The 114,685-nt window shown below is 60.9% G+C and carries 101 protein-coding genes and 1 pseudogene (1 of these 102 cut by a window edge); 54 read left to right on the top strand and 48 right to left on the bottom strand.

The window, feature by feature from the left end; all coding sequences use genetic code 11:
* The 3 genes in view from ACFR9U_RS15560 to ACFR9U_RS15550 are tightly spaced (at most 60 nt apart) and all read left to right on the top strand, a layout consistent with a single transcriptional unit that may run on beyond the window.
* On the top strand, positions 1-496 hold the end of the coding sequence (locus ACFR9U_RS15560; protein ID WP_247381388.1) for a hypothetical protein. It extends 1,316 nt beyond the left edge of the window; 496 of the gene's 1,812 nt are visible here — the last part of the coding sequence; its start codon lies off the left edge, out of view; its stop codon occupies positions 494-496.
* Positions 493-1,962 carry a flippase gene (locus ACFR9U_RS15555; RefSeq protein WP_247381390.1) on the top strand — a complete coding sequence of 490 codons (1,470 nt, stop codon included), beginning with the start codon at positions 493-495 and terminating at the stop codon, positions 1,960-1,962. The genes ACFR9U_RS15560 and ACFR9U_RS15555 overlap by 4 nt, the downstream gene beginning before the upstream one ends.
* Positions 1,963-2,022: 60 nt before the next feature.
* Entirely contained in the window at positions 2,023-2,808 is a 786-nt protein-coding gene (locus ACFR9U_RS15550) for a methionyl-tRNA formyltransferase (RefSeq protein ID WP_247381392.1), read from the top strand.
* A 96-nt stretch (positions 2,809-2,904) separates the two neighbouring features.
* Here ACFR9U_RS15550 and ACFR9U_RS15545 read toward each other — a convergent pair whose 3' ends face one another.
* The gene (locus ACFR9U_RS15545; protein ID WP_247381395.1) at positions 2,905-3,915 is read right to left on the bottom strand and encodes a Gfo/Idh/MocA family protein; all 1,011 of its coding nucleotides are present in this window, start codon (positions 3,913-3,915) and stop codon (positions 2,905-2,907) included.
* Positions 3,912-5,015: a DegT/DnrJ/EryC1/StrS family aminotransferase gene (locus ACFR9U_RS15540; RefSeq protein WP_247381396.1), complete on the bottom strand. Its 1,104-nt coding sequence runs from the start codon at positions 5,013-5,015 to the stop codon at positions 3,912-3,914. Before ACFR9U_RS15540 ends, ACFR9U_RS15545 begins: the two co-directional genes overlap by 4 nt.
* 258 nt (positions 5,016-5,273) lie before the next feature.
* On the opposite strand from ACFR9U_RS15540, the gene ACFR9U_RS15535 reads away from it, so the two are divergent.
* Positions 5,274-6,203 carry an NAD-dependent epimerase/dehydratase family protein gene (locus ACFR9U_RS15535; protein ID WP_247381398.1) on the top strand — a complete coding sequence of 310 codons (930 nt, stop codon included), beginning with the start codon at positions 5,274-5,276 and terminating at the stop codon, positions 6,201-6,203.
* Positions 6,204-6,212: 9 nt separating this feature from the next.
* Here the strand turns inward: ACFR9U_RS15535 and ACFR9U_RS15530 are convergent, their stop codons facing one another.
* The 3 genes from ACFR9U_RS15530 to ACFR9U_RS15520 form a co-directional block, all read right to left on the bottom strand.
* Positions 6,213-8,159: an archaea-specific SMC-related protein gene (locus tag ACFR9U_RS15530; RefSeq protein ID WP_247381400.1), complete on the bottom strand. Its 1,947-nt coding sequence runs from the start codon at positions 8,157-8,159 to the stop codon at positions 6,213-6,215.
* A gap of 168 nt (positions 8,160-8,327) precedes the next feature.
* Complete coding sequence (gene rdfA / locus ACFR9U_RS15525) at positions 8,328-8,981, bottom strand: rod-determining factor RdfA (RefSeq protein ID WP_247381402.1); 654 nt, start codon at positions 8,979-8,981, stop codon at positions 8,328-8,330.
* A 602-nt stretch (positions 8,982-9,583) separates the two neighbouring features.
* Positions 9,584-9,859: a winged helix-turn-helix domain-containing protein gene (locus tag ACFR9U_RS15520; RefSeq protein WP_247381543.1), complete on the bottom strand. Its 276-nt coding sequence runs from the start codon at positions 9,857-9,859 to the stop codon at positions 9,584-9,586.
* Positions 9,860-10,317: 458 nt separating this feature from the next.
* Between ACFR9U_RS15520 and ACFR9U_RS21400 the strand changes: the two genes are divergently transcribed.
* The gene (locus tag ACFR9U_RS21400; protein ID WP_428222021.1) at positions 10,318-10,509 is read left to right on the top strand and encodes a DUF7563 family protein; all 192 of its coding nucleotides are present in this window, start codon (positions 10,318-10,320) and stop codon (positions 10,507-10,509) included.
* 131 nt (positions 10,510-10,640) lie between these two features.
* On the opposite strand, the gene ACFR9U_RS15515 is transcribed toward ACFR9U_RS21400, so the two are convergent.
* Entirely contained in the window at positions 10,641-11,189 is a 549-nt protein-coding gene (locus ACFR9U_RS15515; protein WP_247381404.1) for a DUF7344 domain-containing protein, read from the bottom strand.
* A gap of 539 nt (positions 11,190-11,728) precedes the next feature.
* Between ACFR9U_RS15515 and ACFR9U_RS15510 the strand changes: the two genes are divergently transcribed.
* From ACFR9U_RS15510 to ACFR9U_RS15490, 5 genes are all read left to right on the top strand, one after another.
* A complete protein-coding gene (locus ACFR9U_RS15510) occupies positions 11,729-12,841 on the top strand; it encodes a DegT/DnrJ/EryC1/StrS family aminotransferase (protein ID WP_247381406.1) in 1,113 nt (370 codons plus the stop codon).
* Positions 12,834-13,805: a Gfo/Idh/MocA family protein gene (locus ACFR9U_RS15505; RefSeq protein WP_247381407.1), complete on the top strand. Its 972-nt coding sequence runs from the start codon at positions 12,834-12,836 to the stop codon at positions 13,803-13,805. Before ACFR9U_RS15510 ends, ACFR9U_RS15505 begins: the two co-directional genes overlap by 8 nt.
* A gap of 3 nt (positions 13,806-13,808) precedes the next feature.
* Positions 13,809-15,197: a nucleotide sugar dehydrogenase gene (locus tag ACFR9U_RS15500; protein ID WP_247381409.1), complete on the top strand. Its 1,389-nt coding sequence runs from the start codon at positions 13,809-13,811 to the stop codon at positions 15,195-15,197.
* A 436-nt stretch (positions 15,198-15,633) separates the two neighbouring features.
* The gene (locus ACFR9U_RS15495) at positions 15,634-16,242 is read left to right on the top strand and encodes a DUF7344 domain-containing protein (protein WP_247381411.1); all 609 of its coding nucleotides are present in this window, start codon (positions 15,634-15,636) and stop codon (positions 16,240-16,242) included.
* Positions 16,243-16,559: 317 nt separating this feature from the next.
* Positions 16,560-17,816: an RNA-guided endonuclease InsQ/TnpB family protein gene (locus ACFR9U_RS15490; RefSeq protein WP_247381413.1), complete on the top strand. Its 1,257-nt coding sequence runs from the start codon at positions 16,560-16,562 to the stop codon at positions 17,814-17,816.
* A 67-nt stretch (positions 17,817-17,883) separates the two neighbouring features.
* On the opposite strand, the gene ACFR9U_RS15485 is transcribed toward ACFR9U_RS15490, so the two are convergent.
* From ACFR9U_RS15485 to ACFR9U_RS15475, 3 genes are all read right to left on the bottom strand, one after another.
* Complete coding sequence (locus ACFR9U_RS15485) at positions 17,884-18,081, bottom strand: DUF7511 domain-containing protein (RefSeq protein WP_247381415.1); 198 nt, start codon at positions 18,079-18,081, stop codon at positions 17,884-17,886.
* Positions 18,082-18,255: 174 nt separating this feature from the next.
* Positions 18,256-18,645, bottom strand: coding sequence for a DUF5658 family protein (locus ACFR9U_RS15480; protein WP_247381417.1), 390 nt, complete (start codon positions 18,643-18,645; stop codon positions 18,256-18,258).
* Between the two features lie 254 nt (positions 18,646-18,899).
* A complete protein-coding gene (locus tag ACFR9U_RS15475) occupies positions 18,900-19,193 on the bottom strand; it encodes a PadR family transcriptional regulator (RefSeq protein WP_247381419.1) in 294 nt (97 codons plus the stop codon).
* A 1,426-nt stretch (positions 19,194-20,619) separates the two neighbouring features.
* Between ACFR9U_RS15475 and ACFR9U_RS15470 the strand changes: the two genes are divergently transcribed.
* From ACFR9U_RS15470 to otsB, 3 genes are all read left to right on the top strand, one after another.
* A complete protein-coding gene (locus tag ACFR9U_RS15470) occupies positions 20,620-20,838 on the top strand; it encodes a DUF6684 family protein (protein ID WP_247381421.1) in 219 nt (72 codons plus the stop codon).
* A gap of 315 nt (positions 20,839-21,153) precedes the next feature.
* Positions 21,154-22,662: an alpha,alpha-trehalose-phosphate synthase (UDP-forming) gene (locus tag ACFR9U_RS15465; RefSeq protein ID WP_247381423.1), complete on the top strand. Its 1,509-nt coding sequence runs from the start codon at positions 21,154-21,156 to the stop codon at positions 22,660-22,662.
* On the top strand, positions 22,662-23,519 hold the full coding sequence (gene otsB / locus ACFR9U_RS15460) for a trehalose-phosphatase (protein ID WP_247381425.1): 858 nt from the start codon (positions 22,662-22,664) through the stop codon (positions 23,517-23,519). The genes ACFR9U_RS15465 and otsB overlap by 1 nt, the downstream gene beginning before the upstream one ends.
* Here otsB and ACFR9U_RS15455 read toward each other — a convergent pair.
* The gene (locus ACFR9U_RS15455) at positions 23,479-24,522 is read right to left on the bottom strand and encodes a Gfo/Idh/MocA family protein (RefSeq protein WP_247381427.1); all 1,044 of its coding nucleotides are present in this window, start codon (positions 24,520-24,522) and stop codon (positions 23,479-23,481) included. The two genes, otsB and ACFR9U_RS15455, sit on opposite strands and share 41 nt — an antisense overlap.
* A 107-nt stretch (positions 24,523-24,629) precedes the next feature.
* Here ACFR9U_RS15455 and ACFR9U_RS15450 point away from each other — a divergent pair, with 107 nt between their 5' ends.
* The 3 genes from ACFR9U_RS15450 to ACFR9U_RS15440 are packed head-to-tail and all read left to right on the top strand — an operon-like array spanning position 24,630 to position 26,992.
* Complete coding sequence (locus tag ACFR9U_RS15450; protein ID WP_247381428.1) at positions 24,630-24,881, top strand: hypothetical protein; 252 nt, start codon at positions 24,630-24,632, stop codon at positions 24,879-24,881.
* A gap of 45 nt (positions 24,882-24,926) precedes the next feature.
* Complete coding sequence (locus tag ACFR9U_RS15445) at positions 24,927-25,898, top strand: sugar phosphate isomerase/epimerase family protein (protein WP_247381430.1); 972 nt, start codon at positions 24,927-24,929, stop codon at positions 25,896-25,898.
* Positions 25,895-26,992, top strand: coding sequence for a Gfo/Idh/MocA family protein (locus ACFR9U_RS15440; protein ID WP_247381432.1), 1,098 nt, complete (start codon positions 25,895-25,897; stop codon positions 26,990-26,992). Before ACFR9U_RS15445 ends, ACFR9U_RS15440 begins: the two co-directional genes overlap by 4 nt.
* Positions 26,993-27,071: 79 nt before the next feature.
* Here ACFR9U_RS15440 and ACFR9U_RS15435 read toward each other — a convergent pair whose 3' ends face one another.
* A complete protein-coding gene (locus ACFR9U_RS15435) occupies positions 27,072-27,407 on the bottom strand; it encodes a hypothetical protein (RefSeq protein WP_247381435.1) in 336 nt (111 codons plus the stop codon).
* A gap of 313 nt (positions 27,408-27,720) precedes the next feature.
* Between ACFR9U_RS15435 and ACFR9U_RS15430 the strand changes: the two genes are divergently transcribed.
* The 3 genes from ACFR9U_RS15430 (at position 27,721) to ACFR9U_RS15420 (ending at position 30,077) form a co-directional block, all read left to right on the top strand.
* The gene (locus ACFR9U_RS15430; RefSeq protein WP_247381544.1) at positions 27,721-28,080 is read left to right on the top strand and encodes a hypothetical protein; all 360 of its coding nucleotides are present in this window, start codon (positions 27,721-27,723) and stop codon (positions 28,078-28,080) included.
* A gap of 97 nt (positions 28,081-28,177) precedes the next feature.
* Positions 28,178-28,693 (top strand): four-helix bundle copper-binding protein, encoded by a 516-nt coding sequence (locus ACFR9U_RS15425; RefSeq protein WP_247381437.1) that lies wholly within the window; start codon positions 28,178-28,180, stop codon positions 28,691-28,693.
* A gap of 547 nt (positions 28,694-29,240) precedes the next feature.
* On the top strand, positions 29,241-30,077 hold the full coding sequence (locus tag ACFR9U_RS15420; protein WP_379814697.1) for a hypothetical protein: 837 nt from the start codon (positions 29,241-29,243) through the stop codon (positions 30,075-30,077).
* Between the two features lie 137 nt (positions 30,078-30,214).
* On the opposite strand, the gene ACFR9U_RS15415 is transcribed toward ACFR9U_RS15420, so the two are convergent.
* The gene (locus ACFR9U_RS15415; RefSeq protein ID WP_247381441.1) at positions 30,215-31,801 is read right to left on the bottom strand and encodes an FAD-dependent oxidoreductase; all 1,587 of its coding nucleotides are present in this window, start codon (positions 31,799-31,801) and stop codon (positions 30,215-30,217) included.
* A gap of 196 nt (positions 31,802-31,997) precedes the next feature.
* Here ACFR9U_RS15415 and ACFR9U_RS15410 point away from each other — a divergent pair, with 196 nt between their 5' ends.
* From ACFR9U_RS15410 to ACFR9U_RS15395, 4 genes are read left to right on the top strand one after another with little or no spacing between them, the layout of a single operon-like run.
* On the top strand, positions 31,998-32,849 hold the full coding sequence (locus ACFR9U_RS15410; RefSeq protein WP_247381443.1) for a YihY/virulence factor BrkB family protein: 852 nt from the start codon (positions 31,998-32,000) through the stop codon (positions 32,847-32,849).
* 45 nt (positions 32,850-32,894) lie between these two features.
* Positions 32,895-33,089 carry a hypothetical protein gene (locus ACFR9U_RS15405; RefSeq protein ID WP_247381444.1) on the top strand — a complete coding sequence of 65 codons (195 nt, stop codon included), beginning with the start codon at positions 32,895-32,897 and terminating at the stop codon, positions 33,087-33,089.
* A 12-nt stretch (positions 33,090-33,101) separates the two neighbouring features.
* The gene (locus tag ACFR9U_RS15400) at positions 33,102-33,254 is read left to right on the top strand and encodes a hypothetical protein (RefSeq protein WP_247381445.1); all 153 of its coding nucleotides are present in this window, start codon (positions 33,102-33,104) and stop codon (positions 33,252-33,254) included.
* Between the two features lie 9 nt (positions 33,255-33,263).
* Complete coding sequence (locus ACFR9U_RS15395; RefSeq protein ID WP_247381446.1) at positions 33,264-33,614, top strand: hypothetical protein; 351 nt, start codon at positions 33,264-33,266, stop codon at positions 33,612-33,614.
* 206 nt (positions 33,615-33,820) lie between these two features.
* Here the strand turns inward: ACFR9U_RS15395 and ACFR9U_RS15390 are convergent, their stop codons facing one another.
* Positions 33,821-34,492, bottom strand: a complete 672-nt coding sequence (locus ACFR9U_RS15390; protein ID WP_247381447.1) for a helix-turn-helix domain-containing protein — start codon at positions 34,490-34,492, stop codon at positions 33,821-33,823.
* Between the two features lie 333 nt (positions 34,493-34,825).
* Positions 34,826-35,605, bottom strand: a complete 780-nt coding sequence (locus ACFR9U_RS15385) for a mechanosensitive ion channel family protein (protein WP_247381448.1) — start codon at positions 35,603-35,605, stop codon at positions 34,826-34,828.
* 234 nt (positions 35,606-35,839) lie between these two features.
* Between ACFR9U_RS15385 and ACFR9U_RS15380 the strand changes: the two genes are divergently transcribed.
* Positions 35,840-37,138 carry a hypothetical protein gene (locus tag ACFR9U_RS15380; protein WP_247381449.1) on the top strand — a complete coding sequence of 433 codons (1,299 nt, stop codon included), beginning with the start codon at positions 35,840-35,842 and terminating at the stop codon, positions 37,136-37,138.
* Between the two features lie 120 nt (positions 37,139-37,258).
* Entirely contained in the window at positions 37,259-37,900 is a 642-nt protein-coding gene (gene dps, locus ACFR9U_RS15375; RefSeq protein ID WP_379814693.1) for a DNA starvation/stationary phase protection protein Dps, read from the top strand.
* 83 nt (positions 37,901-37,983) lie between these two features.
* On the opposite strand, the gene ACFR9U_RS15370 is transcribed toward dps, so the two are convergent.
* From ACFR9U_RS15370 to ACFR9U_RS15360, 3 genes are all read right to left on the bottom strand, one after another.
* Positions 37,984-38,763, bottom strand: coding sequence for a hypothetical protein (locus ACFR9U_RS15370; RefSeq protein ID WP_247381450.1), 780 nt, complete (start codon positions 38,761-38,763; stop codon positions 37,984-37,986).
* A 364-nt stretch (positions 38,764-39,127) separates the two neighbouring features.
* Positions 39,128-39,448, bottom strand: a complete 321-nt coding sequence (locus ACFR9U_RS15365; RefSeq protein ID WP_247381451.1) for a HalOD1 output domain-containing protein — start codon at positions 39,446-39,448, stop codon at positions 39,128-39,130.
* A gap of 223 nt (positions 39,449-39,671) precedes the next feature.
* Positions 39,672-40,427: a GNAT family N-acetyltransferase gene (locus tag ACFR9U_RS15360; RefSeq protein WP_247381453.1), complete on the bottom strand. Its 756-nt coding sequence runs from the start codon at positions 40,425-40,427 to the stop codon at positions 39,672-39,674.
* 87 nt (positions 40,428-40,514) lie between these two features.
* On the opposite strand from ACFR9U_RS15360, the gene ACFR9U_RS15355 reads away from it, so the two are divergent.
* Positions 40,515-40,778: a hypothetical protein gene (locus ACFR9U_RS15355; protein ID WP_247381455.1), complete on the top strand. Its 264-nt coding sequence runs from the start codon at positions 40,515-40,517 to the stop codon at positions 40,776-40,778.
* 49 nt (positions 40,779-40,827) lie between these two features.
* Here the strand turns inward: ACFR9U_RS15355 and ACFR9U_RS15350 are convergent, their stop codons facing one another.
* The 3 genes from ACFR9U_RS15350 to ACFR9U_RS15340 form a co-directional block, all read right to left on the bottom strand.
* Positions 40,828-41,073, bottom strand: a complete 246-nt coding sequence (locus ACFR9U_RS15350) for a PRC-barrel domain containing protein (RefSeq protein WP_247381457.1) — start codon at positions 41,071-41,073, stop codon at positions 40,828-40,830.
* A 174-nt stretch (positions 41,074-41,247) separates the two neighbouring features.
* Positions 41,248-41,763 carry a CBS domain-containing protein gene (locus ACFR9U_RS15345; RefSeq protein ID WP_247381459.1) on the bottom strand — a complete coding sequence of 172 codons (516 nt, stop codon included), beginning with the start codon at positions 41,761-41,763 and terminating at the stop codon, positions 41,248-41,250.
* Positions 41,764-42,965: 1,202 nt separating this feature from the next.
* Positions 42,966-43,094: a hypothetical protein gene (locus tag ACFR9U_RS15340; protein WP_282594409.1), complete on the bottom strand. Its 129-nt coding sequence runs from the start codon at positions 43,092-43,094 to the stop codon at positions 42,966-42,968.
* A gap of 529 nt (positions 43,095-43,623) precedes the next feature.
* Between ACFR9U_RS15340 and ACFR9U_RS15335 the strand changes: the two genes are divergently transcribed.
* The 11 genes from ACFR9U_RS15335 to ACFR9U_RS15285 all read left to right on the top strand — a co-directional run bounded on the left by ACFR9U_RS15335 (position 43,624) and on the right by ACFR9U_RS15285 (position 54,963).
* On the top strand, positions 43,624-44,505 hold the full coding sequence (locus ACFR9U_RS15335; RefSeq protein ID WP_247381461.1) for a ParA family protein: 882 nt from the start codon (positions 43,624-43,626) through the stop codon (positions 44,503-44,505).
* On the top strand, positions 44,502-44,936 hold the full coding sequence (locus tag ACFR9U_RS15330; protein ID WP_247381463.1) for a DUF7970 domain-containing protein: 435 nt from the start codon (positions 44,502-44,504) through the stop codon (positions 44,934-44,936). The genes ACFR9U_RS15335 and ACFR9U_RS15330 overlap by 4 nt, the downstream gene beginning before the upstream one ends.
* Before the next feature lie 98 nt (positions 44,937-45,034).
* On the top strand, positions 45,035-47,257 hold the full coding sequence (locus ACFR9U_RS15325) for a GGDEF and EAL domain-containing protein (RefSeq protein WP_247381465.1): 2,223 nt from the start codon (positions 45,035-45,037) through the stop codon (positions 47,255-47,257).
* A gap of 116 nt (positions 47,258-47,373) precedes the next feature.
* Entirely contained in the window at positions 47,374-48,462 is a 1,089-nt protein-coding gene (locus ACFR9U_RS15320) for a thiamine ABC transporter substrate-binding protein (protein ID WP_247381467.1), read from the top strand.
* A complete protein-coding gene (locus tag ACFR9U_RS15315; RefSeq protein ID WP_247381468.1) occupies positions 48,462-50,165 on the top strand; it encodes an ABC transporter permease in 1,704 nt (567 codons plus the stop codon). The genes ACFR9U_RS15320 and ACFR9U_RS15315 overlap by 1 nt, the downstream gene beginning before the upstream one ends.
* Positions 50,153-51,232, top strand: coding sequence for an ABC transporter ATP-binding protein (locus ACFR9U_RS15310; protein WP_379814687.1), 1,080 nt, complete (start codon positions 50,153-50,155; stop codon positions 51,230-51,232). Before ACFR9U_RS15315 ends, ACFR9U_RS15310 begins: the two co-directional genes overlap by 13 nt.
* Before the next feature lie 46 nt (positions 51,233-51,278).
* Positions 51,279-52,286 (top strand): AIR synthase family protein, encoded by a 1,008-nt coding sequence (locus ACFR9U_RS15305; RefSeq protein WP_247381470.1) that lies wholly within the window; start codon positions 51,279-51,281, stop codon positions 52,284-52,286.
* A 96-nt stretch (positions 52,287-52,382) separates the two neighbouring features.
* Positions 52,383-53,210: a DUF6920 family protein gene (locus ACFR9U_RS15300; protein ID WP_247381471.1), complete on the top strand. Its 828-nt coding sequence runs from the start codon at positions 52,383-52,385 to the stop codon at positions 53,208-53,210.
* 86 nt (positions 53,211-53,296) lie between these two features.
* The gene (locus ACFR9U_RS15295) at positions 53,297-53,557 is read left to right on the top strand and encodes an AbrB/MazE/SpoVT family DNA-binding domain-containing protein (RefSeq protein WP_247381472.1); all 261 of its coding nucleotides are present in this window, start codon (positions 53,297-53,299) and stop codon (positions 53,555-53,557) included.
* 1 nt (position 53,558) lies between these two features.
* Entirely contained in the window at positions 53,559-53,966 is a 408-nt protein-coding gene (locus ACFR9U_RS15290; RefSeq protein ID WP_247381473.1) for a PIN domain-containing protein, read from the top strand.
* 277 nt (positions 53,967-54,243) lie between these two features.
* Entirely contained in the window at positions 54,244-54,963 is a 720-nt protein-coding gene (locus ACFR9U_RS15285) for a class I SAM-dependent methyltransferase (protein WP_247381474.1), read from the top strand.
* Positions 54,964-55,004: 41 nt separating this feature from the next.
* Here ACFR9U_RS15285 and ACFR9U_RS15280 read toward each other — a convergent pair whose 3' ends face one another.
* From ACFR9U_RS15280 to ACFR9U_RS15245, 8 genes are all read right to left on the bottom strand, one after another.
* The gene (locus ACFR9U_RS15280; RefSeq protein ID WP_345893428.1) at positions 55,005-55,487 is read right to left on the bottom strand and encodes a MaoC family dehydratase; all 483 of its coding nucleotides are present in this window, start codon (positions 55,485-55,487) and stop codon (positions 55,005-55,007) included.
* A complete protein-coding gene (locus ACFR9U_RS15275) occupies positions 55,487-57,256 on the bottom strand; it encodes an acyl-CoA carboxylase subunit beta (protein WP_247381476.1) in 1,770 nt (589 codons plus the stop codon). Before ACFR9U_RS15275 ends, ACFR9U_RS15280 begins: the two co-directional genes overlap by 1 nt.
* 6 nt (positions 57,257-57,262) lie before the next feature.
* Positions 57,263-59,029 carry an acetyl-CoA carboxylase biotin carboxylase subunit gene (locus ACFR9U_RS15270; RefSeq protein WP_247381478.1) on the bottom strand — a complete coding sequence of 589 codons (1,767 nt, stop codon included), beginning with the start codon at positions 59,027-59,029 and terminating at the stop codon, positions 57,263-57,265.
* Positions 59,029-60,195: an acyl-CoA dehydrogenase family protein gene (locus tag ACFR9U_RS15265; protein WP_282594410.1), complete on the bottom strand. Its 1,167-nt coding sequence runs from the start codon at positions 60,193-60,195 to the stop codon at positions 59,029-59,031. The genes ACFR9U_RS15270 and ACFR9U_RS15265 overlap by 1 nt, the downstream gene beginning before the upstream one ends.
* 53 nt (positions 60,196-60,248) lie before the next feature.
* A complete protein-coding gene (locus ACFR9U_RS15260) occupies positions 60,249-61,931 on the bottom strand; it encodes an acyl-CoA synthetase (protein WP_247381481.1) in 1,683 nt (560 codons plus the stop codon).
* A gap of 201 nt (positions 61,932-62,132) precedes the next feature.
* On the bottom strand, positions 62,133-63,521 hold the full coding sequence (locus tag ACFR9U_RS15255; RefSeq protein ID WP_247381482.1) for a UbiD family decarboxylase: 1,389 nt from the start codon (positions 63,519-63,521) through the stop codon (positions 62,133-62,135).
* Positions 63,518-65,020 (bottom strand): UbiD family decarboxylase, encoded by a 1,503-nt coding sequence (locus ACFR9U_RS15250; RefSeq protein ID WP_247381483.1) that lies wholly within the window; start codon positions 65,018-65,020, stop codon positions 63,518-63,520. The genes ACFR9U_RS15255 and ACFR9U_RS15250 overlap by 4 nt, the downstream gene beginning before the upstream one ends.
* 2 nt (positions 65,021-65,022) lie before the next feature.
* Positions 65,023-65,517, bottom strand: a complete 495-nt coding sequence (locus tag ACFR9U_RS15245; RefSeq protein ID WP_247381484.1) for a ubiD operon protein — start codon at positions 65,515-65,517, stop codon at positions 65,023-65,025.
* A gap of 504 nt (positions 65,518-66,021) precedes the next feature.
* Here ACFR9U_RS15245 and ACFR9U_RS15240 point away from each other — a divergent pair.
* Positions 66,022-67,011 carry a glycosyltransferase family 2 protein gene (locus ACFR9U_RS15240; protein WP_247381485.1) on the top strand — a complete coding sequence of 330 codons (990 nt, stop codon included), beginning with the start codon at positions 66,022-66,024 and terminating at the stop codon, positions 67,009-67,011.
* Positions 67,012-67,040: 29 nt separating this feature from the next.
* Here ACFR9U_RS15240 and wecB (ACFR9U_RS15235) read toward each other — a convergent pair whose 3' ends face one another.
* The 6 genes from wecB (ACFR9U_RS15235) to ACFR9U_RS15210 all read right to left on the bottom strand — a co-directional run bounded on the left by wecB (ACFR9U_RS15235) (position 67,041) and on the right by ACFR9U_RS15210 (position 78,122).
* Complete coding sequence (wecB, locus tag ACFR9U_RS15235; protein ID WP_247381486.1) at positions 67,041-68,147, bottom strand: non-hydrolyzing UDP-N-acetylglucosamine 2-epimerase; 1,107 nt, start codon at positions 68,145-68,147, stop codon at positions 67,041-67,043.
* Positions 68,148-68,561: 414 nt separating this feature from the next.
* Positions 68,562-70,682, bottom strand: coding sequence for a hypothetical protein (locus ACFR9U_RS15230; protein ID WP_247381487.1), 2,121 nt, complete (start codon positions 70,680-70,682; stop codon positions 68,562-68,564).
* Between the two features lie 368 nt (positions 70,683-71,050).
* Positions 71,051-73,093, bottom strand: coding sequence for a hypothetical protein (locus tag ACFR9U_RS15225; protein WP_247381488.1), 2,043 nt, complete (start codon positions 73,091-73,093; stop codon positions 71,051-71,053).
* Between the two features lie 227 nt (positions 73,094-73,320).
* Positions 73,321-74,844 (bottom strand): flippase, encoded by a 1,524-nt coding sequence (locus ACFR9U_RS15220; protein ID WP_247381490.1) that lies wholly within the window; start codon positions 74,842-74,844, stop codon positions 73,321-73,323.
* Positions 74,844-76,475, bottom strand: coding sequence for an alkaline phosphatase family protein (locus tag ACFR9U_RS15215; protein WP_247381491.1), 1,632 nt, complete (start codon positions 76,473-76,475; stop codon positions 74,844-74,846). Before ACFR9U_RS15215 ends, ACFR9U_RS15220 begins: the two co-directional genes overlap by 1 nt.
* 255 nt (positions 76,476-76,730) lie before the next feature.
* Positions 76,731-78,122, bottom strand: a complete 1,392-nt coding sequence (locus ACFR9U_RS15210; RefSeq protein ID WP_247381493.1) for a hypothetical protein — start codon at positions 78,120-78,122, stop codon at positions 76,731-76,733.
* Positions 78,123-78,441: 319 nt separating this feature from the next.
* On the opposite strand from ACFR9U_RS15210, the gene ACFR9U_RS15205 reads away from it, so the two are divergent.
* The gene (locus tag ACFR9U_RS15205) at positions 78,442-80,208 is read left to right on the top strand and encodes a hypothetical protein (protein ID WP_247381495.1); all 1,767 of its coding nucleotides are present in this window, start codon (positions 78,442-78,444) and stop codon (positions 80,206-80,208) included.
* Positions 80,205-81,344 (top strand): WD40/YVTN/BNR-like repeat-containing protein, encoded by a 1,140-nt coding sequence (locus ACFR9U_RS15200; protein ID WP_379814679.1) that lies wholly within the window; start codon positions 80,205-80,207, stop codon positions 81,342-81,344. The genes ACFR9U_RS15205 and ACFR9U_RS15200 overlap by 4 nt, the downstream gene beginning before the upstream one ends.
* On the opposite strand, the gene ACFR9U_RS15195 is transcribed toward ACFR9U_RS15200, so the two are convergent.
* The 3 genes from ACFR9U_RS15195 to ACFR9U_RS15185 form a co-directional block, all read right to left on the bottom strand.
* Positions 81,320-82,675 (bottom strand): sulfatase, encoded by a 1,356-nt coding sequence (locus ACFR9U_RS15195; protein WP_247381499.1) that lies wholly within the window; start codon positions 82,673-82,675, stop codon positions 81,320-81,322. The genes ACFR9U_RS15200 and ACFR9U_RS15195 overlap by 25 nt on opposite strands.
* Before the next feature lie 84 nt (positions 82,676-82,759).
* Positions 82,760-83,920 carry a glycosyltransferase family 4 protein gene (locus tag ACFR9U_RS15190; protein ID WP_247381501.1) on the bottom strand — a complete coding sequence of 387 codons (1,161 nt, stop codon included), beginning with the start codon at positions 83,918-83,920 and terminating at the stop codon, positions 82,760-82,762.
* A gap of 154 nt (positions 83,921-84,074) precedes the next feature.
* Positions 84,075-85,061 (bottom strand): DUF1616 domain-containing protein, encoded by a 987-nt coding sequence (locus ACFR9U_RS15185; RefSeq protein WP_247381502.1) that lies wholly within the window; start codon positions 85,059-85,061, stop codon positions 84,075-84,077.
* 346 nt (positions 85,062-85,407) lie between these two features.
* On the opposite strand from ACFR9U_RS15185, the gene ACFR9U_RS15180 reads away from it, so the two are divergent.
* Complete coding sequence (locus tag ACFR9U_RS15180; RefSeq protein ID WP_247381504.1) at positions 85,408-86,535, top strand: DUF354 domain-containing protein; 1,128 nt, start codon at positions 85,408-85,410, stop codon at positions 86,533-86,535.
* A gap of 5 nt (positions 86,536-86,540) precedes the next feature.
* Here the strand turns inward: ACFR9U_RS15180 and ACFR9U_RS15175 are convergent, their stop codons facing one another.
* A complete protein-coding gene (locus ACFR9U_RS15175) occupies positions 86,541-87,464 on the bottom strand; it encodes a polysaccharide deacetylase family protein (protein WP_247381506.1) in 924 nt (307 codons plus the stop codon).
* Complete coding sequence (wecB, locus tag ACFR9U_RS15170; protein ID WP_247381508.1) at positions 87,461-88,564, bottom strand: non-hydrolyzing UDP-N-acetylglucosamine 2-epimerase; 1,104 nt, start codon at positions 88,562-88,564, stop codon at positions 87,461-87,463. The genes ACFR9U_RS15175 and wecB (ACFR9U_RS15170) overlap by 4 nt, the downstream gene beginning before the upstream one ends.
* A gap of 787 nt (positions 88,565-89,351) precedes the next feature.
* On the opposite strand from wecB (ACFR9U_RS15170), the gene ACFR9U_RS15165 reads away from it, so the two are divergent.
* The gene (locus ACFR9U_RS15165) at positions 89,352-90,599 is read left to right on the top strand and encodes a YyaL domain-containing protein (RefSeq protein ID WP_247381509.1); all 1,248 of its coding nucleotides are present in this window, start codon (positions 89,352-89,354) and stop codon (positions 90,597-90,599) included.
* 76 nt (positions 90,600-90,675) lie between these two features.
* Positions 90,676-91,713: a GNAT family N-acetyltransferase gene (locus ACFR9U_RS15160; protein ID WP_247381511.1), complete on the top strand. Its 1,038-nt coding sequence runs from the start codon at positions 90,676-90,678 to the stop codon at positions 91,711-91,713.
* Positions 91,714-91,719: 6 nt separating this feature from the next.
* Here the strand turns inward: ACFR9U_RS15160 and ACFR9U_RS15155 are convergent, their stop codons facing one another.
* Complete coding sequence (locus tag ACFR9U_RS15155) at positions 91,720-92,742, bottom strand: GNAT family N-acetyltransferase (RefSeq protein WP_247381513.1); 1,023 nt, start codon at positions 92,740-92,742, stop codon at positions 91,720-91,722.
* 394 nt (positions 92,743-93,136) lie between these two features.
* Between ACFR9U_RS15155 and ACFR9U_RS15150 the strand changes: the two genes are divergently transcribed.
* Positions 93,137-93,403 (top strand): hypothetical protein, encoded by a 267-nt coding sequence (locus ACFR9U_RS15150; RefSeq protein WP_247381515.1) that lies wholly within the window; start codon positions 93,137-93,139, stop codon positions 93,401-93,403.
* 122 nt (positions 93,404-93,525) lie between these two features.
* On the opposite strand, the pseudogene ACFR9U_RS15145 reads toward ACFR9U_RS15150, so the two are convergent.
* Positions 93,526-94,094: pseudogene (locus ACFR9U_RS15145) on the bottom strand (hypothetical protein); the annotation flags it as partial.
* A 92-nt stretch (positions 94,095-94,186) separates the two neighbouring features.
* Here ACFR9U_RS15145 and ACFR9U_RS15140 point away from each other — a divergent pair.
* Entirely contained in the window at positions 94,187-94,882 is a 696-nt protein-coding gene (locus ACFR9U_RS15140; RefSeq protein WP_282594412.1) for a metal-dependent transcriptional regulator, read from the top strand.
* The gene (locus ACFR9U_RS15135; RefSeq protein WP_247381518.1) at positions 94,879-95,574 is read left to right on the top strand and encodes a TMEM165/GDT1 family protein; all 696 of its coding nucleotides are present in this window, start codon (positions 94,879-94,881) and stop codon (positions 95,572-95,574) included. Before ACFR9U_RS15140 ends, ACFR9U_RS15135 begins: the two co-directional genes overlap by 4 nt.
* Before the next feature lie 57 nt (positions 95,575-95,631).
* Here the strand turns inward: ACFR9U_RS15135 and ACFR9U_RS15130 are convergent, their stop codons facing one another.
* Positions 95,632-95,877 carry a hypothetical protein gene (locus ACFR9U_RS15130; RefSeq protein ID WP_247381519.1) on the bottom strand — a complete coding sequence of 82 codons (246 nt, stop codon included), beginning with the start codon at positions 95,875-95,877 and terminating at the stop codon, positions 95,632-95,634.
* 107 nt (positions 95,878-95,984) lie between these two features.
* Positions 95,985-97,184 carry an orc1/cdc6 family replication initiation protein gene (locus ACFR9U_RS15125; RefSeq protein ID WP_247381520.1) on the bottom strand — a complete coding sequence of 400 codons (1,200 nt, stop codon included), beginning with the start codon at positions 97,182-97,184 and terminating at the stop codon, positions 95,985-95,987.
* Positions 97,185-97,875: 691 nt separating this feature from the next.
* Between ACFR9U_RS15125 and ACFR9U_RS15120 the strand changes: the two genes are divergently transcribed.
* From ACFR9U_RS15120 to ACFR9U_RS15105, 4 genes are all read left to right on the top strand, one after another.
* On the top strand, positions 97,876-97,998 hold the full coding sequence (locus tag ACFR9U_RS15120; protein WP_282594413.1) for a hypothetical protein: 123 nt from the start codon (positions 97,876-97,878) through the stop codon (positions 97,996-97,998).
* On the top strand, positions 97,999-99,234 hold the full coding sequence (locus tag ACFR9U_RS15115; RefSeq protein ID WP_247381521.1) for an RNA-guided endonuclease InsQ/TnpB family protein: 1,236 nt from the start codon (positions 97,999-98,001) through the stop codon (positions 99,232-99,234). It abuts the gene before it with no gap.
* A gap of 1,206 nt (positions 99,235-100,440) precedes the next feature.
* Complete coding sequence (locus tag ACFR9U_RS15110) at positions 100,441-100,974, top strand: HTH domain-containing protein (protein ID WP_247381522.1); 534 nt, start codon at positions 100,441-100,443, stop codon at positions 100,972-100,974.
* A gap of 246 nt (positions 100,975-101,220) precedes the next feature.
* Complete coding sequence (locus tag ACFR9U_RS15105; RefSeq protein WP_247381523.1) at positions 101,221-102,336, top strand: DUF1616 domain-containing protein; 1,116 nt, start codon at positions 101,221-101,223, stop codon at positions 102,334-102,336.
* Positions 102,337-102,355: 19 nt separating this feature from the next.
* Here ACFR9U_RS15105 and ACFR9U_RS15100 read toward each other — a convergent pair whose 3' ends face one another.
* The 3 genes from ACFR9U_RS15100 to ACFR9U_RS15090 form a co-directional block, all read right to left on the bottom strand.
* On the bottom strand, positions 102,356-103,804 hold the full coding sequence (locus ACFR9U_RS15100; protein WP_247381524.1) for a CARDB domain-containing protein: 1,449 nt from the start codon (positions 103,802-103,804) through the stop codon (positions 102,356-102,358).
* A gap of 124 nt (positions 103,805-103,928) precedes the next feature.
* Positions 103,929-104,573 carry a metal-dependent hydrolase gene (locus ACFR9U_RS15095; protein WP_247381525.1) on the bottom strand — a complete coding sequence of 215 codons (645 nt, stop codon included), beginning with the start codon at positions 104,571-104,573 and terminating at the stop codon, positions 103,929-103,931.
* A 41-nt stretch (positions 104,574-104,614) separates the two neighbouring features.
* Complete coding sequence (locus ACFR9U_RS15090; RefSeq protein ID WP_282594414.1) at positions 104,615-105,982, bottom strand: MBL fold metallo-hydrolase; 1,368 nt, start codon at positions 105,980-105,982, stop codon at positions 104,615-104,617.
* A gap of 290 nt (positions 105,983-106,272) precedes the next feature.
* Here ACFR9U_RS15090 and ACFR9U_RS15085 point away from each other — a divergent pair, with 290 nt between their 5' ends.
* Together ACFR9U_RS15085 and ACFR9U_RS15080 are read left to right on the top strand one after the other, a co-directional pair.
* Positions 106,273-107,400, top strand: coding sequence for a glycosyltransferase family 2 protein (locus ACFR9U_RS15085; RefSeq protein ID WP_247381528.1), 1,128 nt, complete (start codon positions 106,273-106,275; stop codon positions 107,398-107,400).
* Positions 107,401-107,503: 103 nt separating this feature from the next.
* The gene (locus ACFR9U_RS15080; protein ID WP_247381530.1) at positions 107,504-108,916 is read left to right on the top strand and encodes a right-handed parallel beta-helix repeat-containing protein; all 1,413 of its coding nucleotides are present in this window, start codon (positions 107,504-107,506) and stop codon (positions 108,914-108,916) included.
* Between the two features lie 104 nt (positions 108,917-109,020).
* Here the strand turns inward: ACFR9U_RS15080 and ACFR9U_RS15075 are convergent, their stop codons facing one another.
* Together ACFR9U_RS15075 and ACFR9U_RS15070 are read right to left on the bottom strand one after the other, a co-directional pair.
* Positions 109,021-109,989 (bottom strand): lipid II:glycine glycyltransferase FemX, encoded by a 969-nt coding sequence (locus ACFR9U_RS15075; protein WP_379814669.1) that lies wholly within the window; start codon positions 109,987-109,989, stop codon positions 109,021-109,023.
* Positions 109,990-110,020: 31 nt separating this feature from the next.
* The gene (locus ACFR9U_RS15070) at positions 110,021-111,652 is read right to left on the bottom strand and encodes an alkaline phosphatase family protein (RefSeq protein ID WP_247381535.1); all 1,632 of its coding nucleotides are present in this window, start codon (positions 111,650-111,652) and stop codon (positions 110,021-110,023) included.
* A gap of 297 nt (positions 111,653-111,949) precedes the next feature.
* On the opposite strand from ACFR9U_RS15070, the gene ACFR9U_RS15065 reads away from it, so the two are divergent.
* Positions 111,950-113,101, top strand: a complete 1,152-nt coding sequence (locus ACFR9U_RS15065; protein WP_247381539.1) for a hypothetical protein — start codon at positions 111,950-111,952, stop codon at positions 113,099-113,101.
* A 355-nt stretch (positions 113,102-113,456) separates the two neighbouring features.
* On the top strand, positions 113,457-114,685 hold a 1,229-nt coding region (locus tag ACFR9U_RS15060), incomplete at its 3' end, for a hypothetical protein (protein WP_379814666.1).

The raw sequence follows: 114,685 nt of genomic DNA, 5'->3' as shown, positions 1-114,685 counted from the left end.
GTGGCGGGCGGTGCAGACAGTCGCAGTCGTCGTGTTCGGTATTTTCCTGGCGATGCAGGCCGCGCACGTCCACGAATCGCCCTACATCTACCGGAGTTCCGACCAGGTCACCAAGATGACCATGACCGGGTACGCCAACACCTTCGATTCCCGCGATTCCGAGGTCTGGTTCACGGGTATCGACGGCGGCCCCAAACGGTACATCGACGCGATCTACGGCACGTCGAGAGAGGACAAACGGACCCCGAGCGGTGCGGTCTTCGAAGGGTACGAGGAATCCATCCCGCCATCGGTGTGGGGGAACAACATGACCCAACACTACGATCGGGACAGGTACGTCCCGGTGACGGCCCAGGATCGACAAACCCAGGTCGCCCTGTACGACGGGTTCGAGTACTCCACGAAGGGGTTCCGGGGGCTCAGAACCACCCCGGGCATCCACCGCGTCCGGTCGAACGGTGACTTCAGGTTGTACTACATCGACGAACAAGAATGAGCCTCAGTGAGCGCATCTCACGAGGCGTCAAAGCGTTCCTCGGGGCGCGCCTCATCTACGTCGCGTCTAACGCGGTGCTGTTGTTCCTGTTGACCCGGTACCTCCTGGATCCCGGCGATTACGGACTGTTGTACTTCGCCATCTCGGTCCTCAGTATCGGCTCCATGTTCGGGACGCTCGGCCTCCCGAAAGCGACGGGGCGATACATCGCCGAGTACTCGGCCAGCGACGAGATGCAGATTCCCCACATCATCCGCATCTCGCTCGCCATCCTGGTGGCGCTGACTATCGTCGTCGGCGTCGTGATCGTCCTGATCCACACCCAACTCGCCGATCTACTCGGGAACCCGGCCGTCGCCCCGCTGCTCCTCATCGGGGGCGGCTACGTGGCCGCCCGAGCGCTGTTCACGTATCTCACGAACGTGTTCCAGGGGTTCAACCGCGTCGAGTACAGCGCAGTCATCAGCGCAGTCAACGGCGGGGGTCGCGTGCTGTTCGCGGTGCTGTTCGTCGTCCTCGGGTTCGGTGCTGCCGGTGCGCTCGCGGGCTATCTCACGGGGTATCTCGTCGCCGCAGCCGTCGGGTTCTACGTCCTCAAGAACAACGTCCTGATCGGATACGATCGCGCGACCGAGCGCGCTGCGGGACTCAAGCGACGGATTCTCGAATACAGCATTCCGACCGCTGCGACGCGCGTCAGCGTCATCCTCGACAGTCGCGTGGACAAGGTCATCATCGGCGCGCTCATCGGCCCGGTGGCCGTGGGCTACTACACGTTGGCGGCCCAGATCGCGGACTTCTGTATCGCGCCGGCGACCTCGCTGGGGTTTACTATCTCGCCGGCCATCGGCGAACAGAGCGCCGGCGACGACGCCGACCGCGCAGCCACCCTCTACGAGCGGTCGATGGAGAACATCCTGTTGCTCTACCTGCCGGCCGCCGTCGGCCTGCTCCTCGTGGCTGAACCCGCAGTACGCATCATCTTCGGCACCGACTATCTCGGTGCCGTCCCGGTGTTGCAACTGTTCAGCGTCTTCATCATCGTCCGGGCGATCCACAAGATCACCGGCAACGGGTTGGACTACCTCGGTCTCGCCAGGATTCGGGCAATCGCGCGGGGGACGACCGCCATCGGGAACGTCGTGTTGAACTTCGCGCTCATCCCCCCGTTCGGCGTCGTCGGCGCTGCCATCGCGACGCTCGTGACCTACTCGACGTACACCGCCGTGAACGTCTACTACATCCACCGCGAACTGGACCTCCGAGTCGACTACCTGCTCAGACAATGTGGCCGCATCAGCGTCATTGCCCTCGTGATGGGCGGAACTGTGAGCCTCGTCATCCCTCACGTTAGCGGCTTCCTGAGCCTCTTCGGGGCAGTCCTGACGGGGATCGTCGTCTGGGGAATCCTCTCGATCGCGAGCGGACTCCTCGACCTGGCAGAGGTCCGGAGCTTCCTCGCCTAGAAGTATCACAAAAGCGGTCCATAACAAAACCCGCGGGGATTTCTTGCGGTGACAGACAGCATGACATCGATAGCGTTCTTCGGGAGTCATCCGCTCGGGCTGGCCTGTCTCGAACGCCTCGCCGACGCCGACGAGATCGAGACCGAACTCGTCGTCACCTATCCACGGGATCACGACGCCTGGTGGGAAGGGTCCGTCCACGATCGTGCGCTGGAACTCGGCTATCCCATCGCAACGCTCGACGAGGAAGAGCGCGTCCTCGACCTGGACCTCGACTACATCCTCAGCGTCTACTACCCGAACATCCTCGGGCCGGATCTGCTCGACCACCCGGAGGACGGCGCTCTCAACCTCCACCAGGCGGAACTGCCGCGCTACCGGGGCAGCAACGTCTTCAGCCACTCCATCATGAACGCCAGAGACGACGAACACTGGCGACACGGCACGACCCTTCACTTCATGGAACCGAAGGTCGACGCCGGCGACATCGTCGACCGCAAGTTCGTCCCCATCACCGAATCCGACACCGCCCGGTCGCTGTACGAGCGAACCAGAGCCGCCTCGATACAGCTCTTCGAAGAGATGCTCCCCGCCATCGCGACTGGACACGTCACCGACATGGCGACGCCCCAGGAGGAGTACGACGGAAAGCGATACTTCTACACCAAGGAGAGTCTGGACGGTGAGAAAGAGATTCCCATCGACGAGTTCCGCGGCGCGGACACGGAGACGGAACTGGCCATCTACGACAAGATCCGCGCGCTCGATTTCCCACCGCACGAACCAGCCTGGACCTATCTCGACGGGCGCAAAGTGTACCTCACGGCCTCCGACTACGACGGCTGACGCGAGAGTTGCATATTTCTGACTGTATACAGAGCATTATTTTGTATACACACAAGAAAAGCGCCCGATCAGCCTTACAACACAGAACGGTACTGACTACGACGTTCTCGTCGTCAGGGAGTTCGTCGGTGAAAGCGAGAGTACTTCGTCGCTCTCGTCCGAGTGCTTGGCTCGTTCGAGGATTTCGACTGTCTGGGCACCGATAGTGCCGCTCGCCAGCGGGTCCCGGTTCGCGGCAGTGGCGTCGATGAACGACTGGATTTCGGCCTTGAGCGGTTCCCGTTCGGGCATCTCGTGGACAGTGGGCCCGTCGTTACGGAGTTCGAGTTGCCCGTCGCCGAGATCCGCGACGCTCGTCTCGTACAGTTCGATCTCCGTGTCGCTCGGGTAGTCCACGTACGCGGCCGCGTCCGTGCCGATGACCGCGAGGTCGCGCCGTTTGCCGAAGACGGGGATCTGCCACGACGAGTGGATGACGCCTCTGGTATCACCGTATTCGAGTTCCACGGTCGCCGTCTCGTCGATGCCGTCGCGCAGGTGCGAATCCCGATTACAGTAGACTCGCGTCGGCTGCCGGTCCAGGAGGTAGTTGTAGATGTCCACGTCGTGGACGGCGAGCGAGTAGAGGACGCCGGTCGTCTCACGCGGAACTTCGAACGCGAACCGCGCGGTGTGCAGGTACTTGATCTCGCCGAGTTTGCCGTCGTCGATCCACTGCTTCAGTTCCGTGAGCGCTGGATGGTACCGGAAGATGTGGCCCACGCCGAGCGTCCGGTCGTACTCCTCGGCAGTCTCGACGATGTTCCACGCCGCGTCTGCGTCCAGCGCGAGCGGTTTCTCGACGAGTAGGTCCGTCCCCGACGCGAGGAGGTCGGTCGCAATCTGCTCGTGGGTCGTCGACGGCGTCGCGAGCGACGCGGCGTCGACGTCCACGTCCCGGTAGTCCGTGCAGTAGTCGAGGTCGAACCGCTCGGCGAGTTCGACCGCCCGTTCCCGATCGACGTCACAGACGACGACGTCGTCGAGAACGCCGTCCGCTGCGAGTTCGGACGCGACGCGAACGTGGTTTTTGCCCCAGTAGCCCGTCCCGACGATACCGTAGTTCATTCTTCGTAGTGCCGTTCGATCGCGGCGCAGACCCTGTCGATCTCCTCATCGGTGATCCGCGGATGCATCGGGAGCGAGAGGATGCGGTCGGTCAACGTCTCGGTGCGAGTCAAACTTGGAATCGTGTCGAGGTGGCGCCGAATCGCCGGGTGCTGGTGGACCGGAGTCTCGTAGTGGATGCCCGTTTCGATGCCGTCCGCTTCGAGCGTTTCCTGCAGGTCGTCGCGGTCGGCCACGTGGACGACGTACAGGTGATAGACGTGTTCCACGTCTGAGCGCTCGTTGGGGGCTTTGACGCTACTCACGTCCGAGAGGCGGTCGTTGTATCGCCTGGCCGCGTCTCGGCGCTGTTGGTTCCAGTCGTCGATGTGCTCCAGTTGCTCGAACCCGACGGCTGCGTGGAGTTCGCTGAGCCGGTGGTTCAGCCCGAGTCGGACGTGTTCACCGGTGTCGTCGCGTCCGTGGTTGCGCATCGCGCGGGCCTCCGCTGCGAGGTCGTCGTCGTCGGTGACCAGCATCCCGCCGTCGCCGGCGACGGTCATGTTCTTCGAGGGGTAGAAGCTGAAACACCCGGCGTCGCCGAAACTCCCCACGGGATCGCCTCGATACGTCGCCCCGTGGGCCTGGCAGCAGTCCTCGACCAGCGTGAGACCGTGCTTCCGGGCCACGTTCGCGATCGAGTGCATCTCGGCCGGGTGACCGTAGATGTGAACCGGAACGACGGCCTGGGGATTGTCGGCGTCGGCGACTTTCTCCTCCAGGTCCAGCGCGCCCATCGTGTACGTGACCGGGTCGATGTCGACGAACACGGGGTTCGCCCCGAGTTCGACCACGGGGCTGACCGACGCGAAGAACGTGTGCGCCGGGACCAGGACGTCGTCCCCGGGTCCGATTCCCGCGGCTTTGAGCGCGAGGTAGATGGCGTCGGTTCCGCTCGCCACGCCGACGGCGTGGTCAGTCTCACAGAAGTCGGCGAAGGCCGACTCGAACTGTTCGACCATCGGGCCCTTGACGTACCGTTCGCTCCGGAGTACGTCGGTTACCCGATCAACGATAGATTCGTCGACGTAAATATCGGTGAAAGCGACGGGTTCGCTCATACAACCTCGGTTCGAGCAATCACAGTTTGTTATGCCTAGAATACGTGCGCTACGGCGAGAGAAGGGAGAATCTAGCTCCCGCAGAAACGAATGATACTGGGACCGAGACACGATTGAGTATTCGGGGATTACTACATTCAGACCCTCTCCCGCCGGTTCTACCGTACGGATAACTTTACTTGCCGTTCTGGAACAGCCACTCGCGCCCCGGAGCGCCGGTCCGCCCCCAATTCGGCAACCGGGGTGCCTGCCTCTACTATGCAATCGACCCTCACGGACCGGACCGTCCTCGTCACTGGCGGGGCCGGCTTCATCGGGAGTCACATCGTCGAGTCGCTCGCCACGAACAACCAGGTTCGAGTCCTCGATGACTTCTCGAACGGGAGTCGCATGAACCTCCCCACCGACGTGGAGGTCATCGAAGGAGACGTTCGCGACGACGGCACGCTGAGCAGGGCCATGCAGGACGTCGAGTTCGTGTTCCACCACGCCGCCATGGTCAGCGTCGAGGAATCCGTCACGAAGCCGCGAGCCTGCCAGGAGATAAACACCGCCGGGACGCTTTCAGTACTCGATCACGCCCGGATGGAAGACGCTCGCGTCATCGTCCCCTCGTCCGCTGCGATCTACGGGACACCCGACGAGATCCCGATTACGGAGACCGCCCGAAAGCGGCCGACGTCCCCCTACGGAATCTCGAAACTCGCCACCGATCACCACGTCCAGCGGTTCGACGAACTGTACGACCTCCCGACCGTCGTCCTTCGATACTTCAACGTCTACGGTCCCCGGCAGGGTCACGGCGATTATAGCGGCGTCATCAGCATCTTCCTCGAGCAGGCCCACGACGGCGGCCCGATCACGGTCGAGGGTGACGGAACGCAGACGAGGGATTTCGTCCACGTCGACGACGTGGTCCGGGCAAATCTGCTCGCCGCCACGACTGAACACACCGGCGATGCCTACAACATCGGCACCGGCGAGACGATCTCGATCCGCGAACTGGCTGAACTGATTCGCGACGTGACTGGGTCGACGGCCGAGATCGTCCATCGAGACCGGCGAGCGGGCGATATTCCCGAAAGCTGTGCGGACGTCAGCAAGGCGCGCCGCCGATTGGGCTACGAGCCGTCAGTGGCCCTCCGTGAGGGGCTCACTTCGATCGCAGACTCGACGGCAGTGCTGTGAGCCGTCCGTTTACGCGCCCATCTCGATTCGTTCGTACTGCTGATCCACAGCGGCCGCGTCGGTTTCGAGCAACGCGACGACGAGATTGGGCGTGTACTCGCTCAGATACTCGATGAGGTCGGCGATCCGCTCGGCGTCGATCGCCTCCAGCGAATCGAGCAGCATGAACGGGACCGACTCGTACACGTCGTGTGCGAGATACCCCGCGAGCGCGAACACGAGTCCGGCGACCTCGCGTTCGCTCTCGCTCAAGTGCTCGATCCTGTCCTCGTAGGCCGCGCCGTCGGTGCTGCCCCGAACCACGTGTAGATCGAACACGTGTTCCGTCTCCGTTCGGCGCCCCCCGCTCTCTCGTTCCCGCCGTTCGATCCAGATCCGTTCGATGTTGTCGTAATCGAGCAAGGAGAGGACGGCAGCCATCTCCTCGTTGAATATGTCGACCACGTCGGCTTCCAGTCGGTCGATTTTCGTCCGCTGTTCGGTCAGTTCCGCTGCGACCGATTCGCGTCGGTCTTCGAGGTCCGAACGGCGGTCGATCTCCGCCTCGATCCGCTCGATCTCCGCCTCGACGTCGGCGAGGTCGTCCTGCAACGACTCCAGTTCGAACTCGGCTTCGTTTACCTCGCGGTGACGCTCCAGCACGTCGTCGTACTGCTCGGACTCCCGTTGCTGGACGGCCGCTTCGAGTTCTTCGATCGTTGCTTCGAGCGACTCGATCTCGCTTTCGAGCGTCGCGACGGCCTCCTGTCGCTGCTCGATTTCGTCGTCGACGTCGTCGAGTCGACGTTGGAGGCGCTCCCGCTCGGCTCGTTCGTCTTCGAGGTCTCGTTTCTCGGCCTGCAACTCGTCGATGTCTGCCTGACAGTCCCGACGCACGGTGACTTTCTCCTGTCGGAGCGTGCGAAGGGTTTCCAGCGTGTTCGTGATGCTCGACTGCGCTACCTCGGAGCCACAGGTCCAGCACACAACGTCCCCGTCGTCTGCCAGCAGTTGGTCAGTGACTGACTCGCCCTCGCCGTCGGCGTCGAGTGCGTCCAGCACCGCGTCCGACTCGCCGTCGACGACCGATTCGTTGAACTGGATCACCTGTCCGAGTTGGGTAATCGTGGCATCGAGCGACTGTTTGTGTTCGCGGACGCGGTCCAATTCAGCGTCGAGTTGGTCGATCCTGTCGGCGATGCCGTCGGGGACGTCGTCGAGGTCTGCTTCGAGGTCCGTTCGCTCTTCCCGCAAGGACTCGATGCTGGCCCGTTCGGTCGAGAGCCGCGTTTGCTTCCCTTCCAGATCGGTCCTGGCAGTTTCGAGTTCGGTGAGTTTCGCGTCCAGTTGCTCCTGTTTCTCCTTCGAATCTTCGAGCGACGCGTCGAGCGCGTCGAGCGCGGATCGCTTCTGTTCGAGCGTCGCCTCCTGGTCAGCGATGTCCGATTCGATGTTCGTCCGCCGTTCCTCCAATCCGGGGAGTTCCTCCTCGAGATCAGCGAGCTCTGCGAGTTCGTCGTCGAGTCGTCGTTTTTCGGCTTCCAGGCGTTCGATCTCGGCTCGGATCGCGTCCGTGTCCACCGGTCGCATGATGAGTTCCCTGAGGTCCGCGCCGCGTCGGACGGCCTGTCTGGCCTCGTTCGATTCGAGGAGAAACGCGAAGAGGTCCGCGAGCTCCGCGTCGTCGAGATACGGATCGCCACTGGTCCGAATTCGTCCGTCCTCGCGCACGAGCGTCCGCGTGTACGTCTCACCGTCGAGCGAGAGCGTGACCTCACCCTGCTCCGCGTCGGATTTGAGCGAGACGTTGTCGCTTCCCACCGCCGCCATCAGCGATTGCAACAAAGAGGTTCGGTTCGTCGCGTTCTTTCCAGTCAGCACCGTTACTCCGGGCGCAAACGAGAGCGATTCTTCCTCGATTCCGCCGACGTTCTCGACGGCGACAGCCACGTTACTCGTCGTCCCGACCGAGTTCATGTCCGGAAACAAGAGGCTACTGGCCTATAGTCTTATGTTACAGTTCACGAACGCCAACTATAGCTAGCACTTAGGAACGAGTCGCATCGATCGGCTATAGTTTTACATCAGTATAGTTGTAAAGCGGTTCAGGATGCAGACGGGTTGGTCCCACGATCTAAACAGCGACTACTCACGCGCGGACGAAGACTGGCACGAACAGCCGCCTTCGGCCAGGAGTTCACCGACGTCGTACTGTCTACTGCAGTCCGCACAGAGAACAGAGACGTCGACGAGAACGTCGAAGTCGCCGATTTCGAGGGCGTCCGCTCCGCGAAGTCGCTCGAGCGCGTCAGTCGTCACGACTTCCGTCCGGTGCTGTAGTGCCCGGATTCGGTCGCGGTCAGCGCGCCTGCGTTCGGCAGGGTCCGCCCGCGTGTCGTCGCGCGTCACGTCGAGGCAGTCGGTGAGATGTGTATGGATCGTCTGATGGGACACGAACTGGGTCTCGACGTCTTCGAGCGGGACACCTTCCGACTCCAGTTGCCGCCGCGTCTGGGTCTTGATCCCCGTACTCACGTCGTCGTCGGTCAGGAGCCGATAGAAGTTCGCAACTTCACCATCGAGTCGCGATGCGCCAGCGCGGTCGAGCGCCGCAGCGAGGATGCGTTGGTTGTAGACGGTAGCGAGCTCTCGAAGACTCGTCCTGTCGTTCCCGTCGCCCTGCCATCGCCGAACCAGCTCTTCGTTCAGCGAGGGCAGGTCGTACTCGTCGAGGCCGCGTCCTACCTTACAGTCACAGCGGGCACCGCCAGACTCACCGGACGACTCGTCACCAGTCACAGTAATGCCAACAAACTGTTCCATCAAAACGATTCCGGAGTTAGCAACCCAGCGGCCGCCATTCAGGTGTCTCGCACGCGCTACTCTCGTCGTCAGAGACGGTTCGCCCGTATCGTCGCGAGCAGCGCTGGGAGTCTCCGAACCCGCGATTCGGTGGTAATTACTCGGGGAAATCATCCGGAAAACCGGCAGTACAGGCGGAAAGGACTGATGTATCAAGGTCGCAGTAGTCCGGCATCGCTCCGAGCCAGTTAGAGAACAACAATATGGTATTCACTCACAGACATACTATCACTGGTTGAGAACGTGTTTTTGGAGGGCCGTCCCTCGAAAATACCGAGTACGAATCTGTTACCTGTGAACTAAGACCAGTATTACTAAGCCATCTTGGCTGTAAATACGTGGCGTATGCAAGGACGGCTGACAGATAGTGAGTGGCAACGGATCACTGAATTCGCGCAGACGCCGATGCACGAGCGGACGCCGGACCAGTTGGTTCCTGAGGAAAGTGAAGAGAGCGACGACACTCGGGCAGGGGAATAAGTCCACGACACCACCGCGGTCTCTCGGTACGTCGGGTGGGGCGACAGGAAATTAGAGAGTTACACCATGTTTTCGGCCTCGATTTTCTGCCAGACCTGACTCCCCTTCTCGGTGACTCCATAGACTCGCCCTTTTCGGCGATCTTCGGAGACGAGTAGTTCGACGAGATCGCGATCCCGCAGCCCCTGAAGGGCACGCGAGATGTGAGCGATTCCGAGGTCGGCGTCGTTGGCGATTCTCGAGGGTGTCGCTGGCCCGTCCGCGAGACGTCTCAGGACCGCGATTCGATACTGTGAACTGATAACGAAACTGACGTCGTCCCAGTCTGAGTTCATTGCATTGGGATACTGTACGTTGTGGCCCCGGCAGGCCGTGGCGAGTTCCTTCGCGAGCTCATCCCCGTCATAACCATCGATAGTCAACCAGTGCCGCGACCACCCCCAAGATACCCCACTGGGCATCCGACCACGACATCGAATTCCGGGAGGGTGGGTGTTCTCGGCTGACTTGCCATCTATTCGTCGTCACCCCCAATAATTTTGTCCCCCTTATTGCACACTCGGCGACAAATTCTCAACGCACCACGCAGTTGAACTCGGATACTCGTCGAAACGATTGTCCAGTTATGGGTTTCATATAGAGTGTCTAGTTTCCTCATATGTGTCGTCTCAGTGCCCTCTGGCTCCCCCAGCGGATAATCATGCGTATCGAACAAGTAAGGTCTGACAAAAGTCAAAACAGTGGTATAGTCGAGTTATAACAAAGCACCCCCCCGACCACGTGCCTATCGAGCATGAGCGTGGAATTCGGAGAAGCAATCGACGAGAGCCCAGACGAGACCACAACACGATGCCAGAACTGTGGCAGCTACGTCACTAGCGCGTTTGCCAGAGTGTTCGGGAACAACCAGGACCACGTGTACGCGTGCCTGGAGTGCTCCACCATGCGCGCGTTGCGCACTGGAAGCGGCGTCGTACACGAATAGGGCACCGCCGATCTGATCGACACCCGCTGTACTTATTCTTGCGTGGCCGACATCCGGTTAGTTCGCAGTGTCGTTTGCAGCCTCATCCTGACAGTCGCCTCTCCACGGCCGCCCCACTGCCGCCACGGTCGCTAGCCACCTCGATCCTGCAGCTCTCCTGGCACCTGTCTGCGCTGTGAGCGCCAGTAGAGATAGTGCGCACTCGCCGAGATGGCGAACCCAGTCGTGATGACGACGCCGACGACGACGGCGGGAATCGTCGCGAAGATCCACACGTCGAGCCAGACGAGCGCCAACATGATCGCGCTGACGACAGCGAGCGCCAGGTAGAACTGTTGCCACGGGATCGGACTGCTCGACTCGGTGAGATAATCGTCGATCCGATGGACGCGATCGGTCAGTTCGACGAGTCCACTTTGCTGGTCGTAATCGACGATACCGACGGAGTCCAACTTCGGGATATGTGTTTGGTAGAGTGAAACATACACTCGTTTCCGTTCCTGGTCAGACAGTTCTTCGACTGTCGTCTCGTTTTCCCAGGCAGCGACGTGTTCTGCGAGGTCGTTAAGTGCGACTGGCTCACCGGTTTTCCTCAGATAGTACAGGACGTAGCGACGCCGCGGACTACTGAGGATATCGAAAACGAGATCCTGAGTCAGTTCGTCCTGTTCCTGTACCATCAAGGAGCAATCCCCTGTCAGTCGTGATCTCGACTGCACGCCACTGGATATTCGTTCATGAGGTTCGACTTGACGTACACGGACATCCCCGCCTTTTTCCTTTGTTACAACGTCCTTTCATACGGTAACCTACGGATACATACCCGAAATATCGCAGCTCAGTCCTGTCTTCCGGGTATTCTGTAGTAATATTTTCATCAATTATCATATTTGGCGAAGAGTCTGTTACCGGCTGGTGCCACATCGGTCACGTGGTAAGTGACGGCCAGAGAAGCAGACTCCTATCCGACGCCAAGGGTCCGCATAACAAAGGAATCAGTCCGCCAGGATTCGGCCGTGTCAGCACCATCTACGCTGACGCTTTCGAATCATGAGGTCCCCAGGATTGATCACCGGCGGGCAGCGTATCGACTCCGGCCAGCAGTTTCATGGCGTATCGACACTGCCAGAGACGTTCCGAGCGGCTGATAGTCAAATCTCACCCTTAGCCGAGAGGCCCGAATTTGGAGGCGGGCTACGCAGCGTAAGGGAGGACGAACATGGCAACTGAAAACGAACAAGTCCAGTCCGTTTCGATCGCGGATCCAGAACTCGACAGCCGCGAGTCCGGCAGGGTCGCCGAGATCATCGAATCCGGCCGCCTCGCGTCCGGTGAAACCGTCACGAACTTCGAGCGCACCTTTGCCGACTTCTGTGGGACGGACCGCGCCGTCGCGACGAGCAACGGAACCACAGCCCTCCACGCGGCCCTCCGCGCGCTCGGTATCGGCGACGGTGATAGGGTCATCACGACCCCGCTCTCGTTCGTCGCCTCCGCGAACGCGATCAGGTTGTGTGGTGCAGAGCCAGTGTTCGCCGATATCGACCCCGAAACCTACAACCTCGACCCCCACGCCGTCGAAGCGACCATCCGCGATTTGGACGGCAACGTCGACGGGATACTCGCCGTTCATCTCTACGGATTGCCAGCGGCGATGAACCACCTCCAGGAGATCGCAAACGAACACGATCTCGTCCTCGTCGAAGACGCCGCACAGGCACACGGTGCACGCCACAGCGGCCGCCACGTGGGCTCGATCGGCGACGCCGGGTGTTTCAGCTTCTATCCGACGAAAAACATGACGACGGGCGAGGGAGGCGCCGTCGTCACCGACCGCGACGACGTCGCAGAGCGCGTCGCACAGTTCATCAACCACGGGCGAGACGGGTCACATCACCACGTCGAAGTCGGCCACAACTTCCGGATGACGAACGTCGCGGCCGCGATCGGTCTGGTCCAGTTAGAGAAGTTACCCAGTTTCAACCGGGCCCGGCGCGCGAACGCAGCCAAGCTCACGGACCTTCTCGAAGACACGGCCGTCATTCCCCCGGTCGAGCCGACGGAGCGGCGACACGTCTACCACCAGTACACGATCCGGACGCAGAACCGCGACGAGCTACAGGAGGCGCTCTCGGCTGCTGGCATCGATACGGGCGTCTACTATCCGACGCCGATTCACGAACAGCCGGCCTACGCGGACGTCGACACCGCCGCCCCAGTCGCAGAGCGTGCCACGGACGAAGTGCTGTCGCTGCCCGTCCACCCGAACTGCACCGACAGCGACCTCGAAGCGATCGCGCGAATCATCACTCGCCACACGAACCATGACTGAGCAGAAAATCAATGCGGGCGTTATCGGCGTCGGGAAGATGGGGCAACATCACGCGCGCGTGTACAAGGAGATTCCCGGCGTGCGACTCACCGGCATTGCCGACGCGGACGACGACCGCGCGACGCAGATCGCGACGAAGTACGGCACCGTTCCCCGAGACAGAGACGAGGTCATCGACCGATGTGACGTCGTGTCGATCGCCGTACCGACCCGGTATCACCACGAGGTAGCGAGCGAGGCGATCGACGCCGGCGTTCACGTCCTCATCGAGAAACCGTTCGTGCGAGACCTCCAGGAAGGCCGCGATCTCGTCAACAAGGCGCGCGAGCAGGACGTCCGTCTCCAGGTCGGCCACATCGAGCGCTTCAATCCGGCCGTGCAGGCAGTGACCGACATCGTCACGGATCTCGACGTGATCGCCGTCGACGTTCGCCGACTCGGGCCGCCGGTCGACCGGGACTCGAAGGACGGCGTCGTGTTGGACCTGATGATCCACGACATCGACGTTCTCACCGCGATCATGGGCAGTGACATCTCGGACGTGACGGCGATGAGCACTCGCGACGGGAACCACGTGACCGCACAGGTCGAGTTCGCGAACGGCGTCGTGGGCAACCTCACGGCCAGTCGTGTCACGCAAGAGAAAATCCGTGATCTAGCCGTCACAGCGGAGGACTGTCGCGTCAACGTGGACTACGAAAACCAGACCGTTCAGATCCATCGCCACTCCGTCCCCGAGTATTACGAGAGCGACGGCGACCTCCGATATCGCCACGAAAGCATCATCGAACGGCCGACGATCGAGAACGGCGAACCGCTCCGCGAGGAGTTAGAAGCGTTCGTCACTGCCGTCCGAGAGGGCACAGAGCCGCCAGTGTCTGGGGAGGACGGTCTCGCTGCGCTCCAGATCGCCCGCCAGATCCAAGAACGGACCATAACTGACGACCCCGTCGTCAGGAGATGAGGTATGCACACACGAACAAGCGATCGATATTCGTTATACGAGAGTTCACTCGAGAGTACAGACCAGCGATCAGCACTGCGTAACGGTGACGTTCCGGTCGCCGTGTACGGCCTCGGCAAGATGGGGCTGCCACTCGCTGCCGTGTTCGCGGAGGTGACCGGGAACACGACCGGCGCTGACATCGATCCGTCGGTCGTCGAATCGGTCAACAGCGGTACCTGTCCCGTCGACGGCGAGCCGGGTCTTCCGGAGGCGATCGAAACGACCGTCGAGGACGGGTCCCTCTCCGCAGTCAGTGATCCCACTGCCGCAGCCACGGACGCAGCGATCCACGTCATTATCGTCCCGACGTTAGTCGAAGACGGAACACCGGACCTGGCGACGCTCCGTGCGGTCGCCGAGTCGATCGGCCGGGGGCTATCTCCGGGTGATCTCGTCTGCGTGGAATCGACGGTCCCGCCTCGGACCTGTCGGGACGTCGTCGTCCCGGTTTTAGAGCGGGAGAGTGAGCTGGAACTCGGGGAGTTCGGCGTCGCGTTCTGCCCGGAACGAACGTCGAGCGGACGTGCCCTCAAGGATATCCGCGGGGCGTACCCGAAAGTCGTCGGCGGCGTCGACGACGAGAGTACGCGTGCAGCAAGTGTGCTCTACGACGAGGTCTCGAACAACGAGATTCACGCCGTCGCCGACGCGACGACTGCTGAGTGTGTCAAGGTGTTCGAAGGCGTGTACAGGGACGTCAACATCGCTCTGGCGAACGAACTCGCGACGATGGCCGACGAACTCGGGACGGACGTTATCGAAGCGATCGAAACGGCGAACACTCAGCCGTACTGCGATATTCACCGCCCCGGTCCCGGGGTCGGCGGTCACTGCATCCCGTACTATCCCTACTTCCTGATCGAACCGTTCGAGACCGAGACGCCGCTGCTCCGCACCGCCCGGGACGTGAACGATTCGATGCCCGCGTTCACTGTCCGAAAGCTTCGGGAAGCGCTCGCCGAGAACGGACGCACCGTCGACGACGCCTCCGTCGTCGTCCTCGGCGTCGCGTATCGCCCCGGTGTCGAAGAAACACGCGAATCGCCCGGGCTTGCGATCGCCGAACTGCTCGACGAACGAGGGATCGACGTCGCGGCCGTCGATCCCATCGTGGAGCTAGAGCAGTACCCCGTGGCGGAGATCGCCCTCGACGAACTGCCGGAGCACGATTTCGATGCAGTTGTTCTGGCCACTGATCACGATGAGTTCGAGTCGCTCCCGTGGAGCGCGTTCGAAGACGTCGTCGTCGTCGATGGACGTGATGCGCTCTCGGACCGAGTAGACGGTCACCCGGTGTACACGATCGGCGTTGGCGACCCGGTATCAGACGATAGTAATTACAGTTCTTGATACTACACTGCCAACTGATTTGAGACCATAGCTTTCGGGGGCCCGTACGGAAAGGCTATAGCGGTGACAACGGACCTCTACCGTGTCGTATGACACCATCACCCACACAAACTTCGTAAAAGAGCAACGCGATCCGTGAGAGTGCTATCGAAATCGAAAAAAATAGTCTCAGTTCGAGCCGATTAGGCAGAAAAACCTACTTAATCGGAACTATACTGTCGATACTTCCAATCGTGTTTTAGACGACAAATAACAATTAAGTGCCTGCCAATGGACGAAGTAGATGCAGCGAAGAAATCCAACCGTTCCCACGAGATGGAACTCATAGGGGAAGACCAACCCTGAATAAAGGAGCGAATGCGAACTCGTTCCACAGATACAACACGGAAAGTGGGTGGGGAATCGTGCGTAAAAACGAGAGATGGGTGATAAGTGCATGAGCACGAAAGAAACGGGGTCAAACGGACCTTCCACACAGTCGATTGAGGAACCGGAAGCAGACAATAATGCCGACGATGACATCGAAGCAGCGGAGTCGTCAGCGGAGACGCAGCTTTCCCTCGACCTAATTTTCGAAGTGCTGAAAAATCGACGCCGACGAGAAGTCATACGATATCTCAGAGAACACGAACAACAGGTCACGCTTAGTGATCTGGCAGAGCACATTGCTGCCCTCGAGAACGATACGGACATCGCGTCGATCACGTCTAGCCAGCGCAAACGCGTGTACGTCGGTCTGTATCAGTGTCACCTCCCGAAGATGGCAGACATGGAGATCGTCGAGTTCAATCAGAACCGTGGTATCGTCGACCTCGGTCCGAACGCGCCACAGCTCTACGAGTACCTCGATAACGACGACGCTGGCGGCCGGAAGTGGTACAAGTACTACATCGGTATCAGTGCCTTCGGAGTCGGCCTCTTCCTCCTGACGGTCGTGTTCGGTCAGCCTGCACTGCTACAAACTGCAGCACTCGGCGGCCTCTGTGTCGCCATTGCGGCGGCTTCCGTTCTCCAGACCGTCTCAGAGCGCGATACCAACGAGTAAGCCGATCTATCTCGTTTGAAGGTATCGTTTAGCTGTAACTCCGCTAATCGTTTGTGAGCGAGTTAGAAGAAGCACAAGCTGGGTCTGAACCAGACAATCGTTCGAGAGCTGGCATCGAATAGAGCACGTGTTACGCGGTCGTTCGGACGTCACACACGAGGTTATACGCGGAGCAGGCGCAATACCACGGCCTTCAGGCCGTGGATACGCGCCGTCACTCAGTGACACGCTCTACCGATACCGGCAGGGCCGGATATTCCACGCCAAGCACAGCCTTTAATAGTCTCTACTCCATAACTGGTTATGAACACAGTACGATGCTGGAGACAACCCGCACCTACGTCGCACGCATCACGAACCACCAACAGGTTCGTGACGACCTCGACCAGTGCGGGTTCTCTGCCTCGAAACTGTGGAACGTCGGACGCTACTACATCCAAGGTCGGTGGGACGAAGAAGGTGAGATACCTGACGAAGCCGAACTGAAATCGGAGTTGAAAGCCCACGAACGTTACAGTGACCTGCATTCTCAGTCAAGTCAGCGAGTTCTCGAAGAACTTGCTGAGGCGTTCACCGGCTGGTACAATTCCGACGACGGTAACAATCCACCGGGCTACCGGAAACGTGGCGACCGACACCCGCGCTCTACCGTGACGTGGAAACAGAAAGGCATCAAGCACGACGCTAAACACGGCCACCTCCGACTCTCGAAAGGATTCAACCTGAAAGAGAGTCGGTCTGACTTCATCCTCGCGGAGTACGAAACTTGTCCCGACGTACAGGTGGAGAACATCCAGCAGGTGCGTGCCGTCTACAACGGCGACCGCTGGGAACTGCACCTCGTCTGCAAGAAACAGATTCCCGTCGAGGACGCCCCCGGCGACAACACGGCGGGAATCGACCTCGGTATCAGCAACTACCTCGCTATCGACTACGAGGACGGCCCCTCGGAGTTGTATCCGGGGAACACGCTGAAAGAAGACAAGCACTACTTCACCCGCGACGAGTACCAAACCGAAGGCGAGAACGGGCCATCGAAACGGGCGTTGAAGGCTCGACAGAAACTCTCTCGACGCAAAGACCACTTACTCCACACCCTCTCGAAACACATCGTTGAGCGGTGTGTCGAAGAAGGTGTGGAGAAGATAGCGGTTGGCGACCTGAGCGACATCCGCGAAGACGAGAACGGTGACTCGCGGAACTGGGGTGCGTCGGGGAACAAGAAACTCCACGGATGGGAGTTCGACCGCTTCACGAATCTGCTCGAATACAAGGCCGAGGAACACGGTATCCTCGTTGACCGTGTGGACGAGGAGAATACGAGCAAGACGTGTTCGTGTTGCGGGCAAATTCGAGAGGCTAACCGCGTGGAGCGTGGCCTGTACGTCTGTTCGTCGTGCGAGACGACGATGAACGCTGACGTGAACGGTGCGGTAAACATCCGCCGAAAGATAACTCAGAGTCCTCCAACAGAGGATATGAGTAACGGCTGGTTGGCACAGCCCGGAGTCTTCCTGTTCGACCGCGAAAGCGGGACGTTCAATACGAGAGAACAGGGAGCCTGCAAACCCTAATATCCCAACGCTCGGGATTCCTCCGCCTTCAGGCGGAGGAGGATGTCAATCGACGCTGGAAGATGTCCTACCGTTCAGCGTATAAATCAACGAAACACTCGGTATCGGCCGAGATCCAGCTCGACATGCGTTCGATAGCGTTCGAGTCGGGATGATAGATCGTACATTGATTGGGCCGCTCGTCGTACTCGACGACGACGGAAACGAGTTCGTAGTTCTCTGCACCTGTGCCGAGTTGTTCTTCAGACGAGATCGTTTCCTTCATGCGTGGTCCCCCAGATGCGTTTTCCCGATATCGGAAGGGAGTGAAGTTGGTCTCCCTCCCACAGGATACCGACAGTAGCGTTGTTAAATTAGTTATGTGCTCGGTAACGAGGTGTCTGCTCTGTTAACATGTAATTGGAGTTTTTTCTCGGCTGTCCGCGGAGGCGTAGTTGCATCAGCTGAGTTGGCTGAGCAGCAGTACTGAGTTATTGAGCGTCGCGATCGAGTAGACGATGATGAGTGGAAGGTAGCTAATGAAATAGAGGTGACGACGCTCGAGGGAACACTCGTCGAGTGTGGAGAGCCAGGAACCGACCACCTCGACGACGATGACGACCATGAGCACACCGGTGATGCTCGCCCCGATCAGTCCGGCAATGCCGATCTCGCGGTATATCCAGGCACCAATGGGATTCTTTTCGGTCACGCCGTCCACGAGTGTCAGTCCAACGATCGTCGTGAGCAGGTCCGTCATCTTCGTGAGGACGAGCAGTGCGAGCCCAACAGTCCATTCCGAGGTGACGGTGTTCGCTTCGAACCCCCAGTGTAGGTCTCGTTGCGCCATGGCTCAGTGGCGAGGGAGACGGAGAGTGCTACCAATCGGGTGCGCCGGACAGTTCTCGGGGATGGATTTCACCATACCCAGTACTCCCACGGACTCCCAGATTGTTAGTCGGGGCATGGAGCCCCACACGCTGTCGATCGATGGTGACTCTAATTACAGACCTGACAGTGATGCTCTCAGCGATGGCGTCACTACACAGGCGTCGTCTCCGCCTCTCGTCGCCAAAAAAGTGGTTCCGATGTCGGATCAGCAGCTCAGGTCGGGATCGCTGCTTTGTCCTGCAGGTACTGGTTTTCCCATTCGCGCCGATCTTGGAGCTCTCGGAGCCCGCGATCGGTCAGTCGGTAGACGTTCGTTCTCCGATCCTTTTTCCCTTTCTTTATCAATCCTTTCTTGACCAATTCGTCGAGATTCGGATACAAACGGCCGTGGTGGATTTCCGATTCGTAGTATGTTTCCAACTCGTCCTTGATAGCGAGTCCGTGTGGATCATCCAATCCCGCCACCAGGTACATGATGTCTCGTTGGAAACCAGTCAGGTCGAACATGGGTCCATAGGTTCGTTATGAATTTTCGTCTATAGTTATACAGTGGCTACCGCCAGGAATCAGCAGTAAAGATGGTATATCAAGCAACTAAGTATATTATCATAGGATCATCTTGCAACCAAACTGAACCACGACGCAAATACTGTGCAGCTTGAAAGATTCCGATTTTGTTCAGTGATCCAGAAGATGCTAGCTCATCGCCGCAGGTGATAGTAGCTCGCGCCACGGTTGAATCGGGAGAGATTCTTAGTGATAGATGATTATCGATACCAAGACACCGTGTTTCCGGTGAAATAGTATATAAAAGATGGGCCGAGAGACACACACCGGGTTTCCGGTGAAACGGGTGGAAGAGAGAGGAGGGGTGCACATGAAACGGGGGTCGAAGGATGCGATCGAGGTGTTAGAAAGGGTAGTCACAGTTCAAGGAGTTAGCAGCGAATGGAGTCGAAGTTCAGATATCGTCGGGAAGCAGGCGAGTGCGTGGAGATGTCCTCTGAAAGTACCGCATCGAATACGGACTACGAGCTGCTACAGAGATTCTATTTCGGGAAGGAAGAAAGAGCATCTTAGTTGCCGAGCTTTCGGTTGGAGGTCCGAATCTCCATGCGATCTTATCGCATTGTTTATTTAGCGATCCATTTAATGGACTTTTAGCTAGTATAGTATAAATAGTTAACTGACTATGCAATATTTAGTCAGAGATAGATTCCGGGAAATGACTAGATGATACAGACAGTCTGTACTGATAGAATAATCTCCCAGTCCCGGATCCTCCAAAAGCTGTAGCTACCAGTATAGGCATTTCTCAGTGCTGTACGGACAGTCATCCTTCATCTGGGTGTTGCACTCTCCTCGGCTATCCTCATCGTCTGTTGCCCCCTCACCCCCTCTCGTAACCAATTTCACCGGAAATCCGGTGTGTGTGTCTGTCGAATTACCGTGGTCTATCGGCGTTTGTAATTCCTGCTCCCTCGTCTCGCGTCTCTTCTAACTCTTCTTCCCTCCACAGACTACCCAGTGGTCTACAGGCTGGCCGGGGCTTGTCCCATCGGTACTTCACACACGATCCCCTCCTTGGAACGGATTTCACCGGAAACCCGGTGTGTGTCTCTCTCGTCTCTGTCCTACTCTCCCTCTCCATCTCTTCGATCGGTTTCACCGGAAACCCGGTGTGTGTCTGCCGAATGACTTCGTGGGTTCGAACTTCTCTAACCTCGCTCGTGTTAACCAACAAATGGCGATTCCAATGAAATGTTGGTTAATCGTGTCCGTCTCCGGTATTCCGCGTCAATTGTCGACTCTCAGAACAGCCCACGTTTCATTCTGCCGTAGATATTGGTGCGTCTCACTGGCGTTCACGTCGAGCTGGCTGGCAGATGCCGGCCGTGTTATTTTACGACCTATTCACTAACGCTTTGGTGTAATGTTTGGGTTCGATCGAGAAACCACGCTCGACCTGGTTGTGAACGCCGTCCCGCTCGTAATCATCCTCTTTTTCATGATCATGTTCGCAGTCATCCAGGAATGGCCCTTCGACGCGTTCCTGTTCGTCGTCTCACAAGGACTTCTCTTGGTACCGTTCGTTCTCTTGGCGCTACTGACGTACGTTGCCGGTCGCGTCATCTCTCGCGACCAAGCCTAAATACGAAACAGTTCTCTCTCTACCCTTCTCGGTTCTCGAATCCGACCCTCTTTTTTTCAGTGGCGTTGCTGGAGATCCGAACGAACTGCTGTACGACATTGCGTGTGTAATCGCATCGGAGAGAGGAGTAAACTTCAATCGACTAGATTTCCGAGATGGCTCGATTGACTCCTGTTCATCTGGGTATTGTCCAGCGTATTGGGACCATGCTCACGCCGTTCCAGTCCTCGTTTCATGTGCAGGCATCATTGCCTTATCTTGGCAGTGGTGAACTGGTATCCAGACCGGAATTCGGTCATTTCGGTACCTTCCAGTATGCAACCTCAGATAAACCCGTCGCGGGCTCAAAGGCAGTGGGAACGACACACGCAGACGGTTTCTGACAATCAATTGATCGTCGTCTCGAACCGACAACCGTACAGACACACTGAGACGGAATCCGGTATCGAAGTCGAACGACCGACCGGTGGACTAACTGAGGGGCTCGATCCTGCCATGCGTGAATTGGGCGGAACGTGGGTCGCATGGGGGGATGGCGACGCTGACGATGCTGTCGTCGATTCGAACGATCGCGTGTTGGTCCCGCCAGAGGAGGACGCCTATACGCTGAGGCGAATCTGGCTCTCGGACGAGGACGTCGACCGATATTACTACGGATTGAGCAATCGAGTGCTCTGGCCCCTTTGTCACTCGTTCCCCGGCAAGATCGAATACAGGGGAAGTGACTGGGACCGATACAAACAGATAAACGAGGAGTTTGCGAATGCAGTGATCGCGGAGGCGTCCGACGACCCGGTCGTCTGGTTCCACGATTACCATCTCGCGCTCGCGCCCTCGCTCGTCAGGGCACAACTCGATACGCAGGCGACGCTACAGCATTTCTGGCATATCCCCTGGCCGGTGTGGGACGTGTATCGTGTCGTGCCGAACAGTCACACGTTGCTTCGCGGACTGCTCGGAAACGACCGCATTGGTTTCCACGTTCACAGGTATTGTCAGAACTTCCTGTCCTGCGTCGACGCTGCGATCCCGGAGGCGAACGTCGATTGGGAACGCCAGTGCATTCGGTACCAGGGGCGGGCCATCACCGTCGAGTCGATCCCGATGGGTGTTCCCGTCGAGGACATCCAGGCGGAAGTCACGTCCGAGGACGCTCGCGCGCAAGCAGCGGAATTCGAGGCCGACCACGCTATTCCTGACGAAGCACGGGTCGCGATCGGCGTCGATCGACTCGACTATACGAAGGGGATTCCGGAACGACTCGATGCACTGGCACACTTCTTCGATGCAAATCCCGAGTGGCGTGGGAAACTCACCTACGTGCAAAACGCAAGTGAGAGCCGATCGCGGATCCCCGCGTATCGGGAGGTCCAGGAAACGGTCACGGACGCGGTCTCGGAAATCAACGAGCAGTACGGCACCGACGACTGGACGCCCGTCGTGTACACGACGAAACGCCTCTCCCGCCAGAAACTGCTCGGCTTGTACAACGAGGCAGACGTGGCGATCGTGAGCCCAATTAGAGACGGGCTCAATCTCGTCGCCCAGGAGTTCATCGCCGCGCAGACGTCGAACGACGCGGCACTCCTCCTGAGTAGCAACGCCGGTGCCCACGATTTGCTAGGTCAACACGCGCTCACGATCGATCCCCACGATACCCGGCAGTTCAGCTCGACGATCGAAACAGCGCTCTGCATGTCCCCCCACGATCGGCGTCAGCGAATGGGTGATCTGCGCGGGATCGTGGCCCAAAACGACTTGCAGCAGTGGGTCGACAGCCAGCTAGACGTTTTACGCGCGTCCCGTCAAGTCCGTCCCGAGTGATGCATCCATCGACACCGATGCTCGTGTCGGAAGCGAAACCGACGCTTCGCGCACGCCTCGAACAGAGTGACGGGTTGTTGCTGTGCCTCGATTTCGATGGCACACTCGCTCCGATCGCAGACTCGCCGACGACGCCGACGATCACCCCGGCGAACGAACGTGCACTCCAGACGCTCCGCGCCCGAACGCAGGTACGACTTGCAATTATCAGCGGACGCGAACTTTCGGATCTCGTTTCTCGCGTGGGAATCCCTCAGATTGCGTATGCAGGCAATCACGGGCTCGAACTTGCTGACGGGCACGGCGTCACCGTGCATCCAGTTGCCGAACGACAGGCACCATCGATTCAGCGTGCAGCGACGATACTCGAAACGCGAACTGCGTCGATCCCGGGTGCGACCGTAGAGAACAAAGGACTGTCTCTGACACTCCACTATCGGCAAGTGCCACCAGCCAGGGTACCCGACGTAGAGCGCGCCGTCGAGTCGCTGGTGCACGGTCCCCCCGGGCAGTCAGGTGACGGAGTCATGGGCCAGTTCCGGATCGTTCCCGGCAAACAATCGATCGAGATCAGACCCGCGGTCGACTGGGACAAGGGAAAGGCAGTCACGGAACTCCAGCGCAGAGTTCCCGACGACTGGCTGACGGCTTACGTCGGTGACGATACGACTGACGAGGACGCGTTCGAGGTTCTCGGCCCGGGCGATCTCGACGTCTTCGTCGGCACTGACGAGACCACGGCGACGTATCGGATTCCAGCGCAACGGGAGGTGGCGTCCTTTTTGCGATGGATGGGACGCATTCAAGAGACGCGGGTCACCGGTACACGAAATCGGACGAGTCGCACCCGTCGATGAAATCGTCGATGTCGACCACTGTTCCGGTGTCGGCGGACTCGTAGATCGCCTCCGTGAGCGCCGTCACTTCGAGGCCGATCTCGGCGGGGACGGCGGGGTCCACCTCGCCTTCGATCGAACCGATGAAATTCTCGAGTTTTCGTTCGTTGAGCGTATCGAAATTGAACTCGCTCGGAATCTCCGCCCGGTACGTGACCTCGTCGCTCTCGTGGATGTGGAGGACGTCGTTGACGTACGCTATCGATCCCTCTGTCCCCCAGATGAAGTACCCCTCTGTTGGGATGACGTCGTCACCGTCGCCGGTGATGCTGACCGACGACAGGAAGCTCTGGTCGCCACGCTCCATCTCGATGGTCACTGCGCTGTTGACGTCCAGCGACGGTTTGTCGTATTCGACCTGCGCAGTCACCGTCTTCGGGACGCTGTCTGTGAGCCAGATGAGCGCTTCGAGGAGGTGCGAGCCGGTATCGTACAGTTGACCGCCGCCGGAGAAGTCGGGGTCCACGCGCCAGGTGTTCTGGTGGTTCTCGATCCATTCCTGGGAGATGAAGCAGTTGACTGACCGAACGTCACCGATCGCACCGCGTTCGATCTGATACCGCATCTGTTCGAAGGCCGGATGGAAGTGTCGCTGATAGCCGACCTGGACGTCGAGGTCCCGTTCCGTTGCCACTTCGATGATATCGACGGCCTGCTGGACCTCGGTGACCATCGGCTTCTCGATCAGGAGATGGAGATTCCGTTCGAGACACGCAATGGCCTGGTCGTAGTGGAGCGTGTGCGGTGTCACGATAGTCATCGCGTCGAGTTCGGACGCGTGGTCGTCGAGTAGTGCTCTGTAGTTCTGGTAGGCTGGCGCGTTGAACTCCCGCTCGAACAGTTCTCGTGCATCGGCTGCGACGTCGGCGGCCGCGACGATCGTCACGTCTTCGAGTTCACTGTACGTCTTCGCTTGCAGATAGCCGAGACCCCCAACTCCGATAACACCGATACGCAGGCCCATGGGTAAGCAGAGGGACTGACGGAAAAATGTCTATCGGATTCGCAGGTCTTCTGTCGGCACAGCCCCCAAATCTCGTAAGTGCTAGAACGTCGAAACGGGGGTAGCACATGCCAATCTGCCCAGGGTGTGAAAGAGAGGTCTCACACGACGAACTCAACGTCCACGTACAGCACTGTCCGTATCTCAACGGCGGGAACGACGTCGCGATGGCCGCGATCGAGCAACTCGACCGTCGCCTCTCCACAGTCGAGCAGAGTTTGCAACTCCGGATCCGACAACTCGAAACCGAGCTGGAGCCGCCAGTGACCGGACCACGTCGGGCATCGAGTCGGTCCAGGGAGCAGAACAACAAACCGTAACCGACCTGCCACGAAGCATTACCCGATCGGCGGTGAAGAACGGTCATGGACACCGGTGTTCTTTCGGTTCCATTAGCGTCACAATCGCGGACAGATGCTCTCGAGTACCTCGCCTCTCTCGGCGTCGACGCGGTCGAACTGGGCTGTGGTGGCCATCCTGGCGACGAGCACCTCCCCACAGGGGACTACCTCGACGACGAGACTGCCCAATCGGAACTGCGGTCGGAACTCGACGAACACGGGCTGTACGTGAGTGCACTGGCGACGCACAACAATCCGCTCCATCCCGACGAGGATCGGGCGGCACGGGCAGATACCGAACTCCGGGACGCGATCCGTCTCGCTGGGCAACTTGACGTCGGGACGGTCACGTGTTTTTCGGGACTTCCAGGCGGTGCGTCCGACGACGTGACGCCGAACTGGATCACGGCACCGTGGCCGCCGGAACACGCGGAGGCGCTCCAGTACCAGTGGGAGCGCGCGATCGATTACTGGACGGACCTCGCGACGTTTGCGAAGTCACACGACGTACACGTCGCGATCGAGATGCATCCGAACATGCTCGTGTACGAACCGCACGGGCTGCTCAGGTTACGGCGGGCGACGAACGAGCATCTCGGGGCGAATTTCGACCCCTCGCACCTCTACTGGCAAAACATCGACCCCGTCGCAGCGATTCGATACCTCGGGGCGGCCGATGCGATTCACCACGTCCACGCGAAGGACACGGAACTCTACGACACGAACGTGCGAACGCGGGGCGTGCTCGATACGACGCCCTACGACGACGAATCAGAGCGGTCCTGGTTGTTCCGAACCGTCGGCTACGGCCACGGTGAGCAACACTGGAAACGGGTGGTCAGCGCGCTGCGCATCGTCGGATACGACGGGGCGCTGAGCATCGAACACGAGGATTCGCTCATGAGTTCGAAGGAAGGGCTCGAGAAAGCGGTCGAACTCCTCCAGCGGTGCGTGCTGGAGACGCAACCTGAGGAACCGCACTGGGTCGATTCATGACGCTTCGAGTCGGATTCCTCGGGTATCGCTTCATGGGGAAAGCACACGCGAACGCACTGGCCCGGTTGCCGATGTTTTTCCCGGACGCTCCGGAGGTGACTCGGGCAGTGCTGGTCGGACGTGACGAAGAGGCCCTCGCGGCTGCTGCCGATAGACTCGGCTTCGAGAAGACGACGACGGACTGGGAGGCTGCACTCGACGAGATCGACGTGTTCTACAACCTGGCACCGAACTATCTCCACCCGGAGCCGACGATCGCGGCGCTGGAACGCGACGTCAACGTTCTCTGCGAGAAACCGCTCGCTCACGATCTGGATGCAGCGGAACGGATGGTCGAGGCAGCGACCGAGAGCGATGCGATCGCCGGGATCGCCTTCAATTATCGGTTCCTGCCGGCGATCCGGATGGCGAAAGCAGTCGTCGAATCGGGCGAGATCGGCGACGTGAGGCAGTTTCGAGGACGCTATCTTCAGGACTGGCTCGTCGACCCGGACGCTCCGTGGTCGTGGCGGCTGGACGAGGACCTGGCGGGAAGCGGGGCGCTCGGCGATCTCGGGGCGCACACGATCGACCTGGCCAGGTATCTGGTCGGGGACGTCGAGCGAGTCAGCGGGCAGTTGCGTACCTTCGTCGAGGAACGACCGGAGCCGGACGGCGACGAGGCGCGCGAAGTCACGGTTGACGACGCGTACACTGCCCAACTCGCGTTCGAGAACGGTGCGATGGGGACCGTCGAAGGCTCCAGGGTCGCGCCCGGACACAAGAACGACCAGACGATTCGCGTTCACGGAACGGCGGGCAGTCTGCAGTTCTCGCTGGAACGGCCGAACGAACTCGCCGTCAAGGAACCCGAGCAGCGAGGGTACGAGACGAGGTTGGTGACCGACGAAACCGACCCGTACGTCGACCACTGGTGGCCACCGGGACACGTGCTGGGGTGGGAACACGCGATCATCAACGAGAACTTCGAGTTCTTGCGGGCCATCGACCGCGGGGAGCCCTACCAGCCGAATTTCGAGGCGGGTGTGGCAGTGCAGCGGGTTCTCGATGCGACCGTGCGGAGTGACGAGGCGACAAAGTGGATGCCGCTGTAGGCACTTCCCGTCTGTCGCGGCTGAAAACCCCGTGAGGGGTTGCAAGGACGGTTTGACTCCGAAGGTACGTCGGTGCGTACTATTTCGTCTCGGTGGACTGTCGTGGGTGTTGCCGGTCACCGTCCGACGTCGTAGTCGGTTTCGGCGTCGCCCGTGGCGCAGGTCCGGCCGTTGCACCGACCTCCACAGTTCGGGATAGTTCGCGCATCGACTGCTCGATCGCTCCTCGATACGAGTCGCACATCGTTTTCGCGACCTCGATGTACGGTCGCTGGAGCTCCTTCTCCAGCGCGACTGTCTTGTTCGTCATCAGACCGATGGTGCGCTGCGTCTCGACTGCTTGCTGCAGCGGAAACGTGACCAGTCGATCGAACCCACCCCAATCAGTGCTGTCCGGTTCATCTGGTGAACGCATCGAGTATCTACCTACTGTCGTGGCGATATGGTAGCGACGTGGCTCCCAGCGAGTTGCTGTCACGGATGACCACCACATCACCCATTGGCACGTAACCGACTGTAATAGATAAACCAGTGTGACCGTTCAGCCGAGTCACAACTGACTACTGGACAGGTCGACCCGGAGTAGCGTCCGGTTGATATCCGAATACGTAATTCCTGACGTGTCTTTTCCGTCGTGAGAGGGTGCAACGCAAAATCTGAACGATGTGGAGTCGGTGACCCGAGATAACGACCTGATTAACTATGCGACTTCGGGGGACTGGTTCGCCATGGCCGTTTTCGACTCGCTCATCGTGTTCGTAGTGAGCCTGCTCATCGGTGCAGTCGGCATCTACGTCGGCGCGAGGGTCGTCACCGACACGGACGATTACAGTTATGCACTTATAACTGCGTTAATCGGAGCCGTCGTCTGGGCGCTCGTTTCCTTGTTCCTGGGCTGGATACCGCTTCTCGGCCCACTGGCGACGCTCGTCGCGTACGTCGGTGTCATCAACTATCGATATCCTGGCGGGTGGGTGAACGCGACAGCCATCGCGTTGATCGCTTGGGTCGCGTCCGTGCTCGTCGTTGTCCTCCTCGGTATCCTCGGTGTCGCGGGCTTCGAGGCGACAGGCGTTCCCGGCGTGTAATCATACGGTATTCGTCATGCCGGTCGTGTACTGGGCCTATACCTAACTATCGACACGAGGGAGTTCGCTGTGGGCGTGTTCGCGTCCGAATCCTACTATGTCAGACCAGTATCCACAGCAGGGAGGCCAGCAGACGCAGTGGACAGGACAGCAGGGAACGACGATGGGCCAGTCCGGGATGACCGGCCAGCAGGGCGGATTGCGACTGCAGGACGTCCAGTCTCCCCAGGAAGCCGCGGCGATGAACGCCATCACGCGTGCCATCGAAATCTGTGAATGGTGCGCAGACCAGTGCGTCGCCGAAGGCAACGCCAACATGGCGGAGTGCATTCGGCTCTGTGAGGACGTCTCCGAGATCGGCGAGGCGAGTCAGGTTCTCCTCTCTCGAAAATCGAACTACAGTACTCCGATCCTCCAGACGCTTAACCAGGCGATGCAGGCGTGCGCACAGGAGTGTAGCCGTCACAATCAGGGCCACTGTCAGGACTGCGCCTCAGTACTCGGCCAGTCGCTCAACGCGATTCAGCAGCTCACCGGATCGAAGCGGCAGGGAATGCAACAAGGTGGCATGACTCAGGGACGCATGCAGTCTGGTTCCCAGACGGGATATTAGATCATCGAACTCTACGCGTCGCCTGTCAGCAACACACCGGAGTTGTCGAGTTCATTCGATCGGAACGGCCGGTCTCTCACCGACAGACTCCATTTTTACTGTCATTTTTCGTTCGCTGTCCGATGACCGCAGGCCGGAACTGTTCGAATCCGAATTGATCAAGGCTTTATATTTGGTCTCTTCTTTGGCCCTTCCGCAACCCGGTCGTTGGTAACTGGCAACGTCGATTTGACATATAGGAAATCAAACTACACGTTACGTGAGCCAAACCTCCGCAAGCCTTGGGTTCCGTTCGAGCGAGTTGCGGAAACTGACGAGTAGCCCACCCTTAGCCGTACAAACGGACGAAACGGTTAATGGGATACTCATTGAGCGGCTCGATAGGGATCAGTCATCTGGTCCCGTGGCGTGACGGAAACCGTCCGTCATCCCAATCTCGCCACATGTCGAACGATCGTGGGAGCGGTTGCCGGAACCGACGGTCCGGATTGCCACGAACAGACATGTCGGAACTGACCCGGAAGTCAACGATCACACTCTCACAACTATGAGCTACCAAGGAAACCAGAACCAAGGCCAGCAGCGACAGCAAACACAGCAAACCGGTCAGCAAGGGCAGATGCAGGGCGGATTCTCGGGCAAACAGATTCGTGGTGCCGACCAGGGTGCAGCCGATCAGCGTCACAGTCAGCAGTTCCGCGAGGACAAGGCTATCCAGGCCGAACTACAGCCTCGCGATCCACAGACTGGGCAGTTCGTTCAGGAGCCACAGCAGCACGAGCAGTGGCGAGAACAGCAGGAACGACAGGTCCACCAGCAGATCGGGCTGCCGACACAGCAGCCGACGCAGGGCCAGCAGCAGGGACAACAGCTGTCGCCCGAACAGATCTCCCAGCAGCTACCGGCGCAGTATGGACAGCCCCAGCACCCACACCAGATGCCACAGCGGGACCCGCAGACTGGGCAGTTCATCGGTAGCCAGCAGGGGCAGCAGGCTCAGCAACAGCCTCAGACCCAGCAGATGGGGCAGCAGCCGCAGACACAACAGATTCCCCAGACCCAGCAGCCTCAGCAACAGCCCCAGCAGATGGCCCAGCAGCCCCAGCAACAGCAGCCTCAGCAACAGCCCCAGCAGCAGGCCCAGCAGCCCCAGCAACAGCAGCCACAGATCGGACTGCAACAGCAGCAGCCACAGCAGCAGGCCCAGCAGCCACAGCAGCAGGCCCAGCAGCCACAGCAGCAGGCCCAGCAGCCACAGCAGCAGGCCCAGCAGCCACAGCAGCAGACGCAGCAGACCCAACAGCAGCCACAGCAGTCACAGGGCGGCCTGCAGCTCCAGCAGCGTCCGCAGGAAGAGCAGAGCCGGCAGTCCCAGCAGCGGTAACTGGGGAGCACGCAGTGGAGCGGCCTGAATTCTGATCCGCTCCATTCGCGTCAGCGGATTGTCTCAACGCGCTCGCATTTTTCGCAGGAGGAAACAATCAGTCCACGGAGACACGGGTGTGGCGTCGAACGACTGGTTCACTTCGGTTCGGTTTCGAGACGCAGCCGACCGAATCCACTGAACTGTTCGGCGTCGTACTGCTCCAGATCGGCGAGCGCCGGGGTGTCGATGACGGACCCGTCGACGTCGAACCGAGATCCGTGACAGGGGCAGTCCCAGGATTTCTCTGCGTCGTTCCAGTTGACGACGCAGTTGAGGTGCGTACAGACGGCCGAGACCGCGTGTATCTCACCGTCGTCGTCACGGTAGAGCCCGACCGGACCGTCACTGGAGTCGACTACCGTTGCGTCCCCTCGGGTCAACTGGTCGGCTGCCTCTGGACGCCGCGTCTGGAGATAGTCCTCGAAGAGGTGGCGAGCCGATTTGGTGTTGTGGGAGACGAACTCTCGGAGCGAACCGTCGATCGTGAGGCGCGAGGGGCGATACACCTGTTCCCAAGGTGACCCCCGGTCGAGGATGCTGTCGGCGATGAGCCTGCCAGCGGCGATCCCGTTCGTCATTCCCCAGCCGCCGAATCCAGTGGCGACGTACGCGTTCTCCCCGAAGGGTTTGTGTACGCCGACGAACGGGACGCCGTCGATGGAGACGAAGTCCTGCGTGGACCAGCGATACTCGACCGACTCCACGTCGAACCGCTCGCGAGCCGCCCGTTCGACCCTTCGGTAGCGCTCGTTCGTGTCGCCGCCGTGGCCCGTGCGGTGGTTCTGTCCGCCGACGAGCACAGTCGACTCGTCACCAGCTGGTTCCGGCCGAACGGACACGTACGGACTACCTGGTCTGTAGTACATCTTTTTGGGGGTGGGGTCATCGATGGTTACTGCGACCACGTACGACCGCTTGGGATACATGCGGGAGAAAAAGAGCCACTTGTCGACGATCGGGAAGTGCGTCGCGATGACGACGTTCTCGGCGCGGAGCGAGCCCGTGTCAGTCTCGACCGAGAACTGCGACTGGCCCTCGACGTCGAGGGCTTTCGTCTGTTCGTAGATCCTGCCGCCACCTTCGTCGACGATCGCGGCCAACGCCAGCAGGAACTTTCGCGGGTGAAAGTGGGCCTGGTCGTCGAACTGGACGGCGGCTTCGACGTCGAGCGGCCGGTCCGTCGATTCGACGTAGGTCGCAGGCAGGCCAAGCCGCCGAGCCGCTCGGACTTCGTCCCGCACGCGGTCAGTTTGCTGTCGGTCCGACACGTACGTCACGGCCGGCACGCGCTCGAAGTCACAGTCGACGTCGTGTCGCTCGACGATCGTCTCGACTTCGTCGATCGCCTGTTCGTTCGCCCTGGCATATTGGTGCGCCCGTTCCTCTCCCAGTTGGTGCCTGAGGTCGCTGTATCGCAGTCCGTGTAGCGAGGTCAGCTTGGCAGTGGTGTGGCCGGTCGTCCCCGTCACGAGACGGTTTCGTTCGACCACGGCGACTTCCTGTCCTGCTCGCGTCAGGTGATAGGCCGCCGTGAGGCCGACGATGCCACCGCCCAGTACGACCGTTTCGGCGGTCTCGGTGCCGTCGAGTTCGTCGTACGACGTCTCGTCCGTCGTGTCCAGCCAGATCGACGTGTGCTTCCCGGACGCAGCGTCCTCGGTCTCGGATGGGTTCGAATTCATCGGAAGTCACCGTGGCCCTGGCAGGGGTGACAATCACATGGACGTTGTCGGCGAAAAGTCCGGGGCTGGCTGATGCAGGCTCTCTTCGGGGAGTCCCAGGTTCTTGTTCGCGCAGCGACCCATCCAGAGGGCTAAGTGGCTGCCACTGCTACGTCACTGTGTGAGAGGTTCGCATCCTCTCTCGATGTGAACTCTGATGTCACTGGCGCTTCGTCGACGAGCCGACTCCGTCGTCTCGATCGTCGGGACGATCATTCGGGAGTTTCGCAACCGAGACATCCCGTTCATGGCGGGGAGCATCGCTTACTACGCGTTTCTGTCGCTGTTTCCGCTGCTCATGCTCGTCTTTCTGATCGTCTCGTTCGTCGGCGACGAGCGGCTGGCGGCGTTCGTCACCGACGCGACGGAGGCGTATCTGACGCCGGCTGCACAGTCGGTCTTACTCGACACCATCAAAGAAGCCAGTGGCCGCTTCCAACTTTCCATCATCGCCGTTCTCACGCTCCTCTGGGGGATCACGAGCGTCTTCAGAGGACTCGACACGGCGTTTTCGAAGCTCTACGGGACGGGTAGACACGAGGGCTTTATCGAGAAAACGATCGATGGGCTCATCGTCATCGGCGGAATCTCCGTCGCCACGTTCGCGATGTTCCTCGCCGGGACCGTCTACGCGCTCTTTCCGGCACTGCCGTTCATGAACGTCCTCAATCTCCTGTTACTGACAGTCGCGTTGGCTATCGCCTTTCTCCCGATCTACTACGTCTTTCCGGACGTGGAGGTCTCGCTCCAGGAGGTCATTCCCGGAGCCGTCGTCGCTGCCGTCGGATGGACGATCCTTCAGTTGCTCTTTCAGGTGTACGCCTCGTACAGTTCGACGGCGGAGCTGTATGGCGTTCTCGGCGGCATCCTGCTGTTGATCACGTGGCTGTACTTCGGGGCGCTCGTCCTGCTGGTCGGGGCTGCGACGAACGTCGTCCTGTCCACCCGTTCACCACCGGAGACGATCGACGAGCAGGAACCCATCTCTGAGGAGATCCGGCGGCAGTAGCTGAGGGTCGCGCGCTCAGTACTGGGTCTGCTCGTCTTCGTCGATGTGCTGTTCGCCGATCTCACTCTGACGCTGGTGAGCGATTCGCTGCTGTTCCTGCCTGTGCCCTTGCTCGGTTTCGCGGGGCTGGGTGTGCTCTCTCTTCCGCAAATCCGAGAGTTCGCTCCCCTGCTGTTGCTGGGGATGCTGTCGTTGCTGCTGTGGCTGTTGCTGCTGGCTTCGGTGTTGGGTCTGTTGTGACGGCTGCTCCTGGTGGGGCTGTCCCTGATGGCTCTGTCGAAATCCCTGCTGGTGCTGCTGGTTCTGTTGCTGTGCCTGTGGCTGCTGTCCCCGTTGTTGGCTCGCGTGGTGTTGCGGGCGCTGACGCTGTTGCTGATGCTGCTGTGGCTGCTGATGCTGTTGTGAGCGCTGCTGATGCTGTCCCTGGTTGGACTGCTGGTGCTGCCCGAACTGCGTCCCCTGTGCGCTCTGCTGTTTACCGGACTGCAACCCGGGGTGCTGTTGGCCGGGGTGCCCCTGTTGTTGCTGGGCCTGCTGTCCGTGGTCGAACTCATCTCGCTGCTGGCCTCCCTCGAATTGGTCGAATCGTTCCTGGCCGTAGCCCTGCGAGATCTGTTGCCGTCCACGCTGCTCGTGTCGTTGCTGGGCTTGCTGGTGGGACTGTTGGCTCTCCTGTTGCTGTCCCTGGTGAGACTGCTGGTGGTGTTGCTGTCGCGGCGGTCGGTGCTGGTTGTGCTGTTGCCCTCGCTGCTGGTGCTGCTGTGACCGTTCGTCTGACCGCCGTGCTGATCGAGTAAAATCGTTCATGATGTGCAAGCGGGCCGTCAGCTACGCGCGTGACGTGTCAGTGTCACCGAGGCCCGTGCACAACGCAACTCGCCGGGACCGCATTGTTACAGGGTACTTATGAAAGAGGGGGCGAGAACACCCGTTTCTGGCGTTGTCTAAGGTGGACTTACATCTTCTCGCCGTCAGGACAGGGAGCCGCTGGAGGCCATCCCGTCGTGGAGGTTCGATTCGAGGAGTACCTGGTGTCCGCGGCGCAGTCGTTCCGAGACGGCTTGGTGGGAGACGCCGAGGCGATCAGACAGTTCGACGAGCGTCGTCCCGCGGGGGACGCTGTAGTAATCGGAATTGAGCGCTTCGGTCAGGGCCTCGTACTGCGCTGCGGAGAGTCTGGTGCCGCCGTGTTGCACGACGTTTTCGAGGTCGTGGACCCGATTGATGTCGACGCTGGTCCCGTACGCCTGACAGAAGTCGTAGAACGCCGACATCGTGTCTTTGTCCGGGAACAGGATTCTGAGTTCCCACGCCCGAGATTGAATCTGCGCGTCGAGTAGCGTTCCCTGCTTCTCGACGAGCATCGAGAGGAACACGCGGACCTGTGAATCCCACCTGATCTGGTACAGGACGCGCCCATCGTCCTGTACGAGCCTGGTCACCTCGTTCGTGGACGGGTCGGCTTCCAGCGCCGCATCGAGGTCTTCAGTGTCCGGTGCCGACGCCCAGAGGAACGGAAGCAGACAGTCGTTCCGAGGCACTACGACGTGTACCGCCTCCATCGACGCGTCCGGTACGTCTCCGAAGGCCTCAGACAGTGCAAACTCGGCCGTCGGGATTCGTGCGTCCACAATCGTGCCCATGTCGTTGGCATGGAAAACAACGGGTATTACTATTTGCTGGCTATGGCAGGTAACGCCGCAGTACCTGATTTTGCCGATTGAATTGACATGGAACCGACACTGAGGAATTTCCGCCGCTGAGTCTCCTCGAACCCGTCCACGACGTGACCGAACTATAACAGAAAAAATCCGACCCAAACTGCGTCGCGTCGTCCTGGCAATAGCAGGCCAGGGGGTCTCTCGACCGGTCGTATGGCCACTATACGAATCCAAGCAAAAAGAAGTCCGACGGGACTGGATTGCAGTTCGACCAGCGGCAATCACGGCCGAAGTGGCCTGCAAATCGGGGCCTCGTTAGTCGTCCTCATCGGTGGTGGATTCCACGTCGACAGTCGAACCGCCATCGGCCTGTCGGGAGCTGCTGGGTTCGGGCGTCGCGGAGGAGGCCTGCCCCATCCACCGGTCGATGTTGTTCGACACGTAGGTGTGACCGCCCCAGCCGACTGCGATTCCCAGACCGAGGGCCAACGCTGCGGCCAGTCCCCACGCTGTCGCTCGCGCGAAGAGGTACAGGATGCTCACGTCGATGCCCATCGTGTCCAGTCCGATGACGATGGCCGTGAAATACAGGAACATGCGCGTTCCGGCCGCGAACCAGTTCGTGTAGGACGTCTGGGTCGCAGCGCGCGTCTCCATGATCGCGTCACCGATGAAGTCTGCCACGACGAATCCGAGGACGATGACGGCCAGTCCCGCGATGAACGCCGGGAGATAGGACACCGCGGTCTGTATCCATTCCGAGAGTAGCGTGATGGCGAGCACGTCTGCAGCCGCCAGAATCGCCAGGGCGTACACGAACCACTTGGCGATCTTCCCGAACGTCGCCGAGACAGCACGCTCGGTTCCGCCCATAATTCCGCCAAGCGGCGTGTCCATCACGAACCTGTCAAGCTCGACGCGATCGGTCACGCTTTTCACGAGCTTTCCGATCGCGACGCCGAGAATCCACCCGATCAGCAGGACGACGAGTGCACCGACCAATCGAGGCAAGAACGCGATGATGTTACTGATGGTTTCCTCGAGGAAGTCCGGAACCTGTACTTGTAGCACGACTGCCGATTCGAACGCTGCCATTATCACGTACCTCGGGGTGTCTTCGAGTCCGAGGCGTATCAGCGCGGAGCCTGCATCCCAAAGGCGATGAAGTGTGACATCCGCCAACTCGCCACTGCAGTCGAGGAGCAGGCCTTCTTCGCCCGTTTCCTTCCCAACTGGGCTGGGTGTGCCGTCGAGGCGACCAACTTGTCGTCAATGGCTTGAATAGGCCAGCCACGCATTTAATCAACTGTTTCCCGTACGGCACCTGCTATGGCTAGCCACAGCGAATCCGAGAGTCAAATCACGACAGATCGCCAGACGATCGAATCGTGGGCGGAAGACGCCAACGTCGTTCCGGCCCGACGGAAAGGCGAAGAGAGACCGTCAAACCTCGTCCTCGTCGAGGAATCAAACGTCGGTGGGATGCACGAAACGGTGTCCTGGGACGAGTTCTTCTCGACGATGGAAGACCAGAATATGGTCGTTGTCGCCCACGAGGGCGACCGATTCGAGGTTCTCGATCACGACGAGGCGATGGGCCGGGCGACCGTCGAGAGTGACGAACTGAAACAGGCCTTGGTCGAAGGTGAAGTGGTGACCAGCACGATCACGGAAACGACGGTGATAGAACGCACTGTCGTGGAGGAAGCCGAGATCGAGAGTCAGATCGCGGACCGAGACCAGGTCGAGTCGTCGATCCAGAACGCCGAACTCCTCACGCGAGACGTCGAAAGCTGTGACGTCACGGATAGAGGGGCTGAAAGGCACGAATCGATCGAGTACGAGCAATTCGAACCCGGCACGACGCTCACTGACGAGTTCGACGTCGAGGTGATCGTCAACGAGTCCTGGGATCTGACACGAGAGGTACTTGAACGGCTGACTATCGAAAGCCAGATCGTCGACACCGAAGCCACCGAGACCGACACAGTGGAAGCCGACGAGATCGAGAGCACGATCGATATCGAGGGTGTGCAACAGACGATCCTCGAGAGCGAACTCATCGATACGGAGGCGACGACGTCGGAAGTCATCGAGAGCGGCTCCATCCACACCGAATTCGGAGAGGGTGACGTATTCGAGACCGAGCTGATGGAACGGAAGACGATCGAGGAGGAACTCTCCCTTCAGAAGGAGTTCTCCGGCACCATCACGGACGGTGAGACCGTGTCGGCCGAAACCATCTCCCGCGAGACGATCGAGAGTGCCATCGTCGACGAAGAAGGGGCGACCCTCGGGATGGAGGAGGCGACGACCCGTGAGGAAGCAGTGGTGGAAGAAGAGACGGAAATGGGGGACACTGGGGCGGAGGAAGGACGGCTCGTTCCGACGCAAGACGAGGAAGGCAAGTCAGTCGTGGACGCGACCGGTGAAGAAGTCGGACTGGTCGTCGAAGTCGAGAACGAGACGATGTTCGTCGACCCGCATCCGTCGATCACTGACAAAATAAAGACTGCACTCGATTGGGGTGGCCACAACGAGGACGCCTACCCCGTGACGGCCAGTCAAGTGTCACAGATCACCGACGATACGGTCGAACTGGAAGTCGAAGGAGAGACACGAGACTAGCCTCTCCTCTCCTCTTGGTATCGAACAGTCTTCGTCTGGATGCCAATTCGTGTCGCTTCACGGAGGGCTAGCGAACATTCTTGAGGGTGGTCGTGGACCTTGTGACCGGACTCACAATCCATGAGCCAGATGTACAACCAGAACCAGTCTCAGCAGCAACAGCCACGACAGACGGGAGCGACACAGCAGCAGACAACAGCGCAAGGCGGACAGCCTGCAGCGCAACAGTTTCCGACGAGGAGCTATCTGTCACAGAACGTCAGAACGGCGAGTATCCAGCGATTGAATCGGTGTCTCGCTGACTCGATCGTCCTCCAGTCGCAGGCGAAGTACGCTCACTGGAACGTGAAGGGACTGCACTTTTTCCCGCTCCACGAACTGTTCGACGAGATCGCGGAGGAGTTCGAGGATCACATCGACGAGATCGCAGAGCGAATCACGTCGCTCGGTGGTCAGGCCATCGGCAGCACGTACACGGCTGCCTCGACGTCTAACATCCCACCGCTCTCGACGTCGGCAGTGACGGGCGTCGAGTTCATCGAAATGCTTGCGGATCGGATCGCGATGCACGACGCGAATCTCAGTCAGGACATTCAGGCGGCGACCCAGTCCGGCGACGTGGATACGGCGGACCTGCTCAACGAAATCTCCCGTGAGGTCGGTGAAAAGCGATGGTTCCTCGAGGCACACCTCCAGGGACCGACGGTGCAGAACGAACCCGTGCAGGGGCGATCGCAGACGACACAGACTTCTCAGCGATAGTCCAGCTCGCTGGCGCGAGAAAAGAAAAATGACCGGAGTCGAATCCTCCGGTGACCCGTTTTTTCGGTGACTTCGGGCGGTATTTACGACGATTCCTGCTGTCCAGGGGTAACTGGCACTTGGCGCTGTGAATCCGCCTTCTGCTGTGAACTGGCCTCAGCCGTCTGTGCCTGCGTCGGTTCGCCCTCCTGATAGGGCTCGATAGCTAATTGTGGGGGTTGCTGGGCCTGCTGTGGTGGCTGTTGAATCTGCTGTGGTCGTGGCTGCTGAACCTGTTGTGGGGGCTGCTGCACCTGCTGGGACTGTGGCTGTTGTGGTGGCTGCTGTTGGATTCCGCTCTGTGGCTGTGGTTGCTGCTGGAACTGTTGGCCCTGTGGCTGGTGCGTCTGCTGGGGTTGCGCCGGCGGTTGGATGGATGCTGCCTGGGGCTGCTGCTGATATTGCTGCGATGGCTGCTGTTGCATTCCGCCGGCCGCCTGGCCGGTCTGAGCACCTAAATCCTGGCCCATCTGCTGGAACTCCTCCCGCATCTGTTGCCCAGTCTGTTGGAACTGCTGTTGCATCTCTCGGCCCTGGGATTGGGCGACTTCCATCTCGGTTTCGGCCATCTGTTCCGTGTTCTTGACGACGGAATCGAGGGTCTGCAGGTAACTGTCGACGGTGTCCTTGGTGAGCTCGATCCCCTGGCGCTGGGCGCGGCTCTGGGCTTCGAGACCGTTGACGAAGAGTTGTGCTGCGTTGCGCTGAACCTGCAGGCTCTGTTCGAGCGGGATCTGAAAGGCCTGCTGTAAGGCCCGCTGCCCGTTCGCCATCATCGATTGTTGGCCTGTGTTCCGCTGTTCGAGGTCTGTAGACTGACTCATTGTTGGATAGTTTCGAGTTCGGAGAGCGTGTGCGGCAACTGCTTCCACGACACGCTACCAGTGTAGATTTCGTGAACTGTTCCAGTAGTGTGAAAGGACACTACTCGTTCCCGGTCTCGGTCGACTGCACTACCAAGCGTTTCGTCCTCTGGCCAGGATATAAACAGTCGATATCGTTTATCGGGATAGGCTTGGACACTGGGCGGCGACGTTCAAGTAAGCCCCTTCTGTCAATATTTCCGCGTTCAGTGTGGCTCGCGTTACTTCTCGCTGGGTGCGTATTCGGGAGCCGAGCACACGATTTTACGAGAAGAAATCAGACAAGCAAGCCGCGTGCTGACTCGCAGAGACAGCCGATCCGCATTTAGCCTTGATACTGAGTAACTGATTGTTGAGGGGGAGAGATAACGATTTGCCCGTTGCTGTGGATGGCGACCTGGCAACCCAGGATCGTCAGATTGAGCGAGCCGTTGGTCCGCGGCGTCCCGTCGGGTTTGGGCTTGAACAGTTTGTCCATGGCGTCCGGATCCACGTAGTCGTTGAGCGTGAACCCGGTGTCGGTCACGTCGATCCCGGTGACGTCAGAGATTGCGTGTGCGAGCGTCGTCGTCAACTCCGCCGTCCCGCCGAACTCGTGGTGGACCACGTACGGCTGCTGCTGTTTCGGAGGGGCCTGTTGTGGCACTGTATTGAGTTCTGTATTTGATACGTTACGGTTCATCATTTGTGACGTGCTTCCGTTATAGTACGGTTACCAAAAGGTTTTCTGCTGTTACGAAATCTGACAGGATATGGACTAGCCTCGCTCGAGAAGCCTGTTTCATCCGCTGTTCCGCTCTACCTCGGCGAGTAGAGTGTGGTTACTGAGTAGTAGTCACAGTTTTCCACTCCCGATTTCTGACGAATGATTACAGATACGATGCGTCCCATCTGGTTGCTTTCCGTTTGTTCCCACAGTTGTTGCATTCGATACGGCCCATCGCGTCCATCGCGGTGTCCACCGACTCGCAGTTCCCACAGTAGAACCCGTACCGTTCTTCCAGTGCTTCGCTACTGAACACTGTGTAGAATGGTCCTTTCGCACCACGTTCAGCGTCGCTAAAACTCACGAACAGTTCTCGGTCGTTCGGCTCAGTGATCGTTTCGACGACTTCCTCCGCCGGATATCCGCCGAGTGGTTTCTCGTAAATCTGCTCATCGTAGTTGGTCTCCCCGATTGTAACCTCGCGGGTGGCCACGTGGTCGAACCCGTGCTCTTCGTAAAACGCCCCTCCGTCCTCGTTCTGGGCGAGGACCTTGCCGCGGAGTACCTCTGCGCCTTGATCTTCGATCCGATCCTGGAACTGGCCGAGCAGTTGCGTGCCGGTGTGCTCCCCGCGGAAGTGTGGCGACACGTGGAGCCAGTCTAACTCACCTGCTGGTGGATCTTCTTGCAGGAGCGCTCCTTGCACGAACCCGACGAGGTCGTCGTCCTCGTAAGCGAGTAGAAAGACCTCGTTCTCGTCGTCGAGAAGGGAACTCAACTGGGGCGCCGAATACCACTCTTCCACGATGTCGACGATGGCGTCCTCGTCGATGAAGTGTCCGTACGATTCACTGAGCGACGCTCTCGCGACGGTCGCGATCTCTTCGGCGTCCGTGCTTGCCGCGCTTTGAACCTCCATATCACCAGTTCGACGCACACGCCCTAAAGTCCCGACGCCAGTACTGCGTACCTTTATCGACGTCCGCGTTGACTGTGTTGAAAGGCTATGTCCGACGATTCTCCTGAACACGACTCGTCAGACGGGGCGCGGATGGAACTCGAACCAGACGCACTGCACGAACGTGAGAACGGGTACTTTCTCGACTGTCCGGAGTGTGGCTCGCCGGTCTCACTGATCCAGGTCATCGAGGAAGGTCGATGTACTGGCTATCTCGACGCGGACGTCACAGAAGTCGAAGGGGACGACGAGCAGCTGCAAGATCCCGCGTGTACAGCTGTTCTCTCGCTTGACCTGGTCTGGGGGTCCTGAGAGTTTACGATAGCCGGTCGGTGCCGTCTCTCCTTTTGCCGAGACACTCTCAGAGATCGCTCTCTACACGTACTTCGTCACTCGTCACTTCGACCACTGAATTGTCGGCGAGTGGATGCGTTTCGTCGCGTTTTGTTTCGTCGCTCCAGCCGAGTTTCGACATGATGGTATCCGTGACGCTCGGGTCTGGGTCGACGTAGGCGGTGCCGTGCTCGACGTTGACGATGCGGCCCAGTGTGTCGTTTTCGCGGACGACTGGCTTCCCTTCGTCTTCTTGGGTAATCTCGGTAGCCATGCTGTAGTGACTCTCACGCCACCGGTCCAATACTTGTTGCCTGCAGGTGCAAGAGGCGCGCTCCCAATAGACTGGTGACAGGAACGTCCCTGATCTGGAGACAGTCGCGCTCTGCTTTACGCCAGTACTGCTGTAAGAAGAAATAGGGAACCGAACGCCTCGGCGCCAGCGCGGTTATCGCCGACTCTGGGCGCTGATGACTTCTAGTGCGTCCGCCTGCTGGTTGCCGAGGAATACGAGCAGATCGTCAAGAGTGACGATCCCCTGCAGTGTCCCATCTTCGTCGACGATCGGTAGTCGACGGATCTTCGCGTCTTTGAGCTGTTCGAGAGCGTCGAAGACTGTCATCTCCGTCGATCCGGTGATGAGGTCGCCGGTGAGCAACTCCTCGACGTTCTTTTCGGCGATCGCGGGGCGCCCTTCCAGCGAGAGGGCTATCTTTCGGTCGGTGACCAGGTCGATCGGCGTCTTGCCGTCGTCGTCCAGAATGACGACGGAGCCGACGTTGTTCTCGGCCATGCTGCTCACCACCGTCCGAATGGGCGTATCACGCTGTGCTGTCACGACGTCGGTGACGATGAGGTCCTCGACTTTCGCTGGCTCGAAGGTCTGGCGTGCCATCCCGACCTGAGGTTGCTGCTGCTGGGGTTGGGTTCCCTGCTGCATCGCCTGGGGTTGGGGCGTCGTCATCCCTTGTGGGACACCTGGCGACGGCTGTCCAGTCGGGGGCTGCTGATTCGGCTGTGGCTGTTGGCCAGTCGGTCCCTGTGGTGTCGTTATTGTCTGCTGCATACCACCGGGTTGGCCTTGCTGTGACTGGGGCTGTTGAGGTTGTCCCTGCTGTTGTGGCTGGGTCTGTGGTGGTCCAGTCTGTCCCTGTGGTTGTTGCCACTGTTGTTGCTGTTGTGACGGTGGCTGCTGTGGCACCTGTGTTGGTTGCTGTCGTTGCTGTGGCTGTGACTGAATACCTCGTGATTGCTGTGAACCGGTTCCGCTGGGCTGTCGCTCCCGGGGCGCGTTTGGGTTATCTCCCTGGTAGTTCATTATACCCGTCGGCCGGCGCGTGACGCGCTCGACCAACCGCCTAATGGTACCACGAACCTGCTGATAAAACCTGATGCCCGTCCATCACACGACAGGAACGTCAGTCACCGACGGCGTGATGATTACCCCGCTTTTTCGTTATGAACCTATGTCTTTTGGGTCAACCCTCATGCTATCACAGGGAGTATCTCACTCAAGATGCCCACCTGCCCAGGTTGTCAACACCAGGTATCTCATCTGAAATTACCTGTACACACCCGGTTCTGTGAGGCGGTCCACGGCAAATCGTCGTGTAACGCGTCCGTAGTGGAAAGCTTCGACGCGCGTCTCAACAGGATGGAACGTCAGCTAGAGGGCCGCATTGCCGCTCTCGAAGCCGAACTCGAAGCGTCCGGTCCGCGAAGTTCACGACTTCGCTCGGCAGATATCCAGTAACGGTCCTCCGTTCGCTGTTTTATCCGGGTTTGTTTAGCCGTAGTGCTGTTTCTTCAACCCCTGGTGCTTACTCTCGACCCGCCTGTTCACGGATAGGAGGGCCACACGGTCTTACTGTTTGATTACCCTTATTCTCCTGGTTCACTCTGTATAGCGATATTTAGTTTATGGCCAATGGTCATAATATCCTACCATCGGGGTGTTGTGTGGTTGTCTGGACTGGACAACGACGAACCAAAAATGGTTGGATAAATTACCTATATCCCGAGATCACTGATATTCGCACTCTCAGATTCACCTTCAGAGTTAGTTTGCGAGTTTCACGAAAACCGATTCGGACCCTCATTCGAGGAGGAACGAATCTGCACTTTCGGCTGTGACGCGGCACTGTTGGACCGACGTGTAGATCGAGCTCAGGCCAGTACCTCGAAGCTCATGCCGACGATTATTGCGAGGATGAACACGAGCACCATTCCGACGATGATGTAGAAATGGATGCTTCGCTCATCAGTGCCTTCAGTGGGTTCATCGTGCCTGCTCATACAGAATCTTGGTCGGTCGAGACGTAACAGTTCTGTTTCAGAAAGGGTGGCCGCGCGTACGATACACGGTGGCTCTGGTCCTCTCCGATGTGTCAGGGCTACGCTCGTGCGTAACCACATCGCATGCAGTTACGGTTGACAGTGACTAGTGACATTGGGGCTCTACTGTGTCGGGCCATCGGCCAATATCGTTTTCCGGATATACTGATCAGGCCACCTACACCTTCTAGCTGATCAGTGTTGACCGTGAGAGTTATCGCATAGTTGTATCGTCCAAATTTAATGAATAGTATTCCGTATCAGTATAACCGGTCATGTTGGTGTTGAATTATTACTAGTAGATGTGGCTAGGTAGTATTGCGAGAATGTGTTACCATACAGTACTAGCAGCAAGTCTGTCTCTACAGTAATATTGGTCAATAACACTGGTCAGTATTACTGCTCAGTAGTTTCAGTCAGTATTATTAACAACATTGGTCAGAATGTCTGACGAGAATTTATGTGTGGTGTTTGTATTAGTTCGAACTGAATGATATCGTACGCGTTGTGGAGCGAGGCGGGCGGTGTCGGGAAGACGGCGCTGGCCGTCAACCTCGCGGCGGCCCATCAGCGCCACGGGCAACAGACGCTCTTGATCGACCTCGATCCCCAGAACGGCGGTGCGAGCCACCATCTCGGCGTCGACGACGAGCGGTCCGACCCCGACGTCGATAACATCGTGCGCCACCTCATCGATCGACCGAAGGGCGATTTCGAGGACCTCGTCCGAGAAACGAGCCACGGCATCCACGTCGTCCCGAGCCACAACATGCTGGACAGTCTGGAGACGAACCTCCAGCGCGCCCAGGAGATGGAACAGGACATGGGCGGCCGCTTCGTCAAGGAACTCCAGCTGCGCCGCGTCCTGCAGGACGCCGGGGTCACCGACGAGTACGACGTGCTCGTCATCGACCCGCCGGCGACGGGTGGCCAGCACGTCTACAACGCCGTTTCGGCGACCTCGAACGTCGTCATCCCGCTCGAACTGTCGCCGAAAGGCGAACAGTCGCTCCGTGGCCTCGAAGACACGGTCTCGAATCTCGAAGCCGAAGTCGACGCGGAAGTCGGCGTGGTTGCCGTCGTCCCGAACAAGGTCCGCCGAACGCGCGTCCGTGCGAAGTACGAGGAAGCCCTGGAGACGGTGTCCTATCCCGTCTCGCCGGTGCAGATTCCGGTTCGAGAGGCGATGCTGAACGGGGCGTGGGACGCACAGACGACCGCGTACGAGTTCGTCGCTGAGAACGACCGCGCCGATCGCGAACGCGAGACGCTCGAGGCGTTCGATACGCTCGCTCGGTTCATCTCCAGTCAGTTCGACGTCGAGCTGACGCCCGAGGACGTCGCCGAGGCGGAACGCGAGGTGATCGCATGAAATCGGGCGCCTCCGATCCGTTCGCCGACGACGAACCGACGCAGTCCGACGCGGAATCGGCGGAGTCCATTGACGAGGACGAAGCGGAGCCCGCAGAAACGGACACCGAACCGCCGGACTCGACGGCGACTCCCGAGCCAACGACCGAGTCGACTACAGACGAGCAGGACAGTAGTGTCACCGGGCTCAGCCGCGACGAACTCCCGTTCATCCTCCGTCGCGAGAAGGTCAAAGACGAGCGGCCGGAAGTCCACCAGCTGTTCGTCCAGGCCGACACACACGAACGGGCCGTCGAGGCCGAGCGTGACCTCGAAGCGATGCTGGACGTGGATCTCTCCCGGACCGACGCACGGGAAGCGATCTACCTCGCGGGAATGGCGAACTTGGAGGAAGCAGCCGACGTGCTTCGTCGCTGGGGCTACGACATGTAATCGGTACCGACGTCGCTCGTTGCCCATCCGCTTGCTCGTGTTCGACGTGTCGAATGACGCAAAGCAATTTATCTACCCCCCTATACAATCAAACTAACATGAGCGGATCTGGGAACCCTGATGACGTCCTCACCCGGGGTGAGATGCTAGAGCGGATCTCCGACGCGGTCGTCGTTCTCGACTCTGACTTCCAGTGTCTCTCCTGTAACGAGCAGGCCGAACAGCTACTCGACAAGGATCGCGACGACGTCGTCGGGCGCCACGTCTGGACCGTCTTTCCCGACATGGTCGGCACCGAGGCGCAACGAAAGATCGAGGCGACGATGGAGACGAACCAGCGCGAAACGTGCGAACGCTACGACGACGACGTCGACCGCTGGTTCGAGGTCCGCGTCTATCCCGACGACGACGGCGTTTCTCTCTTCTTCACGGACATTACCGAGCGCAAAGAGCGCGAACAGGAGGTCGACCGGTACGAGCGAATCCTCGGCCACCTCCCAGTCGCCATCGAGCGGGCGACCACCGGTGACGACGACGAGTTCACCCACGTGACGGAGGGGCTCGTCGAGTTGTTCGAGGCGGCGTCGACGGACGCACTCATGAATCGCGCCCCGAGCGACTTCTATGCGAACCCGGGGGAACGTGACGCGCTCGTCGAGTCGCTCCAGGCGACGGGACACGTCGAAGACCGGCCGGTCGAGTTCGAGACCGTCAGCGGCGACACAATCGAGGGAACTGTCACTGCGAGCCGCGAAGAGATCGGTGGCGACGACTACTTCGTGACGCTCTTCGAGGACAGCTCCGAGCAGTCGGGGCACACGCAGGGACTCGCCCGCGCGGACGCGATGTTCCAGAACGCACAGGAGGCGATCTTCTACATCGACGTGGGCGAGAACGCCGAACGATTCGAGTTCGATCGACTGAATCCAGCGTTCGAGGACCAGACCGGGCTGGCCGCCGACGAGATCCGCGGCGAGACGCCGCAGGACGTGTTCGGAGACGACGCGGGCGAGCGACTCTGTTCGTACTACCGCGACTGCGTCGCGCAGCGCGAACCCGTCGACTACGAGGTCGAACTTCCGGTTCCGACGGACGGATCGTACTGGCAAACCCGGATCGCACCCGTGATCGTCGACGACGAGGTCGTCCAACTGGTCGGCTCCGCGCGTGACGTCACGGAGCAGCGAGCGCACGAACAGGATCTCGCACGCTATCGGACGTTCGTGGACATCGCTTCCGAGTTCGTCGCGACGATCGACGCCGAGAAGACAGTCGAGTACGCGAGTCCCGCGGTCGCACAGATCGCTGGGCACGATCCGGCCGACCTGGTCGGCACGAACCTCCTCGATCACGTCCACCCCGACGACCGAGACGAACTGGAAACCGAGATCGGGCGGTTGCTCGGGAACCCCGCCGAGACGGTCACCCAACAGTACCGGTTCAAACAGGCCGACGGCTCGTGGGCCTGGGTCGAGTCGACGGCAGTGAACCGACTGGACGATTCGCCCATCGAGGGCCTCGTCTTCGCCACGCGCGACGTGACCGAGCAGACCGAACGCACGGAGACGCTGCGCCAGACCCAACAGCGGTTCGACCTCGCCGTCGAAGGCGCGAACATCAGCACCTGGGACTGGGACCGGGACGCCGAGGAGATCGTCTTCAACGACCAGTGGACCAACATGGTCGGACTGGCGAGCGAGGTCCCGGAGTTCGACTTCGACATCTGGGAGGACGTGATCCACCCCGACGACGTGGCCGAGGCCCGGAAGGCACTGGAGGCCCACCTCGACGGCGAGACCGAGCGCTACGACCAGGAAGTCCGGATGCGAACCGAGGAGGGCGACTGGCAGTGGGTCCGTACCGTCGGGAAAGTCATCGACCGGGACGAACACGGGAACGCAACGCGCGCGCTCGGCCTCCACATCGACATCGACGACCGGAAACACGTCCAGCAGGGCCTCTCGGAGACGACGAATACCCTCGAAGCGGTCATCAAAGCCTCGCCGAACGCCATCGTTATCGTGGACTCGGCGGGCGAGGTCGTTCTGTGGAACCAGGGCGCGGAACGGCTCTTCGGCTGGAAGAAAGACGAAGTGCTCGGCAAGCCCGTGCCGTTCCTCCCCGAGAACAAGCCCTCGAAGTTCGAACCGGTCATCGGCCAACTCAACAGCGGCGAAACCATCCAGACCGTCAAGACGAAGCGCCAGACCAAATCCGGCGAACTCCGGAAGGTGCGCCTCTCGTCGACGCGCATCGACGGGAACGACGGACTCGTCGGCTACCTCGGCATCTTCCAGGACCTGTCGTCCTCGACGAACTGAACCCGCGTCGACTGATTTTTGCCAGCGACCGTGCTGAGTATTGCGACCCTGGAGCGCCGCGTCCAGCGCTGTTCGGTTTCGGAAGGCGTTTATTAACTCGGTGTAACAACCCGGTAATGAAACGGCGACAATTTTTGCAGCGGGCTGGCGCCGGCGTCGCGTCGGCGACGATTCTCGCGGGCTGTACTGCAGCCCCCGTCGAGCAGGGGACGACGACTGGCACCCCGACCGGACCGCCGAGCGGGACGCTCACCGTCGCGACGTACTCCTCGTTCACCGGGGGGGATGCCGCGGGGACGTGGCTGAAATCCACCTTCGAAACCGAGTATCCGAAGGTGACGGTGGAGTTCACGACCCCCGAAAACGGGTTCAACCAGTTCATCCAGCGCAAAAAGCAGGGCGCCCCTCTCGGTGCGGACGTGTACGTCGGCCTGAACACCGGCGAACTCGTGCGCGCCGACGAGCAGCTCGACGACCAACTCTTCCGAGTCGTCGAAGACGACCTGGAGCGCAGCGACTCCGTGAAAGATAGCTTGCAGATCGATCCCGACGGCCGAGCGCTTCCCTACGACACCGGGTACATCTCGCTCGTCTACGACGAGGACGCGGTCCGGAACCCCGGTTCGTTCGACGCCTTGCTGGAGCCGCGATACCAGAGCGACCTCATCACCCAGAACGCCCAGCAGTCTGACCCCGGACGAGCCTTCCTCCTCTGGTCGATCCACGAGAAAGGCCCGGGCGGCTATCTCGACTACTGGTCGAACCTGCTGGACAACGGCGTGCGCGTCCTCTCCGACTGGGAACCCGCCTACCAGGCGTACACCAACGGGGAAGCGCCGATGGTCGTCTCCTACTCGACTGACCAGGTGTACTACCACGGCCCCGACGTCGACATGTCGAAACATCAGGTCGGGTTCCTCAACGACCAGGGCTACGCGAACCCGGAGGCGATGGCCGTCTTCGACGACGCGCAGAACCCGCGGCTCGGCCGGCTGTTCATGGACTTCGTGCTTTCCGAGCGAGCGCAGGCCGAAATCGCGGTCCGGAACGTCCAGTTCCCGGCCGTCGAGGGCGTCACGCCCAGCGAGGAGTTCTCGGAGTACGCGCTGGAGCCGCCGAACCCCGTGACCTTCGGGTACGACGAACTCGCTGGCAACGTCGATGCCTGGATCGACGACTGGGCGCGGCTGGTCGCGAGCAACTGATGACCTGGCGGCGGTGGGCGGAACGGCTCGCCATCCCACTGGGACTCGTCCTGACAGTCGCGGTGCTGTCGATCGTGTTCTACTATCCGGTGGGCAGCGTCTTCGTCGAGGCGATCTGGAGCGACGGCCGTCCGACGCTCGCCCCGCTGGTCGACGTGCTGACCGACCCGTTCTATCACGACCTGTTCGGCTTCACGGCCTATCAGGCGCTGCTCTCGACTGTCGCGAGCGTCGCCCTGGGGTTGCCGGGCGCGTATCTGCTGGCCAGATACGAGTTCACCGGGCGGCGAACGCTGCGCTCCCTGACGATGCTGCCGTTCGTCCTCCCGTCGATCATGGTCGCCGTGGGCTTTCTCGCCATGTTCGGCCAGCACGGCTTCCTCAACGACGTGCTCGGAGCGCTCGGACTCGGATCGGTGAACCTCCTGTTCTCGCTGGAGATCATCGTGCTCGCCCACGCGTTCTACAACGCGCCGCTGGTGACGCGGCTGGTCACGGCCGCCTGGGAGTCGGTGGACGTCCGTCGCGTCGAGACGGCCAGAGCGATGGGTGCTTCGCCGGCGCGGGCATTTCGGGACGTCGTCCTCCCGCAGTTGTTGCCGTCGCTCCTGACCGCCGCCTTGCTCACCTTCGTGTTCACGTTCATGTCGTTCCCGATCGTCCTCGCGCTCGGAGGCCTTCGGCTGGCGACCGTCGAGGTGTGGATCTTCGCGCGCGTTCAGGACCTCGCACTCGCCGAGGCGGCGACGCTGGCCACCATCGAGACGGTATTTTCGCTCCTGCTGATGTACGTCTATCTCCGATACGAGGCCAGACAGGCGGCCGGGACGAGCGGCGGGCGGCCGCTCGGCAGACGTCAACTACTGGTCGGCCGAGAAACACTCGCGGACCCACGCCGGGTCGCCCTGCTTGCCTACGGTGCGCTCGCACTCGTGGTGTTCGTCGGACCGCTCCTCAGCCTGCTCGTCGAGAGCCTGACCGGACCGAACGGGAGTTTCACCACGGCGTACTACGAGTTCCTGGTGTCTCGGCAGACGGCCGCGGCGTCGGGCACGACCAGGCCGCTGCCGGCGATCACTAACTCGCTTTTGTTCGGCGTCGGGACCCTCCTGGTGGCCGTCCCGATGGGCATCGTCGTGTCCGTCGTCGCCACTCGCGACGTGGTCGGAAGTCGCGCAGCCGAAGCGATCCTGACGGCACCGATCGCCGTCAGCGGCGTCGTCGTCGGCCTGGGACTTCTGCAGACGCTCGTGTTCGGTACGGTCCTGTTCGGCTATCGGATCACCGTGCTCGGTCCGGTCGCGATCGTCCTCGCGCACGCGGTGGCGGCGTATCCGTTCGTCACCCGGAACGTGACGCCCGCGCTCGGGAGTCTGGACGCTCGACTCGTCGACGCGGCCCGGTCCCTCGGCGCGACGCGCGTTCGGGCGCTGCTGGACGTCGAACTCCCGCTCGTCGGTGCAGCGCTGACCGCCGGGGCGGCCTTCGCCTTCGCAATCAGCGTCGGCGAGTTCGACTCGACGGTGCTGCTGGCGAGCAACGTCGACAGTTACACCATGCCCGTGGCACTGGAACGATACATCGCCAACCGCTCACTCGGGCCGAGCCTCGGCCCCGCGACCGCGATGGGGACAGTCCTGCTCGCCATTACAGCGGCCAGCTTCGTCGTGATCGACCGCCTCGGCGGTCGGTGGGAACTGTGACCGGCACAGATCGCGCTGGACGCGACGCGTCCGCCGAGCCGGGCGTCGAACTCGACGGGCTCACAGTAGAGTTCGACGGCGTGACGGCGATCGACGACGTGTCGCTCTCGGTCGCCGAGGGCGAGTTCTTCACGTTCGTCGGTCCCTCCGGCTGCGGGAAGACGACGACCCTGCGGAGCATCGGCGGGTTCGAGACGCCGGCGGCGGGAACGATCCGCATCGGCGGCCGGTCCGTCGCGGGCGTCCCGCCCGAAGACCGCGAGGTGGGCATCGTCTTCCAGAACTACGCGCTGTTCCCGAACATGAGCGTCCGGGAGAACGTCGGGTACGGACTGCGGTTCCGCGACCCGCCAGGCGGGCACTCGACGGCCGAACGCGTCGACGAACTGCTCGAGCTGGTCGACATGGCGGGCATGGGCGACCGCGATCCGACCGAACTCTCCGGGGGGCAACAGCAGCGGATCGCGCTGGCGCGGGCGCTGGCGCCTGGCCCCGAAGTCCTCCTGCTGGACGAACCACTCTCCGCGCTGGACGCGCGGCTTCGCGAGCGCCTGCGCGTGACGATTCGCGACATCCAGCAGGACCTGGGCATCACCACCGTCTACGTCACCCACGACCAGGCAGAGGCGCTCGCGATCTCCGACCGCGTCGCGGTGATGAACGACGGTCGACTCGAACAGGTCGCGCCGCCCGAGCGGATCTACCGGGAGCCGGCCTCGCGGTTCGTCGCGGAGTTCGTCGGCGACAACAACCTCTTCGATGGGACCGTGACGCCCGGAACCCCACCGAGCGCTGCGGTCGACGGCCAGTCGTTCCCGCTGCCCGACGCCGACGCTGTGCAGGCCGACGAGCCCGTGACGCTCTCGGTCCGCCCGGAGGCCATCGCGCTCGGTTCTGGCGACGCGACGCTCTCGGCGACCGTCGAGAACGTCGAGTTCCTCGGCGACGCGTACCGCCTGCACTGTGACTGGCAGGACCGCTCGATCCTCGTGAAAACCGACCAGCGTCCCGAGCCGGGAGCGACGGTGCAACTCGGCATCGACAGGGCGGACGTCCACCGACTTTGATCGCGGCTTCGGAGGCGTTTTTTGACAGCGCTCGAAGGAAAGTCCAATGAGTGATCTCGGGAAGGTCGACCGGTCCTTTTTCGACGACGTCATCGCACCGCGGCTCGGCGTCGACCGTGACGACGTCGCGCTCGGGCCGCGCCACGGCGTCGACTTCGGCGTCCTCGACGTGGGCGACCAGCTCCTCGTGACCGCGACCGATCCGCTCTCGATCCTCCCGGACCTGGGGCTCGACCGCGCGGCCCGATTCGCGCTGAACGTCTTTCTCACCGACGTGGCCGTCTCGGGAATCGCGCCGACCCACTGTTCCCTGACGCTGACCGTTCCCCCGTCGATGACAGACGACGAGATCGCGACGATCTGGCGGGGACTGAGCGACCACGCGAGCGATCTCGGCGTCGCAATCGTCGCCAATCACGTCAGCCGGGCCGCCGGCGTCGAGTCGTCGTGGGTCGGCGGGGCGACGGCGTTCGGCGTCGGCGATCGGACCGACCTGGTCAGACCGGACGGCGCCCGACCCGGCGATGCGATCGTCGTCTCGACGGGGCCGGGTGCCGAGGTCGCCGGCCTCGTTTCGACGCTCTACCCCGACGAACTCCCCCTCCCGGCGGAGACGATCGCGACGGCCCAGGCGCGTGTCGACGACATCGAGGGCGTTCGTGACGCGGCAGCTGCCCACGACGCCGGCCGGGTGACCGCGATGCACGACGCCACTGAGGGCGGGCTCCACGGTGGATTGGTCGAGATGGCCTCGGGGGCGGGCGTCCGCTTCGACGTCGACAGCGACGCCGTCCCCGTCCGAGACGGCGTCCGGCCGGTGTGCGACGCGCTCGGCGTCGACCCCTGGCGGGTCACGAGTTGCGGGACGCTCCTGAGTACCGTCGATCCTGCTGACGCCGACGCCGTGGTCGCGGCGCTCGAAGCACGAGGGACGCCCGCCGCCGTCGTTGGCACTGTCAGTGAGGGGCGTGGCGTCTACGTCGACGGCGACGAGGTCACGGCCCCGGAGACGGACCCGTCCTGGGCCGCGATCCAGGCGCTCACCGACGAGTAAGCGGGTTTCATGTCGCTCCCGGACGGACGACGACACAGGTGGGCACCACTGACATCGAACGCACGGCACCGTCTGCGACGCGTCGGACTGACGGCTGTGGGACTTCTCGCTGGCGTCGGAATCGCTTACGCGACCAAGCAGAAGCGCCAGTTCGGGAGAGAGATCGACCGCTACGTCGAATCGCTGCTTTCGGACGCCGAGCGCAGCGGCGACGCGGTCGTGACCGACGCGGACTGGGAGGACGTGCCGGCGCCCGTGCAGCGATACTTCGAGACTGTCCTCGACGACGGGCAGTCACACGTCCGGTCGGTCCGACTCCGGCAACACGGCGAGTTTCGCCTCGGCGGACCCGACGCGTCCTGGCGGTCACTCGAAGCGACGCAACACGTCACTACCGCGCCGCCTGGATTCGTCTGGGACGCCACGATCGACGTGCTGCCGATGCTCCCGGTCCGCGTGATCGACAGGTACAGTCACGGAGACGGGACGCTGGACGCGCGACTCCGTTCCGCTGTCTCCGTCGCCGATGCGGGTCCGAGCCCAGACATGAATGCCGGGGAACTGGTCCGGTACCTCGCCGAAGCGGTCTGGTACCCGACCGCGCTGTTGCCCGCGAACGGCGTCGAGTGGAACGGGATCGACGAGCGGTCTGCCATGGCGACGCTCGAACACGAAGGCGCGAGCGCGTCCGTCGTCTTCCACTTCGACGAGAACGACGAGATTTCGAGTGTGACGACCGAGCGCTACCGGCAGGAAGACGATTCCTACGCGCCGTGGACTGGGTACTTCCGTGACTACGAACGGCGGAACGGAATGCGAGTGCCGACTGCTGCGTCCGTCGAATGGAATCTCCCGGACGGCGACCTCCAGTACTGGCGCGCCAACATCGACGAGATCGTCGTCGGACCCGAGACCGCGAGATAGGCGACGGCCGTGGACGGGCCTCCCTCACGCCGAGCCGCTATATCGCTCCCCGCAAGCCTAAGGTATTACGACGAGTATTACCGGACATGAGCAAGTCGACGCGGGTCACGGAGAAGGGGCAAGCGACCATCCCGAAGGAACTCCGCGAGAAGTACGATCTGGAACCCGGCGACGAGGTCGTCTGGATGGACACTGAAGAGGGCATCGTCGTGAAGAAACGCACGCGCACCGGTGGCCGCGGCCTGCTCGTCCCCGACGAGATCTCGACGGAAAAACGCGAGGAAGTCGCGGACGAACTCAGCCAGCGGGTTCGCGACCGCCGCGATCGCAACTACGAGGAGAACTGACGTGGCGACGTACACGGCCGACGCGGTTTCGCTCCTCGTCTACCTCGTCGACGCGCTCCCGGAGCGAGCCGATCAAGTGTTCGCCGAAGCCGAAGCTGGGGAAACAGTCGTCCAGGCGCCGAGTACTGCCCTCGCCGAAGTTCTGTACTCGGTCTCCCGGGACAAAAACGTCCGCGGGATCACGCTCTCGGGCACGCCGGAGGACGCCCGGCAGGCGCTGGTTGGGAACGGCCCGATCTCAGTTGCGCCGGTGGATGACGACGGCTTGATCGAATACGCACAACTCGTGGACGAGTTCAGCATCCACGACGGGTTGATCGTCGCCAGTCACCGCGCCGAGAACACGGACGCGATCATCACGAGCGACGGAATCATCCGTGATGCAGGCTTCGAGACTGTTTGGGGGTAAAGTCGAGCGCACTACTGGAACCGTGACAGCGCTTTGGAACGCTACCGCGCGTCCTCGAATTCGTCGTAGTCGTCGATGTCGGACGCCTGCATGAACTCCCAGACGTTCGTCGGTTCGACGGACTCTGGGTCGGTTCGTGCACGATTCGACCCATTCATATAATTTAAACGTCAATTAATCCGATGTCATCGTGTAAACGGATGGTTGGCGAACGATACGACGGTGCGTGCGGAGATCAACGGGAATACCTATTCCGTGGCTGGCCGTGCCAGCGCGTATGAAGGACATCGTTCGGGCGAACTTCGACGCCAGCGTCGATGCCTACGATGCCTACGAACGACGAACTGGCCGATTCACCGCTCTGGCGCGCTTGCTGGCTGCTGAAATGGATTCCCGCGGCGGCTCCCTCGATGCAGTCCTCGATGCGGGAGCCGGGACGGGCGTGAGTACGCGCGTGTTCGCCGAGGAGTCCACGCGGACGGTCGCGCTCGACATCAGCCGCGAGATGCTGCGCGAGATCGAGTCGGCACCGCGCGTCGAGGGCGATTTCGACCACCTGCCGTTCGCCGATCGGTCGTTCGACGGCGTCGCGTTCACTGCCTCCCTTTTTCTGGTTCCCGACCCCGCAGTTGCAATCCGTGAGGCCGCGCGCCTCCTCCAACCAGGGGGTGTCGTCGGCGCCGTCGCACCGCTCGGCTGGGTCACTGGCGACGGTACGGACGTCTTCGCCGACCTCGAACGAGACTCGCGCTCGCCGACCGGTGCGGAGGAGGTCGAGGCCGCCCTCGAAAGCGAGTTCGCCGTCACCACGGGAACCTGGCGGTTCGCGACGACCGCCGACGACCTGCGGCTCTTCCACTCCATCCCGGCGATGGCCGCGCGCCTCTATCCGAAGCTCTCGGCCGAAGAACGCGTCGAAAAAGCCCGCGACCTCCTCAATTCCCTCGAAGGTACCTTCGAGCAGCGATGGCGATGGATCGTCGGCGTCACCGAATAGATCCCGGCGTGAATCGGTTCGCCTGCAGTGACTCGGAATCGTTACTCTGCGTGCTCGCGTTTCAGCGAGAGAGCAGTTCGATCGAACTCACAGACGAGCGGCTCGTCTTCATCGTTCACCTTGAACACCTCGACGTGCATCGTGACGATCCCGCGTTCGCCGTCGCTGGTCTCTCGTTTGTCCGTCACCGTCGACTGGACGCGGATCGTGTCCCCGTGGAAGACGGGATTCGGATGCTCGACGTTGTCGTACGAGAGGTTCGCGACGATGGTCCCGTCGGTCGTGTCCGGGATGGTCAGCCCGACGGCCAGACTCATCGTGTAGAGCCCGTTGACCAGCCGCTCGCCGAACTGCGTGTCGGCCGCGAACTCGGCGTCCAGGTGGAGCGGCTGCTGGTTCATCGTCATGTCGCAGAACTGCTGGTTGTCGCTCTCGCTGATCGTCCGGCGCTTGTCGTGTTCGATGGTCTCGCCGACCTCGAAGTCCTCGTAGTAGCGTCCTGTCATTGTTGCCCTCGTGTGTATTAGATGATCGTCCCGTGTTTCTTGTCCGGGATGTCCTTCTCGACGGTCTCGTAGAACGCGAAGCGGTTGGTGAGTTCTTCCCGAAGGCTGCTCGGGGGCACGATCTCGTCGACGACGACCTCGCTGGCCATTCGGTGGATGTCGATGTCCTCGCGGTACTCCTCGCGGAGTTCCTGCTCTTTTTGCTTGCGTTCTTCTTCGTCCTCGATCTCGGAGAGCTTCCGAGCGTAGACGGCGTTGATTGCCGCTTCCGGGCCCATGATGGCGATCTCCCCGCTCGGCAGCCCGATGGTCGATTCGGGGTCGTACGCCGGGCCGGACATCGCGTAGATACCCGCGCCGTAGGCCTTCCTGACGACGACCGACTGTTTGGGGACCGTCGCCGAGGAGGTCGCGTAGATCATCTTCTTGCCCTGTTCGAGGATCCCTTCCTTCTCGACGGACGATCCGGCCATGAAGCCCGGCGTGTCACAGAGGTACAGCAGCGGGACGTTGTAGGCGTCGCAGGTCCAGATGAACTGGGCTGCTTTCTCTGCGGCGTCAGGGAAGATGGCGCCGGCGCGGTGGTTGGGCTGGTTGGCGACGATCCCGACGGGGCGTCCGTCGATCCGAGCGAACGAAGTGATGATCTCCTTGCCGTACTCCGGTCGCAGTTCGAGCGTGGAGCCGGCGTCGACCACCCGGTCGATCACGTCGAACATGTCGTAACCCTTGTTCGGTTCCTGCGGGACGATCGAGTCGATCCCCTCCGGCGAGAACTGCGGTGCTTTGCCGCTGGTCTGTGGCGGCTTCTCGTCGGAGTTGTCGGGGAGGTAGCCGATGAGCTGGGCGACGAGTTCTCGGGCGTGTTCCTCGTCGTCGGCGACGAGGTCAGCGCTCCCGGAGTACTGGGAGTGGACGTCCGGGCCACCGAGATCGTCGAGGCTGATCTCCTCGCCGGTGACCATCTCGACCATTCGCGGGCTGGCGATGGCCATCGCGCTCATGTCCCGGACCATGACGGTGAAGTCGGCGAACATCGGGGTGTACGCCGCGCCGGCGATACACGGCCCGTACAGCACGCAGATCTGCGGAACGCGTCCCGAGAGCATCGAGTGGTTGTAGTAGTACTTCCCGATCCCTTCGCGGTTGGCGAAGAAGCCGGTCTGCTGGTCGATGCGGCCGCCCGAGGAATCCATCAGGTAGAGGACCGGCCGGCCGGTCTTCAGCGCGCGCTGCTGCATCCGGAGGAACTTCTCGACGCCCTTCGCGGCCATGCTCCCGCGCTTGACCGTGTAGTCGTTGGCCATGAAGTGCAGATCGCGGCCCTCGAACTCTGCAGCGCCCGTGATGAGGCCGTCAGCCGGCAACTGATCGTCGTCGTCGAACGCCGCGAACTTGCCGTCCTCGAACAGGAAGTCGTTGCCGTCGCCGGACTCCGTCCGGCTGCCCGCCGAGGTTCCCTCGGAGTTGAACCACAGGTCGATCCGGTCGCGGACGAACAGCTTCCCGTCCTCGGGCAGTTGCTCCTTGTACTTCTCCGGGCCGCCCTCGAGGATCTCCTCGATTTCGTCCAGCAGCGCTTCCTCGCGCTCGGTCGGGCCGAGGTCCTCGTCCAGCGCTGTCTCGGCCGACTGCTGTGCGCTCGCCTCGCCGTCGTACGACGCGCTGCCGACCTCTTCGCCGCTGTCGACGACGAGGATCACGTCGTCCCGAAAGTGTTCGGCCAGCGCCTCGGCGATCGCCTGCGCCTCCGATTCCGTCGTCTCGTCTGATACTCTGATTCGCATGTGTGTTCACTCCAGCGTAACGAGGGTGTCACCCATATCGACGGAGTCGCCCGCTGCGATCGGGACGGCGTCGACTGTCCCGCTGGTGGATGCCACCACGTCGTTTTCCATCTTCATCGCCTCCAGCACGCAGACGACGTCGCCCTGTGCGACCTCGTCGCCCTCCTCGACCTCGACTGAGAGGATCGTTCCCTGCATCTCGGCGGTGATCGCGCCCGCAGCGGCGACGTTGGGGTTCCCGCTGCCGGACGACCCACCGGCACTCCCGTCGGACGTGGCACCGCCGTTCGGTGCCCGCGGGAGCCCGTCTTCGATGACGACGTCGAAGCGTTTGCCGTCGACTTCGACGGCGATTTCGTCCGTCGAGGTCTGGTCGCCGTCAGCACTCGCTGCCTCGCTGCCCCATCGATCGACGGCTCTGTCGAGTTCGTCGTCGTCGAGTTCCTGGTCGAGGTACTTCGTGGTGTGCTCGCCGGCCACGAAGGTCTCGTCGTCGAGCATCAGCCGGTGGAAGGGGATCGTCGTGTGCACGCCCTCGACGTCGAAGTGGTCGAGCGCTCGCTTCGAGCGTGCCAGACAATGCTCGCGGTCCTCTCCGGTGACGATGAGCTTCGCGATCATCGAGTCGTAGTCGCCCCCGATCTCGTCGCCCTGGGCGACTGCGTGATCGAGGCGGACGCCGATGCTCGTCGGTGGCTTGTAGGTTTCCAGCGGCCCCGGCGTGGGCGCGAAGTCGTTCGCCGGGTCCTCCGCGTTGATGCGGTACTCGATCGAGTGCCCGTCGATCTCGACGTCGTCCTGGCTGAAGGCGAGTTCCTCGCCGGCGGCGACGCGCAACTGCCAGCGGACGATGTCGATGCCCGTCACTTCCTCGCTGACGGTGTGCTCGACCTGAATCCGGGTGTTGACCTCCATGAAGTAGAACTCCCCGTCCTCCACGAGGAACTCGACGGTCCCGGCGTTCGTGTAGCCGGCTTCTCTGACGCCCTGTCGGGCAGCTTCGCCGATCTCCGCGCGGAGGTCGGCGTCGAGCGCCGGACTGGGGGCCTCTTCGATGACCTTCTGGTGGCGGCGCTGCAGCGAGCAGTCGCGCTCGCCCAGGTGACGGACGTTCCTGTGTTCGTCGGCGAGCACCTGCACCTCGATGTGTTTCGGGGCTTCGAGGTACTTCTCGACGTACACCGAGTCGTTGCCGAAGTAGGCTTCGCCCTCGCGCTGGGCGCTTTCCAGGGCGTCCTCGACTTCGGCTTCGCTACGGACGATCTTCATGCCGCGGCCGCCACCGCCACCCTCGGCTTTGATGGCGATGGGGTAGCCGAACTCCTCGCCGAGATCGCGCACTTGGTCCGGATCGTCGACCGGCTCGGTCGTGCCGGGGACGACCGGGACGCCCGCTTCCTGCATGACGGTCCGGGCCTTCGTCTTCTCGCCGAGCGTTTCCATCGCGTCGCTGGGCGGACCGACCCAGGTGACGTCGTCGGTTGCCTCGACTTTCCGGGCGAACTCGGCGTTCTCAGCCAGGAAGCCGTAGCCGGGATGGATCGCGTCTGTACCGGCGCGCTCTGCGACGTCGATGATCTCCTCCTGGTCGAGATACGAGTCGCTCGCCGGTGCCGGGCCGACGTTGTACGCCTCGTCGGCGTAGTCGACGTGGCCCGCGTTGCGGTCGGCGTCGCTGTAGACGGCGACCGTCTCGATGCCCAGTTCCTCACACGCTGCCATGACGCGGACGGCGATTTCGCCGCGATTGGCGACGAGTACCTTCTCGAACATTAGTAGGACTTGGGGAAGCCGAGTTGCTGGCTGATGTGGTTGTACGCCATCTGCTGGGAGACCGGAGCCAGCCGCGTGAGGTTGATTTCGCGCCACCAGCGCTCGACGTCGTACTCCGTGGCGTAGCCCCAGCCGCCGAACGCCTGCATCGACTGCTTGACCGCCTCGATGCCGGCGCTGACGGCCGTCGCCTTCGCGACGTTGGTCTCGTAGCCACACTCCTCGCCCTGATCGTAGAGCCAGGCCGCCTTCTCGCGCATCAGCGCCGCCGTCTCCATCCGCGCGTACGCCTGCGTGATGGGGAACGAGACGGCCTGATGGGAGCCGATCGGCGCGTCGAACACCTCGCGGTCGTTGGCGTACTGGATGGCCGTGTCGGCGGCCAGTTTCCCGATGCCGGTGCCGGCGGCGGCGAACCCGATGCGTTCGGGGTTCAGCATGTCGACGAGTGCCCACCAGCCGTCGTCTTCCTCACCGAGAAGGTTCTCTGCGGGCACGCGGACGTCCTCGAGGAAGACCTCGCAGGACTTCGAGTAGTTGATGCCGTGCTTGGAGATCGGCGCGACGTCGATCCCGGGGTCGTCCATGTCGACGATGAACAGGCTGATGCCGTCGGTGCCGCGGTCGACCTCCTCGCGGGGAGTCGTGCGCGTGACGATGATCATGTTGTCCGCGCGGTCGGAGAAGGTGATCCACGCCTTCTGCCCGTTGAGGACGTATTCGTCGCCCTCTTTCTCGGCGCGGGTCGCGACGTTCAGCGTGTTCGTCCCGGCCTCCGGCTCGGTGATGCCGATGGAGAAGTTCCGCTCGCCGTTGGCGATGTCCGGGAGGTATTTCTCTTTCTGTGCCTCGGTTCCGTTCTCGCGGATGCCGACGGCGGCCATGCCGGCGGTCAGCACCAGGTACCAGGTGCCGGCCATGCCGCAGCCCTCGGCACAGAGCGTCTCCATCGCCAGCCCCATCTCCTGCATGCCCATGCCGGCCCCCTCGTACTCCTCGGGGACCAACAGGCCGTGGAAGCCAGCCTCCGCGAGTTCGTCCCAGAACCCCTGAGCGAACTCCTCGTTTTCCTCTTTCTCGCGCCAGTACTCCGGTCCGAACTCGGCCGCCACGTCCTCGGCGGTCGACCGAATCATCGAACGTTCCTGTGTGGATTCGAAATTCATTGATTGTCTCGATCGGTGGGTTGCTCGCGTCACAGCCCCGTCCCGGTGAGTCGTTAGGACGCGGCCTCTGCCTCTTCCTCTGCTTCGTCCTGGAGTTCGGTCCGGCGAATCTTGCCCGTGACGGTCTTGGGGAGCTCGTCACGGAACTCGATTTCGCGCGGGTACTCGTGTGCCGATAGCTCCTCTTTCACGTGATTCTTGATGGCTTCCGTGAGCTCCTCGGACGGGGTCGCTCCCTCGCTCGGGACGACGTACGCCTTGACGATGTTGCCGCGTTCGGAGTGTGGCTTGGGGACGACGGCCGACTCGGCGACGGCCTCGTGTTCGCCCAGCGAACTCTCGACCTCGAACGGCCCGATCCGGTAGCCCGACGAGAGGATGACGTCGTCCGCCCGGCCCTCGAACCAGAAGTAGCCGTCCTCGTCTTTGTGCGCGAGGTCGCCCGAGAGGTACCACTCGCCGCTCGGCCCGTCGACGAAGCACTTCTCGGTCTTCGCGGGCTTGTTCCAGTACTCGGCGAAGAAACACGGGTAGTCGCCGCGCTCGGCGATCTCGCCGGTCTCGCCCGGCGGGAGCACCTCACCCGTGTCTGGATCGACGATGTCGGCCTCGATGCCGGGGAGCGGTTTCCCCATCGAGCCGGGACGCAGCTCCATCGTCGGGTAGTTGTTGATGATCATGTTGCCGGTCTCGGTCTGGCCGTACGTGTCGAGGATGGTGACCCCGAGTTCCTCCTTGCCCCACTCGACGACGCCGGCGCTGAGGGGTTCGCCGATCGAGAGCGCGTGGCGCAGATCGAGGTCGACGCCCTCGAGGACCTCCGCTTTCTCCCGGAGCATCCGGTAGGCGGTCGGGACCGAGAACAGGACGTTGATGGGGTACTCGTCGAGCAGGTCGGCCCACTCCTCGGGGTCGAACTCGCCCTCGTAGGTGAACAGCGACGCGCCCCAGAACCAGGCACCCAGCGTGTTGATCGCACCCGTCAGCCACCCCAGGTCGCCGGTGCTCCAGTAGAGGTCGCCGGGCTGGAGGTCGACGGTGTACTTCTGTGTCGCCGCGACGCCGGCGATCCAGCGCTGCTTGTGGAGGACGCCTTTCGCGAGTCCGGTCGTCCCCGACGTGTAGTACAGGAGCGCGTCGTCCTCGCCGCCAGTCTCGGCGACCTCGTACTCTTTGCTCGCATCGTCGAGCGCAGTGTTGAAGACGACGTCGTCGGCGGGTGCCCCGCTCCCGCGGTCGACCGTGATGACGTGTTCGACCGACGGCGCGTCGTCGAGCGCGTCTTCGACGGTGTCGCGGTTGTCGGTCGTGGTGACGACGACCTTCGCGTCACAGTCGTCGAGCCGGTAGGAGATGCCGTCGGGGCCGAATCGCTCGTTGACGCTCCCCCACACTGCGCCGCGTTTGAGCGTTCCGACGAGGGCGACGTAGTGTTCCGGAATCCGCGGCATGTACGAGAACACGCGGTCGCCCTGCTCGACCCCCAGGGCTTCGAGCACGTTGGCGAACTGGCTCGACCGATCGGCCAGTTCCCAGAACGTCATGGTCGTGAGCTCTCCGTCGGTGCCGACCTGGTAGAGCGCGACCTTTCCCCGGTCAGTCGCGTGTCGGTCGACGACTTCGTGTCCGATGTTCAGCTCCTCCGGTGCGTCCCAGTCAGCGTCCGCGTAGATGTCGTCCCACGAAAACCGCTCCCTCTCCGCTTCGTAATCCGCCAGATTGTGGCTAGTCACCATACACCACTCCGGATACTAGTTCCCTACATAACAGTATTGGTTAATTGCATTAGCAAAAACAACGAACTAAATATGTGTAGGGTACCTACAACGGAAATCATATGCGCGATGTAATGCGTAAACGATTCCGTTTTCGTAATATAATATATTATATATTTATTGAGTATCACTCACCGTCGATTCTGTGGTCCGAGACGGCGCTTACTGCTCGTTTCCGCGTTGTTGTCCGACGCGGTCGGTCCACATCGCACGTGCGACGTCTCGGATGGCTCGCGGGAACGACTCTTCGAACGTGACGCGTGGGGCGATGTACGTGTCCTCCCAGCGCGGGTCCCAGGCGGCGTTGACGTACAGTCGCGACCCGGTTTCACCGTCCTGACGGTACCTGGGGCGCTTTGCCGCCGGTGCGTCCGGTTCGCTGAACGTCCAGTCGCGGGCCGGGTGGGCCTTCACCCAGATGTCCCCGAGGACGCGGCCGAAATCGTGCGGCGGCACGTCTTCGTCGACGACGACGACCGTGTCGAACAGCGACGAGAACGAAAAGAGGATGTTCGCCAGTTGCCACTCGAACCCGGCGTAGAGGACGTCGCTGGCCACGAAACAGATGCCGAGTTCGGTCTCCGCCGGCAACAGCACCCACTCCACGGGCGAGATTCCCCAGTAGTTGTTGACGCGGTGGAAGAGCGTCGCCGCCGTCGTCAGGCCTGTGAGCTGCAGATCGCCGGCCAGCGGCCGGCCGACGGGCGAAAACGGGACGATCGGATCGTCGGTCGCGACGACGCGTTCGACCGAGAGCGCCAGTGCCGTGCTGTCGACGACGTGTTCCCACGCTTCGCGGCGGTCGGATCGGAAGTCGGGCTGTCGATCGGCGACTGTCGTCTCGACGACCACCTCCGTCGCACTCGGGACGAGCCCCCCGTTCGTCGGTACCAGTGGAACGTCGCCCGCCACGCCACAGGACTGCACTGGCGTGTCGACCTGCTCGGTGACGGCGAGCAGGTAGGCGGCCGTGATCGCGGCCGGTGGGACGCCGAGGGCGATAGAAATCGTCTCGTCGTCGCCCAGTAGCGACGCCAACGCAGTCGGCACGCGAACGCGCAGCTTGTCACCGCTCACGACGGAGCCGTGAATCGGCGCCCAGTGTGACCCGTCACTCGTCGAGACGGACGCGACGCCCAGCGTCAGGCCCGGCCACGTCTCGTCAGCACCGCGTGGGAACTGCAGGTCCTGCACGTCGGCGTCGGTCTGGGACGCTGCCTGGCCCGTGTAGGTCGGCTCTCGTGGTCCGCCGAGCGGTCCGAGCCCGACGATGGTCTCCAGTAGGTCGACGAACGACGCGTCTGGGTCCAATCCGACCCCGAGCGAGAGCCGCGACCACGGTTGGGCGTCACGCCGCTGCATCTGATCCGGCCCGCTGAACGCGCCGCTGACGAGGTCGACGCCGCCGTCCCGCGCGAACTGGAGCGCCGGGCCGCTCGCGCGGAGCCCCTCGGCTGCGATGACGTCGATCGGAACGTCGTCGTGCTCGTCGACCGATACCAGGTCACCGTCGCGGTCCAGTCCGCGGACGTACTGTGCGAACGGAATCATTCGAACTCACCGTCCCGTTCGTCGAGCAGGTCGAATCGGTCCGCAGCCACTCCCGCGTCGACGAGTACCTCCTGGGCGCGTTTGCGGAGGTCGGGCGGATCGCCGTCGTCGCTCTCGTCGCCAGTCGTCGCGTCGATGTACGCTTTCGACGTCTTGGCTTTCGACGTGCCGACGTCGGCACTCCCCTTCTCGTCCGGCGTCTGGTAGATGTTGAGCGGGACTTTCGGCATGTGCTCGACGCCGAACTGGTGGAAGTCCGCGTCCGGGTCGGCGTCCAGGGCAATCGCCGTCAGCACCGCTCGCGGGTCGAGCGGGTCGACGTCGGGGTCGACGAAGACGAAGAAATCGATGTGGAGCATCCCCCACGTGGTGAAGATGAAGTTTGCGAGCTCGTGGAGGTAGCCGGGGTAGGGCTGATCCGTCGCGATGACCCAGACGGTTCGGGACGTGAAGCGCCACGGGACCGCCAGCTCGACGTCGAACCCCGCTGCCCTGAGCCCCAGCGTCGCGTCCGGACCTGCGGCCGCGAGCTGGAGCGTGCTGCTCGAATTCTGGCCGTACCCGACGCCAGTCCCCTCGACGCAGAAGGGTATCCGTGGCTCGCGCCTGTGGGTGATCGCGTCGACTTCGAACACCGGCATGGAGCGCCGTGGCCCGTTCATGTACCCGAAGTAATCGCCGAACGGCCCCTCGTCGAGTCGGTCGTTCGGACGCACGTGTCCTTCGATGACGACCTCCGCCGTCGCTGGGACGTGCAGCCCGCTGGTCTCGCACTCGACGAGTTCGACCGGGTCGTCCTTGAGCCCGCCCGCGAAGGCGGCTTCACTCCGGCCGGTCGGGATCCACATGTCCGCGCTGCACTCGACGGCCGGTTCGGCCCCGACGACGACTGCGACCGGCATCGGTTCGTCCCGCGGCTCGTACTCGTAGTAGTAGAGGTTCGGCACCTGCTCGCCCGCCAACAACAGGAGGCTGGCCTGCGCGTCGTCGTGGATCATCATCCGATGACTCGACCAGCTTCCCCACTGCGCGTCGGGGTCCGGTGCGACGACGGTGTGGAGGTTCGAGTAGCGCCCGCCGTCGCCCTGATGGATGTACGGCCACGGGAACGACAACAGATCGACGTCCGCTCCCGTTCGCACGACCGCCTTGCAGGGTGCGCGATCTCGGTTCACGACCCGGGGCTCCTGCGGGGCCCTGAGCCGGTCGATGACGCCGTCGTAGTAGGCGCGACCGGACAGGCCCGCAGGGAGTCCGATCGCCTGGGCTAACTGGTCCCAGGGACGAGATTGTGGGCCTCGATACGGGTCGCCGACCAGTGTGGTCTCGACTTCTGAGCCCGTGACCGACTCGAACACGGGGATCGGGCCGTCGTTCAGGTTGGCCAGCATCGTGATCGCGCTCGCTTCGAGGTCCCACGACATCGACTCCTCGAAGGCGACGCTCGATCCCGTGGCGTCGAGCAGGTCGAGATACGCACGAAACGAGTCGACAGTCATGCTCACTCCTGGTCGGCGAGGGCGCGGCGGAGCGGATCTGCCTCGAACTCGGTCCGAATCTCTTCGTAGCGCTCGAGCAGGGCCGGCCGCTCCGCAGCGAGGTACTCGAAGGCGATCTCTCTGACGGCGTCCGCTGTCGAGTTGTACTCGCCGGACTCGACGAGATACCGCAGGATGACCTTCAGATCGTCTGATCGCGTGTTGACGATGTTGGACGTCGTCTCCTGTTCGGTCGCGAGCCGACGAAGGAGGTCCTCGTTGATTCCCGCAGCGTCGATCTCGTCGAGTAGTTCGACGTACCACTCCTTACTGACGCTCTCGTGTGGGCCAGCCACGACCGTCAGCGGTTGCGGGTCGGTGAGTTCGTCGGGGTCGCGTGCGACACGCACGCGCGCCTCGAAGATCCGCTTCGTCCGGGCGTCCGTGATCTGGAGCGTCGTTTCCGTGTGCGCGTCGTCAGGCAGATGTTCATCTGCTGTGATGTAGTGGTTCGACATGACGTGCCCTCGCCGTTCACGCAGGTACTGCCTGGGATTCTCACAGGCCAATGGCATATGTGTACCGTGTACGCGGGAGGAAGACTGGCTGCCGATCGTTCCACGACGCATATCTGCGTAATAATTAGTCTGCTAATAAATCATGGTGTATGCCCGGCAGTAGCTACACCGTGGAATAGCGAGCATACACTATCGTCGCCGGAACGAACCGGCGAACTGTGGTTCCGATGCCGACTGCGACTCTGGCCTAACTGGGTCCACCGATCTGGCACTTCCGGTCACCGACCACTCCTCGGACGAGGTCGTCGGGGGCGACCTAGAAGGGGTGGCCGAGACACCTTTTGTTGCGTTCGAATCGTCCTCGGATCGGAACTGCGACGCTCGGCGATCGGCGTCCCCTCGGTAGCCGGCTGGTAGCCGTCTCGCAATCAATCGAGAACAGAGCGGCTTCTACCTCACAGGTCGTCCATTACAAAGGAATTACGTATCCCTTTCAGACGATGAATGTACCGAGGGAAGACTGTTGCGGTCGTTATCCCGGCCTACAACGAGGAGGGGCTCGTTGGGGCTGTTATCGACTCGATTCCAGCGTACGTCGATCGGGTGTACGTCGTCGACGACTGTTCGACTGACAGCACCTGGAAAGAGATCAACGACCGTGTCGAGGGTGTCGACGAACAGCGACTGACGGCGAAGACTGACGGTGGTCGCTTGACCTCACGCGTCGTCCCGATCCGACACGAGACGAATCAAGGCGTGGGGGCCGCGATCAAGACTGGCTACCAGCGAGCACTCACCGACGGCATGGACGTCACGGCCGTCATCAACGGCGACGGCCAGATGGACCCCGACATTCTCGACCGATTCATCGAGCCCATCGTCGAAGGCAACGCGGAGTATACCAAGGGAAACCGACTTCGATCGAGCGAACTCCGGTCGGAGATGTCTACCTGGCGGTTCACCGGCAACGCCATCCTCACGTTCCTCACCAAGATTTCCAGTGGCTACTGGAAGATGACCGATCCCCAGAATGGGTACACAGCGATCTCCCTCGAAGCGCTGGAGGCGATCGATCTTGACTCCCTGTACGACCGCTACGGCTTCCTCAACGATCTCCTCGTCTCGCTGAACGCACACGGCTATCGCGTCGCCGACATCCCCATGAAGGCCGTCTACGGTGACGAGGAAAGCGGCATCCGCTACTCGTCGTTCGTCCCCGGACTCAGTCTCCTGCTGTTCCAAGACTTCCTCTGGCGACTGAAGTACAAGTACTTCGTCACTGACTTTCATCCGCTCGTTCTCTTTTACGTCCTCGGTACACTCGGCACCCTCCTCGGCGTCGGCTACGGTATCTGGGGAGTCGTCGTCGACTCCTCACTGATCGCAGGTGGACTCGCGCTTCTCATCGTCCTTTTCAGCACGACCCTGGTCCTGTTCGCGATGGTCTTCGATATGCAACACAACGAACACCTCGAGTATAAAGTATCGTTCTAGAAAGAGAGTCTCGCTTAGCGGACCGATCGTTACGAGGTCAGTTTCTCAGCTGAGTTGTTGGATTCGACCGACAGGCGCTCCGACTCCAGAGCCGAGACGATCTGTTCTGCTGCGCTCCCGTCTCCGTACGGATTCGGTTTCGCTGCCACGTCGAAGGACCGATCGAGGTTTCGACTGATGGCGTCGGGGTCCGTACCGACGAGGACGTTCCAGCCGCAGGTGACTGTCGCTAACCACGCCGTCCGCTCTCGAAGCGTGACACAGGGCGTATCGAGGTAGAACGCCTCTTTCTGGACGCGACCGGCGTCCGTCGCCACTCGTTCTGCGCCGTCGAGCAGTCGAATGTAATCGAGATAGCCGACCCGATCGATCCGGTTCACACCCTCCGGGAGATCGCTTGCCAATCCGTATCGCTCGAGAGCCTCGTCGAGTCGTGGATGCGACGGCAGGAGAACCGGCCGTGGCGCAGCGCCGAGCCCTTCGACGATCGAACGCAGCCGGTCCCCGTCGTTGATGCTGCTGGCCCTGTGGAGTGCCGCGAGGATGTACTCGTCATCTTCGCGACCGAGCGTGGAGACGATTCCCGACTGCGAGCGTGCCTGCTCCCGGACGATGCGCAAGGCGTCGTACATCACGTCGCCCGTATCGTACACGCCGTCGGTGATCCCCTCGTCTGCGAGGAAGTGTTTGGCCCGTTCGGATGGCACGAACAAGAGGCCCGAACAGTGGTCAGCGAGGACGCGGTTGATCTCGTCGGGCTGGCTCCGATCATCGTCTCGAAGTCCCGCCTCGATGTGTGCGACCAGCACGTCTCGTTTGGCACCGACGAGTGCGCCAGCGAGTGTGGCGTTCGTGTCACCGTAGACGAGGACGACGTCTGGTGCGTGGGTTTCCACGAGATCGTCCAGCGACGAGAGCAACGACGCCGTCTGTTCAGCGTCCGAACGCGACTCGAGACCGAGGGTGACGTCCGGTTCTGGAACGGAGAGCACGTCGAAGAACGATTCGCCCATCTCCTGGGTGTAGTTCTCGCCCGTGTAGACGACGACTTCGTCGTGGTCGTCACGAAGGGCCTGTGACACGGGGAACGACTCGAGCAACTGCGACCGGGCGCCGACGATCGTGAGTACCTTCATTTCGTTCCCACCGTCCCCCCACGTACGTGCGATCCGTTCTGAATATCGATATCTCCTGGCGTCCGTGTTCCCCATGACGAAGCGAAATGACCTATCATATTTTTCACCTTCACGTGCCCGCTGGAACGGTGACGTCCAACCGTCTTTGTTATGTATTCTATAAATCGTGTTCAGGTGTCAGTAGGGGCAATGGCAATACATCGATAGAGAAGCCGTGTAAGCCGATAATTCGATCGAATAGTGTTCCTAACGTCCGCTCCTAGACAGCAACGCGACTCGAGAATCCTCCGTGCGCTGTGACGGGGTGAGTCGAGAGTGGCGGTATAGTGTCGGGATGCGTTATTCGGGTTCCATCCCGAGTGTCTGTGTTCGTCAGACTTCTCAACGGCAGAGAATGACTGTCGGGGTGATTGGCTACTCCTGGACGCTCTCGGAGGCTGAAGACTCGTTTCCGGAGGAATCGGTGACTGTGAGCTGTACGGAGAAGCGCTGTCCGTCGACGTCCTCGATCGCGAAGTAGTCGACGCCGTACGCCACGTCGCCTGAGATACTGGTCTCTGCCGAATCGACGACAGTGCCGCTGTCATTCACTACTTCAACAGTGGCGCTCGCGAGGTCGCCGTCGGGGTCGGACACGTCCCACTCGACGACGATATTGGCGTCGGGGTTCGGTGAGTCGACTTCGACGACTTCGTACCGGTCGATCGTCGGTGCAGATTCGAACTGTCCCAGATCGAGCGGCTCTCCGTCGACGAGGATCGGAGCGTCGCCGGTGACGCTGGCGTCGGTGACTTCCCCCGAGAACAGGTAGCCGTCGATGCCGCCGTTGACGAAGCCGGTGGCAGTCGAGCCGTCGATCTGGTCGCCCTCGCCGAGAGAGCCCACGTCGGGGTTCTCGGCGAGGCCGCCACTGACGGTGAACTCGTAGTCCGTTCGTTCGGCGTCCGTCCCGTCGACGGTCAGCGTTCGGTTCAAACCCAGCGTCTCTGGGTCGACTTCCTCTCCGTCGAGCAGAACGGTTGCATTTCCGTCGACGGTGGCGTCAGTGATCTCACCGGAGAACAGGTAGCCGTCGATGCCACCGTTGACGAAGCCGGTGGCAGTCGAGCCGTCGATCTGATCGCCTTCGCCGAGAGAGCCCACGTCGGGGTTTTCGGCAATCTCGCCGCTGACGGTGAACTGATAGTCCGTCCGGTCGGCGTTCGTCCCATCGAACGTAAGCGTTCGGTCCAGGTCTGGTGTCCCGAAGTCGACTTCCTCGCCGTCGACCAGGATCGTAGCGTTTCCGTCGACGGTTGCGTCGGTGATTTCGCCGGAGAACAGATAGCCGTCGACGCCGCCGTTGACGAAGCCTGTCGCGGTCGCCCCGTCGATCTGGTCGCCTTCGCCGAGAGAGCCCACGTCCGGATTCTCGGCAATCTCGCCGCTGACGGTGAACTCGTAGTCCGTCCGGTCGGCGTTCGTTCCGTCGATGGTGAGCGTTCGGTCCAGGTCGGGTGTCCCGTCGCCACCGTTCGATTCAGAGAATTCCGGCGGGTCCGGCATCTCCCGCTCTCCACGCGCAGCCATCTCCGGTGAGAGCGGGACGCCACCGCCCCCGATGACGTCGGCGGTCGGTTCGTTGCCGAGGTTCGTGAAGTTCACTTCCGCGTTGCTCGTCGACTCCCGCAGACTCGGCGCGTCCGGGTTCACGTCGCAGTCGACCACCTCCAACACCGCTCTGGAGCCCCCGGATCGGCCCGGAATATACCGGGCTTCGAACACCCCGTCCGGGTTGACGTCATCGGGCGAGACGTAAAACGAGGAGTTCTCGACGCGTTGGTCCGGGTAGTGTAGCCCCCAGATGCCACGCGCGTTGCGGTTGTCGGTCGTGCCGGTGTAGACGCCGCGTTCGCCGTTCGGGTCGTTGACGATGCCGACGCAGTTCCGGACGTCCGAGTCGGTAGAGCCGATGCGGAACTGACTGACGGTGTTATCGCGATGATAGGCGTTTTCGATCGTTACCGTGCCGCCGTTCCCACTGTCTTTCCCCATTGCGCTCGCGTAGGCGCCGTTGTTTCCGTATCCTTCGATGTAGGTGTTTCTGATTTTCATCTGTCCGCCGTGGGCGGCGCGAATGTAGATCCCGCCGAGTTCGGTCGACGGCTGTCCGTCGCGTTCTTTCCCGTTGGCCCAGACGTTTTCGATCACGCCTTGGCTCCCTTCCGGAGCCGAAACCTGGAACTGGAACCGGTTGCTGCCGCTGCCGGCTTGCCCCACGCCGACGAACCCGACGTTTCTGACTTCCCAGTTGCGACTGTTCCGCGACCGGATCGTCAAGCAAGCGCCGTCGGCGCTCTGGTCGACCAGGACGTTCGACAACTCCTCGCCGTCGGAGAGGTCGTACACTTCCTTTCCCGTGACCGTCCAGACTTCGTAATCGCTCTCCTGAGTGACCTCAACTTCGCCACTGGCGATACCGGCGGAACTCGTAACTCCAACCGTGGTTGTTGCCGCTGCGATCCCTGTCGCTTTCAACAATGATCGGCGATCCATGGATCGTGAGGATCCATCTCCCTGCCTGTTGTTATTCGAACAGTAGTCACTCTTTTCGGCACAGAAACGTGTTATAGATACTCCTTTATTTCTGGTACAATACTCCTTCTCAGGGGCTTGCGCTGAGAGGACGTTCCCGACTCCACCTGTCTCCCTGGTGATTTCGTGCTCCGTCTCAGTAACTATGGAGAACTTACCACGTATCTATCGAAACTTCTCCAGATTTGCTCATGGGGGCTCGTATTCAAATCTCTGCTCTCATGACCGTTGACGAATAGTAGTTAACGTGTATCGGTGTGGCAACTAAAACGCGTCATGCTGATCGTGAGTTGCGAGAACACGGGACGCGTGGTGCCCGTGACCGCTGTTCACTCCTGGATACTCTCGGAGGTTGCGGACTCGGTTCCGAAGGCATCGGTGACGGTGAGCCGAACGGTGAAGCGCTGGTCGTCGACGTCCTCGATGGCGAAGTAGTCGACGTCGTACGCCTCGGTGCCAGCGACGCTCGTCGTCGACTCAGCGACGACGGACCCGTTCTCGTCGACGATTTCGACGGTGACGGTCGCGAGGTCGCCGTCGGCGTCGGTGACGCCCCATTCGACGACGATGTTGGCGTCGGGATTCGGTGAGCCGACCTCGACGACGTCGTACCGTACGATCGCCGGCGCAGACTCGAACTGTCCCAGATCGAGCGGCTGCTCGTCGACCAGGATCGTGGCGTTTCCGTCGACGGTGGCGTCGGTGATCTCGCCGGAGAACAGATAGCTGTCGACGCCGCCGTTGACGAAGCCGGTGGCAGTCGAGCCGTCGATCTGATCACCGCTACCGAGGCCCCCGACGTCGGGATTTTCGGCGAGGTCGCCGCTGACGGTGAACTCGTAGTCCGTCCACCCGGCGTCACTGCCGTCGATGGTGAGCGTCCGATCCGAAGTGATCCCGTCGGGGTCGACCGCCTGGCCGTCGACGAGGACCGTGGCGTTTCCGTCGACGGTGGCGTCGGTGACCTCACCGGCGAACCTGTAGCCGTCGACGCCACCGTTGACGAAGCCGCTCACAGTCGAGCCGTCGATCTGGTCGTCGCCGTCGAACGAGCCGACGTCAGCGTTGTTTTCGACAGTACCAGAGACGGTAAACTCGTATTCGGTCCAGTCAGCGTCGCTGCCGTCGATCGTGAGCGTTCGATCGAGGGTCGACGTGTCGGTGCTACCGTCGCTTCCACCGTCGGAAGCGGAGAGCTCCGGTGGGTTCGGCATCTCCCGCTCACCCCGGGCGGCCATCTCTGGCGAGGTGGGAACACCGCCGCCCCCGATGACGTCGACCGTTGGACTGTTCTCGATGCTCTCGAGATTCACGTTCGCATTGCTCGTCGAACCCGTCAGTGTTGGTGCATCCGCGTTGGCGTCACAATCAACTACGTCGACCTCGGCTTCGGGGCCGTGGGACCGTCCGGAGATGTAACGTGCTTCGAACACGCCGTCCGGATTGACGTCGTCGGGTGAGACGTAAAACGAGCAATTTTCGACGCGCTGGTTCCGGTAGTGTTTGCCCCAGATACCGCGCGCGTTGCGATTATTGGTCGTGCCGGGGTAGACGCCACGTTCGCCGTTCGGGTCGTTGATGATCCCGACGCAGTTCCGGACGTACGAGTCGGGGGAACCGATGCGGAACTGACTGACGGTGTTGTCCCGGTGGAAACTGTTCTCGATCGCCACCGAGCCGTCGCTTCCGCCGTCCTTTCCGACGGCGCTCGCGTAGACGGCGTTGTTTCCGAAGCCCTCGATATAGGTGTGTTTGACGTCGATGTGTCCTGCGTGCGACGAGCGGACGTAGACGCCACCGAGTTCGGTCGACGGCTGCCCGTCTCGCGCTTTCCCGTTGGCCCAGATGTTCTCGATCAGTCCGTGTCCGCCGGCCGGTACCGAGACCTGAAACTGGAACCGATTGCTGCCGTCACCGACCTGTCCGACGCCGACGAAGCCGACGTTGCTGACTTCCCAGCCGGTTTTGTTCCGCGACCGGATCGTCAGGCAGGCGCCGTCGGCAGTCTGGTCGATGAGGACGTTCGACAACTGCTCGCCGTCAGACAGGTCGTACACTTCCTTTCCCGTGACGGTCCAGACCTCGTAGTCGCTCTCCTGCGTGACCTCGACTGCCGCGCTTGCGAGGCCGATGGAACTGACCGCGCCGACGGAACTTACTGCCGCAGCAGCACCAGTCGCTTTTAATATCGATCGTCGATCGATGTCGCTTTTCGATCTCGTCTCGCGTCTGGAGTCGGCAGAACTGCAGGAAGTCTCGGTGGAATCGTCCGCTACAGCGTCGGTCTCTTCCTCGGGCTGCTCACCTCTATGCGAGTTCGGGCGGTTAGAGGGTTCCTTCTCTGGCGTAGTATCGTCCTTCTCTGGTTCCATATCGTGTTAGGAAAATCCTACTTACAAGAGACATCTTCCTACTTTACTATGTTTAGTTACCAGTTAATAAAAATATAAATCAACTATCGCGCGACTAATTATTACCACGCATTCGGTGGCAAGTCTGGCGAACGAGGTACCGCTTTCAGTTATCGGTCGGGACAAAGTCTGAACGTATTGCTCTGAGAGCCACAGCGGACCGGCTACAGTGGCCAGCGACGGACGGATTAGGTCGAGTCAGTGACGTACTGACGAATGAGTGGCACGTCGATTCCGATTCGGTTTTCGACGAACTCTATCAGTATCTCGTCCTCCGGTTGGAGACAGCCCGTTACCGTAACGACGGCAATTGCAGCGAGTTCGGCGACTGCGACGAATACCACGAGCGGGACGAGCGTCAGCGAGATCTGCGAATCGAGTACGAGAGCGGGCGGGAACAGACAAACAGGGAGAACCACCACGGTTCGGCGGGTCCACCGCGAAAACGGCGAGACGCCGAACTGACGGCTGAGAAATGCGAACACCGCAACGTTGAGGCCGATGAACGAGACTGCTGACGCGACGGCCGCACCGGTGGACCCGTAGCGCGGGATGAGAAACAGGTTCAGGCCGATGTTGAGGACGAACGCGAAAGAGTTCGTAACTAACAGGTAGGTCGTGTGTCCGAACGCCGATAAGGTTTCGCGGCTCCGTCCGAAGGTGGCTCGGGTGAAAAACCCGAGCGCGAGGATCGAGAGCGCAGTCGAGGCCGGCGTGTACTCGGCCCCGAACGTCACGGCGATCACGTCCCGAGAGAACACGACCATCGTGAGAAATCCGGGAAACGTTACAATGTATATCCACTTCGTCGTGACTTTGTAGATCGCATCGACCTCTTCCCGTTTGTTCTCGGCGTCGAGACGCGACGCCATCGGGAGATACATGAATCCGAACGAGGAGAGAACGAGGACGAGCGCGCTCGCGAGCGGAAATGCGGCGTTGTAGAGCCCCACCTGGTAGGACGTGTCGAAGTACCCCAGCATGAGGGTATCAGTACGAGTCAGCAGCCGCGAGAGCAGCGTCGAGATGACGAGTGGTATCGAAAAGGTAAGCATCTCGCGCACGTGCGTTCTCACCTCTCCCACGAGCGGAATCAACCGGTTGAGTAAGACGTGCACGGCAACGAACGTCGTCACAGCGGCGATCAGATAGGCGTATCCTGCGGCGAGGATGCCGAACCCGGCCCACAGAAAGACGACGAGCGCGGCGATCCTGAGCCCGGGATAGAGTAGATCACGCGTGTACGTCCGATAGAGCGTGTTCTCGAACCCCCGTATCGCACCGATACCGACCTGCATCCCGATGACGAACGGAATCGCTACCGCGAACAGGAACAGCAATCCCGTCGAGTCAGCCTGTTCGAAGAGCAGTCCGACGACTGTCTCGGTCTCGACGGCGAGTCCGATCGCGACGACACTGCCGATCACTCCAGCGATGAGAATCCCTGTTACCCAGGCACCACGAATGTCACGAGCGTCATCGTATCTGGAGATGTATCGGGGGACTCCCTGGCGTAAGCCGACGAGTGCTACAGTGGTCGAGATCATCACCACCGCGAGACCGATGCTGACTTCGCCGTATGCCTGGGGCGTCAGCATCTGGGCAATGATGATCCGTTCGCCCAGCTTCGAGACCGAAAAGAGCAGTTGGCCGACCAGAATGAGCGAGGCGCTCGACAGGAGCGTCGAGATGTTGTCCTCGTCGATCGACATCAGAGATACCCGAGATCCTCGAGGCGAGCTTCGACCTGGTCATCGTCGTCGGTCGTCACCGTTCCCGTCCCGTACTGGAGGTCGGCATACGGACGCGTCTCGTGTGACGTGGTGAGGAGGGAGGGCGGTATCGACCCGGTCATCCGTTCAGGAACTGGGCATCCAGCGAGTGCCAGTACCATCGGCGCAACGTCGGTCAACGATAGCTGTTCAGTGTCACTCTGGGCGGCGAACGCGGGACCAGCACCGATAAATACGCCGTCGGATTTGTGGTTGTGCTTGTCGATCGAAATGAACTGCTTGCCCAGGAGGTTCGTTGCGACAATGTGGTTCATCCCTGCCGGTTGGAACAACACGTCACACGCCTCTCCAGCGTACGGACCGTCGTAGACCTCCTCGCGGCGCTTCACCCACTCGAACGCCGGTTCGCCGTTCGGTGTCCGCACCCCAGAGAGCGTCTCGATCACGTCGTCGCGGACGGATTCGTACTGCTCGGGCGGTACGACGCCGTCTGGCTCACGTCCCTCGACGTTAATACGAACGCCGAGTTCCGGGCCGCTCCGACAGTACGCCCGGGAATCGGACCAATCTACGTGGCGAGCGAGCGCGTCAGTGTGCGCGGGGAGGAGACGGCGGAGCGATTCACCGACGCCGACCCGTTGAGCAATCGTGTAAACGTCTCCCGGCTGGATGCCGACGCTCCCGAGGGCGGTCGCGAGCCCCGACATCGCGCGGGTGGCGACTGCGGACGACTCCTCCTCGCCGTCGGTATCGTTTGCAAGTCGGTGCTTACTGTCGCCGAACATCGGGGTTTCGCCGTCGTAGGTCTCTTCGACGAAGCCGGCTTCCCGAAGTATTTCGTTGATATAGATGTTGTACCCGCGCGTGGGACCGATACCGTGGTCTGAGCAGACGATCACGTTCGCGTCTTCGTCCACCGTCTCGAGTATCGTTCCGAGGAACGAATCGGCCGCTTCGTAGACGCGGCGGAACGCCGTCCGGTCGTCGAACTGGTGAAATACGGTGTCGGTCTTCTGGACCTGCAGGATCGCAACGTCCGGTTCTCGCGTCTGCAGCAGCGTTCGGGCGGCACGCCGTCGGAGATCGATCAGGTCGACGTAGCTGCGGAGCATCTCGTCGTCGGGACTCCCCGTCTCGTCAGTCGCGTAAATTCGGTACGTCTCACCCAGAGCGTCGGTCAGTTCGGATCGGATCTCGCGGGGGTACCCGACCGCATCTTCTGGCGCCAGATACCCTGGCACGATCGCGCCGTCGATCGCGTCTGCCGGATGCGTGACCGGCATGTTGAGGACGACTGCCGACACTCCTTCGTCAGTCAGATAGTCCCATATCGCCGGGGCCCGAACGTCCTTCCGGGAGATGAGATCGGCTTCGTTCGGATACCCGTTCTCGAAGTCGAAAAACGAGTACACCCCGTGGTGGCTCGGGTCGACTCCGGTGTACAGTGACGGCCAGGCGCTCCCGGTCCACGGGGGAAACGTCGATCGGAGCGACGCCGAGGCACCTCGTTCCCGGAGCGAATCGAAGTTCGGGAGATCGAACGTCTCGAGGTATTTCCGTGACAATGCATCGAACCCGAGGACGACTGTCTGTGTCGAGCACCGACTCATACTTGTTCGTCTGCCGGTCGTGCTGGACCGAACTGCTGGGGACGATTGTCAGACATTGCCAGTTGCTGCGTAGTTGTTGCCCGATCCCTGCCTTTGTTATAGAGATCATTACCTCTCAGCCACGAGCGACCCGTCCTCCGGACGAATCGCTACGAGATCTATCGCCCTGCAGTTGTCCCGGTGTACTGCGTGTTCTGTCCGTCACCGCTGATCGTTTGGAACGAAACTGGGCAGCCAAGAGAAGAGATGCTCGCCTCAGTTGTCCCAGACTTCAAGGTCGCCGACTGACGTTCCGAGCTGTTCGAGCACGAGGTATTTGCTCCCGCTCGACCCGTTGCTTTCGTCGACGACGGTCGAACCGAGGCCGCCACTCGCGTTGCTCTGCTTTCGCCAGAGAAAGTTCATCCCCGCGTTCGGACCGATGTACCAGGATTCCGCGTAGCCGTCCCCGTCTGCGTCGGAGTACTTCGCGTAATCCCAGTTCGTTCCCCATTCGTAGAGTTCGTTCCGCGCTCCCTTGTTCGCGTACCAGAGCCAGTCCGATTCGGGGCCGGGTTGCGTAACGAGATAGAACTTGTTTCCGTTGACCATGTTCTTCTTCGCACCGGTACTGTCGTTCGTTTCGACGAACCGGGTCGCGTTCACGGCGTAGCCCTTGATGATGTTGCTGTTGACGTGACCGCCCCTGGTCGTGCTACCGCCTTCACGGTGAAGATACGCGAAGCGCCGTCCACCTGTACAGTTGTGCGCAATGAAACAGAAGTAGACGTTTCGGTTGTGTTTCGTCGCGTCGTAGTTGTTCGACTGCCGTTCTCTCGCGCCGTGAAGCTCGATACACGTACCCTGTCCGGGAGTCATCTCAGACCAGCCGCCGAAGACTGTCCAGAGCGGCACCGATCGGTTCGTTCCGAAGCTCTCGTCGAACTGCTTGGGAAAGACGTGGAAAATCGACGACGAATACCCGTTCAAATGCGACGTCCGTACATACGGGTTGTAAATCTGACTCTGCGTGTGGAGCTCGAAGACGTTCACGTCCTTCTGGGGTTTGATCTGTGCCCCGGTACAGTCGAGGGAGACGCCCGGCGGGACCTCGATCGAGTTCGTGATTTCGTATGTTTCGCCGGCCGCGAGGCGGACGTAGCCGACCGGGCCGCTCGCTGCATCGGTGAGGGTTTGCTGGAGTTCGCCGGGTCGAGCGAGATGGGTGCCGTTGCCTGATTGGGTCTTCGATTGCGCGATGTTGAGCGTCCCGTCCTCGATCGTCGCGTCGAGTCCCGGTCCGATGTCGATGCTCGAGATGGTAGTCGACTCGCCGTTCGGTCCGACGGCGTCGAGTCCGGCGTCAACGGAGACTTGCTTCCCCGAGAGATCGAGAGAAAGGTTCTCCCTGAAATTGAGCGTGCCAACGTTGTCCCTGACCTTTGATTCGCCGTTCGTTATCCGCAGATTCGACGGCGAACCGTCAGTGAGCGACGAGGCGTCAGAAAACTGCGTTCCCGCAATGCCGGCCATGCCAGCGATACCCAGCGCCCCGAGTAGATTCCGCCGCGTCGTCGAATCTGTCAGCGCTGCTCTGAGTTCTTCACGGACGATTTTCCGAACTTCTGTCTCGGAGACTTCGTCTTTTCCGTTAGATTTGTCTGACATAGTATATCTTTTGGCGGCATAGAAGCACGGCTAACTCTTTGTTAGTGGCCGTTTACAACCGTTCCCAGCGACTACAGACGGTGTCTATCCCGGTTTATGAATACACTGCGACTGTCTTAGATCACATATTGCAGTTACAAATCACGTAACTAGATTTACGTAGGTTCGTACCGATCTGTCGGCAGAAATCCACATTTCGAACCCCCTGGTTGTGCACCACAGTGAGAGTAAAAACTGTGTAACAAAATAGCAGAGCAGTCGAATATGAGACAACAGGTTGTAACTGAGATTTATGAGAGTGAGTCGGATATCCAGTCGGGTGCTGCTTCTCATCGGGTTCGGTGCGCTTTCGATTGCGGCGGTAGTCGCGCACCGAGCTCCAGCAACGGGATACGAACTCTCGCTGTACAGCGCGACACCGACCCTGGTGTGGCTCTGTCTTGCCGTGGCCTTCTTCACTTCGCTCGTCAGTAGCGTCACCACTTCGTCACGCTATCTACGGGGTTCCGCGCTCGTCCTGGGCGGTGCGACGACGTTCACTGTCGTTGCCTTACCGGTTCTCCGCGGCTACTACTTCTATGGGTCAGCCGATCCGATGACGCACCTCGGCTGGGCGAAAGACATCTCGTCCGGCGTCCTCGACCCCGCGAACCTCTTCTATCCCGGCTTGCACACGGCGGCGGTCATCCTCCACGAAACGCTCGGCTATTCCCTTCGTCTCGGCATTCTCGTGGCCATTCTCTGTTTCACAGCGATCTTTCTCGTTTTCGTCCCGCTGTGTGTGCGGTACGTCACCGGTAGCGAGAGAGCGACTGTCGTCGCTGCCTTCAGTACGTTCCTCTTGCTCCCGATCAACAATATCAGTATGTTCCTCCGAGCGCATCCGTTCTCTCAAACGCTCTTCTTTTCGGCACTCGTGTTCTATCTGCTGTTCAAGTTCCTGACTGAAGAGACGACTGGGAGCAAGCTGACTCCGATCGCGGTGATTCTGGGGGTTGCATCGGTCGCAACCGTCATCTACCATCCGCAACTGTCGGTCCACCTTCTCGCGGTGTTCGCGTCGGTCACGGTGCTTCAGTATCTCTACAGACTTCGTGGGACGGATCATGCGATCACGTCACACCGGTCGATGCTCGCTCATACGCTGCTGTTAGCTGGCGCAGTCGTCGCCTGGATCACCGGTCGGCCGGCCTTTCGCGCCCAGATCGAGTCGATTTCCCTCGCCGCTCAGGGGTATCTACGTGGAAACCCACCGACACCAGGGGGACGCGTCGCGAGTCAGGGGACGTCGATCACTGCGATCGGCGGGAGTTTACCGGAGATGTACCTGAAGCTCTTTCTGCCCACGACTGTGTTCGCGGTACTCGCAGGGGTCGCGGTTCTCGCGAGCTACACCTCCTGGATCAATTTCCGGAGCGAGCACGATGCCGTTGTCCGGTACTTCGTGCTGAGTGTTCTCGGCGTGTTACCGCTCTTCGTCCTCTATTTCGCCGGCAGCATCGCCGAGATGTATTTCCGCACCTTCGGGTTCATCGTCCTGTTGCTGCTTATAGCCGGAGCGGTATCGCTCTTTAACGTCTTCGAGGGCGTTGCAGACAGATACGGGTCGACGACGTTCGCGCTCGGTTTCGTCGTCCTGTTCGCTGTTCTGACACCTGTCTCACTGGCGACGGCGTACCAATCACCGTACATATACAAGGCGAACCAACACGTCACAGAAAGCCAGTTTTCCGGCTACGAAGCCACGTTCGAGTACGGCGCTGACGGCATCGACGTGACTTCGCTCCGTCAGTCTGCAACCCGCTACAGCGACGGCGTGGAAGGGTACCAAAACAGCGGGAGATACGATCGCTCTATTTCGGGGACGAACTTAACGCAGTTAGATGCGGCCGCAGAGAAGCCGATGTACGTCGTGTTGTCGACGTACGACGTGCAACGGGAGGTGAACGCGTATCGGGAACTGCGATACTCCCGAGCAGAATTGAACGCGGTCGAGAACCAGCGTGGCGTCGATCGAGTGCTCACGAACGGCGATCTCCGCCTCTACCTCGTCGGTGGAAACGAAACGCAGACTGGACAACAGTGAGAGTACACGTCGCCGCTAACGATCGGATTCTCGCGACCAGCGGTCGGCAACTGTTCAGTGGCCGCGATCCGGACAGCCTGTCCAGGTGCGGCGGAATCCCTCGCGATCTGGCGACAGAGGGGGTGAAAAACACGCTCGTGACTGCCCGACCGTGGAAATCTCTCCTCGAAGGAATCGTCGGTCAGTTCCCGACGGTGAACGTCTGGTCGGTGACCGAAGCCGATCTGATCGCCACCCTCGGACGGTACGTCTATCGATCGCCAGACGGGGGACGAACGTGGAGACAGACCCTGGAACTGCCGCCGTCATCGGGGCAGATGGGTGTGCTTCCCTCGGCCGTCGCGGTCGCGGACGGGACGGTGTATCTCGGAGAGTATCCGCTCGACAGCGACGCGTCTCCGCGGCTGTTAGCGTCGACCGACTGCGGTGCCACGTGGACGACTGCCCACCGGTTTCCCGACGTGAGACACGTCCACTCCGTGCAAGTTGATCCGTACGACGACGGGCTCTGGCTCACGACTGGTGACGTCGATCGCGCGTGTCGGCTCTACCGCTATCGTCCGCAGGACGGACAGCTCCGAGTTGTCGGCGGCGGAAGCCAATCGTGGCGGGCCGTCGAGTTGGCTATCACAGCGGATGCGATTCTCTGGGGGATGGACTGCGTGTATTCGGATGTCAACCGCGTCTACCGGCTGCCACGCAGCGAGCTCGGCACGTCGTCGCCGACGCCCGAAGTAGTGCATACGTTGCCGTCGTCGGTGTTCTACGCCGCAGTCCTCTCCGTCGACGACGAATGGGTCGCCTTTTCGACGGCCATCGAAACTGGTGGTGATAGCACTGCGCCGGACGCTGGCGGCGGCAGTACTGACGACGAGGCGGTCGTCGTCGCGAGTTCGTCGGCGTCGAATTACAGCGAGTGGTACGAGCTGAAACGATACCGGAAACGGCGCTGTCTTTCCGACTCCCAGACGCTCGGTGAGTTCCTCCCGAACGCGAACGCGTACGTCTTCCTCCACGCCTCGCCGGAGCGTGGGTTCGTTCTCAACCCCTGCAACACACGGCGTGACGACGGGCAGATCGTTCAGATCCCGCCGGAGAGATTCTTGACCATTTACGAGAGGTATCCCAGGTCCTGAAGCTGTGATTCGAGCCCGGACGCGATTTCTTCGTCGTCTTCGCTGCGGTCGGTCGTCGCCGCCCTGGCATCGACCGCCTTCTCCCGTTTAGAGAGACGGGTCTGGAGCGTTCGAAGGCGGTCAGTGTCGACGGCAGACGCTCGCTGTGCCGTTTCAGTCTCACCGTTTCCGTCGAGGACGTATTCGCGGCCGTCTTCACATCTCGCGAGAGCGAGATCGGTGGCATTCAGCGAACGCCAGCGCGTGATCGACGTCGATTCACTGGCCGTGTGCGGTAGAAAGTCCTCGGTCAGTGCGTAGCCAGTCTCCGTCGTGAGCGCGTCCTCGTCCATGGTTTCCATCGCAGCATGGAGGTTCGTCAGTTCGACCGGATCAGTGACGCGTTTGCCCTCTGTCTGGCCAGGCCATTTCACAACGAGTGGGACGTTGACGTTGATGTTTCTGAGGTAGTGCGGCGGCGTCTCGTTGCGATCGAACTCGCCGAGCGTCTTCCCGTGGTCGGCACAGATTACGAGGAGGGTCTCGTCGAGCGTGCCCTGCTCACGCAGCGTTGCGAGAAGCCGTTCCAGTTGCCCGTCCTGGTAGCGAATGCTCGCGTCGTAGAACTCGTGAACTCGCTGCTGTTCACGGCCGTCCAGTTCGCGTTGCCCCATGACGTAGGCGAGTAGCTTCGTATTGAGGACCCGTTTGGACACCGCATTTGGCGGTTGCAGCCCGAGCCGTTCGAAACCGCTGTCAGGTGGGTAGTACGGGCTGTGCGCCTCCATCAGGTTGAGGAACGTGAACGTCGGTGCACGCTCGTTCTCACGAATCCACGATTGCGCGCGGGAAACCAGATTCTCCGTGAAGAACCGTCGTTTTACCAGCACGAGCGGCTGCTGGATCGCGCGTCCGAGCAGTGAGTGACACCTGTCATAGGCGAGGTCGCGCGTTCTGTCCGGCTCTCCGCTGGAAACCTCGAGATCCCACTCGACGAACCGGTCGAACCCGCGATTGAGATCCGAAAGTTGCCCGACCCAGGGATTGTTCGAATACCCAGCAGTTCGGTATCCGTCCTCGCTGAACGTTTCGGCGATCGTCTCGTGTTCTGCCGGAAGCGAGAGCGACGAATCAGTGAACCCGTTCGTAATCCCGTGCTCGCTGGGATACAGTCCCGTAAACATCGAGCAGTGGGACGGCAGCGTCCACGGTGCGGGCACGTATGCGTTCTCGTAGACCGTCGCCCGCTCGGCGAGCGTATCTAGTGCTGGCGTCGTTTGGCGATCGTAGCCGTACGTCGACACGTGATCTTTCCGGAGCGAATCGAGGACGACGAACAATACGTCCGGCATCTCGTCCATGGCCAGCCATGTCAGGCGATCAAGCTTTGTTATATCCGAACTACTGGCCGCCAGTTTGCTAGTTTGATTCCGTCGTCAGCCAGCAAGTTGGCGGCGATAGATCGCGAGCAGTTCGTCGACGGTCTGCGTCCAAGTGTACCGGTCCTCGATCCGTCGGCGGTTCTCACGTGCCATCTCGGCGAGTTGCTCCGGCGAGGCCAGTAGCGATTCGAGCGCGTCTGCAAGCTTCTCTTCACTACCGGGTGGCACGAGGACGCCAGCGTCGTCATCGATTACCTCGGGGATCGAACCAACGGGCGTCGACACGATCGCGTTTCCGGCGGCCATTCCTTCGAGTATCGCAATCGGAAGCCCCTCAGCGTAGGTCGGAAGCACGAACACTGACCCACCGCGCAGCAGGTCTCGCTTCTCTGATTCCGAGACGTACCCGTGGTAGGTAACGGACTCGGCGTCCGCCGCGAGTTGTTCGACGCGGCCAGACAATGGGCCGTCGCCAGCGATATCCACTGCCACCGAGTCGTCGGTCCGCGCGACCAAGTGATCGATGGCGTCGACGAGTTCGGTGACGCCCTTGCGTTCGATGAGATTCGAGATGAAGACGATTCGAGGCGGATCGGCGTCGAACGCCGCCCGATACTCCGATACGTCGACGGCGTTCGGCAGGACCGTAATTTTCGACTGCTCGACGCGGTCTGTCAGGACGCGCTGCCAGTAGTTGGACAAGACGATGACCTCGTCCGTGGCGGCGAACACGGCTGACTGAAACAGTGCGAGGGGATACGATGCGGTCTCGACGAACTCGTCGAACGACGACCCGTGCACGTGGAGGATGACGGGGACGTTCCAGACGTATTTCGCATAGAGGACGTAAAACGACGAGCGGACGAACGAGAACTGATGGGACGTGTGGACGTGGACGATCTCGGGTGGTCGTCGCCACGGGAACCGGAGCATCGCTACGAATCCGAGAACGAGACCCCGAAGGAACCACAGGACACCGCTCCCGGACGGCGGCATTCCCATTCCGTAGGTCGAAACCGAGATCCGGTCTTCCAGCCGCGACGCCTGGTTGTCGACGTACTGATTGACGCCGCCACCGCCGAACGTTCCCACGATCAGTAACTCCACGTCCTCGTTGAGAGCGCGCTCCTCGTCGCGGTCGTGTACACGATGGCTGGACGGCGACGCAGTCGATCCACTCCTCGCTGACGTCTGTGAGCTGTCGGTAGTAGACATCGAAACTAGTTTTCTCCAAGCCCCTCACGTCACTCGGGCCACCACTCAGCTACACAACCAGTTCGTTTTGTTATGGCGTATCTACGGCCAGGACGGAGACGCACGCCGTCAGTTTCGGACCGTCGGCGAGGAACGACCACTCCGTTCCTGAGGACTACGTCGAGCGCGTGACGTTCACCCACAGATAGGTGTGGCGATAGGAATTCTGTATCGTGGGCGTCGTCGGTGGCGAGCCGGCATAGAGGAGATACGTGAGCCGGAGATCGTCGCCGGCCATTCGTGGCGTGACCGTATGCGAATCGTAGACGGATTCGTTCGGATCGAGGGTGTATTCGAGTGTCTCGATGGACTGCCGTTCCTGGACGGTTAGTTCCCCGTCCGTCTTTTCGACGCGCTGGAGTTGAACGACGACGGTGTACGTCGTTCGCTTTCCCTCCTTGTTGACGACGTTCGCGACGAGAGAGCGCGGTTCGCCGGTGTCCATCGTCTGCGGATACCCAGCGGTTGTGTAGTCGTCGCTCTCGTTCGTCGTCAGCAACTGGAACTGCGTGTAGGATTCCCCCGAAGTCGGCGTGACTAGGCCGAGGCCGAGGCTCGTAAACGCCAGAACGATCCCCAGTGCAAGGACGACGTTCAGGATCGCATCGAGCGCAGACGGAGCACGTACGGTTGCAGTTCGCACTTCATTCAGCCACTGGTCAACGGGGAGCCGAAAACGCTCACTGGGACCGACCGACAATCGCCGTACGGCTGCACTGAGCGTGAGAACAACGACGGTCACGGTGAGTATCTGGATGATCTCCGTTCCATCCAGTGGCAACCCCACGACCGAAAGGCCGATCCCGAACAACGGGAGGAGCGCGATACTCAGCCCGAACGAAAGCGCAACCCGTTCCACGAGGCCGAGACCGTGAGTGGTTCCCCTTCCCGCATTATTACCGAACGGAATGATACCTGCTGGAACCGATTCGTTCTTTTTCGGGAAGAGGGCAGCGACCAGCGCATATCCGGGAAAGAACAGCAGGATCGGCATGCCGACGACTGTTCGTATCGGACGAGCAGTTGCGTCCTGCAGTAAGAGGGCGTCACCGAGAGCGAGATAGATGAGGAGGAGTACCAGATCCGTCGGTACTGCCCGCACTGAGTCGCGGACTGTCTCCCACCAGTGACCATCAGATAATGTGGTCATGCTTTCTGATCACGCTGTCTCGACCGCTGCACCCACGTATAACGAATCCTCATTGTGTCTCGACGTTCCCCCGATCAGTTTCGTGATCGGGTTGAGTTGTCATTGTTATATCCTGTTTACGCTGATCCGAGAGCCATCTTCGGCTCCCTGCTCAGACAGTTCTGTGTGAACGATCGAGACTCACTCTCGTCGAAACGAGTCGGACGTACCCCTGAAAGGACATAGCAACGGAGTATGAATTCTCTACTGATGATTTCGACACGACCTAACAAAGTATCGATACCTGTTAGCAACCCGTATGCGATACGTGATCCTGACCAATACGCCTGCGCACGTACATCTGTATAAATTTGCGATCCGGCGGCTCCAGGCCGACGGGCACGACGTGAAAGTTCTCGCCAGGGATTACGGTTGCACTGTCGAACTGGCGGAGGCGTTCGATCTGCCGTACACGATCTACGGGAGCTGTGACACGAACAAAGCGTCACTCGTCACGAACCTCCCGTCTCACTACCTGAACATTATCAAGGAAACGCTGCGCTACGATCCCGACCTGATTTTCGGGATGGGAGCATACGCGGCGCACGCGGGGGCTGTGTCTAGAACGCCGACGATTTTGGTGCTCGACTCCGAGCCGACGCAGGTAGACCATCTCGTCTCGAAGCCGTTTGCAGACGCGATGCTGACACCGGATTCGTTCCGCCGCGTTCTCGGACCGAACCACTACGCGTTCCCCGGATTCAAAGAGTGTGCGTATCTCCATCCCGAGATCTTCGAGCGAGACGACGACATCCGGTCTGCCCTGAGGATCGGCTCGGAGCCGTTCGTTTTGCTCCGGTTCAACGCTTTCGGCTCCCACCACGACGTCTCCAAAGGAGGGTTCACGTCAGCGCAACGCCGACAGTTAATTCGCGATCTTGCCGACCACGCGACGGTATTCGTTTCAGACGAGGGGAACGAATGTCCCCTCGAAAACCTCCCCGCACGCCCGTTCAATCTGCCACCTGAACGCCTTCACGACGCGTTAGCGGAAGCCTCGCTGTTAGTCGCGGACACGCAAACGATGGTGACGGAAGCCGCACTGCTGGGGACGCCCGCCATTCGGTCGAACTCGTTCGTCGGCGACGACGACATGGGTAATTTCATCGAACTCGCGCGTCGAGGCCTCGTCGATAACCTCGCGACGTTCTCGAACGTGCGCTCCCGTGCACTGGAGATTCTTCAGCAGGACGGCGTACAGAAGCAGTACCAGCAACGACGCCAGCGTCTCTTCGAGGAGAAGGTGAACCTCACGGACGTCCTCGTCGAGGTGGCCACGAATCACGAGCAGTTAGAGCGAGTGAGCGCTCTCTCCCGGGACTGGGAGCGCCCGGACCCGGGTCAGGAATCAGAGACAGCGGTGGAACCGGAAAAACTGTCGCCGTAGAGCAGTCACGAAATCGATTCGATGTACTCCCCCTGCGTGTCGCGCACTACGCCCCGGTGACTGAGAAACTCCTCGTAGAACTCTCCCGGCGACCCGATCCATGCCCCACGATCTCGTGCTTCCGTTATCAATCGCTCGTAGAGGCGGCGGTAGCCCGGGAACTCGCGCGTGTTGAAATATCGAGGATGAAACAGGCAGGTCATCACTGCCGATTCGCTGCTGGCGGTATCTAACAGCGTCTTGCAGTCAGTCCACGCCGTCTGAAACTCTGATTCGGGGTCCGGAAGGTGCTGATCCATCAGCGTCAGCGGAAAGACGACGAAGTCGTCGCCGAACGGTCGAAAGACGTCGTATCCGGACCCGAATCCGGGCTTTCTGGCCGACCCAAAGCTCGCGTCGTACTTGAGTCCGAGGTCCCGGTAGTGTTGCCACGTCTCCGGTGCCTCGAACCGAAGATAATGCTGCCGACCGCCCCGGATGTTTTTGCCCAGAACCTCTTCGATCCGGGTTTTCTCTTCCGCTAGTCGCGTCCGATCCGTTGCCGTGTGATACGACCCGTGTAACCCGACTTCCCAGCCGCCGTCGTCGAGTCGCTGGATCAGCTCAGCGACGTCGGACTCTCTGACGTCGTAACGACCGAACTCCTGTGTCAGCGCGGAAACGTCGACGAGGTCACAGACCGGGAACGAATCGAGGCTGGGCTGATTGAGGAAGTAAAACGCCGATCGAACCCCGAGCTTCTCTTCGAGCGCCATGATCTCCTCGAACTGCCAGTAGGGGTTGCACTGGTCCCGCAGCGCGCGAAGATGGCGGGGGTCACGCTCACGGAGTGTATAGAAAAGCGCGTGGTACGCCGTCTTGAAGGGCTTGTCCACGTCGTGGGTCAGACACAGCGCGAACTCGTATTCGGTTCCGGAAAGCGTAGTCATGTCGTGACTCCTTCGGAGACGTTCCGCTGTGGAGCGTCGGTGACAGACTCGAGTGCTGCGACGATACGTGCGGCAGCGTTGCCATCACCGTACGGCGTGTCGTCTGTCGACGACTCGAACTCCCGCGTCAGTGCGCGGTGAATCGCAGTCGGGTCCGTTCCGACGAGTTCGTTTCGGCCACAGGCGACAGTCTCCCTCCACTCCGTCTCGTCGCGCAGCGTCACACAGGGTGTGTCCAGATAGAACGCCTCTTTCTGGACGCCACCGGAGTCCGTCGCGACGCGTTCCGCACCGTCGAGTAACCTGACGAAGTCCAGATACCCAACTGGATCGATCACGTCGACGTTGCTCGGCAGTGCCCGGTCGAGACCCTCGCTTTCGAGCGCGTCGACAGTCCTCGGATGTGCAGGGAACACGACCGGAGACGGTGCGTTGCTGAGGCCTGTGAGGATCGATTCGAGACGGTCCGGGTTGTCCGTGTTGGCCGCTCGATGCACGGTCGCGAGGACGTACTTTCCGTCGGTGTGACCCAGCTCGTCGACGATCGAAGAGCAGTCCCGGGCGCGCTCACGAACCGCGAGCAGCGAGTCGTACATCACGTCGCCGGTGTCGTAGACGCCCCGGGTGATGCCTTCGTTCGCGAGCGTCTCGACGGCCCGCTCTGACGGCACGAACAGCAGGTCGGAGCAGTGATCTGTGAGCACGCGATTCGTTTCCTCCGGCATCGACCGGTTGTAACTCCGAAGCCCGGCCTCGACGTGAGCGACGACGACGTCGCGTTTGGAACCGACGAGCGCACCGGCTAACGTCGAGTTCGTATCGCCGTAGACCAGAACGACGTCCGGCGCGCACTTCGAGACGACGTCGTCGATACCTTCGAGCATCGCTGCGGTCTGCTTTGCGTGTGAGTGCGACCCGACACCGAGGTTCACGTCCGGTTCAGGGATCGGCAGCTCCTCGAAGAACACGTCGCTCATCTCGTCGTCGTAGTGCTGGCCGGTGTGGATCAACACCTCCTCGTGGTCGTCTCGAAGCGCGTTCGAGACGGGGAACGCCTTCACGAACTGTGGGCGAGCACCGACAACTGATGCGATTTTCATCGTTTCGCTCCGTCGGTGAAAGCGGCATCGTAACCGCCGTTAATGGTGAGACTCCGTTCCCTCGCCGGTAGTGCAGGTATCTCCTTCATGGGTACCGCCGTCGGGTAACTGTTCCAATTCTCGGAAGGATTCACCATTGTTATGGCTCACTTGCCGAATCGGACACGTTTCCTAGGTACAATATACAGCCCGACCATGTGATACGTGGACAGCCGCCGTAATTTTCGGCGGAGAATAGAGGTCCTACCAGATACTAAAAGACGGATAGGTGTCGTCGTTGCCCCCGTGAGGCCGAACGGGCGTAAATTTAGCTCTGTGCCGAATGTGGGGTATCCTACTGAAAACAGGATTATGTTCCAACTGTGATGGGTGAGTGTGGATGAAATCGCCGTTGCTCACCCAGCGAGCCGTCACAGTTCCCGCGTCGCGATCCGACGTCGCAATCGTTCCCGCGGTCAATCCAGCGCGCTGCCACGGAAGCAGCGAAACGGAATCCGAACTGGGACACCACGGCCACCGTTTCTATCGATTCGAACGGTTCCCGGTGCTAGAAATCCGGATACGAACCAACGTTCAATTCCGGGGTGACCACTCGATCGTTCAGGCCGGTGTCACCAACCCCACGGAACGAACCACCAGCGGGCGGACCGGAGACAGCAGAGGAGTGAGCCAGATGATTGCAGACCGTCGTGTAGTAGGAGAATTATAACAATATCCGAACCAGTCGAGGGATTTCGTAAGCCGTGGCCATCACGACGAGGTCGATGGCCTCGCGTCTATTACAACCATGAGAGGAGTAGAGATCAGTTCGGAGACGGCCGATGAGCGTGTCGAGACGACGATCGAGGACTATCGGGTCGTCGATCTGTTTCTGCAAACACTGTCGTACGCACGCGACCGTGACTACACTGGCTGGGACTACGGCGACGGAATGAGCAGTCGGATCCTCCAAGCCCTCCCGGTCGACAACAAGTGGCTCAACCTCGTGTTTCAGGAGACCAGTAAGCGATGCCCGGTGAACGTCAGACCGCTGTTGCTCGTCGAACAACGGCGGAATTTCAAAGGAACCGCACTGTTCTCGATGGCGAACCTCACCGCTTCGGAGTTAGGGTTCACTCAGGCTCGCCACGCCCCGAACCAATCGCCCGTCGATTACGCCGCAGAAGCCGACGAGCTCGCCGCCTGGCTCGTCGAGCACCAGTGTTCAGGATACGGTGGTTTCTGCGGCGGTCACCGCCATCCCATTCAGCATCTCGACGGCCGCGGCCAGCCGTCCGATCCGGACGTCGTCTCGACGTCGTACGCCACCAAAGCCCTCCTCCGAGCGGGCGCCCTGGACGAAGCGTATCCCGACATCGCCCGGAGCGCTACCGAGTTCGTCGACGGCCATCTCAACTATCGGCAGGTGGAGGGCGACCGCGGCGCCAAGGTCAACTATCACCTCAATCACTCTGAAGAGTACTACACGATCAACGCCGGCGCACTCTGCGCGCGTCTCTTCGTCGATCTCTACGCCCAGTTCGGTGACGACGCGTATCGAACGCGAGCGCGCGAACTACTCGACCACATCGCAGACCTGCAAGCGGACATCGGGGGCTGGACGTATCGCCATCCGCCGGACGCCTCGCACCTCTCGATGGACAACCACCACAACGGGTTCGTCATCGAGAGCTTCCAGCGGTACCACGCTGTCACTGACGAGGAGCGGTACGCGGACACGCTCGACACGGCACTCCACTTCTACCGACACGAACTGTTCGAGCCCAACGGCGCACCGAACTTCGACGAGCAGAACGCGTATCCCCGTGATATTCACGCCAGTACACAGGGCGTCCTGGTGTTCACCTACGCCGGGGATCTCCAGTTCGCGCGTCAGATACTGCAGTGGGTGTTCGACAACCTCCACGCTGGCGACGGGCAATTCTACTACCGCAAAGAGCGGTTCTACACGCGTCGGGTTACGCTGATGCGCTGGTGTCAGGCCTGGATGGCATACGCGATGGGCGAGTATCTCAAAGCCCTCAAACAGCAGTGACGTCGGCACAGAACGCTCGAAAGACCCCTATAACAATGAGAGCAGATTCTGACTCATCAACAAACGAGTCGATGACATGAGCATCGAAGTTCGTGAGGTAACCGACGACGATTTAGAGCAGTGGAACCGGTACGTCGACCAATCGCCGCAGGCGGATCTGTTCCACCGCCGTGAGGCACTCGAGGCGCAAGCGGACGAGATGGGATGTCAGGTCTACCACCTGGTGGGCTTCAAGGGGCAGGAACCCGTCGGGATCTTTCCGGTGTTCGAGATTCAAAAAGGGCCACTGACGACCGCGTTCTCGCCGCCACCGGACTTGCGCGTCCCGTACCAGGGCCCGGCGCTGTTGAACATGGGAAAGTTGAAACAGCGGAAAGCGGAGCGACGCCACCAGTCGTTTCTGGAAGAGTGTTTCGACTGGGTCGACGACGAACTTCACCCGCGATACATTCACGTCAGGCTTAACGGCAATTATCCGGATCTTCGTCCCATGCAATGGGAGGGATTCGACGCGAAGCCGGCATACACGTATCTCGTCGACCTGACACCGGACGACGACGATCTCCTCATGTCGTTCAGTAGTGACGCTCGAAGCAACATCCGTGACGGCAGGGATGCAGCAGACGTCTCCATCGAGGTCGGGGATCGTGACGCCGTGCTCGCCATCCTCGAACGCGTCCGCGAACGGTACGAGAACCAGGGGATCGCGTTCCATCTCTCGGATTCGTTCGTGACCGATCTGTACGAGCGACTGCCTGAGGGAGCAGTACGACCGTACGTCTGTCGCGTCGCCGGCGAGTTCGTCGGCGGCATCCTCGCATACGAGCACGGTGACACGATCCATCGATGGCAGGGCGGTGTCAAAACTGACGCAGACGTTGCCATCTCGATCAACGACAACCTCGATTGGGCAGTGATGGAAGACGCAAAATCCCGGGGCATCACGACGTACGACCTCGTCGGTGCCGAAAATCCGCGGATCAACAAGTACAAGGCGAAATTCAATCCCGATCTCCAGGAGTACTACACGCTCGAACACGGGTCCACGGCGATAAACATCGCCGCCCACTTTTACAAACAGCTTCGCTCGTCGACGGTCCTCGGCTCCAAGTAACGTCAGTCAACTCTTCGTGAGCGAGCCGGAGAACATTCGATACGCCGTTTTCGCCGTCGTCATCCCGACCCCCGAGGACTCGGCGACGTAGTACTCGGTTAGCTCGCCGCAGAACTTCGCCTTGTACTCACAGAGTCGCTCGGTGTTCGCCCCAACCAGATCGTATCCAGTGATCGATTCGAAGTCCGGATCAGTCAGGACATCGTCGAGGATCTGGCGGTGAACGAGGGTGTTGACGCTGATCCCATCGTACGAGTGTCTCGCTCCTCCCAGCCAGAAGTACGCGTGGTCGTTCGAGTAGAGGACCACGATGCCGCCTAGATACGCGCCCTCGTCGTCCCGGGCGACGTACGCTCGGAACCGGTCATCGAGCGCGTCGACGAGGTCTTCGACGAAGCGACGGTGTACGGGCGGCGTTTTGTCCTGTTCGAGGTATCGCTCGGCGACGTCCTCGTGAATTCTGACCGCGCCGCTTCGGCCCTCGTCGCTGATGGTGACGTCAAGCTCCGGAAAGCGCCGCATTTTGTTCCGCAGGCTCTTGCTGAAGCCTTTCATGAGTTCCGCTAAACTCGATGCGTCGTCGACGTCGACGACGTACGTGAATTTCGGATCCACGTCGAGTCCGTTCCACGACAGCGGACGGGGGTCCCCGTAGTCCAGTGGACTCAGTATTCGGACGAGCGTCGTCGACGAACTCGCCCCGACGTCTTCGAGCACGCCCTCGACCAGTGCCTGATTGATTTGTTCTCGCTTCCGCAGTTTCGGACTGTTCGGCATCAGCACTGGTCCGAGTCGCGGGATACTGAGCCCCGGTGGCGGTGAGAGAACAGCGCGACCGACGCGGCGCTCCTCGACGAAAACGGGGAGTAAGCCGACAGTTTCCTGGCCTTTCTTGGCGGCGTACAACCGACGCTCGGCGTCGAGATGGTCAGTGACGACCGAAAGTGCCGCCGGCAGATGAAACACCTCGAACCCCGATTTCGGAAGTTCCGTCCCCCACTCCTCCAAACCAATCTGTTCGACCCTCATGACTAATGCTATCGCATTTTACGGAGACACCAACTTTGTTACATGGTCGCTATGGTATATACTAGCTCACAATCGAAAGTTCAGCGATTCAAACGGTTAGCCCGCGGTACAGACGCAGTGATAACTGGAGTCCACGACGCCGACGGGTCGTCCGATCGGCAAGGGAGCGACGAGCCAGGTGTTCTGTTCTTCAGTGAGACGCGGAACGCCGGAACGCGAAGTGGTCTGGCAGTTATTTGGCACCTCGCACGTCGAGTCGTGACGGAAGCTATCAACCGGGGAATCGCACGCTATCAACCGGTATTCGAATAACTTTATTTTTGAGTGATAGTGTGGTTTTCAACATCCATAATTAGAGTAACACATATTCATATGGAAACCAGAGGAACGCGTAATGCGAATCAAAGACAAGCCTGCGACGCCGACGCCGAGTCGGCTTCTCGGCCTGTTGTTGCTCGTCGGAGGCGGGGTGTTTATCGGTGACTTCTTCTGGGCCATCGCGACCTACTCCCCCTCGATAACGGCTGCACCAGTCGCTGTCTGGGCAACGCTCGTCACCGGTATGTTGGCGGGATCGGTTCTGGTCGGCGTCGGCGTCGCAGCGATGCTTCACTCAGCCGACCACATCGAGATCGGGAGTCAGGTCGACTGGAACACGTAAACTACCCTCCCCTACTTCACTCGGGGGCAATGGCCCCGCTCGCTCGTTGAGGGTTCCGTCAGACGAGGTCTGACGACGTGCAGGCTGTCGCCTGCACCAGGGCTTTCGCGTGGACTCCCGTTCTACGCCTCGGATGAGGCGGGAAGGTCGTACTCTCCACTCACGTTCAACGTCCCGCGATTCAAGCGCACGTCTACGGGTGTGCCTCCGTCGTCTGCGTTTTGCCGACGGCGGAGAGACTGTAGGCCGATGTTTTTTCGCCGTCGAAAAGTCACGCAGTGACTTTGCTGCCCGCCGGATGTAATCCGGCGACCGCGTTGTAGTCGGCGTGGTTCTGGTAGCCACAATCCAGACACTCGTAGTCCTCGTCGGCAACGTACTTCGTCGGCGGTGTGTCGGGATTATCAGAGAGAATGTAGTCATACTTGATTCGTCCATCCGGTGTCGATAGCGAAACGTGGTCACGGTGGAACGTGACACTTCGCTTGTCGTAGATGGCGGTATCGGCCGTGAACGTCGGACGGGACGTATCTTGGTCGTTTTTGAGGCGTTCGACGCCGCTCTTGATGGCTTCGACGGCCTGATGAATCCCTTTCTGGACGAGATTCGCGGTCAACTCCGTGTCCTCGCGTAGCTGATCGTACAGCGCATCTTCGGCCTTGGCCTTCGATGTGACGTGGTAGCCGTCGTCGATTGGTTAAGCTAAAAGACGATAGTGATGAGCCAATCATCAATCTTGGCATAGTTGGATTTAAGGTTTAGACGCATCTAATCCCACGTAAGATGTTGAGCGACGTGATGGAGGATTATCTCAAGTCGATCTATCAGCTTCAGCGAGAACACGGTGCTCCCGTCCAGACGTCTCGTATCGCGGAGTATCTGGACGTGACGTCACCGACCGTCACCAGTATGATGGAGAAACTCGAAGAGCGAGGACTGGTCACGCGTGAGAAGTACAAGGGCGTCGAGCTAACCAAGGAAGGGCAAACGGTCGCCATCGAGATCATTCGGCATCACCGACTGCTGGAATCGTTCCTCGTCGAGCAACTCGACTACGAGTGGACCGACGTCCACGAGGAAGCGGACGTCCTGGAACATCACATCAGCGAGGAGTTCGAAGAGCGGATCGCCGAGACGTTAGAGAACCCCACGGTCGATCCGCACGGGGACCCGATTCCCGAAGAGACGCTGGAGCCACCGGGTAACGACGATGCACGACCCCTGTCGGAGTTCGCTGTCGGTGATACCGTCATCGTCGCCCGCGTCCGGGATCGAAACGAGGAGGAACTGAACTACCTGGCAAAGGCGGGGATCGTCCCCGGTCGAGCACTCGAAATTCGGGAGATCGCTCCGATCGGGATGGTCACGATCACGCACGACGGTGGCGACCAACATCTCCCCGACGACGTCGCCGAAACGATTCGCGCGAGGCCGATCGACGTCGACGAACGAGACGAACCTGAGGTGTCCCACTTGTGAGCGGGTTCGTGGAGATCATGCTGATCGCATTGACGGCACAGCTCGCCGTGCTGCCGGGCGAGAAGGTTCAGTTCCTCATCTCCGGGCTCTCGACGCACTACAATCCGATCGTCGTCGTCTCAGCGGCAGGCGCTGCGTTTGCGGGCTGGACAGCGGTCGAAATCTGGTTCGGACAGGCGATCAAAGGTGCTCTCCCACCAGTCGTTCTCGACGCGATCACGGCGGGGATGTTCCTGCTCTTCGCGTTCCTGCTGTTCCGGTCGGCACCGGATCCCGGCGAAGAGACGCTCAACACCGATGGGTCTGGCATCGCAGCCGTCGAAGATCAACGCCTCCCCGTCGTCGGCGAGGTTCCCGACTACTTCGGAGGCTTCCTGCCGATCTTCAGCATGATGGCCGCAGGGGAGTTCGGAGACAAGACGCAACTCGTGACGATCAGTCTCGCCCTCCAGTACGGCGCCCATCCGGCGATCTGGGTCGGCGAGATGCTCGCGATTATCCCGGTGAGCATCGTAAACGCCGTGTTCTTCTACAAGTTCTCACACAAGTTCGAGCTGCGGAAAGCCCACTTCTTCGGCGCCGGTCTCTTCGCGTTTTTCGCATTTGATACTCTGCTCAGTATCTTCGTCGGCGTCTCGATCTGGGAGACGCTCGTCGGTATCGTAAGCAGCACGATACTCGGCGTACTCTGAAGACTTAGTTTCTGTCGCTTTTACAACCGTCAGTACGTCTATCCAGCGTTTTCCAACTCACGCCACGTCTTCTGACGTCTGGACGGCGCCATAGCCAAGCGCCATGAGGGCGAGGAGCAGAAACCCGGTGACGCCGATCAGATTCCGATCCACAGACAGCGCAACTGCCGTCCCGATCAGAAGGAAGATCATCAGTCCCACGTACACGGGTTCCGGAAGCGTCCTCAGAACGGCCACGGATCGGTCACTCACCATCACTCTTTCAATTCTGATAACAACCTCACTCCATTTGTTTGCTGTCAAAAGTTCCCGACAGTTCGAGAACGAACAAAACGCAATCGCAGATCACAGGGACAGGTAGGACCGAAGGCGGTGCAGCGATCTCATGAGGGCGGAAAACGCCGACCTGTTCACTCGACTGTTTCGGTGAGGACCTTCTTGACGACGTGCGGGTCTTCGAGCAGCTGATGTTCTGTGTAGCTCCCTTCTGCGCTGCCGCCGCTGTGCCGAGACTGTTCCAGAATGTCGAGAAAAGCGTGTTCCTTCAGGAGGTCCCGAACGCGCCGGAGGGAGAGCGGATCCGCCCCTTCCTGGCGGCAGATCTGTTGATAGACGTCGAACACCTTGGTCGTACGGAACGCTTCCTGCTGTGACTCATCGAGGGAGAGAACCGTCAGTGCCTGCAACACGTACCGAGAGTGGGGCGTCGATCCGCGAATCAGTTCGCGGAACCGGTCCGTTTCGGCGCGTTCTCGTGCTTGAATCACGAACTCCTCGCGAACGGTACCCATGTCGTTAGACTGGGCGATCTCACCCGCGTAGCGCAGAATGTCGATAGCTTTCCGTGCGTCGCCGTGCTCTTTCGCCGCCAGCGCCGCCGCACGGGGGATGACAGACTCTTCGAGAACGCCGTCCCGGAACGCGTCGCTGCGAGCCTCCATGATAGACCGCAGCTGCGTCGCGTCGTACGGCGGGAAGACGAACTCGCGTTCACAGAGGCTCGACTTGACGCGTTCGTCCATCCGATCTTTGTACTTGATCTTGTTACTGATCCCGATGACGCCGATCTTGCAGTCCTCGATCTTGCCGGCCTCGCCGGCCCGAGAGAGCTGCATGAGAATGTCGTCGCCGTCCAGTTTGTCGATCTCGTCTAAGATGATAAGGGCGACGTCGAGGCGCGAGTCGAGAATCGACCAGAGCCGCTTGTAGTATGTCGCCGTGCTGATGCCGCGGTCGGGGATCTTGATGTCCGTAATCGAACGATCGTTGAGGGCGCTGGCGATGGTCTGGACGGCCTGCGTTTCGGTCGAGTCCTGTGCACAGTCGACGTAGGCGAACCCTGCTGTGACGCCTTCCTCGTCGGCCGTCGTGATGAGTCGCTGTGACACGTACTTCGCGCAAAGAGATTTCCCCGTCCCGGTCTTTCCGTAGATGAGAATATTGCTCGGACTCTGTCCAAAAATCGCGGGATTCACGGCGTTCGCTAACTGGCTGATCTCCTCATCCCGTCCGACGATACGCCCCTCGTCCGGAAGATGATTGATCTCCAGAAGTTCCTTGTTCGCGAAGATTGGGTCCTCTCGAATGAAAAGATCGTCCGATTCGGACATCCTAGTTCAGACCACATTTCCGGTGGAACTGACTTTACTTTTTCCCCGAAAGCCGCGCAGTACGTTTCCAGTGTAATCTGGCAGGTAACCGCTTCGCAGTTGTCTTTAACGGCATCTTCGATTCATCGGAAATTATATTCTTAGTCCGATAAGCATCGGCGAAAATTCACGATCTCGGTTCATCGGAAACGAGGTCCCGGCTCTATCCGTATTCTACTGCGCCCGCTCGACGTTCCCGACAGTAGAGCGGGCATGCCTCCTCGGAAAGGCACGTTCATTGTTGGCTCGAATCTGTTTCGCATCCCGTAGCCAACGTATCTCCAACACCTATATAATATCATTAATCAATCATAGAGACACCACGTTTCTAGTGAAAACCGACATTACATAGCTTAATTCGTCTGATGTCACGGTTCTTTCAGGCATTTTATTTATATATTATTCCATACTATTTCCCCGGTGGTATAGTGCGTTTTACCTGAATTGAGGCGCTAAGGCCCCTTCCTCAACGAGCGACCGAAGGGAGCGAGTAGGGAGGGGATACAGCGGCCCCAGAACGCGTAGCGTTCTGGTGTGCGAACGAGACGCAAGCGTCCCGTCAACGCCGCACGAATATCAAACACGTCCGACGCTCGGCCCACAGGCCTACACAATCGCAACCCATATTTGTGTAGTTTGTGTATATTGTGATGTGGCAACGCGCAAGAACATCTCTATCCGCGACGACCAAGCCGAGTGGGTCGAGGAGAACCACCTCAACCTCTCGTCGTTCGTCCAAGAGAAACTTGACGAACTCATCGAAGAACGCCCGTAGATGAACTACAACTACAGGTATCGGCTCCGACCATCCGACGCCCACCGCGAACAGTTAGCGTGGACTGTCGATACCTGTAGACAGGTCTACAACCACTTCCTCCACCGTCTCAACCGGAACGACGACACCTCGGCATACTCCGAGCAGAAACTCCTGCCGAGCCTCAAGAAGTGGTGGAACGACCTGAAAAGCGTTCACTCGAAGGTTCTTCAGAAAGTCGTTCAGCGGTTGTACGACAACCTCTCGACGCTCCGGGGTCGCAAGGAGAACGGCTACCACGTCGGGACACTCAAGTGGAAAGCGCCGGACGAGTACCGCAGTTTCACCTACAGTCAATCCGGCTTCAAGCTCAAGAACACGAGCGGTCGAACAAAACTTTGGCTCTCGAAACTCGGAGAGATTCCGCTCACTTTCCACCGCGAACTTCCCGACGACGCCGAGATCAAGACCGTCACAGTCAAACAAGAACCCACCGGGACGTGGTTCGCCGTCCTCGGCGTCGAAACCCCGGACGACCCACCGGAGAAACCGGAGAATCCCGAGAAGTGCGTCGGAATCGACGTGGGGATTTGCAAGTATGCCCACGATACCGACGGAACTGCCGTCGAATCACTTGACCTGTCCGACGAGCGAGAGCGGTTAGAACGCGCACAGCGTGACCTCTCGCGGAAGGAACACGGTTCCGCGAATTGGGAAGAACAGCGGAAGGTCGTGGCCGAGCGCCATGCTGACCTCAAGCGAAAGCGGCGAGACTTCCTCCACAAGTTATCGTACCACTACGCCCGCGAATACGACCTCGTGGCGGTCGAAGACTTGGACGCGAAAGGCTTGGTCGAACTGCCGGGGAACTCTCGGGACCGGGCAGGCGCGGCGTGGGGGACGTTCCTTCGGATGCTCAAATACAAGTGTGAGCGAGAGGGGACGCACTTCGTCGCCGTCGAACCGGCGGGAACGACGAAGGAATGCGCGTCCTGCGGCGTTTCGACGGACAAGCCGTTGTGGGTCCGTAAACACTCTTGTCCGGCGTGCGGGTTTGAGGCGGATAGAGACGCGAACGCGGCGTGGAACATTCTTTCTCGCGGTGTCAAAAAGCGGTTAGGAGCGGGACGCTCCGAATCAACGCCTGTGGAGACTGCGCTCCCTGTGGATACGTCCGTATCTGCAAAGCGCGTCGTGGAAACAGGAAGCCCCATCCTCAAGCGCGAGGGCGTCAGCCCGAGCGGTAGGGTGGAGTAGTTCACCGGAAACGAGGTGTGTGTTTTCTCTTAGTACGTGACTATCAGAAGGGATACGACTGGTGGGAATTTCGACCTCTACGAGCGGATTCACTCACTAAACACCCTATAATAGACCTCGTGCACACGATTACACCGGAAACGTGGTGTGTTACAAGGCTCTTACTCTCCGCTTCGTCAGATCGCTTGGGCAAACAGCGGTGGCATGGGGAAGTCGAACTCAGTCCGGGTCGTGGCCCCACACGAGCTCGTCAACCAAGTCCGCGGGACTGCCAGTCGCTTTTGCCGTGTCGCTCTCTCGGGAGGAAAGCAACGGCACTACTGGCACACCGATATTGTCGACGTCTGTGTATCGTGATCGAGTCATACGGATCTGCCGCCAAGTCGCCGACGGCAGTATAGTTAATTATTGTTCATTAATATTAGTATAGGGCCACTAGTGGCAGACGGCAATTCGTTTTAACCAACAGAACGGTCGCAGGGATCAGCGTTGGTTAACACGTCGACAGTCGAGAGCCAGTTCGGATTCTAAACGCTCACGGGCTATCTGCGCCCTTCTACCGAGATGTCAAAGGGGAATAGGAAGTGGATAACAATACTGGTAGCAATCTTGCATGATGATGGGCCCTGACGGGAACAGCCGAAAGGGCCTCGCGCACAGTTGCGTGACGTGTCACAAGCCCCGGAACGGGAGCCCGACACCGTTCCACAACGGGGGAGCCCTGCCGGACCCGAACCACAAATCCTCTGGTTCCCCGCTGCCTTCACCTCACGCGCCGGCACGTGGTCTCCACGTGCCTTTTCACACGCTCCTATCCAGCGAGCCACTGCGACGCGACGAGACCAGCTGGTCTCGTACCCGCAGCGACGGAGCGTCACGTCCAGTACGTCATCGCGTGATCGAACAATGCTACTGACTCACAGCCGACAACGTGTCGTCACACCCATGTTATCGGGCGTCACGACTGAAGTAACGAGTTCCTAGCCTCAGTATGGACGTATACTGCATCGTACACGACTGTTTCGAGTTACACACGCCAGCAGTAAGTATAGTATACTCGGGCAAGAGAACACGTGTTGAATAATACGACCCCGTCGGAGCGGAATTAACCAGTTACATCCGGTACAAACAGTCTACTGCAGTTAAGACCGGTGGGCGTCCCATATCTCATAGCCCTGGTGAAAGGTGGCCAGGGACGGGTGAACAATGAAACGCAGTTCAAATCAATCGAATGAGTGGTGGGAAGAGAAGACGAGCATGCTTCACGCAGGGCACTCTCCCCGAGTGAAGGTGTTTCTTCGTTCCCTTGCGCCTCCGATGGGGACGTGCCAACAGCAAAACGAGGCCCTAGAGCAGCTCCAGTCGTTCGAGCGGCAGGGCCTCCTCGATTCTGTAGACGTCACCGTCTGGGGAAAGTCAATTTGTCCCGATAGCGCGGCCGCACAGACTGAGCCCGGCACGCGAATTCTCGATTACGTCGACGAATTCACGGCCTGGGGTGCCAGAACGGGATCGAGCACCGAGCTTCCCTTCGAAGAGCAGCGCGTCTCCTCTTCGATCCTGGACGAACAGTACCAAAAAATCGTCCTCCCACAGGTCTGTTTCGGCGTGTACACCAGCGATCAACTCGAGCTTGTGCTACCGTGTGAGATCGACGGGGAAAGCTACGGCGTCGAGGATTTCATTCGCATCGTCGAGCAGCAGAGTCCTGTCGAACGGGAAATTGGGACTTCGGCCTGAGCCCTTCCTCACAGGTCGCACGCGACCACTCACGAACACGGCACGGTGAGATCTGCACGGACCTATAGAACAAACCCTGTTTGCAGGCATCTGGTCCTCACAGTACGCATACGACCGAGAAACCCGCGTATTTCGGGGAAGGGACGATAACGCGTCTATAACAAAGGCCAGCACGAGCAAGCGTTCGCTTGCTCGAATGTCCCGCTATAGAGACGCCAGTGACACGGTTCCCTCCAGCCAGGTCCAATGAGTACGCAAGCGGACTCCAACTGGCAGCAAGTGCGTAGTTACCTCAAGACATTTCCCCTCGATCTCGTTGTCATCGTCGGGTTCGTCGGTCTCCTCACGTCGAGCGTCGCGCTCGTCCCCGATGATCCCTTCTGGCGCTTCCTCTTTGGTGGCGTCCTGCTCGTCTTCGTCCCCGGGTACGCGTTGCTGGCAGCCGTCTTCCCCGGCGACGGGCCACAGAGCCGAGAGCGTCGGATAACGAACCTCGACGGAGTGACGGTGAACGACGGGATCACGCTCAGCGAGCGCCTCGCCCTCGCATTTGGAATCAGCGTGGCGCTCATCCCGTTGTTTGCGCTCGGACTCGCTGCGGTCGGGGTTACGTTGACGCCGTCGACGGTCATCGGCGTCCTCTCGGTGTTTACCGTCGGCTGTGTCGTGGTCGCGCTGTTTCGCCGCCTTCGACTCCCCGTCTCGGATCGATTCAGCCTCCCGCTCGACGAGTGGGCAAACGACACCCGGACGTTCCTGTTCGGGGGCAGTGCTATAGATAGCCTCGTCAACATCGTGCTCGTGCTCAGCATCCTGGTCGGAGTCAGTGCCGCCGCCTACGCGATGTCCGTCCCCCAACCCGACGCGGAGTTCACCAGCTTCGCACTGATGACCCGCTCTGAGAGCGGCGGATACGTGAGCTCTGGCTATCCCACGAACTTCACACAGGGTGAGCCAGAGGAACTCGTCGTGAGCGTCACAAACAATCGACAGGAGGCGACGGCGTACACGGTCGTCGCCGAACTCCAGCAGGTTCGAACGAACGACGAAAAACGGTTACAGGTCCTCTCACAGCGCGAACAGCGGCGGTTTCCCCTCGACCTCGAGCCGAACGAGAGCTGGCAGCAACCCCACGACATCACTCCGGAACGGGCCGGAACGAACCTCCGCCTCGTCTACTTCCTGTACCGCGGTGAGGCTCCGGTCGAAGCGAGTGCGGCGACCGCCGACAAACGACTCCAGTTGTGGATCAACGTCTCGACGCGGGTTCAGCAGAACAACACGGCGCCCAATACGACGGTCCCCAACACGACAGCGCCCAACACGACGACCCCCAGCACGACCGGCAGAGTCGGTCAATAAGGAATCGAGCCACTCGCCGCTACTCTCGGAGCATCCGTCCGACGGTCACGAGGCCGAGCATCAGGACGACGCCAGTCCCCAGCAGAATGAGTGCCCACTGGAAGGAACTGTCTGAATCGGACTCGCCGTCGCCAGCCGTCACCGTCCCGCTGTCTTCCGCAGGCGTCGACTCCCAGTTCGGCCCTCGGTCGACGGTGACCGTGGTCGTGCGATTGTTCACGCCGAGTCGATACTCTCCCGGTGCGTCGAATCGCTGCGTGAACTGCACCGTCCGAGTTGCTCCTGGAGCGAGTTTTACCTGATCAACGGTGACGACGTCCCCGAACGCACGGAACTGAACGCTGCCGGTCCCGCCTGCAGTCCCGGCGTTCGTCACCGTCGCGTCGACGGTGACCGTCTCGCCCGTTTCGACCCGGTTGCGGTCCACTGACAGGGCCGTCACCGAGATGTCGGGCGTCGGTTCAGTGACGGTGAGCTCCGTCACGTACTCACCGACCTCGACGTCCGTCTCCCCTACTTCCCGGAACTGAACCGGCACCGTCACGGTCCGCTGTGTGCCGGCCGCGACGGACACCGTCGGACTCGCGATCGTGCGGTCGTTTGCGGTCACGTTGAACGTCTCCGTTCCGTCCCGACTCCCGCTGTTCTCCAGGGTCAGTTCCAGGCGTGACGTCCGATTCGAGAGGGGCGGCGGATTCTGCGGTCTGACGTCGACGACACTGATCTCGGGATGGCGAAGTCCGACCGCGACGAGTCCGGGGTCGGCGATCGAGGTCCGAACGATCATCTCGTTGCCGCTTTGCCGGCCCGGCGTCGCATCGACCGTTCGCCACTCCCCGCCGCGATACACGGACACAACGACGTCGTCTTGTCCCGCGTTGGCCTCCCGGAGATAATCGGTCTCGACGTCGAAGCGGTACGTGATGCCGAAATCGTTCGAGCTCGCAGTCGAGCCGACGGTACTGTACAGCAGGGGCGTATCGAACGCGGCGGGCGGGCTCGCTGCATCGGCTGCCGAGAGCGATTCGAGCGTGCTATCCACGGTGACGTTCAGGTCGAACCGGGACGCCCCGCCACGCGAGACCACGTCGAACGAGCGCAGATCGGTGTCGTCATCTGCGTCACCGACTGCACTCGGCGGTTCGACGGTCGTCGACCGGCCGTTCCTGGCGTTCCGGACGGCCACACTGAAACTGTTCGAACCAGTTCGCGAGACGGTCGCTGACATCGACGAGGGCGCCGGCCCTTGCCCGGTACCGTTGGGTGGGAGTTCCTGCGGGAGCTGTCGAGCAGCGCTCGGGACGGTCACGCCGCTCAGCGACGGCTGGTGACACGGCTGCGACATCTCCCCGTCGATACATCCGCTCTGTCGTGTGACACGGTCGATCGTGGCGTCGGCCGTCGGTTGCCCCTGCACGCCGACGGCGGCAGTAACGACGGTGACGACGATCGCCACGAGAACAGTCACGTGAAGTCGTTCGCCGGACATGATATAACAGTCGCGCGTCTGCTATCGACGGAACGGAACCGACCCGCTTTGTTATCCCCAGAGAAATCAGGTAGTAGCCCGCTACCACCGGTGCAGGGTCAGGTCAGCCCGCGATCGCCCCGCGGAGTCGCCTGCTGAACGCGCTGAACCCCGGTTTGCCGTCCCAGACCCAGAGCCACAGCGCAACGACGAGCAGCCCGAGTTCGCCACTCAGGTACATCATGCCACGTGGCGTCCCCAGGAAGCCGAGGAAATCGCCGAACAGACGAGTAATCTTCCCGAGTGCATCGGACTCGACGTACCCCTCACGCGGAACGAACGGGTAGAACAAGAACCCGTACGCAGGACGGTCACCGAACAGGACTGGATAGACCACGTCACCAGGAAGGTGCAGGAGATAGCCGACGCCCAGTGCGACGCCCAGGTCAGTTCGGCGATACCGTCGCGCCATCCAGACACCCAGCGTGACGAACGGGAGCGCAAACACCAGTGAGTGAGCGAGTGAGCGACCGCTCGGGAGCAACTGCAGCCACCAGGCGAGCGGTTTGTCGATGAGGTCCGGCAGTTGTGATCCGACGAGCAATGCGATGACCGGGCCAGCGCTGGGCGTCTCACCGGTCGTCACCCGAGTCACGACCGAGTAGCCGATGTACGCGACGGCAGCGTGTTCCCACGGCCACATCAGCGATCCCCCGTTCCCTGATCCATGCGTGGTCTCGGTCGTGGACGCAGTATAGTTAGTGCCCACCTAGCGACAGGAATACGCAGACAGTCGACCGTTCGTCGCTCTCAGGCCGGGGTGTGGAAGAAGCTCATCGCGTAGTACAGCGGCCGTTCGTAGACGTCCGGGTCTTTGTGGAACATGATGTGAGAGCCGATCTGTGCGTTGTTGAAGTGTGCGTACCGTGGCCCCTGCAGGATTCGGACGAGGAGTCGCGGATCGATGTCCATCCGGACGTACTCTTCGGCCGACTCGTACTCGTCGACGCCCACGAACTCGAAGCCGTCTCCCTGCATCGAAATCTTTGCGAACTCGTCGTCCACCAGTTGCAGGTACACGGTGGTCTCGGACTCGTAACCGAGATCCTGACGTTTCACCTCGAAGTGTTCGTAGGCCTCGGGAATCAGTTCCCGGAACGTCTCCCGGTCGGGCATCGGATCCGACTCGAACGTGAAGTCCCGATCGGCCAGGACGGTCTCGATGTACTCCGCTTTCTCCTGTTCGTCGATCGGGGTGTACGGCGCCGACTGTCGCTCGGCGTCGAGGTCGAAGTGCTCCTCGCTGTTTAGGAGGACACACACCGAGGAATCTGGCACCGCATCGCTCCGTTCGAAGTAGTCTTTGGCCTCGTCGCGGCGGGCCACGGCGAGGTACTCGTTCAGGTCAGCGTTGTCTCCGGCAAGGACGTAGCTCCCCGCAAAGGGCATGTAGTAGTCCGGTTCCAGCACGTCGATGAACGACTCGGCGTCCTGGAGCATCTCGACGGCCACGTCCGCTTTGGCTTCTAGCTTCTCCGCGTGCGTGTAATCCGCCATGCACTGCGGGTAGAAGTTCGCCGCCCCGTACTGCATGAGGAGCATATCGATCTCACCGTACCTGTCGTTGATTTCGCCACAGGCGCCGGCGGACATCGGCCACCGGCAGTCGTTCGCGTTGACGAGGACCGAATCGCCGTCGTCGAAGACGCCCATCGAGTCGATCTGGGTCGAGCCGTCCGTTCTGCCGCCGCTCTCTGACTCCATCCACCACGAACAGCCGAAGTACTTCCCGCATTTCTCTGGGTTACAGTTGTCCGCGCCGAGGACGTTGAGGTGGAGGTCACCGCCGAGGTGGACCCGCTCGTTGTGGGGAAGTTCCTTCACGTCGAACCCGTGTGCCTCGACGTTGTGCCGAAGGAAGTCCGACTGGTAGTCGTGGATCAGCACGGGGATGTCGTCGTCGAGCCGTTCCAGCGTGTCCCCGTGGCAGTGGTCGGGGTGAATGTGCGAGATGTAGATGTAGTCGACGTCGTTGTAGTCCGACGGTTCGAATTCGAGTGGCGGATAGTGGGCCCAGGCACCGTAGAAGGCACCGTCGAGCAACCACGGGTCGCACAGGACGCTCATATCACCGTCTTCGACGACTACACTGGAGGACTTGAGATGGCGGAGTCGCATACCTGGAACGTCTGTGTATCCCCTCCTTTGTTATGGCCAGAGCAGCAGTATAAGGCCCGAATACGGTGTAATCTGGAAGGCAATTTGGCTCGGCTTGTTTCGGTCAGCAAATGAACACCTCACCGACTTTATGAGCTCGATACCGGTTTTCAGGAGTTTTCTAACCCGGACGCGGAAAAGTTGTAATTAACAATAGCTGCTGGCAGCGGCGTATTAGGGGAGACATTCATGTACCGGAATCGATCATTGGATGACCAAATATGCGGGACTGAGGCCCGCAGCGCCTGAATATGTACAGGAATCACTCGGTTGGCGTCGTCATTCCCGCCTACAACGAGGAGGGATTCGTGGGCGACGTTATAGAGACGGTTCCGGCGTACGTAGACCGCGTTTACGTCATCGACGACGGATCGACTGACGGAACGTGGGACGAGATTCAAACAGCTTCGGACCGCGTCAACGGCGACGAGCAGACCGGCGCCAGTCGACGTCCGGATTTCGACCGCCGGGTCGTCCCCATCAAACACGAGCGCAACCGGGGCGTGGGCGGCGCGATCAAGACGGGGTATCAGCACGCCCAAAACGATCGCATCAACGTGACGGCGGTCATGGGCGGTGACGGGCAGATGCGGCCGTCTGCACTCTCCAATTTTCTCGATCCGATCGTGGAGGGGCGAGCGGACTACACGAAGGGGAATCGGCTCATCGAAACCGAGACGCGGGCAGGCATGCCGCAGTTCCGAAAAGTCGGCAACTACATCCTCTCTGGACTGACGAAAATCGCAAGCGGGTACTGGGGTATCGGCGACCCCCAAAACGGATACACGGCCATCTCGCTGGAAGCGCTCGACACGATCGAGTTCGACGAGATGTACGAGTTCTATGGCTACTGTAACGACATCCTCGTCAAACTCAACGTCCACGACCTCCAGGTCGAGGACGTCCCCCGGAAGTGTAACTACGCCGACGAGGAGAGTCACATCGACTACAAGACCTACATCCCCCGCGTGTCGGGGATGCTCCTTCGGAACTTCGTGTGGCGGCTCCGCGAGCAGTACCTCCGCGGGAGCTTCCATCCGGCAGCACTCTGCTACACGATCGGGATGACGACGGGCGTCGTCGGGACGATCCTCGCGAGCGTCGAGGCCGTCACGAACGGCAGTCGGTCCCGTGGCGTCGGCAACGCGATCAAGACGTCAGTTGTCGGCGGAATCGTGTTCGTCCTCGGGACGCTGTTCGAGCGAAAGCGCCACGAGTCGCTCGCGACCGCCAGCGATCCGGAGTCGGAACTCGCACAGGAAACCGAGACAGAGCACCCAGTGGTACGGGAAGCCACCGACTCGGCACAGCCTGCCGAACCCACGGAAAACGGCGCAGAAATGCCAGTCACGCAGGACGGACAATCGGAGCGCAGCTAACACACCGCCACGTCGACGACGTATCACGTGCGCGGCAGTCGTAGCTGGTGCTTAGCCGAACTTCGCGTTTCATAACAAAACCATCTCGGGAACTGATACTGATGTGGCTCGGTCATCTCGGCCCTCCAAGACGCAGTCGCGGCGGCGACTGCTCCGGGCCCTCACCGTCGGCGCGATCGGTAGTTTAGCCGGCTGTTCGTTTTTCGACGGCCAACCGACGCCGACGCCGTCACCGACGCCACGGCGGTCAGTCGGTCGCACGCCAGCGCAGGGGCAGCGAACGCGGGACGTCCCGTCCACACTCACTCAACAGTACGAGACCGTCCACAACGTCGTGCAGCTCGGGGCGGACCATACTGGGACGCACTCGGTGAGCAGCGTCCTGGACGCCGAGATCGACGACCAGACGGCGCTGTACTTCCCCAGAGGAGAGTACCGACTGGAGAGCGGGATGACTGCAGGCGGGTTCCGCAACGTCGCGCTGGTGGGGGACAGGGCACTCGTTCGCCCGCCACAGGGGTTTACGGGGTCGTTGTTCGAGTTCGGAACCGACGCCGACGCGGCAGGGCTCCGGTTCGAGGGGATCGATTTCGACCTGACGGCCGCGAACACCGGTGCACGGCCGATCCACGCGGCGATTCAGGACGGATTGTTAGTCCGCGACGTCACCGTCTACGGTCGCCAGGACGTCGACCACGACAGCATGCGGTTCGACGTGACGAGCGCGTCGGGGTCGGGCCGAGTGGAAGCGCTTCGGCTGCCAGACGGCAGTGTCACCACTTATCCCAACACTGGCATCTACGTCGGCGAGAAATCCGTCGGCTCGCTCACGTTCGCGGACTGCCACGTCGTCGGATTCCCGGACAACGGACTCTACGCCTCACCGGCCCCAGGGAAGGTCACCGTCGAAGGCGGCGTCTACGCCAACAACGGCATCGCGAGCGTTCGAGTCAGCGGCGGCAGCCGCATCAACGACGCGCGCATCATCTGTGACTCCACGCGGTCGGGGCTCGAAAACATGCGCGGCATCAGGCTCCGCGAAGGAACCGACGTGGTCGTGGACGGCTGCACGGTCGAGATGCGGGCGGTAACCGAAAGCGACGCCGGGATCACCATGGCCGAGTGGTTAGAGGGCGCCACGATCCGCAACACGGTCGTGCAGACGGACGCAAACGACGTCCCCGGAATCCTGGCCAAACGCCCGAACAGACGGCTCAGAGCCGACCGGTCGACGAACGCCGGAATCACGCTGGAAGACGTTCGAGTGCTCGGCCGTGCCGCAAACGAGAGCGCGATCTCCATCGACAACCGTCACGGATGCCGGCTCGACCGCGTCTGTATCGACCAGCGCGGATCGGACCGAGACGGAATCACGCTCAAGAACGCCACGAACGGCGTTCTCACCGAGACGGTCATCGACGTCACGGGGGAGCCCCTCGTGCTTGACGACGCGCGGGCGAAACGGCGGCAGGTCCGAATCGGCAGTTTCGGACGCCGCTGTCACTCGGGCGACTGATAGAGAGTATCGTAGCCAGCCGGAGTCACAGCCACCTCCGGCTGGCCGACTGGTATCGATTCGACACAGGAGAATCTGTGAATGTCTGCGATAATCCCTGTGAGCTACCGAAGCCGACGGTAGAGTTTCGAGAGCAGGTCCATCGTCCGCGTGCTTCTGACGAGGCTCTGGAAGGTCACCAGTTCGGGGTCGAACTTCGACTTGTAGCGTGAGATGCCGCGGTGGTTGGCACCGACGAGGTCGTAGCGGGTGCAGCCGCGCTCGGCGGCACGGCGCATGACGTGCCAGTCCAGCAGTTCTGTGACCGGCAGGTCCGGCTCCGGTTTCGCACCGCCCTGCCAGCGATACACCGTGTCCCCGTACTCCAGGGCGATCATCCCGCCGACAAAGCGGTCGCCCTGGTGGACGACGTACGGCCTGACGACGCCGTCGGGCAGTCGCTCGGACAGGTCCGTCACGAACGAATCCGTGACGCGGTACGATTTCCCCTGCTCCCGGTGGCGAGCGCGGAGGTGGTTGAGTATCGTGGCGATCGCATCGGAGTCCTCCGAAACGTGGAGCTCCGGCGTTTCGGTCCGAATGTTTCGTCGCGCGTCCCTGCTGAACCGATCTAACAGGGACGACGCGTCCGGCGTCAGATCCACCACGTAGGAGTACTGGGGCGTGGCCTCAAAGTCCCGCCACAGGAACGGCCGATGGTCCCCGAGCCGCGCAGCCGTCCGAACGAGGACGTAGCTCGGGGCGAATCGGTCCTGGAGACACGAGAGGACAGCGCCGATGAAATCCTGCCGCCGCCGCTCGTGTCCCACGGTATCAGTTCCGTCCCAGTCGAAGACGACGGGTCCCAGATAGCGTATTTTCAGATTCGGCGCCGGAGAGAACAGCGCCGTCAGCGGGCCGACCGACTTCTCGAAGACGGGAAACAGACCGAGCGGACGGTCGTCGGCGAACCCGACGAACGAGTGGAACGTCGTTCCGGTGTGATCGGCGAGAGTTTCGAGGAACTCGTAGCGATGAAAGGGCGTCGCCTGGGCGGCGTTCGCGGCCAGGTCGTTCCACTGCCGGCCCGACACAGTCGAGGTGATGCGGAGATGGTACGGGCGGTCAGACGTCTTCGAGGTAGCCAAGGTTTGCGAGGTGCTGTTCGACCGCGTCGCTCTCGTCGGCGCTGATTTCTCGTGCATCGAACTCTGGGTAGGACTGACTGTCGAGCGATTCGACGAGGGGAAGCGGGCGGCCGTCCATGCGGTCGCTCGGCGCGACCGCGAACGTGGACAGCACCGTCGGGGCGACGTCGAACAGTTGCGGCTGTTGGGCACCGTCCATCGCTGCGGGATCGATATCGGCGCCCGTCGCCACCATGATTCCCATCCGCTTGTGGTTCCAGGGTTCGGAGGGGGCAGCGAACTGGTCACCGAGCAACGCACCGGAGAGGAACGTGTCGAAGCTGTCCGGAACGACGACGATGTCCGGGGCCTGATCGGCGTATGGGCCCTCGTAGACCGCCTCGCGGGGATGCACCGCCTCGAACACTGGACTGCCGTCCGGCGTCGTGAGTTCCGTGAGCGACGAGATCAGCGATTCGCGAACTGACTCGTACTCGTCCTCCGGAACCGTCCCGTTCGGATCGCGCCCGGCGACGTTGAGTTTGATTCCGAGTTCGATCCGGGACCGCATGTACGCAGCCGAGTTCTCGAAGTCGACCTGTTCCGTCCCCGCCCTGATCGCGTCCGTCGGCATCACGTCCGCAACGACGTCGGCGAGCCCGACAGCGCTGAGAACGCGCTCGATGCGTTGGCTCGTGAGGCCGACTTTCGCCGCGCCAGCGACGGCGCGTTCGAGGAGTTGCTGGTCGGGTTTCCCCCCGTCTTCACCTTCTCTGAGCTTGTTCCGGGCGATCGAATCCCAGGAGGGCATCCCTTCACCGCCTCTCTTGGTCGCGACGTAGCCCGCTTCACGCAGGTACTCGTTGACCCTGAACTCGTAGCCGTCGTACTCGCCCATCCCGTGATCGCTGACGATGACGACGTTTCGTGGGTCGCACGCGTCGAGCACGGCGCTGATCTCGTCGTCGACCGCGCTGTAGACGCGTTCGACGGCCTCCCAGTCGTCCGGTCGTTCGTGAAACACGGTGTCCGTCAGCTGGAACTGCAGGAAACCGAAGTCAGGGTCGTGTTCCGCGACGAGGTTCCGGAAGACCGTCCCCCGGGACCGGACGACGTCCTCGTAGGCGTCGAGATGAGCCTCCCGTGACACGTCGCTGGTCTTCGGCGGGTATATCTGATAGTCCTCGACCGACGAGAGGGCGTCGTCGGGGTGACACTCCGGGTCCTCGGGTGCGACGTATCCCGGAACGACGGCGCCGTCGACTTCCCGCGGCGGATGGGTCACGGGGACGTTGACGACGACGCTTTCGTGCCCGTGCTGGTCGAGGAGTTCCCAGATCGCGTACTCCTTGACGTCGGTCCGATCGACGACGTCCCAGTCGTACCCGTCGAACGTGAGAAAACCGAACACCCCGTGCTTGCCCGGGTTGACACCTGTATAGAGCGAAGGCCACGCACTCGGCGTCCAGGGCGGAAGTTGGGACTCGAGTTCGCCGACGTAGCCCTCGCTCATGAGCCGGTCGATGGTTGGAATCGCCGCAGCGTTCGAGAGCCGATTCAGCACCGGCAGACATGCAGCATCCAGACCGAGAAGGACTGTTTGCAGCGAAGACGAACGACCCGATGACATCACTTGTCATTGTCGAATCTGACGTTTTGTTACGAGCAACTTTCCGCCACGATAGTAACTCATAGTATCTGATATTCGCCGCGCAGGCTATCGTTACATTCGGCCCGTGAGCGACGACAGACCGGGAACGATGAGCGGATACGTGCCGTAAGGGCCACCTACCGTCCGAATCCACGATTCCGCACTCACGATACAAGAACGACGTAACTAGAACGGCACTGTCTTGACGACTAAGCCTGACCCGCTGGCCCCATAATGGTCAGAATGTTTATCACTTTACTATCTCCCTAATCCGATATGGCACGTCGCCAGGATGGAGGAAGCAGTGGGAAAGACAACCTTATGGACAGACGATCGCTGCTGCAGGCGATCGGTGGCGCGGCAGCGACTGTCGGACTCGGCAGCGCCGTCACCGGTTTCAGCACGCAGCGGGTGCGGGCCGCAGAAACCGTCGTCGATCTGGGCGAAAAAGGCCTCAAATCGGGCGACGACATCGACCCGTACCTCGAGGAGCACTTCGTCTCCGGCAACGAGGTCCACATTCCCGCAGGTGAGTACAACTTCTCGAGCGACGAGGCACTCGGTGGGGACAAGAGCAACTGTGCGCTCGTCGGTTCGCCGAAAGGCGTCGTTCTGCACCGACCGGACGACCCCGAAGAGACGGTGCGACCGAGCCTCGCCGCCGAAGAGGGGACGGTTCGCGTCGAGAACATCACCATCAAGGGCAAACACGGTCAGGAGCAGTCGCGCTGGCGGATGGAGGCCCAAGAGGGTGCGACGATCGAAGTCGTGAACGTCAACTTCCCCGACGGCACCGTCGAAGCGTCGGACTCGACGGGGATCTACGCGGGCGGGGAGCACGCGGGGCTGCTGTGGGTGAAGAGCTGTTACTTCTCGAACTTCGGGAACGTCGCGCTCTACGTCTCCGACCCGTACTCGGAGGGCAACGGCCAGGTCATCGTCGAAGACTGTAACTTCGTCAACACCGGCATGTCTTCGCTCCGGTTCGCTTCGGACGACAGCATCTGTCGGCGCTGTTACTTCGAGGCCACCGAGAAAGGCCCCGAAGGGAACACCGGGTGGAACCAGCGCGGCATCAAGATCGACGACCCCGGCGAGAACGTCCTCTTCGAGGACATCGACATGTACTGGACCGACGTGGCCACCTACCCGATCCAGTTCGACGACAAGGGCGAGGGCGGCGCCGGCGTCATGCGCAACGTGCGCATCTACAACGACAGCGACAACGCGACGTTCAAGAAACAATGGGACGGCATCGCAGAGAACTGGGACGGCGAGAACATCCACCTGACCGGTGGTGCCGACCACAACGCGCCAGAGAGCTTCGAGACGGTCACCGGCAGCGAGGCCAAGAAGCCAAAGCGAGAGTACGAAATCTGGACGCCCATCGAGGGCGCGGCCAGCCCGGACGAGTCGACGAACAAGTGAGATCGCGGCAGTACGCCGTCGTCGATAGCCCGGCACGGCCTCCACCCGAGACCGGTCGCTGACGCGAAGTTGGCATAAATTGCCCCGGACTCGATCCAGGGACATCTGTTTCTTCGACGCACTGAGACGGTGCGCGTTCAACGCGGGTCTCGCAGGACGACTCGACAGGACCATCCCTGAGAGCGTGAGGCGAACGAAATCTGGAGTAAGACACACTTACTCACCCGTCTGCGCCTTCCGATAGCAATCCGCAACTATCTGCAGACTACTGATGCACTGTCTTGTAAAGTAACCCTGACTGTTCGGCATCCGACTGGTCAGAATGTTTATCGGTTTAGTGTATCCCTAATCCGACATGGCACGTCGCCAGGATGAAGGAAATCGCGGGAAGGACAGTCTTATCGACAGACGATCGCTGCTGCAGGCGGTTGGCGGAACGGCAGCAGCCGTTACGCTCGGTAGCACGATCACGAGCGTCGGGGCACAGGTGAGTGGTGCGGACAACGTCGTCGACCTCGGAGAACAAGGTCTCACGTCGGGCGACGACATCGACCCGTACCTCGAGGAGCACTTCGTCTCCGGCAACGAGGTCCACATTCCCGCAGGTGAGTACAACACCTCGGGCGACGGACTGGGTGGGGACAAGAGCAACTGTGCGCTCGTCGGTTCGCCAAAAGGCGTCGTCCTGAACCGACCGGACGACCCCGAAGAGACGGTGCGACCGACGCTGTTCGCCGAAGAGGGAACGGTTCGCGTCGAGAACATCACCATCAAGGGCAAACACGGCGAGGAACAGTCGCGCTGGCGGATGGGCGCAGCCGAAGACGCCAAAGTGGAAGTCGTGAACGTCAACCTGCCCGACGGCACCGTCGACGGCTCCGACTCGACGGGGATCTACGCGGGAACCGACCACGCAGGCCTGCTCTGGGTCAAGAGCTGTTACTTCTCGAACTTCGGGAACGTCGCACTCTACGTCTCCGACCCGTACTCGGAGGGCAACGGCCAGGTCATCGTCGAAGACTGCGCGTTCGTCAACACCGGCATGTCTTCGCTGCGCTTCGCATCCGACGACAGCATCTGTCGAGGGTGTTACTTCGAGGCCACGGAGCGGGCCCCCGCCGGAAATACCGGGTGGAACCAGCGCGGCATCAAGATCGACGACCCCGGCGAGAACGTCCTCTTCGAGGACATCGACATGTACTGGACCGACGCGGGTACGCGACCGATCCAGTTCGACGACAAGGGCGAGGGCAGCGCCGGTGTCATGCGCAACATGCGCATCTACAACAGCGGTGATCGTGAAACGTTCGTCCAGGACTGGGACGGAGTCGGCGAGAACTGGGACGGCGAGAACATCCACCTGACGGGCGACGCGGACCACAATGCCCCCGAGAGCTTCGAGACGGTCACCGGCAGCGAGGCCGAGAAACCCAACCGGGAGTATTCGATCTGGACGCCCCAGGACGGTGCAGTCGGTCCGGACGGCCCGACCGACGGCGCGGACTCGGGCGGCTCCACAATCGACGGCAAGAAGCTCACCCTCCACGCGAGCCCGGACAACCCCGACACCTACTGTGACGTCTC

Source organism: Halorientalis brevis (assembly GCF_042678165.1).
GTDB lineage: Archaea > Halobacteriota > Halobacteria > Halobacteriales > Haloarculaceae > Halorientalis > Halorientalis brevis.
The sequence above is the reverse complement of the archived record's forward strand: the minus strand, read 5'-3'. Positions and strand labels throughout refer to the sequence as shown.

What these genes read in the sequence shown, in the direction of transcription:
- ACFR9U_RS15285 (WP_247381474.1), top strand. Translation starts at nt 54,244, where the DNA reads ATGAAGGACATCGTTCGGGCGAACTTCGACGCCAGCGTCGATGCCTAC.
- ACFR9U_RS15305 (WP_247381470.1), top strand. Translation starts at nt 51,279, where the DNA reads ATGAGTGATCTCGGGAAGGTCGACCGGTCCTTTTTCGACGACGTCATC.
- ACFR9U_RS15395 (WP_247381446.1), top strand. Translation starts at nt 33,264, where the DNA reads ATGCTGTCCCTGGTTGGACTGCTGGTGCTGCCCGAACTGCGTCCCCTG.
- ACFR9U_RS15195 (WP_247381499.1), bottom strand. Translation starts at nt 82,675, where the DNA reads ATGCCGGACGTATTGTTCGTCGTCCTCGATTCGCTCCGGAAAGATCAC.
- ACFR9U_RS15215 (WP_247381491.1), bottom strand. Translation starts at nt 76,475, where the DNA reads ATGAGTCGGTGCTCGACACAGACAGTCGTCCTCGGGTTCGATGCATTG.
- ACFR9U_RS15320 (WP_247381467.1), top strand. Translation starts at nt 47,374, where the DNA reads ATGAAACGGCGACAATTTTTGCAGCGGGCTGGCGCCGGCGTCGCGTCG.
- ACFR9U_RS15530 (WP_247381400.1), bottom strand. Translation starts at nt 8,159, where the DNA reads ATGAACTCGGTCGGGACGACGAGTAACGTGGCTGTCGCCGTCGAGAAC.
- ACFR9U_RS15115 (WP_247381521.1), top strand. Translation starts at nt 97,999, where the DNA reads ATGAACTACAACTACAGGTATCGGCTCCGACCATCCGACGCCCACCGC.
- ACFR9U_RS15105 (WP_247381523.1), top strand. Translation starts at nt 101,221, where the DNA reads ATGAGTACGCAAGCGGACTCCAACTGGCAGCAAGTGCGTAGTTACCTC.
- ACFR9U_RS15315 (WP_247381468.1), top strand. Translation starts at nt 48,462, where the DNA reads ATGACCTGGCGGCGGTGGGCGGAACGGCTCGCCATCCCACTGGGACTC.
- ACFR9U_RS15245 (WP_247381484.1), bottom strand. Translation starts at nt 65,517, where the DNA reads ATGTCGAACCACTACATCACAGCAGATGAACATCTGCCTGACGACGCG.
- ACFR9U_RS15385 (WP_247381448.1), bottom strand. Translation starts at nt 35,605, where the DNA reads ATGGCAGCGTTCGAATCGGCAGTCGTGCTACAAGTACAGGTTCCGGAC.
- ACFR9U_RS15070 (WP_247381535.1), bottom strand. Translation starts at nt 111,652, where the DNA reads ATGTCATCGGGTCGTTCGTCTTCGCTGCAAACAGTCCTTCTCGGTCTG.
- wecB (WP_247381508.1), bottom strand. Translation starts at nt 88,564, where the DNA reads ATGAAAATCGCATCAGTTGTCGGTGCTCGCCCACAGTTCGTGAAGGCG.
- ACFR9U_RS15470 (WP_247381421.1), top strand. Translation starts at nt 20,620, where the DNA reads ATGTTTGGGTTCGATCGAGAAACCACGCTCGACCTGGTTGTGAACGCC.
- ACFR9U_RS15155 (WP_247381513.1), bottom strand. Translation starts at nt 92,742, where the DNA reads ATGAGGGTCGAACAGATTGGTTTGGAGGAGTGGGGGACGGAACTTCCG.
- ACFR9U_RS15265 (WP_282594410.1), bottom strand. Translation starts at nt 60,195, where the DNA reads ATGAATTTCGAATCCACACAGGAACGTTCGATGATTCGGTCGACCGCC.
- ACFR9U_RS15355 (WP_247381455.1), top strand. Translation starts at nt 40,515, where the DNA reads ATGTCCGACGATTCTCCTGAACACGACTCGTCAGACGGGGCGCGGATG.
- wecB (WP_247381486.1), bottom strand. Translation starts at nt 68,147, where the DNA reads ATGAAGGTACTCACGATCGTCGGCGCCCGGTCGCAGTTGCTCGAGTCG.
- ACFR9U_RS15475 (WP_247381419.1), bottom strand. Translation starts at nt 19,193, where the DNA reads ATGTTCGACCTGACTGGTTTCCAACGAGACATCATGTACCTGGTGGCG.
- ACFR9U_RS15330 (WP_247381463.1), top strand. Translation starts at nt 44,502, where the DNA reads ATGAAATCGGGCGCCTCCGATCCGTTCGCCGACGACGAACCGACGCAG.
- ACFR9U_RS15500 (WP_247381409.1), top strand. Translation starts at nt 13,809, where the DNA reads ATGCACACACGAACAAGCGATCGATATTCGTTATACGAGAGTTCACTC.
- ACFR9U_RS15370 (WP_247381450.1), bottom strand. Translation starts at nt 38,763, where the DNA reads ATGAGTCAGTCTACAGACCTCGAACAGCGGAACACAGGCCAACAATCG.
- ACFR9U_RS15495 (WP_247381411.1), top strand. Translation starts at nt 15,634, where the DNA reads ATGAGCACGAAAGAAACGGGGTCAAACGGACCTTCCACACAGTCGATT.
- ACFR9U_RS15435 (WP_247381435.1), bottom strand. Translation starts at nt 27,407, where the DNA reads ATGCGTTCACCAGATGAACCGGACAGCACTGATTGGGGTGGGTTCGAT.
- ACFR9U_RS15425 (WP_247381437.1), top strand. Translation starts at nt 28,178, where the DNA reads ATGTCAGACCAGTATCCACAGCAGGGAGGCCAGCAGACGCAGTGGACA.
- ACFR9U_RS15210 (WP_247381493.1), bottom strand. Translation starts at nt 78,122, where the DNA reads ATGTCAGACAAATCTAACGGAAAAGACGAAGTCTCCGAGACAGAAGTT.
- ACFR9U_RS15220 (WP_247381490.1), bottom strand. Translation starts at nt 74,844, where the DNA reads ATGTCGATCGACGAGGACAACATCTCGACGCTCCTGTCGAGCGCCTCG.
- ACFR9U_RS15160 (WP_247381511.1), top strand. Translation starts at nt 90,676, where the DNA reads ATGAGCATCGAAGTTCGTGAGGTAACCGACGACGATTTAGAGCAGTGG.
- ACFR9U_RS15250 (WP_247381483.1), bottom strand. Translation starts at nt 65,020, where the DNA reads ATGACTGTCGACTCGTTTCGTGCGTATCTCGACCTGCTCGACGCCACG.
- ACFR9U_RS15150 (WP_247381515.1), top strand. Translation starts at nt 93,137, where the DNA reads ATGCGAATCAAAGACAAGCCTGCGACGCCGACGCCGAGTCGGCTTCTC.
- dps (WP_379814693.1), top strand. Translation starts at nt 37,259, where the DNA reads ATGAGCCAGATGTACAACCAGAACCAGTCTCAGCAGCAACAGCCACGA.
- ACFR9U_RS15535 (WP_247381398.1), top strand. Translation starts at nt 5,274, where the DNA reads ATGCAATCGACCCTCACGGACCGGACCGTCCTCGTCACTGGCGGGGCC.
- ACFR9U_RS15225 (WP_247381488.1), bottom strand. Translation starts at nt 73,093, where the DNA reads ATGGAACCAGAGAAGGACGATACTACGCCAGAGAAGGAACCCTCTAAC.
- ACFR9U_RS15165 (WP_247381509.1), top strand. Translation starts at nt 89,352, where the DNA reads ATGAGAGGAGTAGAGATCAGTTCGGAGACGGCCGATGAGCGTGTCGAG.
- ACFR9U_RS15275 (WP_247381476.1), bottom strand. Translation starts at nt 57,256, where the DNA reads ATGCGAATCAGAGTATCAGACGAGACGACGGAATCGGAGGCGCAGGCG.
- ACFR9U_RS15410 (WP_247381443.1), top strand. Translation starts at nt 31,998, where the DNA reads ATGTCACTGGCGCTTCGTCGACGAGCCGACTCCGTCGTCTCGATCGTC.
- ACFR9U_RS15125 (WP_247381520.1), bottom strand. Translation starts at nt 97,184, where the DNA reads ATGTCCGAATCGGACGATCTTTTCATTCGAGAGGACCCAATCTTCGCG.
- ACFR9U_RS15260 (WP_247381481.1), bottom strand. Translation starts at nt 61,931, where the DNA reads ATGGTGACTAGCCACAATCTGGCGGATTACGAAGCGGAGAGGGAGCGG.
- ACFR9U_RS15325 (WP_247381465.1), top strand. Translation starts at nt 45,035, where the DNA reads ATGAGCGGATCTGGGAACCCTGATGACGTCCTCACCCGGGGTGAGATG.
- ACFR9U_RS15450 (WP_247381428.1), top strand. Translation starts at nt 24,630, where the DNA reads ATGCCAATCTGCCCAGGGTGTGAAAGAGAGGTCTCACACGACGAACTC.
- ACFR9U_RS15085 (WP_247381528.1), top strand. Translation starts at nt 106,273, where the DNA reads ATGTACAGGAATCACTCGGTTGGCGTCGTCATTCCCGCCTACAACGAG.
- ACFR9U_RS15270 (WP_247381478.1), bottom strand. Translation starts at nt 59,029, where the DNA reads ATGTTCGAGAAGGTACTCGTCGCCAATCGCGGCGAAATCGCCGTCCGC.
- ACFR9U_RS15485 (WP_247381415.1), bottom strand. Translation starts at nt 18,081, where the DNA reads ATGAAGGAAACGATCTCGTCTGAAGAACAACTCGGCACAGGTGCAGAG.
- ACFR9U_RS15505 (WP_247381407.1), top strand. Translation starts at nt 12,834, where the DNA reads ATGACTGAGCAGAAAATCAATGCGGGCGTTATCGGCGTCGGGAAGATG.
- ACFR9U_RS15430 (WP_247381544.1), top strand. Translation starts at nt 27,721, where the DNA reads ATGGCCGTTTTCGACTCGCTCATCGTGTTCGTAGTGAGCCTGCTCATC.
- ACFR9U_RS15465 (WP_247381423.1), top strand. Translation starts at nt 21,154, where the DNA reads ATGCAACCTCAGATAAACCCGTCGCGGGCTCAAAGGCAGTGGGAACGA.
- ACFR9U_RS15550 (WP_247381392.1), top strand. Translation starts at nt 2,023, where the DNA reads ATGACATCGATAGCGTTCTTCGGGAGTCATCCGCTCGGGCTGGCCTGT.
- ACFR9U_RS15335 (WP_247381461.1), top strand. Translation starts at nt 43,624, where the DNA reads ATGATATCGTACGCGTTGTGGAGCGAGGCGGGCGGTGTCGGGAAGACG.
- ACFR9U_RS15255 (WP_247381482.1), bottom strand. Translation starts at nt 63,521, where the DNA reads ATGATTCCGTTCGCACAGTACGTCCGCGGACTGGACCGCGACGGTGAC.
- ACFR9U_RS15545 (WP_247381395.1), bottom strand. Translation starts at nt 3,915, where the DNA reads ATGAACTACGGTATCGTCGGGACGGGCTACTGGGGCAAAAACCACGTT.
- ACFR9U_RS15445 (WP_247381430.1), top strand. Translation starts at nt 24,927, where the DNA reads ATGGACACCGGTGTTCTTTCGGTTCCATTAGCGTCACAATCGCGGACA.
- ACFR9U_RS15065 (WP_247381539.1), top strand. Translation starts at nt 111,950, where the DNA reads ATGGCACGTCGCCAGGATGGAGGAAGCAGTGGGAAAGACAACCTTATG.
- ACFR9U_RS21400 (WP_428222021.1), top strand. Translation starts at nt 10,318, where the DNA reads ATGAGCGTGGAATTCGGAGAAGCAATCGACGAGAGCCCAGACGAGACC.
- ACFR9U_RS15455 (WP_247381427.1), bottom strand. Translation starts at nt 24,522, where the DNA reads ATGGGCCTGCGTATCGGTGTTATCGGAGTTGGGGGTCTCGGCTATCTG.
- ACFR9U_RS15090 (WP_282594414.1), bottom strand. Translation starts at nt 105,982, where the DNA reads ATGCGACTCCGCCATCTCAAGTCCTCCAGTGTAGTCGTCGAAGACGGT.
- ACFR9U_RS15515 (WP_247381404.1), bottom strand. Translation starts at nt 11,189, where the DNA reads ATGGTACAGGAACAGGACGAACTGACTCAGGATCTCGTTTTCGATATC.
- ACFR9U_RS15480 (WP_247381417.1), bottom strand. Translation starts at nt 18,645, where the DNA reads ATGGCGCAACGAGACCTACACTGGGGGTTCGAAGCGAACACCGTCACC.
- ACFR9U_RS15510 (WP_247381406.1), top strand. Translation starts at nt 11,729, where the DNA reads ATGGCAACTGAAAACGAACAAGTCCAGTCCGTTTCGATCGCGGATCCA.
- ACFR9U_RS15440 (WP_247381432.1), top strand. Translation starts at nt 25,895, where the DNA reads ATGACGCTTCGAGTCGGATTCCTCGGGTATCGCTTCATGGGGAAAGCA.
- ACFR9U_RS15380 (WP_247381449.1), top strand. Translation starts at nt 35,840, where the DNA reads ATGGCTAGCCACAGCGAATCCGAGAGTCAAATCACGACAGATCGCCAG.
- ACFR9U_RS15295 (WP_247381472.1), top strand. Translation starts at nt 53,297, where the DNA reads ATGAGCAAGTCGACGCGGGTCACGGAGAAGGGGCAAGCGACCATCCCG.
- ACFR9U_RS15420 (WP_379814697.1), top strand. Translation starts at nt 29,241, where the DNA reads ATGAGCTACCAAGGAAACCAGAACCAAGGCCAGCAGCGACAGCAAACA.
- ACFR9U_RS15350 (WP_247381457.1), bottom strand. Translation starts at nt 41,073, where the DNA reads ATGGCTACCGAGATTACCCAAGAAGACGAAGGGAAGCCAGTCGTCCGC.
- ACFR9U_RS15520 (WP_247381543.1), bottom strand. Translation starts at nt 9,859, where the DNA reads ATGAACTCAGACTGGGACGACGTCAGTTTCGTTATCAGTTCACAGTAT.
- ACFR9U_RS15110 (WP_247381522.1), top strand. Translation starts at nt 100,441, where the DNA reads ATGAAACGCAGTTCAAATCAATCGAATGAGTGGTGGGAAGAGAAGACG.
- otsB (WP_247381425.1), top strand. Translation starts at nt 22,662, where the DNA reads ATGCATCCATCGACACCGATGCTCGTGTCGGAAGCGAAACCGACGCTT.
- ACFR9U_RS15540 (WP_247381396.1), bottom strand. Translation starts at nt 5,015, where the DNA reads ATGAGCGAACCCGTCGCTTTCACCGATATTTACGTCGACGAATCTATC.
- ACFR9U_RS15230 (WP_247381487.1), bottom strand. Translation starts at nt 70,682, where the DNA reads ATGGATCGCCGATCATTGTTGAAAGCGACAGGGATCGCAGCGGCAACA.
- ACFR9U_RS15490 (WP_247381413.1), top strand. Translation starts at nt 16,560, where the DNA reads ATGCTGGAGACAACCCGCACCTACGTCGCACGCATCACGAACCACCAA.
- ACFR9U_RS15360 (WP_247381453.1), bottom strand. Translation starts at nt 40,427, where the DNA reads ATGGAGGTTCAAAGCGCGGCAAGCACGGACGCCGAAGAGATCGCGACC.
- ACFR9U_RS15240 (WP_247381485.1), top strand. Translation starts at nt 66,022, where the DNA reads ATGTACCGAGGGAAGACTGTTGCGGTCGTTATCCCGGCCTACAACGAG.
- ACFR9U_RS15415 (WP_247381441.1), bottom strand. Translation starts at nt 31,801, where the DNA reads ATGAATTCGAACCCATCCGAGACCGAGGACGCTGCGTCCGGGAAGCAC.
- ACFR9U_RS15555 (WP_247381390.1), top strand. Translation starts at nt 493, where the DNA reads ATGAGCCTCAGTGAGCGCATCTCACGAGGCGTCAAAGCGTTCCTCGGG.
- ACFR9U_RS15340 (WP_282594409.1), bottom strand. Translation starts at nt 43,094, where the DNA reads ATGAGCAGGCACGATGAACCCACTGAAGGCACTGATGAGCGAAGCATC.
- ACFR9U_RS15390 (WP_247381447.1), bottom strand. Translation starts at nt 34,492, where the DNA reads ATGGGCACGATTGTGGACGCACGAATCCCGACGGCCGAGTTTGCACTG.
- ACFR9U_RS15140 (WP_282594412.1), top strand. Translation starts at nt 94,187, where the DNA reads ATGTTGAGCGACGTGATGGAGGATTATCTCAAGTCGATCTATCAGCTT.
- ACFR9U_RS15180 (WP_247381504.1), top strand. Translation starts at nt 85,408, where the DNA reads ATGCGATACGTGATCCTGACCAATACGCCTGCGCACGTACATCTGTAT.
- ACFR9U_RS15345 (WP_247381459.1), bottom strand. Translation starts at nt 41,763, where the DNA reads ATGACGACGCCCCAACCCCAGGCGATGCAGCAGGGAACCCAACCCCAG.
- ACFR9U_RS15175 (WP_247381506.1), bottom strand. Translation starts at nt 87,464, where the DNA reads ATGACTACGCTTTCCGGAACCGAATACGAGTTCGCGCTGTGTCTGACC.
- ACFR9U_RS15190 (WP_247381501.1), bottom strand. Translation starts at nt 83,920, where the DNA reads ATGTCTACTACCGACAGCTCACAGACGTCAGCGAGGAGTGGATCGACT.